The following is a 115343-nucleotide window of genomic DNA, read 5'->3' as shown; positions in this document are numbered from 1 at the left end:
ACATATTGAATCGCTTGCAGCACGCGCAAAGTCTCATCAACGTTGCGACCAAAGGCTAAGTTATTAATGGTGGCATGTTGAATCACACCTTCTTTGTCGATGATAAACAGACCCCTCAGAGCAATTCCAGCATCGGGATCGAGGACATTATAAGCAGCGCTGATTTCTTTTTTGATATCAGAGACCAGAGGATAGTTCAGATCGCCAACACCACCGGATTTTCGGTCGGTTTGAATCCAAGCTAAGTGAGAGAATTCACTATCTACAGAAACGCCTAGAACTTCAGTTCCTAGATTTTTGAATTCTTCATAGCGATCGCTAAACGCAGTAATCTCGGTCGGACAAACAAAGGTAAAGTCTAGGGGGTAGAAGAAGATCACCACATACTTACCCTTATAGTCCGATAGTTTAATGGTCTTAAACTCTTGATCGACTACTGCGGTTGCCGTAAAGTCAGGGGCAGCCTGGCCAACGCGGATACATCCTTCTGATTGAGTCATGTCTGCTTTCTCCGTTACATAGTGTTACGAATCATATCATACTCATAGTCGTTATGACTCCTTTTTTTGCCAATTTTCCCTAATCTTGAGGAATTCATCCCATAAAAATCGCCTATACCCAGAAGATACAGACGATTTTGAAGACTATTTAATATTTCCATGGCTCGGGGCAGATTTGAACTGCCGACCTTGGGCTTATGAGTCCCCTGCTCTAACCAACTGAGCTACCAAGCCAAAACTGGCAACTTTACGAGTATAACCTAATTGCTACCCAAAAAGCAAGGGAGATCGGGAAAATTTTCCCGATCTCGCGATCGCCCAGTTTAACGGTTGGGCAAATAGGCCATGGGGTTAACCGCACCCTGTCCAGAAGGATGGATTTCAAAGTGCAGGTGAGGGCCGGTACTGTAGCCGGTACTGCCCATTTCCGCAATTTGTTGTCCTTGCCGCACTTTTTGTCCCTCACGGACTAACAAGCGGTTATTGTGGGCATAGCGAGTTAAGCTGCCATCCGGATGGCGAATATCCACCAAATAGCCATAACCGCCAGCATTCCAATCGGCATAATCCACCACACCGGGAGCTGCCGCAAAAATCGGCGTACCAATGGGCCCAGCGATATCAATCCCTCGGTGCATTCTGCCCCAGCGCCAGCCATATCCAGAGGTTAAAACCCCTTTTGATGGCCAGATATAGCCATTCATACGATAGCTATCGGGAAGATAACGCTCGCCAGGAGCTAAGGGGGGAACTTCAGGAGAAACCATTTCCCCAATGGGCAACTGGCTGGGGTCATAGGCATCTGGCCCTAGAGGAGCCACCGCCAAATTTCGCGCCCCTCCAGAAGCTGGAGTTGTGGGAACCGAAGGACTAGAAGAGCGGTATCTTTCTTGTAAGCGCCGCAAGTCTGCTTCTAAGTTGCCACTAGAGCCAGAACCAGAGAACTCAGGATTAACCCGCTCTACTGGCGAAGCCACCTGAACTGGAGGCTGTTGTACTGGGGCTAGGGGTTGAGTCAGGGGTAAAGCCACACTTGCCGGTTGGTTTTGATAGTTTTGGCGAAGCTGATTAATTTCTGTGGTTAACCCTTCCACATAGGTACTATAGGTACTCTCTCCACTGTCAGGGTTGGTCGATTGCTTCTGGGATGACGAGTCATTATTGAAGCTAACCAAAGCCACCGGTTGATTGGGATCGATTACCGCAGAGCTAATTTGAGTGCTATTCATCCCTGGAATCAGGGCAGTTGCGGGGGTCGAGTCTAGGTTATGACTCTTAGGAATCTTGAGATTTTGATAGACTCGAATCAAATTGGGATTGCTAATGTGATTCACTCGGATTAACTCAGATCGCGTTACGCCATAGCGACGGGCGATCGCATCCAAGGTTTCCCCATTCTGCACTTGATGCAAGATCGGTTGGGGGAAATTCGAGTTAGCCGGGTTAAATGTAGAAGCAATCGGAGCAGAATTCAAGGAAGGGGCGATCGGCAGATCCGTTACGTCTTGCACAATCTGAGCTGAACCCAACTCCACTGGAGTCATATCCTTGAGTTGATCTTTCGTTTGGGCCAAAGAGTCCTGAACTTCCGTCCCCCCTGCTGCCGCTTCGGGCATCGGGTTAGAGTTCTCTAAGGTCGGAGCAGTTTGGATCTGAGGGATCGGGGACTGAGTAGATAACGTCTCAGTTGAAGCGATCTCTGAAGACTCCGTAAACCGTTTTGATTGGCTATCAAACTGCTCTAAGGTTTTTAGGTCTCCTGCTGTTTGCCAAGTCAGAGAGGGGGCTACTGCTGACGCAGTGGTTTGCAACCGAGGTACTGCCAAGGACTGATCGACTTCCAGCTTATCCGGATTACTGAGCTGATTAGCTTCAATCAGAGCTTTGGAGTCCACACCATGGGTGGCGGCAATTTTGTTGACCGTATCTCCCGATTGAACTTGGTAAACCTCTAGGGTAACTTTTTTCGGGTTCGCCTCCGATTGAGGCACAGTCATTGGCTGCACTCTCACCTGGGAGTCGATTTTTGCATCCCCTGCCCCTGGGATTTCTCTCTCCTGCCAAGAGGGTTTAACTGCCGTGGCTTCTTCTTGTTTGGCTTCCGTAGTTACCGGAATCACCGATTCGGATTTGACCGGAGATTCATCTACGGGCAGACTTTGGAATTTAGGGGCAGTTTTCCCAGAGGGGAGAACAGTTAACGTCCGCGAGGACTCTGGATTGGACGATTCTAGGAGCGTTAAGTAGCTGGCTGCCTCTTCTAAGGCGGCTTGCTCTTTTTCTTTCTGTTGTTCAGCCACCGGTTGATGGCTGGTTGATGCTGGAGTGAGCATCACCGGAGCAGCAACCTTCATTCCCGGTTCTGGGACTTGAGAGGCTGATTCGCTTTTGTCTGGCGAGGGAGTTTCGAGAGGCTGCGATCCGAAGATTCGGGATTCCTGGCTCAAGGTTTCCACTTGAGAAAATCCTTCATTTCCCAACATCACAGGCGCATTTCCCAGAGAGGCAGTTGCTGCTGTGAACCCTGGAGAAGCTACTGTTGTTGCTATTCCGCTACCGGTTAAACTGGGTTGGGAACTTTGAGCAGTAGTTAGGTTAGGGTCAAGCGCTGCTGGTTCTGCCGCTCTAGCCGCTTGCTGACCTTCTGGGAATAATAGGTTGGGGAAACCCATGGAAATCGCCGCCAAGCCAATCATGGCTGCCGATGTACACACCCTGCGGTTGCTATCTGGGGAAACCTGCTTCGAGTTACCTAATTCCGCTTGCAATACAGCGGTGGGAAGCAGAACCGATTGATTATCTTTCTGGGAATTTGCTCGTTTCAAAGAACGACCTCCTAATAGACGAGCGCTTAACAGTCTCTGAGCTATCTGAGTTAATATAACCTAACTTTCGTGATTTGAAACACTTGAGTTCGGAGATCAGAATCACAGACAGTTAATAGGCTTAGGCAAGACTACCTTGCTTTTTCAAATCTGACAAGCGTTAAATTTTGTTTCAATGATTCTAGCTCCGACTGGTTCAATTGTCATCCTTATCGATTATCTAGGTTTTTTAAGGGTTTCAGGATTTTTTGCGGCTATCAATCGGCTTCTGATATAAATTTCTTATTCAACTGACTCGATAGAGCTATAGATTGGAGTTTCAAAGTCGATCGAGTTTACCCAGTTGCCGACGGGCTTCAAATAGGCCTAAAGCTGTACTAACTGAGAGATTGAGGCTACGGACTCCGGGTTGATCCATGGGAATTTTGACCACAGTATCACAAGATTTAAGGACTTCTGGGGGCAACCCTTGAGTTTCACTGCCAAATAGGAGCCAGTCATTGCTTTGGAAGGCGAAATGGATATAGTTGGTTGTGCCAGAGGTACTAAAGCCAATACAGCGCCCTCCTTGGGCTTTTTGATGGGTGGTGAAGGTGTCCCAATCGAGATGATAGGTGAGATCGACAAAGGGCCAGTAGTCGAGTCCAGCCCGTTTCAGATAGCGATCGCTAATTTCAAAACCCAGGGGCCCCACCAAATGGAGAGGAGTACGGGTTGCCGCACAGGTTCGGGCAACATTTCCGGTATTGGGAGGAATTTGGGGATGAACCAGAACGACCCTAACCATAGTCTTTGATGCTATCAGAATTTCTAATCAGAGTAAGGATGATGTGGGTTTAAATGGGGGGATTACTTTTTGGCCAAAGATATTTCTTTAAGCCCCCAATGGATAACAGAGATGATCGGCCATGTCTTGTTCCTGTTGTGCTGTGGCGACAATCGCCTTTTGCATCACTTGTTCCAGATTACCATGGACTTGATAATCCTTTAGCCACTGTAAACTTTCATTGCCTTGGCGCAAAATCTTTTTCACGGGAGAGAGGAAACAACTAAATCCTTTTGGTTTGGCTACGGGCCAAACGAGATCGTAGAGTTCTTCTATCCATTCCCTAGCTAAAATAGAGCGTCCATCTTGCCAATGGACTAATTGGGCATCTAAACTCGATTGAGCTACGGCTTGTTCATTCTGAGTGGCTAAATGGACTAATTCTTGAGGATCGCCACCCAGGAGGAGGGGATCTAAACCGGGATCGGTAATGACTTGCCATAAGCGAGCTTCTAAGAGGGCGGTAATGGCTAAAATGGCGATCGGATCGGTGACCAGATCGCAGATTCTTAATTCTAGGCGATTGAGGGTATAGGGACGGCGATCGCCATTGGGACGGACAGAATTCCACAGATGGCGTACATTTTGCATGGTTCCTTTAGCCAACTGTTCCTGAGTCCAATCAATATAATGGCGATGGCTCTCAAATAAGGGTACAAATTCAGGGGTTTGGGGGAAGACTTGCCAGCGCGTCGAATGGGAGCCAGTCACCTGGCCATTAAAAAAGGGAGAAGAGGCACTTAAAGCCAGATAGAGGGGAGCTTCTAGGCGTACCAAACGACAGGCCCGCATTAACACTTCCGGGTCAGAAATCCCAATATTGATATGAATACTGGCGGTGACCACTTTAGTCCCATAAGTTTTTTCGATATACCCATGGTAAGGATTATCGGGGTCAGAGCGATAAAAGCGATCGCCCCCACCCAAGGATAAGGTGCTGCCCGGAATCAGGGTATAGTTCCCCAACCCCTTCAGATAGTGGCGCAGTCGTTGTCGAGGCTGAAGCAATTCACATAACAAACTCTCGTAACGACACAACGGAGCGGTGGTGTATTCCACATTACGGCTATCGGGTTCGCGGACAAAGCCATTGAGATCGGCCACAATGCGATCGGACAATCCCACAATTTCGCCCTGGGGAGTGCCGGTGTACATTTCAATTTCAAAACCTTTGGAGAGGAGCATATTGATTCCTCAATTATTCTTGTTCTAGCTTATAGCGATCGCCCTCCCTCCGGAAAGAATAGCCATTCCCCATATCCCCATCAGCCTGCCCTTGATTACCCCTAACTGCTGTAGAAGAGGGTTTAGCTCGCCATAACTGATCGAGCTGGGTAGCTGGCATCGTCAAATACAAGACATCTCCAGGAGTTAACATCGCCTCTAATAAATCCCAGCTATGCATCACCTGATGATAGTTTGTTTCCAAATACAGAGGCACAAAATCGGCTTGCATGGCTGCCTCTTTCACCCGTTGCCCGCAAAAGGGATGACTGGGTGTAATTAAAGCAGCCAGGGCTACCCATAAGCTTTCACCGGTCATGCCATTGCCCAAAATTCTTCCTCCTAGGGCAGCAGCAGCAAAGGAAGGAGCGGCTAAATCAATGGGACTGAGAACGGAGTCAAGATCGAAGACTTGTTGGAATAATTTGGCAAAATGGGGGTCTTGGTTGCGGACAATCACCGGTAATTTGGGCACTAATCCCTTACTGCTGAGGGCAATTTCCAGGTTAATTGTATCATCGCTGGTTACGGCAAATAGGCTCTCTGCCTTTTGAATATGGGCACTTTCTAAGGTGGTGGCTAAACAGGCATCACTAATAATAACAGGGACTTTTAGGGCATAGGCAGCACTGAGAAACCGACAGTTGGCATCGGGTTCAATCACTACCACTTCATAGCCTTTGGCATGAAGTTGACGCACGATTTCCATACCGATACCGCCTAAACCACAAACAATATAGTGGTTCTGTTGGGGAATGGGGGCGGTTTCTAGGAGTTTGCGGAAGCGAGTGCCCAAAACCCAGTCATTGAGGAGGGCGTAGCTAATACCGACTATGCCTGCCCCCATGAGCATCATAAAGGCTGTAAATAATTTAATGGCAGGAGGAGCTTGTTCGGCTACGTCTTCTTGTCCTCCTGCACCGGTAATCATGCCGACGGAAAAATAGAGGGCATCAACTAAGGGAATTTCCCAGTTGATGGTGGTATAGGTAAAGGTGGCAATGAGAATGGTTAGGCACAGGAGCAAGGTTACCAGAACCGAGGATTGGAAATGTTGTTGAAATTGGCGTAGATAGGTAATGAACTTGCGGATTTTAGCCAGGATGGAGGTTGAAGCAGTTTTGGGACTCGGTTCTGTGGCTAAAATGAGGCGATCGCCGATTTGTAATTCCCGCTCTTGCATGACCCCAGAGATTAAATCGGTTTTACCATGGTGGGGGAGATAGTAAATCAGCATTCGATGGGGATTTTCCCACAGAGCGGTTAGGCTCGTACCTCGCCAAGGATGATTGGCATCAATACATTCTTCATAGATGGGCCAAGTTTGATTGTAGAGTTTCAGTTGGCCAATGGCATGATTGCCAAATGCGGCAAACATGAATACTGGTGCAGCCAGGGAAGACACGCTCATAGTCGTGTGTTGGGGTAGAGTGCGATCGAGGCGATCGCCTAAATTGGTATTAAATAGGCGATTAATCACCCGAATATGGGGATTTAAGATCCTCGCTTGCACCAAAATTGCTAAATTCTCGGCATCATCATTACTGGCAATTACCAAGGTATGAGCTTCTATGATTCCCGCTTTTAGGAGGGTAGAAGCTGAACGCAAGTCACCCACCACGACATTGGTATTTTCACCAGGAAGCGGTTCGGTAGAGATGCCAATCACCACAGCTCCCTGTTGTCTGAGCAGGGAATAAATAGTATATCCAGTACGTCCAAGACCACAAACGATAATTCGAGGTTTCATATAGAGGTAGGGTATCACCGTCACAAGCTGAATTCATCGGTGTTATAAGATTGAATCTTCCATTGTTGATGAGTCTGGCCCCCTAGACTGTAACTGAAAACACCATCGGTGCTGTTCACGAACCCATTCCCCCACGAACTCATTCCCCCAGCCCTTCGCGCTGTATCCTACTGGGGAACATTTCCTGCCCGAAATTATCTCTATCAGGAGTGGACATCAGGTAAGGAGTTTGGCAAATTGAGGCCCATACCCCCCATTTTCACCAAAGCAAATCTCAAAAAATCTGTTAGTGTTGTCTTACTTTTATTGGGTGTTTATGTGACAGGATTAGGTGCTTGGATCAAAATTCAAACCACGTTAGCACTGCGAGAATCTCCCCAACCGGAAGCTATTTTAATGTTGGGGGGAAATCACGAGCGCGAACCGTTTACGGCTCAATTTGCTGCCCAGCAAGAGTATCCCCTAGAAATTTGGGTTTCTTCGGGTGTGGGGCGCAAACAAGCGAGCCAAGCTTTCCAAGAGGCTGGCATTCCTGAAGAACGGGTTCATTTGGATTATCAGGCAGTGGATACGGTGACTAATTTTTCAACTTTAGTTGATGATTTGAAGAAGGAAAATATTCACCATGTTTATCTGATTACTTCCGATTTTCATATGGCCAGATCGAAGGCGATCGCCAGGATTATTTTAGGCAGTCAAGGGATTGCTTTTACTCCGATAGAAGTGCCTTCTTCAGATGAGGCAGAATCCTTCCTGAGCATCGCCAGGGATGTGAGCCGATCGATTTTATGGACATTAACTGGGCGTACTGCGGCAACCCTGAATCCTCATTTTGATAAACTGCGTGCCCAGAATCTGAAAGAAGTTGAAGCGCTATAACAATTAACAATTAACAATTAACAATTAACAACTAACAACTATTGAAATAGTGCTTTGGCGCGATCGGAACGGCGTAAAACTTCAAAATCTTCTGCATCTAATTCTACAGGAGTGCCACTGCGAATCAGTTCGGCAAAATTTTCATTAGGAACCATAATACAGAGGGCGTACATGCGCCCTTTTCCTGTATTTTCAATGATATGGGTTCCGGTGGGCGGAACCATTAAACTATCGCCTGCTTGAATGCTAACCACTTTGCCATCACAATAGGCTAGTCCTTCTCCTTTTAAGATAAAAAACATTTCTACGGCTAATTGATGGCGGTTGGGGGGTGTTTTACCTCCTGGATCGAAAATTTCAATACAATAGGTTAAGGAAAAATCGGACATGGTGGGGTCAAAAACGATCGCCAGCCGATTGCTGTCTTGAGGACTGATGCGATAGGTTTGGTATTCGGTGGGGGATTTAACCACCGGAATCATGCAATGATATTTATTCATAATTTTTATGCGGTAAGAATAGGGTTTAAAACTAACGGTTTTTGATCCCATGGATTAGGGCTGTACTGTCACAGACAAAGCCAAAACATTGTTTCACATTATAAAGGGTAGCCTCCCAACAATAGGGGGGTGAGGTGGTGGCGGTGCAGTCTTGAACTAAAATACAGTCGTAGCCGAGAAAGTTGGCATCTTGTAAAGTACAGAGAACGCATTGATCGGCGTTGACTCCGGTAAAAAAGAGGGTGGTTTTGCCTAGGTTGCGGAGAATACTGTCGAGGGGAGTATCCCAAAAGCCACTCATACGGTATTTATCCACCTGAATATCTTCGGGTTGGGGTGCGAGTTCGTCTATAATGGCGGCAGCCCAACTGCCTGCGGTGAGTACAGGAGCGTCTTTTTCGGGGAGGCGATCGCCTAAGCCAATGCCTTCTCCGGTAGGATTATACACATGCCTTAAGCCAGCACTGATATTGAGTAAGTCGGGACGGTTGCCCCAGTTGAGCCAAATAATGGGGACTTTCTCGGCGCGTAAGCTGGGCAAAAGCTGGTTTAATGGATCGATAGGCGATCGCGCTGGTGAAATATCGACTCCAATATGAGCTAACCAACCTTGCGGGTGACAAAAGTCATTTTGCATATCAATCACCAATAGGGCAGATTTGGCCAAATCTAACCGCAAGGTTTTGGTTTCGGTGGTGAGGGTAATGGGTTGGGGGGGAACTGGAGGACGGGTAATATCAGCAGTATTGGCATTCACTTGCCAAGCATTGGGTGGAGTCCCTAGCGGGTTTAGAGAGGGGTTCATGGAATGTTCCTGAAGTAAGGTTGCTCTATTTAACCCTATGGAGTCAAGGGGAAGCTACCCAGAAAATCTAAAGAAAGGATAAAGGGGAATTAAATGATGACCAAAAAGCCAGAATTACCCATAACCTATAATGGGGGCTGTCACTGTGGAGCGGTGAAGTTTCAGGTAGTGGTAAGAAAATGGGAGGCGATCGCCTGTAATTGCTCCATTTGTGCTAAAAAGGGCTTTCTCCATCTCATTATCCCCCCAGAAGACTTTACCCTCCTGCAAGGTAAAGACGAGCTTTCAACCTATACCTTTAATACCGGTTTAGCCCAACATTGGTTTTGCCCTACTTGTGGCATTCATTCCTTTTACCGCCCTCGATCTCATCCCAATGATATTGATGTCAATCTACGCTGTTTAGAAGATGTAGATCTTGGGCATTTCCAGATTACTCCCTTTGATGGACGCAACTGGGAAAAAAATATAGATCGGATTCAATAGCGTTAGTCAGTTACCATAGGATCGCGCCAAAAAACGATCGCCTCATTCAAGGGTTGAATCCGGGTTCCGGGGAAATAAAATTGCACAATTTGCTCCCCATTCCAGCCTAACTCGGCCAAGCGATAGGCCCCCGTCTGACTCAAGCCTACCCCATGGCCGAAGCCTCCCCCGACAAAAGTATATCCTTTTAGCACTTGGTTCTCATCCATCATTGGGTCAAGATAAAATAGGGTACTAATGGGAGGATAAAAGGCGTTGCGAATTTGATCTTTACTAATTTCTAAGGGCCCCTTATCGGTTTGTACTTCCATGGTTAATACCCGACCCGATGGCGCTCGTTCTGTGACTTTTACGCTCTCAATGGTTTGAATTCCGGCCATGGGATGGTTTCGGTTGCTCAAATATTTATTCAAGAAAGCGGCCATTTCGGTTAAGGAGGTACTATAAGTCCACCGGAAACGATCCCACCCTGTTTCATTAAATCCCTGTTTGAGATTGAGAAATTGCCGTAAATTCGCTTCATTTCCTAAACTTTTTTGGGATAAATCCCAAATGGAGCCGGTAGAATCAACCACTGCTCGCAAATAGGGCCGCGATTGACCATCCCAGACATCTTCAAAGGGGGCAGTAACACCGCCAGTGGTGGAAGAATAGAGGGCATCGACTAATTCATTCTCGTAGGTAGCGACTAAAGAGCGCGTCACCGAAATCGCCTGGTCAGCTCTAGGGGAAGCATCCCCTAATCCCCAATAGACCTGACAATCTGTGGTGGCACAGAGTTCATAATTATCAATGGCAAACCGGCGTAGGTTTCTGAGGGTATAGGTTCGCGCTAGAATCGCTTGGGCTTCTACGGCTGCGGGGGGGGCTTCGGGGCCAATTTCATGGGGAACCACGCCCCGCAAATAGGTCTCTAAGGGGACAAAATTGACTAAGGTGTAATTGCCATAGGCGTTGGGTTGCATTCGTAAGGAACCGCCATAGAGTCGGGTGATTCCTTCGGGATGCACGACTTGAATCCGGTCATTACCACTGCGAACATCTACGGAACGCCGGTTATATCGATACCCATTCACCACCCAATAGGCTTGGGGATAGGTGCGTAATACTTGGGTCTCGATATGGGCGATGGTATTGCCTTCAGATTTTAAGCTATCGAGCAACAGGCGGCGCAGTAGGGGGGTATTGTAGACCTCGCGCTTGGCCCAAACTTGCCAGCGTTCGGGATTGGCAATTTCTACCTCTAACCCCCGTTCTTGCCATTGTTGGGCATCATGTTCGGCACTCTCAAAGCTGCGATGAGTGCTTAAGACGACCCGTTCCTCAACCATGGGTTGGGGTAGGGGTTTCATCTCGATCTGGAGTTTAACGCTATTGGTTTCTAGGGTGGCTTCTCCCTCTGTGGTAGTATAGCGCAGCGTCAGGCGATCGCCGGGCAATGCATTTAAAGTTAAGGTTTCCCCAGCTTGATCTCCAAATCGTTGCTCAATCCCAATTTTGAGCAGGCGTTCAGCCTGAGACCATCCCGGAAGGGCCGACAACCCCACCATCGTCAGCGACATCATCGCCGCGCTCACCCATTTTGCAGGTTGAATTTCCATTGTTTTAAACTGGATCATGATGTTCCCACTCTCCCATCAGGCTGACATCTTTATACTGTACATAGATTCTGAATACTGTCAGCAAGCATTGTTCCACCGGAAACTTATAAACAAAGCAAAATGGGTAAAACCCACCCCTACCCATTTTTAATTTTTTCGGCTGTCGCCGACATGAAAATTTTTAATTTTTAATTGATAGAACTTGCCCTTACCCCCAGACTATGGCAAAGTTTGAAACAGACTCTAACCCTATTCCCCACCATGGTCTTTCAACCCGAACCCGCAGAAAAACTTAAACAACGCTTCTTCTATCAAGGACGTAAATTCAGCTTCGAGGGGTCTACCCTGCGCCTTCCCAATGGAGTCGTTGGCGACTGGGAATGCATCCATCACCCCGGAGGCGCTCTCGCTGTCCCCGTCACCCCAGAAGGAAAATTAGTCCTTGTGCGTCAATACCGCTTTGCGGCACAGGGACGCTTACTGGAATTTCCTGCTGGAACCGTAGAAACCCATGAAGACCCTGCTGAAACCATTAAACGGGAAATTGAAGAAGAAACGGGATATCGGAGCCACAAATGGCGCAAACTGGGGCAATTTTTCCTCGCTCCTGGCTATTCCGATGAAATTATTTATGCTTTTTTAGCCGAAGATCTTGAACCCTTGCCCAATCCTCCTCAGCAAGATGAAGATGAGGACATGGAAACTGTATTAATGACTCCTGAAGAATTAGAACAAGCTATTGTAGAGGGGGAACAAGTGGATGCGAAATCCATTTCAGCTTTTGTTTTAGCCCGTCCCTTCCTCAGCTAATTTCTTGTCCTCTCTCTAAACCTCTCTCCCACGGGAGAGAGACTTCCTCCAGCGAAAACTGATAAGATGAAATGAAATTCATTATCCATTTTTAACCTTTAATTTTTAATTTTTAATTGAGATAACCGATGACTTCCTCCCCCTCCTCTGTCGAGAATCCTCGCGGTAAACAAAATGACTGGCAACTGTTAATGCGACTGGTTCCCTATGCCCGTCGCCATGGCAAGTTGTTGGCGGTATCTTTAACACTTTTATTGCCCCTATCCTTGGCTGGTGCAGTTCAACCTTTGATTATTGGGCAAGCCGTTTCTAAACTCAAAAGTGAACCGACTTGGGATATTTTAGATTCCTTATCGGTGTCGGCTAGTATTAATCTGTTAGGGGGGTTACTCCTCTTTACAATTGTCTTTCGCCTGCTGTTTGCTGGCGTGCAAGGCTTTATGATTCAAAAGGTGGGGCAACAGTTAACGGCAGATATTCGTAATGATTTATTTGACCATGTTACGGCTTTAGCCGTTAAATTTTTCGATCGCACCCCCGTAGGCAGCCTCATTACCCGGTTAACCAATGATGTGGAAGCCCTTGGAGAGGTCTTTTCCACGGGGGCGATCGGTATTATCAATGATATTGTCTCTATTGTGGTCATTGGTGTGGTGATGTTTCGCCAGCAATGGCAACTGGCACTCCTGTTGATTGCCCTCCTCATTCCTGTCACTTTACTGATTATTTACTTTCAACAGCAATATCGATCTGCCAACTATATCGCTAGGGAAGAATTATCTAAGCTTAATGCCCAATTTCAAGAAAATATTATCGGTATTGATGTTGTTCAACTCTTCCGGCGCGAGCGCTTTAATCAAGAACTGTTTCGCAAAAATAATCAACGGTTTATTGAAGCCATTGATAAAACGATCTTCTATGATTCTGGAGTTTCTGCGACTTTAGAATGGATTGCCCTCGTCGCCATTGCCGGAGTTCTTGGTTTAGGGGGAATGCTGATTTTACAAGATAAACTTACCTTTGGGACTCTTTCTGAATTTATTCTCTTTGCTCCCCGTTTTTTCGATCCTCTGCGCCGATTTGCGGAAAAGTTTACTATGTTTCAATCGGGATTTACGGCGATTGAACGGATTAATGAACTGATGAGTAAACCGATTGATATTCGAGATCCTGAAGCTGAAAAACGGCAAAATCTACATACAGAAATATCGGAAAACAAAATCGGTGAAATTCGGTTTGAGGAGGTTTGGTTTGCTTATAAAAATGATGAGTTTGTGATTAAAAATCTCGATTTTACGATTCACCCCGGTGAAAAAATTGCCCTCGTGGGGCCGACGGGAGCGGGTAAAAGTTCGGTGATTCGCCTATTGTGTCGCCTTTATGAACCTACCTATGGCCGAATTTTAGTAGATGGGGTTGATATTCGTTATTTACCTCAGCAAGAGTTGCGCCGTCATATTGGGGTGATTTTACAGGATGGTTTTTTGTTTTCTGGAGATGTGAAAAGTAATATTTCTTTGGGTGAATCTTATCCATTAGAGCAAATTGAGGAGGCGGCAAAACTGACGAATATTAACCGCTTTATTGAAGAGTTGCCCCAAGGGTATGATACTCAATTACGGGAGAGAGGAACGAATTTATCGAGCGGACAAAAACAGTTGTTGGCTTTTGCGCGAGTGGCGATTCGGAATCCCAATATTCTGGTTCTGGATGAGGCGACTTCTAGTTTGGATGTGGGGACGGAAGCGTTAGTGCAAGAAGCTCTCGATCAGCTTTTAATCGATCGGACTGCTATTATTATTGCTCACCGTCTATCGACGATTCGCAATGTAGACCGAATTTTTGTTTTAAAGCAGGGTGAATTGTTTGAAACGGGAACCCATGAATCTTTATTGGCTCAAAAGGGATTATATGCGAGTTTGTATCAGTTGCAGATGTTAGGGGCATAAGGGGCTTGGGGCCCCTTGTTGGTTCATGCTTGATTCGGGTTTAATTAGGATCGGACAACGATCGCCGAGTTGAGCGCTTCTACTAGAGAACGGACTACAGCTACCATGGCTACCTCGTTATCTAAGCGGTTAATGGCTGAACCTACGCCAATGCCTTGAGCGCCAGAGGCGATCGCCAGGGGTGCGGTAACATTGGATAAGCCAGAGGCACATAATACGGGAACTTCTACCCCACGGGAAATTTCGTAGGCAGCAGCTAAGGTGGGAGCGGCTTTTTCAATTAAGCCCAATGTGCCCGAATGGGTGGGTTGACTGCTGGTTCCCCCTTCGGTTTGAATGACATCTGCACCTTCGACAACTAGAGCCTGGGCTAAGTGGACTTGCTCATCTAAGGGTAAAATGTGGGGAACGGTTACCGAGAGCATGATATCCGGAAGCAGCGATCGCACCTGTTGCGTCAGCGCCAATACCTCATCCGCCTCAAATCGCCGTCCTTGGGCATAGAAGGCATCAAAATTCCCAATTTCAATCAAATCGGCTCCCGCAGCCACTGCTGCCACAAATTTCTGCGGCTCCACGGCAGAAACACATAGGGGTAGAGCCGTTAAACTGCGGCAAAGGCGAACTAAATCGGGATCGGCAGCAATATCGACGAAAGTTGCGCCCCCGCGATCGGCAGCTTTTACGACCATAGCAGTGCGATCGGCATCAAAATTCATTAACCCGCTAATTACTTTCAGGGCCCGTCCTTGGGCTAAAGCAGGTTGCAGTTGAGGAAGAATCGTCATAAGACCTCAGTTATAGACCACTGATTGTTTATCCTCATATTGTGCCATCATCGATGTCCTTGAGAAGTTAAAGATTAGAATAGAGGGTATGGCACACTCGCAGATCCTCAAGAGTAGTTATGGTTGCACAGTTAATTTCGGAAGCGCCCTTTTCCCTAGAGGACTTTACCCAGCATCCCCCAGACAGTATGGAGTGGGTTGATGGTGACTTAGTGGAGAAAGCAGGAATGACCTTAAGACATGGTGAATTACAGTTACGACTCGGCAGATATTGGGAACTTTATAAAGAGTCTACGGGCCAAGGGGGTAAAGTCTATACTGAAGTTCCTTGTCGTACCCATAAACAGGGGCGATCGCCAGATGTAGCCTATCTGACTCCCGAATTAGTCGCCCAATATGGCAATCTTCCCACTCTTCCCCAAAGTTTTCCCCTCTGTGCAGAAATCATCTCACCCACAGATACAGCAGATTTGATCCTCTTAAAAGCCACAGAATATTTAGAATCTGGTAGCGAAGAAGTCTGGTTAGTCTATCCTGAAAGCCACTGGATAATGGTCATCACCAGGGAAGGGGGATTAATGTTTGGTTCAGGACAAGAAGCCAAAACCCAGAAAATGCTCTCTGGGTTTAGCATAGCGGTTGATGAGCTATTCGCTTAAAACGGTTAGAATAGCGATCGCTCTTTTATCTACCTCTTCTTTAACGGTTCCTGCTGACTATGGCCACTAAGCAGGAGTGTACCCCACTCCAAGTTCTCACTAAGCATCTCCAAAAAAACCTCAATCGCAAACTTCCCCATGGGCCAGCTTTTCGGGTTCAGTGTTTGCTCCAAAAGGGCAGCTTAATGGTCTTAGCCCAACATCCTCCTAAAATTCAACCCGATACTCAACAGATCTTTGCCCAACTGCAACAGGATATCGCAGATTATCGCCCCTCGATCGGTCGTCAGGGGCGGATCTATGTACGGGTAGCGGGACAAAAACGCCCCTATTTCTCCCAGTCTTTTAAGATTCAGGAGCAACCCCAGTTAAAAGCGACTCCTTCCCCCTCCCCGTCCCTTCCCCCTGCTCAAAAACCCTCTCGTTTATTTACCTGGGGTTGGGGAATAGGGGGACTTTTGGGACTGGCGATCGCCGCAGGAGCTATGTATATGATGACCCGTCCCTGTGCGATCGCCAACTGTATTCCCCTAGAAACCGCCCAACGTCTGCGCCAAGTCGCCATCCAAACCTCAGAAACGACGGATAACCCCCAAAGACTCCTACAAGCGCAACAACAACTACAAGAAGCCCTGGCTAGAGCCAGAAGTATTCCCTTTTGGTCGCCCTATTTTCAAGCCTCCCAAGACTTTATCTTAGTTAATGAATTGCACGCCACTAACCTGAATCGGATCGTTACTGCATTTTCCCAAGCTACTGAAGCGGCCCAACTGAGTCTGAACCCGCCCCATCCTTTAACCACTTGGCAAGAAGTGGAGCGACTTTGGCAAGAAGCCGTACAAAACTTAGAACGAGTTTCTACCGCAGAAACCATTTATCCCTTAGTAGACATTAAACTTAAAGAGTATGAACAAAATTTAGAAAATATTCAAAATCGCATTCAAATTGAACAGCAAGCCCAGCAGAATTTAGGACAGGCAAAACAAGCTGCCGATCTAGCGAAAACTCGCCAAGGAATTGCCCAATCTTTGGAGAATTGGCAAGAGGCTTATGGCAGTTGGAATACAGCAATTAATGGCTTAAAAAATATTCCCCAAGGAACTCAAGCCAAGCTCGAAGCCGATCAACTTTTAGATGTCTATGAAACCCAGTTTCAAGCCAGCAGAGAACGACTTTTAAAAGAAGAAATTGCCAGTGAAACCTATAATCAAGCGTTAACCTTAGCGGATAAAGCTAAAGAATTTGAACAAAATGATGAGTTAGCCTTGGCTGTCGGCCATTGGAGCCAAGCTTTAAATTATTTACAGCAAGTTCCCACCGATAGTTTTTATTATAGTAAAGCTTCTCCCCTAGTCAGTGCCTATCAAGGCTCATTACAATCAGCCGAGGAAAAACTCCAGCAAGCCAATCGTTTAGAACAAGCCCGAAATGATCTCAATCAAACTTGTGCTGGTATGCCGAAAATCTGTGAATATACAGTCACTCAAAATTTATTGAAAGTTACTCTAACTTCTGATTATGTCAAAACCGTTCGCCAAACTCTGATGCAAGCTAGGGGACGTGGAGATTTAACGGCATTTAGTTCTGTGGATGAGCATGTGCAGAGCGTTCAAAATGCCCTGGAAGATATTAGTCAAACGGCGGGTATTGCGTTAGAGTTATACGATCCGGAAGGGAAAATTATGGGTACTCATGTGCCCAATTAGTTACAGTGCTTCGCGCTGTATTGGGGGAATGGGGGCTATAAAAATCTAGGGAGCGAGACGCTCCCACTCCAGTAACACCAAGAGATTCAAGGAGTGCGGGCATCTTGCCCGCTAGTCATACCCATTAACTAGATTTGATATTATCCTATTCTCCGGTGATGGATAAGCCTTCAATCCAGATGCGGGGACAAACGCCATCAGGGGTAATTTCCGCTTCGGGTTCCACATAGACGATAGATTTTAGCAAGTCTAAAATATCTCCGGCTACGGTAGCAGAATCGACGGAAATTTTCTCACCTTTGTTGACTAACCAACCATCAAAGGGTAGGGAAAATGACCCTTGTAAGGATTGAACTCCGGCATGGAGAGCGCTGAGATCGTCGATAAAAATGACGTTTTCGGCTGAGTCTAGGCTAAAGGAAGCATCGCTCTTTTGTCCGGGAAATACATGATAATAATGGGGACTCACCGTGACTTTTGCGCCAATATTAGCATGGCCTGTAGGTTGAGCATTGAGCCGTTTGGCGGTTCCTGCACTGTGCAAGAAGTGGGTTAATACGCCTTCGGTGATAATGGGTACTCGGCGCGTGGGGGTTCCTTCTCCATCAAAGGTGGTTTTGGAAATATTGTCGGGATGCAGGGCATCATCACAAACGGAGAGCAGGGGGGAGGCAATGAGTGTGCCTAAAGATTCGGGGGTGGATAAACTTTGATGATCCAAAATATTCTGGGCATTAAAGAGATTGGAGAAGGCATCAAATAAACTTAAAAATGCCACGGGTGAAAAGACAACCAAATATTTACCAGATTTGACTTTCTGATAATTCAGATGGCTGATGGTTTTTTCTGTGGCTTCTTTTAAGCAACCTTCGATATCCAATTTATCCAAACCTTGGCTAAATTTGATTGAACCGGCACTGCGCGGTTTTTTGCCTTCTTGCTCGGTTTTGGTGTACAGATAAATAGAGGCATAGGAACCGCCCTCATAACGAGCCGCTCCTTCACTGTTGAGATAAAAGCGGTCAATATCCCGTTGTGCTAATCCATTATAGGGAACTCCGGCGATCGCCTCATGGGAGTTGACTAAAGTTTTCTCGGCATCTACTAATTTCTCAATTAGGGTATCCACGGAAGCTTGAGGCACTTTATCGATGTAACTTTCCAGGGGTGCAGTTGCTTCCGGGCTAAAGTCAGGCACATGCTCTTTCATGCCGAAAAAACTGGCTTCATAGGCGGTTTTGAGCGCTAATTCCAGCCCCTCTGGATCGAGTTCTGTGGTGCTGGTAATGCCCATGCGATTTTCTTGATTCCATACCCTGACGGTAATACTGGAACGCTGGGAGGCTTTCACCTGATCGGGTTCGCCGCTATCAACTTTGACGCTGGTTTCTTCGACAGCAGAACCAAAGATATCAAATTTTTGAATGCCCAGTTTTTGGGCCCTTTCTTTGGCGGAGGCGGTTAATGAATCGATTGTTGTAACCATGGAGTAATGAGTTGATTAATGTTTGTTTTGAGGGTGAATTGTACAGAACTTTCTGTGCTGATGAGATGGGTTTAGATCCCCCTTTCTAAGAGGGGCTGGGGGGATCAAAAGCTCGTATAGTCAAGGGTTTTACTGCGATCGCCCGCCGACGGTGATAGAATCTACCTTAATATGGGGTTGCCCCACGGTAACATAAACGCTACCACTGACAGAACCACAGAAGCCCGCCGCTAATCCCAAATCTTGGGAACTCATGGAAATTTTATGCATAATTTCCTTGGCTTCTCCGATTAAGGTTGCTCCTTTTAAGGGTTTGGTGACTTTGCCGTTTTCAATTAAATAGGCTTCATCCACGGCAAAGTTAAATTCACCGGTTGCCCCGACGCTACCGCCGCCCATTTTCTTACAATAAATGCCTTTATCAATGGAGGAAAATAGGTCATCTAAAGAGTAAGGCCCCGGAGCAATATAGGTATTCCGCATCCGAGAAGCGGCCGCGTAGGTATATCCCTGGCGGCGACCGCTACCGGTTCTAGGATGTCCTGTCCGCATGGAACCAGCCCGATCTGAGATAAAGTTTTTCAGAATGCCATTTTCAATCAAGAGAGTCTTCTGGGTGGGCATTCCTTCATCATCCATATCAATGGTTCCAAACTCACCTTCTGACCGTCCTTCATCCCAAGCGGTGAGATTTTCATGGGCAATTTTTTCCCCTTTCTTGTCGATAAAGGGGGTGGTTTTGCGCTCGATTTGGGTGGTTTCTAGCAGGTGACCGCAGGCTTCATGGAAAATTACGCCGCCAAATTTATTAGCCATGACAATCGGATAGTTTCCCGATTCTACATAGTCGGCATAGAGCATTTTACCGGCAGCTTCGGCTAAGTCTACCACTGTATTTTCACTATCCCAGTTGCGTAAAAAATTAGGCTGGCTGGTGCTGCCGAGCCGTTGTCCGATGGAGGTGCGATGGCTGCCATCGGCGCACAGGAGACTGCAACCGACGGACTGAGTTAGGCGAATATCGCGGGCAAATGTGCCATCGCTGGCAGCGACGAGGACTTCTTGCCAGTCGCGGAAGTAGACAGCGCGACGAGATTGGATGTGGGAGGCTTTTTGCTTGAGGCGATCGCTCGCTTGTAATAGAATATCTCCCATCTCTTGCATGGAGCTACAGTTCTCTAACCATAGTTCTTTCCCCTTAGTTGTGGCATAGTCGCGCAGGGGTTCGAGATTTACTTCGGGAATATAGGAGTTAGCAGAAGGGAGGTTAAAGCCGAGAATCAGCAACCCTTTTTCTAGAGCGGCTTTGAGTCCCGTAAAGGATAAATCATTGGTACTCACATAACAGTCTGCTTTGCCGCGAAACACCCGCACTCCTGCACCGGTAGACAAGCGCGGGGAAATGCTGGTAATTGCATCTTCTTCGCCCATACAACTGATATAGTTGATCCGCTCTAGGAAGAATTCGATCAAGTCTGCGCCTGCTGCGCGTCCCCATCCCAGGAGACTTGAGAGCATCACTTCCCAGCTTTCATCAAACCGATGTTTGGTCGCATTATAGCTTCTAGCGGATAGGTCGTTGGCGATCGGCGCTTGAATTACAAGAGTCATAGAGTCGCTTGTGGTGATAGAGTTTTTGAAGAATAATATCCTCTAGTGTGTCACACTTACGCTCGTCTGGCTGGGATGATTACCGAACCTACCAAGAGAAGGAGAAGCAAGGACGCACAGAATCTCTTTCGGCGATCGTAGACATGAAACACCCTGGTAGGGTAAAACTGAGATATAGCTTTATTATTTTGATGAATGGTTATCCAAGCGTACCGAACGCAACCTTACACAACGACGCATGAGAACCGTATATTTGATGCGTTGTTAGGAAAGTTAGAAGAGGTGTGGGGTAGATCAGAAGAGATGATTCATCTTTTGGGTAATTTTCAATGCCAAGGATATGAAATTGATGCAGCCATTTTAAATAAACATAGTATCACTGTTATCGACTTCAAAGATTATGGAGGACTGATCAAGTTTTCAGAGAATGGTAGATGGCTTGCAGGTGAAACTGAAATCAAGGGAGGAAACAAGCCCAATCCATTTATTCAAGTTAAGGATAATAAATTTGCACTACTTAGATTCTTAGAAAAAATAAGTTTTACTTCGGGCAATAAACCTAATCTAGGGCACATATCTGGGTTGGTACTTTTTCATAAACCTATTAAATTTGATGAAAAACAACTACCTCCTAGTATTGAAAGGTGGTTTCACATTGTTGATTTTGATCGTGTAGTAGAGCGACTGTCACAAATCACGAGTCGAGAAATTAACCTTTCCCATCAGGATTTAGAACAAATTTTAGAGGAGCTGTCTATTCCCAAGTACCTTCCAGTACACTCAAGCAATAAGGCTGTAACGTCTTCTATGAAAGGATGCGATACAGAAATAATAGAATGGACTGATTCTTTGCACCATGCAATCTCTCAAGTTGAACAGTTTCTAGCATCACCAGAGAGAATCATGATTATCACGGGAAGAATTGGAACTGGTATAAAACAGGTGCTTATTGCTACTGCCTCTGTAGCACGGAAGAACGGGCGAAATTTTACTATTCTTGCTCCCAATCGTCGTATCGCATTGAATTATCAAGAAGCTGACAGTATTTATACACACATATACTCAGCAAATCCAAAGCTTGATAAAGAAAAATTTGTCTATCAATTGGTGGAGAATAAGGCAGCTATCAACCATCTTTATATTGTTGGTGATGCACATTTGATCTCAGATTCAATATTTGAAACGGATGATTTACGTTACGGTAGTGGTCAACTTCTTACAGATTTTCTAAATTTTTCTAATATTCCAGATTCAGAAAGACAAATCATATTTTTGGGCGATCCATTTCAATTAATACGTGGTAAGGCAGATGAGTCTGCACTGTGTAATGAGCGGCTGCAAGCCATCACTGGCTTTACAGTAAATGAACTTTATCTCGATGATATTCTTCCTGATCAGGAAAATAGTTTATTTGTTATTAACTCTCGAAGATTGGCACAGTGTATTAAAGAGGGGGTATTTAATCAGCTTCATATTGACACTAATATCTCTCAAGTTATTGAGGCTCCATCCGAGCAAACATCTAAACATAAAGTCATAGAAAAATTATTTATTGAAGATCCAAAATCCGTAAAATTCATTTCTTTTACTCATGAAAAAACCAATCAAATAAATAATTGGATAAGGCAAAAAATTTTTGGACGTGGAGATAAGATTTCTCCAGGTGATATCGTACATATTCACAATAGTTTTTCTGTGCGTAATAAAAATGACCTAGAATGTCCTATTTATGTCTCTAATAACTCATTTGCTGAAATTATTACAGTCAGAGAAGATATTAAGCCGATAGTGCAACCACTCAAAGGACGAGATAAACCTGTCGAAGTTGACTTCTTAAAAGTTAAAGCTCGATTACTTCATAACTTTAATGAGGTTGAATTTCTTTGTCTGAAAAACTATCTGTATGCAGATAAACCTGAAGTTGACAAAGATAGTTATGTAGCACTCTACGTTTTCACAAAGTCGAAATTTGATAGAACTTGGAAGAATAGTAATTCTAATAATGTAGAGGCATCTAATGCGCTTTACAGTTTTGAATTAGCTAGATTCCTCCGCAATGATCTTTACTTTAATGCAGCTAGATTAAGATTTGGGTACGCATTAACCCTTCATCGCGCTCAGGGACTGAAGTTTCAAACTATTGTTGGAGATATGGATACTAGACAAGGACAAACCAATGATACTTACTTCCGTTGGATTTATACTTTATTTTCAATACCTCAAGATAAAATAATTCTGTATAATATTCTTTCAATTACACCTTTTGACAAAGCAACTTGGAGTGATAGTCAAGGAAAAATTGACACTATACAACCCCGCAATCTAGTTGCCTTTGATCCTGATAGTGAAGCGGGAAATACAAGCGTTCAAAACTTCTCTATCCCTGATAAAGCTTTGAGGAATCTTTACTGGCATATAGTAAATGTCTTACAACCTAGAGGAGTTTCTATATGCTCTTATAAGCATCACAACTATCAGGAAGTTTATGGGTTTGAGAGCCAGAACAATAAATCATGTTCACTTCATTTTCATTATAACGGGAAATACAAAATTACTAAAATTGAAACCGTAAACTCTAATCCTAGTGAATTTGCTAATGAAGTTTATGACTTTCTTACATCAGAGATTCGGTTAGAAACGAATTTGCAGAAGAAAATATTCAATTTGATGAAAGAGAAGCTTGATCTACAGAAGATATCAATTCAAAGTGTTGAGCATCATAACTTTCAAGAGATTTATTATTTGAAGTGTGAAGCCAATGCTGCAAAACTCCAGGTTTATTACGATGGAGATGGATTTATCACGAGAATTATTCCTGCTGTATATACCAATTTAGAAATTACAGAGAAAATTCGTTTAGCATTAGGAGTATAATTATGAGACTGCATCAAGAAATTACAGATTTGCGAAAATCAGGTAGGCTAGATCAAGCTTATAGAAGAGGTAAAGAATTATTAAGTGAGTATCCCGAAGATATCTATATCAGAAATAATTTCGGATGGGTTCTATATGAAAAATTAAAGAAAATTGTAGAGGAAGCTGCTAAAAACAAATCAACACAAAAGAATATTTGGGCTGATCAACTAAAAGGAATATTAGGAGAATATTATAAACTAAAACTTGATCGACCTGATTTACTTTTTAGTCTTTTACTCTTGCAGACCTTAAGATTTCCAGGAGAGTTAAAGTTTCTACCTAAATTTATGATATGGGCTGGTATTGATTCTTTTAGACAAGAAGATTTGGAAATTTCAACTAATGCTGAGGGTAAAGTTTTTGAATCTTTACTTGAAAAGACGGCAAGAGAAGTTGGAAAAGTTTCAAGCGAATTAACTCGCGAAGACTACTCTGATATTCAGGAGATACAACGCTTTGCAGTTAAGTTGATAACTTATGCACTTGAAAGTAAGAGCGTCCAGAAACCTGAATGGTTAATTTATCGTAAGGCTTTATTACTTAAAAGTTTAGGGGATCTAGATAAAGCACGAAATCTTCTTATTTCTTTTGTCCAACAAAAGCGTAGTGATTTTTGGGCATGGCACGCGCTTGCGAAAGTTATAGAAACTTCTGATACTAATCTTGCATTAGCGCTTTGTGCAAAATCTTGCTTGACTTGTAAAGATCCAGAATTTGGCGTTAGCGTCTTTGAAGATCTCGGCCGATTGGCTGCTTCTCAGCATGAGAAAAAACTTGCTAAATGGTCTACTGAACAAGCTTTTGCTATTCGTAGTAACAAGGGATGGAAAATTCCTCAGTCACTTCAGGACGTTCTCAGGGCTTCTTGGTATTCTCAAACTGAGAGTTTACTTGATCCACAGCAAAAGTTATTAAGTATAGCTGCTAATGCTGAAAGAGTTATTTGGGCAAACTCTCCAAAATACAATGCGAATTATCTGGGCACATTTTTAACCAATAACCAGAAAAAAATGGTTAAATTTGGATTACTTTTTCATGGGGAACCTCAAGAGATTTCTAGTCCTGAAAGAGGGTTACTAAATAATTTAAGTCTTTCATTTGGAGATCCTGTGACAGTGATTATTGACGAGAGCCGAGATCGTCCAACTGTCGTTGTGGTTGAAAAACGGGAATCTGGAAATACTTTTGATAGTATGCCTTGTAGAACTGGTCAGTTCCAACTCAAAAAAGGCGGGTTTGGCTTTTTAGATGACATTTATGTTCCACATGATTTAGCAAATAAACTTGAGGATGGGCAGATGTTCAATCTTGTTTTTGTGAAGAAGTTGGACAAAAAGAAAAATCGATGGGGTTTTACTGCAATTGCTGCGATTGATGAGTTTAGTTGATTTCAGGATTTTCAACATCCAGCTTTTTCTATTTCAAATCATTATGGATAATCAATGAAACCGATTCTGTCGGATAGTCTTGCTCAAAATGAATCCTCTGAGCCGGAAAATAGATGTTTTGAAAATCTCTAATGGTTTCCTCTTCGCCTAAACCTTCTTGTCCTCTCGATAAAGCTCGGTTCAAGGCAGTGTCAAAACTACAATCCACCCAAATCTTCAGATCGTATTCATCAATCCAGGGTTTCTTGAAGATAAAAATCCCTTCAAATAGGATGATATCGATATCTTTGAAGTCATAAGTAGAGTCGTAAAATTGATCGGTTTTCAGATCTAGAGCTTTTGCTTGTAAGTAAATTAACTTGTTCTGCTTAAGAGGGAGAATCAATGAATCAAATAGCTCTTGCCAACGAAAGGCGCGATCATAAAAATGTTGGGCTGGATTGTCTGAACTAAACCGGATACTTTGGGGATGATGCCAAGCATCAAGTCCGATTAGGGCAACGTTGAAGTTCCGGGTTGTCAACACACTTAAGAGTTCGTTGCTGATTACACTTTTACCCGATCCGTCAATACCGCTAATGGCAACCAGTAAGCTGCGATCGCCAGAAGTTTCAGAACGAGCTTGTTCGATGCGATCGACTGCCTGGTGAATATCCTTGAGTAAAACTTCAGGTAATTTCATTGTTGGTTTCATTCCTAAACCTATTTCAATGCCCAGTAGGGGCGGGTTCACCAACCATTTAGAAATCCCATCGATCGTCTTTATGAACCCGCCCAACCCGATGTCTAGACATCATATCTGGTCGGTTTATTGGTGGGGTGGGGGCGGGTTTACATTATTGATTTGTTGGAGTCCTAGATTTGGGTAAAACCCGCCCTTACAAAGATTGACAGTTAATGATTTTTGGCCCATTGTACGATCGCCTCCGTTAAGCCGTCTAAAGTATATTCTTTGGCTTCAATATCCACGCGCCCTAGGAGTTCTTCGCAAGTTTTAGAGGTTTGGGGGCCAATGGAGGCGATACAAACGGAATTTAGGGAAATTTCCCCAGCTTGCCTGAGCATTTGAACCGTGTTTTTAACGGTTTTGGAACTAGCAAACGTGATGACAGTAACTTGTCCGTTTTGCAGAGCCTTTAAGGCTTCTGGAGGTAGGGTTTGGGGACATTGAGATTGATAGGCCGCAACTTCTGTGACCCTCGCCCCTTGAGTGGTGCATTGTTGTACAAGGACTTCTCGACCTCCGGTTTCGACACGGGGAAAGAGTAGGCTTTTTCCAGATAGGGGTTCCGGGAAATGCTCAACCAGAGCATCGGCGATAAAGTTGGGGGGAATATAATCGGGTTGGAGTCCCTGTTGGCGTAAACTGGCGGCAGTTTTTTTGCCGACTACGGCAATTTTAAGGACTGAGAGGGCGCGACTGTCGAGGTGATGGTGTTGGAGACGTTCAAAGAAGGAGTCAACGGCGTTACTGGAGGTGAGAATGAGCCAGTTAAAGGCGGATAAATTGGCGATCGCCCCATCCAACTCTTCCCAACTCGAAGGCGGTACAATTTCTAGGGCGGGCATTTCAATCACCCTGGCTCCCTGTTGTTGCAACAGTTGCGTAAATTCACTAGATTGACCGACAGAACGGGTAACTAAAATGCTGTGCTGAGATAAGGGCATAGGAGAGAGAAAATCAACAGTTTGGGGCCGCTCTTCAACGACTTTTCCTATAATAATCACGGCTGGGGACAGCTTTTGATCTGCGGTGAGTTCCATAATATTTTGTAATGTACCTTGCCAGAGCTGTTGTTCGGGAAATCCGGCCCAGCGAATAATGGCGATCGCCGTTTCCGGATCTTTGCCATAACTACAAAGTTGACGGATAATCTCCGCAAGTTCACGGGTTCCCATCAAGATCGCCAGGGTTTCCATCTGCGCCAAAACTGCCCAATTTAAGAGACTCGGATCGTGGCCCGTAACCACAGTAAACCCTGGACTCAAAACCGGATCGGTAAGCGCTATACCAGCTAAACTCGGCGCAGCAATGGCAGAAGAAAGTCCCGGAACAATTTCTACCGGGCAATTTTGACTCAGCAGTGCCTCAAGCTCCGAACCACTGCGACCAAAAATTAAGGGGTCACCGCTTTTGAGGCGTACCACTTGCTTCCCCTGTTGACAGTAGTAGATCAGCGCCTGATTAATGCTGCTTTGGGACGCGCTCGGTTGCCCCCCCCGTTTCCCCATGTCGAGTAACAAACAATCCGATCGCACTTGGGCAAATAAACGAGAATCAACCAGCGCATCATAGATGATGACATCGGCTTGTTTCAGGAGATGATAAGCGCGTAAAGTAAGGGTATCGAGACGGCCTAATCCTGCCCCAACTAAGTAAACTTTACCAACCATGGGTTAGGATTTAGATTCCGGATTCAATCGCCGGTTAATCCAACTGATGACACCACTGGCAATCGATCCAGCCATCAAAATGCCGATCGCCGGAGTAAAAACCGGCTCCCACAATCTATACCACAGATCGAAGCCCAGGGGAACATTCAGAGAACGACCCAAAAGGGCGATCGCAAACCACCCAAAGCTGAATAAAACGAAAAATAAGTTAATGGTTAAAACCGTATTGAGTCCGTTTAAGAGTTTGTCTTTCATACCCTTGTATTTCTTGATCTTTAAAGATTAAAAATTAAAACGTTAGAATTGTCTATAGCCGGAGGGTATATCGTGGTTTCCAATCTGATGGATTACACTAGCAGCGTTCAAAGGTTAAGATTATGACTTTAAGAGACCAGCTTCTTCAAGAGATCGATCAAATCCCAGAGCCTTTGTTATCTCAGGTGTTAGATTTTACTTTGTTTATTAAACATCGCCATAGTGGTGACTCTGTGAGCCTTGAGGTAGCACAGAGAGAGACTTCTAAAGCTAAAGTGCAAACCCAAAAAAGTCGGGTCAAGGCTTTTCAAGGCTTGTTTGAACAGACTGAACCTGTACTGGATGATTTTGATGAGGATACAGCGAAGTGGGAGGCGCTTAAGGAGAAATACCATCTATGAGAATTTTGCTGGATACAAATATTGTTATAGATGTTGCTCTGCAAAGGGAGCCTTATTTGGAGCAGAGCGATCGCATTTTGTCCGCCTGTGAAGAACGAGCGTTAAACGGTTATGTATCGGCATCAACGATTAGTGATATTTTTTATATTGTTCGTAAAGCTAGGGGCAAAGCTTGGACAATTGAGTTTCTCAGTAAATTACTGAATTTTTGTGCTGTTGCAGTTGTTGATAGTGAGATTATCCATCAGGCTCTAAAAAGTGATTTTCAAGATTTTGAGGATGCGATCCAGTATCAAGCGGCTTTGAGGGCTGGGGTAGATGGTATTGTTACCCGTAACCCCGATGATTTTAGAGGCGTGACTCTCTCTATTTTTACGCCGACTGCACTTTTAAGATTGCTGAATCTAGATTAATCTCGTAACAGCAGCAGCTTTGACAAACTTATGGAGTTTGAATTTGATCAGAACAAAAGTGAGAGGAATAAATCAAACAGAAGCAAAAAAAAATAGACTGCACCAACTCAGTACAGCCCTTCTGACTATTCAATACTCTAAAAACTGAGGATTGATTTACTCTAAGCCACCATTAGCTTCCATGAGGGCTTGTAAATCATCGGGATCAACATAATGGCAAACGGCATCATCCAGACAAATGAGCGCCCATCCAGAATCAGCAATCCCCATCAGCTTATATTCAGCTTCTTGGACAAAGAACCCTTTGTGGTTGCGGGTTTCGGGTTTAATGGCTACTTTATTATCAACTGACATAATATTCGGACTCCTTTCTTAATTGACTTCATGTTAAAAATTCTCTGCCCTCAGACCGGTTGATATATAAACCTTATGTCTGAGTTCATCAGATCTTATCATTAGAAATCGAGAAATTGGGTTAAATTCTGTATAGAATCATGAAGTTTTATACTATTTTTGAATCAGAATAATTACTTAGTCAACTCCGTAAGGAAAGCCTACAACCCCTGAATTAACTGGGAAACAACCAATCATATATTCTCTGGAGGCTTTGCCAATCAGGTTTTTTACTTAATCCTTCTTTACAATTCCCTTCGATTTCCTGGTGATATTCCGAGACGGCCATAATCAAACGCTGGACGATATCAATATGTTCGCGGACTCCACTTTTATTGGTTTCCAGCATGGCTGCGGCCAGATTCACTCTTGCTTGAGGGTCTTCTGGATTTAACTTCACCGCCTTTTGTGCCGCCTTATAAGCAGATTTCGGTTTATCTTCGAGTAAGTATAACCAAGCCAAACAAGTCCAAGCGGTACTTTGTTTAGGGGCGCGATCGCAAATCTCCTTAAACAAGGGAATTAGCGTGGCAGGACTTTCTCCCTTCTTGTAGCGTTCAATTCCTTCATTAAACAAGTCTTCTGCTGTCTGAGTCATAACCGGCTGAGTGCAAAACATTAGTTAGGTCAAATCCAGGCTAAACCGCGCCCGAATTTGACCAACTATTTAGTTTAACAGAAAATGACCACCCTCAAGTCTAGGCAGAGAAAGATTTACCACAACCACAGGATTGACTGGCATTGGGATTGGTAAACTGGAAGCCCCCACCAATGAGAGCATCACTGTAATCGAGTACCAATCCATAAAGATAGAGCATACTCTTGGGATCGCAAATGACTTTAAAGCCGTCATAATCAAAGACCTCATCATTATCTTTGATCTGATCCACGGTTTCAAAATCCATCACATAGGACAGACCGGAGCATCCACCTTGACGAACCCCCACACGCAAACACAGCTCGTTCCCTTGCTTTTCGCGTAAAAACTGCACCTGCTTGAGAGCAGTATCAGTCATCATGATTCCGCGTTTAGAACTCTCGATGGTTTGGGTCATAACTGTATACTTGAACTCCTGATGTCAACTTAATCTTTATTGTATCGAGTTCATCCCCTTTACAGGAAAGAAGCCTATTCCAGACTCAAGTTAATTGGGATTAGAAATGGGTAACACCTCTAAACCCGGTGCTGGAGCAACCGACTCTGGTACTGGAGGGGGCATTTCTGGGGTATAAACCGGAGGAGCAAGACGCGCTTCCCAAGCCCTAATCTGGGATTGGGCACTGGAATAGAGGGTGTGGCTAGGGGGAATTTTAGCGGCAATAGAGATCGCCCCTGGCAGATCGTAACTGGATCGCGCTTGGGCTAAATTGAGCAATTGTTGTCCCCAACGATTTATTTCTTGTTCAGCATTCTGACGCAAGGGGTGTTCCCAGGGCACTTGTTCCGCTCGGTTAATGGCGGATGCTAGGTCTTCGGGGGAACCCTTAGCCGCGATCTGTTGAGCCGTTTGTAGATTATCCTGGCCCCTCAGTTGCCAGCGCCAATCCTCAATTAAACCGTTGGCTTCACCGGAAAGGGCACGACCAGAAGAAATTTGGCCCGCAGTAGAGATAGCCAGGCTCAGGTCGCCCGAATTGGCATAATTACGGGCTTCGTCCAGATAGGGTCTATCTTCCAGACGCTCCAACTGATCCGTCCACTGGCTAATTTTCTCCTGAGCTTGGGGATAGAGGGCCCGTCCAGGAGCAATGCGTCGGGCCTCATTAATGGCAGATTGTAAGGAGAGGGCATCCCCAGCAAAGGCCAAACTTTGGGCATTATTCAAATAGGGCCGGTCTTCAATCCGTTCTACCTGATCTTGCCAGCGATCCACTTTCTCTTGAGCTTGACTATAGAGACTGCGACCCGGACTAATCATACTCGCTTCCCCAATAGCCGATCGCAAATCCTCCAGGGTTCCTCCCAGAGCTAAAGATTCGGCACGATTTAGGTAGGGCCGGTCTTCAATGGTTTGGATTTCACTATTCCAGGTATTGAGCAGGCTAGAGGCTTCCTGATAGCGGGGGTTATTGGCCGAAATGAGGGACGCTTCGGCCACGGCTTTAGCCAAATCATCCACACTCCCACCGCGTGCCAGATTACGGGCTTTTTCTAATCTGGCCACATCTTCAATTTCCCGTTGCCATCGAGAGATGAGAAGCTGGGCTTTACCATAGAGGGGCCGTTTAATGTCAATTTGCTTGGCTTGGGCGATTCCTTTTTCCAATCCCGCTACCGTATTACTCCAGGTGGATTGATGGGCCCGAGCCAATGTAGTAAAATCTTCTACCTCTTTACTCATTTGGGCAGAAGCAGGGATTTTTTGCACAATGGCGATGGCGCTTTGTGCATCTTGTCCCTCTAACTGCTCTTCAGCCAACTTCACGATCTGGCCCGCCACTTTACGGATCAGATTTTGAGCCTCTCCATATAAATAACTGGACTTTTGTACCTTCTCCATCAAAGCAATGGCTTTAAGGAAATCCTCCAGCGTGCCCAAGTCGGCCAAATCTTCCGCATCTGCCAAGGTTTCCCCATCTCGACGAGCGGTTTGAATCAATACTGTTAACTCCTGATAGCGATTTTCCGACCAATAGGGATTATCAATATCCAGTAATCGAGTCGCTTTCCGGAAGGCCTGTGTCCATTCCCGCTTGCGGATTAAGGCTTCCGTTTCTTTATAAATGCCTTCTGCCTTCTCCCAAACTGACCGCCAGTATTCCACCTTATTCTTCACCAAACCAGCTGCTGTGGTATTGCTGGGAATTTTTTGGGCTGTGGCAATCGCCTCTTGTAACTTCCCTTGTTCAAAGAGCATATCCCCCAAAACCAGCATATTTTCTGCCCAATCTTCAATCGATTGATTAATTCGAGAGCGCAAGGGATGATCCATGGGCAAAGCATTGACAATTTCAATCGCCTCTAAATATCCTTCTGCCGTCTGTTCTTGAGCCGCCAATTCTGCACAATGCAACCGCAGGGAAGCCGAAGCGGCTGCCCATTGAACCTTGTTACAGTTTGGTAACTTGGGCAGTTTCACCAACGTCAACATACTGAGAAACCCCAAACTCCCTGGCAAAAGAACGATCAGCGCCATCCAGAATAGCCAGGAGTTGGGGCTGATTTTTTGAGGATTGAGGGTGGGGGGAGTGGGATGGGATGGAGAATTCATAGAGTCAATTTTGAGGGATTGATATATTATCGAGCAATGAAGGCGATCGCCAACTGACCAAGGGGATAATTTTAGTTCTTATCCTACCGTTGCCATCCAGAAAGGCCAACCCTAACTCTGGATTCTGGTTTTGCCCTTAAGAACCCGTACTCGTCTGTAAATCTTCAATCAGTTCTGCCAATTGATCCGAGTTCACCTGATAGATTTCCTGACAAAACTCACAGGTGGCTTCTGCTCCCTCATCTTTTTCAATCATATCTTGCAGTTCTTTCTGACCCAGTAATTTCAAAGCACCTAACACCCGATGAACCGAACAAGGGCAAGAAAATTGCACCATCTGGGTTTCTGGGAAAAGATGCAGATCGAAATCTCCTAAAAGATCCTGGAAAATTTCTGGCAGACTTTTATGGGCCCGCAATAGGGGTGTAAACCCGGATAACTTGGAAACACGGGACTCTAGGGCACTCACCAGCGCTTCATCTTCAGCTGCTTTGGGCAAAACTTGAAGCAACAGACCCCCAGCCGCTTGTACCCCATCGGCATCTACAAATACCCCCAGCATTAGAGCAGAAGGGGTTTGTTCAGAAGTCACCAAATAATGGGTTAAATCCTCGCCAATTTCTCCAGAAACTAATTCTACCGTGGTGGAATAGGGATAACCATAGCCCACATCCCGCACCACATATAGATAGCCTTCCTTGCCTACTGCGCCACCGACATCCAGTTTGCCTTTATCATTGGGGGGCAGTTCGACATGGGGATGATGGACATAACCGCGCACTGTGCCATCTAAACCTGCATCTACTAAAATTGAACCTAAAGGCCCATTGCCATTGACTTTAATCGTTACCCGCGATCCCGGTCGTTTCATGCTCGAAGCGAGTAATAAGCCTCCGGCCATGGTTCGGCCTAGAGCTGCTGTAGCTACATAGGACATTTTGTGCCGTTTACGAGCTTCATCCGTGAGCCGGGTGGTAATTACGCCTACTGCTCGAATGCCGCCATCGGCTGCTGTTGCCCGGATTAATTGGTCTACCATAAATCCCCTTACATTTCTTTACACTTTTCTTATTGTAAACAGGGAAGTGGATATTAAAGAACTAGGAATTGCTCTGGCATACTGGAGAAGGGAACCCTTGCAATTGAGATAGATAGGATGTTTGGGACATTTCAATCGAGCCAGTTACGGATAGAAGTTGAGGCTTCAGAAATTAAGATTCGCCAGAGTCTGTTATACCCCGATCGCCTCCGTCAGTGGTTATGGCCGCAAACGTTATCGGAGGGGTTACCCGAACAGTTGACGGCTGGAGTGACGTTTACGAGTAAGATGGGGCCGGTGGCGATCGCCCATCAGGTTGAGTCTGCTGGCGATCGGCACTTACGCTTACTCCTGAGTCATGGGATCGATGGCTTCCATGAATGGATGTGGGGCGACGGATGGATACAGTCCCGACTTGAAGGCGTGACTTTACTGCCCCTCAATTTAGGCCAAACCGTCAGTTTACTGAGACTCAAACAATTTTTAACCCAACCCGATCGATAATATATCGTAACTTTTTCTGTGGAGAATTAGCACCATTGAGTATTTCTGAATACCCAGTCAAACCGATCGTCTTCGATATTACCGATTACCTAATTACCTAACCATGCTACCTGTTGCTGAAGCTGAACGCTTAATTCTCAATCAAATCCATCCCCTCAACCCTGAAACCGAGTCGCAAATGGTCACCCTTGATGAAGCTAGGGGTCGCGTCTTGTCTCGTCCCGTCACCAGCAACTTAGATTTTCCCCATTGGGATAATTCGGCTATGGATGGCTACGCTGTACGCTATCTGGATGTGCGGGACTGTTCCCCAGAAAAGCCGGTTCTTCTGAACCTAGTGGGGGAAGTCCCGGCTGGAAAAGTTCCAGATTTTACTCTACAGTGCGGGCAAGCCGCCCGCATTTTTACTGGGGCAATGATTCCTGCTGGAGCAGATACTATCGTCATGCAGGAAAATACTAAGCTAAATGGTAAAAAAGTTTCTATTTTGACTGCCCCTAAATCCGGGGAATTTATCCGTAAACAGGGTAGTTTTTATCAAGCGGGTAATATTTTACTCCAATCAGGGATAGCGGTCAATATGTCCGAAATTGCTATTTTAGCGGCAGCCCAATGTAACCAAGTATCCGTGTATCGCCGTCTTAGAGTAGCTGTTTTTGCTACTGGAAATGAATTAGTACCTTGCGATCGCCCCCTAGCACCAGGTCAAATTGTAGACTCTAATCAGTATGCGATCGCTGCCGGAATTGCCCAATTAGGCGGCATTCCCCATTGTTTTGGCATCATTCCCGACGATCCAGAAGCCACCCAAAAAGCGATTTCTGGAGCCTTATCCATGGTGGATATAATTATTTCTTCCGGGGGTGTTTCTGTCGGAGAATATGATTATATTGACCGCATTTTGCAAGATTTGGGAGCAACCCTGCACGTCACGAAAGTGAAAATTAAACCCGGTAAACCCCTAACCTTTGCCACCTTTCCCAAAAGCTCCATTCCCAGTTGTTCATATTATTTTGGCTTACCCGGAAATCCGGTTTCTGCCCTAGTTTGCTTTTGGAGATTTGTCCAACCCGCTCTCAAGAAGTTATCCGGTTATAGCAGTGGATGGCAACCCAAATTTATCTTAGCCCAAAATCGCTGTTTACTACGCGGCGGGCCCAGAGAAACCTATGTTTGGGGTAACTTAACCTATACTCCCCAAGGTAATGAATTTGATTTAGCCCCCGGTTTACAAATTTCTGCGAATTTAGTTAATTTAGCCGGAACCACTGGGTTGGCTGTCATTCCTGCTGGAAAAGAGCAAATTCATCCGGGGGAATGGGTGCAAGTGCTGGCTATTTAAGGCTGAAGATTGGGGGTTTCTTGGGCTTCATTTTTCAGCCAATAGTCTATATCTAGGGTTTCGATCGTGGAAAATGATCGATGGGATTGAGTTGGCGATCGCACTATGCTATCCCTAACTAGAAGATGACACAGGAGTATGAGGGTTACAACCGCTCAAATAGCACTCGATAAACAGGTTCACCTTTGGCATCAGTAGCCATTTCTCGCTCCGTTTGCACGGGTAAAGGATTCTCCTCTAACCAGTCACCAGAACGGGAAAAACTAGAGTGCATATCGAAAAAACTTCGCATCTGTAAAGCAACCTCCTCCACATCCGATTGTAGAAAAACCTGCCCTCCAGCTATGATAAACTGGGCTAAAACATCCACCAACTCATCCTGAACCACTCGCCGTTTTTGATGTCTGTGCTTAAACCAAGGATCGGGAAACTGAATGCTCACATACTTTAGCCTGTTTTCAGGAAAAGAACTGAGGATATCTTTCAGGCAAATATTGGCATTACAAAACAGATAATGGAGATTGCTTAAATTCTGGCGATCGCGCCATTCATTAGCCTCTATCACCAAAGGTTCCCGAATTTCTAAACCCAGGAAATTCCAGTCTAATCGCTGTTGGGCAATTTCCCATAAAAACCGGCCCCTTCCACAACCAATATCTAAATGCAGAGGTTGCTGTAAATGGGGATAAACTTCTGACCAATTGGGGATAGGAACCGGCTCTTGAAATTTCCGGCTTAATGGATTAACATGCTGACGCACACGCACTCGTCCCAAAGGATAACCTCCTTTTTTCTCTCCTATCTCCTATGCATAAGACCAAAATCTGGCCCACCCTAGGAACCTATATTATACTGCTTATCATAGCATTTATGATGCTCTTGCCGCTACTCTGGTTAGCCAGTACCTCGCTGAAATCAGCCGGTGAAAATATTTTTCAATTCCCACCCCAACTGATTCCAGAGCAACCAACCTTGAGTAACTTTATCGAAGTCTGGAAAACGAATCCCTTTGACCGCTATTTATTCAATAGTTTCTGGATTTCTGCTCTGACGGTGGCACTCAATTTACTCTTTTGTTCCCTGGCGGCTTATCCCTTAGCGCGGCTGAATTTCCAAGGACGGCAACTGATTTTCAATCTAATTGTAGCTACCATTTTAATCCCTTTCCAAATTGTAATGATTCCTCTCTATATTTTAATGGTACAATTGGGATTAAGAAATACTTATTTAGGGGTAATGTTACCCTCTCTAGCTTCTGCTTTTGGGATTTTCTTATTACGCCAAGCCTTTCAAGGTGTACCCAAAGAATTAGAAGAAGCAGCGCGGATGGATGGCTGTTCAGAATGGGAAATTTGGTGGTGTGTGATGCTGCCTGCTGTCCGTCCGGCATTAGTCACTTTGGCAATTTTTGTGTTTATTGGATCGTGGAGTGATTTTTTATGGCCGTTGATTATTTTAGATCAACCGGAAATGTTTACGCTGCCTCTGGGTGTGCAACGGTTAGCAGGCACATTTTCTTTAGATTGGCGTTTAATTGCGGCGGGATCGATGATTTCAATTTTGCCGATTTTACTGCTGTTTACGTTCGTGCAACGGTATATTATGTCTACAGATGCAGGCAGTGGTTTGAAAGGTTAGAATGATACCCCTACGCCCTCGTAAGGGGTGGTGGAAATGTGATAATTTCTAGTTTTTAGTTTTGCATTTTTGATGTTTAATGGTTAAACTATTCACATCTAGTGTGGTTCAAGCTCCATGAATCAGGTTTGATTATTGTCATTTTCTCAAAGAATCGTGATTGAACAGCAGTTATATCAAGACGGGATTCAAAAAGCAAGTCAAAAGGATTATGAGGGAGCGATCGCCCTTTTTACTGAAGCCATTACCCTAAACCCAGATTGGGCAGATCCTTACTATCAAAGGGGTTTAGCCCACTTTGACTCTGGGCAAATCTATCCCGCTATCTCCGATTATACCCAAGCCATAGAGCGCGATCGCTACCATAGTCAAGCCTACTACGCCCGCGCCCTTGCCCGCATCAGCCTTAAAAACCTCCCCGGAAGCCTCGAAGACATCAATTGGGTAATTCAGCGCCAACCTGACTTTGCGGCTGCCTATCAACTGCGGGGAACCGTCGAGCGGAAAATGGGTAATACTCAAAGTGCGATCGCCAATTTCAAACAAGCGGCCTATCTTTATTTAGACCAAAAAGATAAAGAAAACGCCAGTCGCTGTCTCGCTCTGATGCAGCAACTCAAACCCAAAGAACACCCCCCAAAATCTACCGTCCCATCCCTCCCTTTAATCACCGAATCTGACTTTTATCAAAACCTCATTGACAAAGCGCAACAAGGAAAACCTCAAGAAGCCCAAGAAGAATTAAATTGGATCTTAAAAACCGATCCAGATGATCCTCGTGCCTACGGTTGTCGAGGAATTATCTATTGTCAACTGGGCGAATATCAAAACGCCATCTCCGACTTTAACCGCGCCCTTTCCCTTAACTTCAAAGACCCTATTATTTATCGCAATCGAGGCAAAGCACGCGCCCAGATTGGCGATCATTTAGGAGCGATAGAAGACTTTAATCAAGCTTTAAATAATGAAAGTAACGATCCCCTCATTTACATTGCCAGAGGAGATGCTTATCGGTTAACCAGTCACTACGCCCAAGCGATCCAAGACTATACTACTGCTCTCAATCTCGATCCCAATAATGGCACAGCCTATTATAGTCGAGGACTCGCCCATGCTTGCTTAGAAGAAATGCAAGCAGCCATTGCCGACTATCAACGGGCAGCCAGTAAGTTTTGCGAACAAGAAAAATGGTCAGACTACAATCAAGCCATCTTCCAACTGAAGAAACTGCAAAAAGCGGTTCCCCAAACTAACACGATTCAACTCGAATCTCTCCTCCGTCAACGTTTATTACGCTTCGTTGGAGGTCATTGGGAAATTGCACAGAGACTCATCGATCAAGCCAAGCAAGATTATCCTGGAATGGCTCAAGAATGGTATCTGGAAAAAGTAATTACTGATTTAGAGCAGAAGTAAGATCCTAGTTCTTGAAACGCAAAAAAAAACGCTCCCCTTAAGGAGAGCGTTTTTTGATTAAATCAGTTGATTAAAACTGGAATTAACCGTTGATAGAAGGAGCAGTTAAAGCTACAGGAGCAGCTTCACCAGCAGCCAAGTCTAAGGGGAAGTTGTGAGCGTTGCGCTCGTGCATTACTTCCATACCCAGGTTAGCGCGGTTGATTACATCTGCCCAAGTGTTGATAACATGACCTTGGGAATCCATGATGGATTGGTTGAAGTTGAATCCATTCAGGTTGAACGCCATGGTGCTTACGCCCAGTGCAGTAAACCAGATTCCGACTACCGGCCAAGCTCCTAAGAAGAAGTGAAGGCTACGGCTGTTGTTGAAAGAAGCGTATTGGAAGATTAAACGTCCGAAGTATCCGTGAGCGGCTACGATGTTGTAGGTTTCTTCTTCTTGTCCGAATTTGTAACCGTAGTTTTGAGATTCAACTTCGGTGGTTTCACGAACTAAGGAAGAGGTTACCAAACTACCATGCATAGCGGAGAACAGAGAACCTCCGAATACACCAGCTACTCCCAGCATGTGGAAGGGGTGCATGAGGATGTTGTGTTCTGCTTGGAATACAATCATGAAGTTGAAGGTTCCGCTAATTCCTAAAGGCATTCCATCAGAGAAGCTTCCTTGTCCGATGGGGTAGATTAAGAATACAGCAGTTGCAGCAGCTACAGGGGCGCTGTAAGCTACGCAAATCCAAGGACGCATTCCTAAGCGGTAGCTCAGTTCCCACTCACGACCCATGTAAGCGAATACACCGATCAGGAAGTGGAAAATAACGAGCTGGTAGGGGCCTCCGTTGTACAACCACTCATCTAAGGAAGCAGCTTCCCAGATGGGGTAGAAGTGCAGACCGATCGCATTTGAAGAAGGAACAACTGCACCAGAGATGATGTTGTTTCCGTACAGCAAGGAACCGGCTACGGGTTCGCGGATGCCATCGATGTCTACGGGAGGAGCTGCTACGAAAGCGATGATGTAGCAGATGGTTGCGGTTAGGAGGGTGGGGATCATCAGTACGCCGAACCAGCCTACATAAAGGCGGTTTTCGGTTGAGGTTACCCACTGGCAGAACCGCTCCCAAGCGCTCGCGTTGGAGCTTTGTTGAAGAGTTGTGGTCATGTTTTTATGATTGCTATTTATTTTTCTAGGTTCTGTGGCGGTTTTTTTCCGTCCACATCTTTAAGTTAACCCATTCTTTGAGTTTTGTAAAGGGTTTTCAGAATTTTTTTTCGAGGTTCTCTGAATGACTCCCTAAGCTTGGACTACAGTCTCTCATCTGCCTAAACTAGAGTCAGACTTAGGAACCCAAGAAATGTTAAGAACTGTAACGTATAGCCCCGCCTATACCCTAGTGCCGACCTATGAGTGCTTTAATCGGTGTACTTACTGCAATTTCCGAGGGAGTCCTGGTGAGGAGAGCAGGCTAAGTCTGGCAGAAGCTCAACAAATCTTAGAGTCCTTATCTGAATTGGGGATTAGCGAGATATTAATCCTCAGTGGTGAAGTCCATCCGGATCATCCTAGCCGTGGATCTTGGTTAGAGCGAATCGCTGCATTGGGGGAGTTGGCACTCTCCTACGGGTTTTTGCCCCATACTAATGTGGGGCCGTTGAGCGTTAAGGAGATGGCTTGCTTAAAAGACGTTAATGTTTCCATGGGATTGATGGTAGAACAGGTCTCTGAGCGATTTTTGCAAACCGTCCATACTCATGCACCGAGTAAGGAGCCGAGATTAAGACTAGAGCAGTTAAGATGGGCTGGAGAACTGGGAATTCCGTTTACGACGGGGATTTTGGTAGGCATTGGGGAAACTCAAGCCGAGAGAGTGGAGAGTTTGGAGGCGATCGCCCAAATTCATCAGAGCTATCATCATATTCAGGAAGTCATCCTTCAACCCTATAGTCCTGGAAGCCAACAAACCAGCACCTTACCCGGATTTGACTTAACTCAACTGCCCTCTCTAGTTGCCCTCGCTCGTCGCATCCTTCCCCCAGAGATTGTCCTGCAAATTCCCCCCAACCTAGTCAATCATCCCGACATTCTCTTATCTTGTTTAGACGCAGGGGCAACTGATTTGGGTGGACTTAGCCCCAAAGATGAAGTTAATCCTGATTATCCCCATCCCTCTCTCCCCTATTTACAAACCCTTCTAGAGCCTTACGGATGGCATCTGCAACCGCGCTTACCCCTCTATCCCCAATTTGACTGCTGGTTATCGCCCAAGTTGAAACGAGCAGTTCAGAGCTGGCGAGAAAAAATTCCCGTTAGGGTCTAGTCAAAATTCACTTGATTCTGTTATTCTAGAAAGAGTGGGCTAAACAGGGCGACATAGCCAAGCGGTAAGGCCGAGGTCTGCAAAACCTCTATCCCCCGGTTCGAATCCGGGTGTCGCCTTTAAGTTGAGAGAAAAAGAGTAAGAATGAATGTCAACGATACTGTCTTAGATATTAAGGGCAGGCGATCGCATCACTGCGATTATAAGGTCTTTGAGATTTCAACCCAGTGAAAGCAAAAGCACAAAATTTCTCTCAAATCAAATGGTCATAGTACCATTTACCTCTCCCGCAACCAAAGTAGTTGTTCTGGCTAAATCACTAAAGTTGCCTGTTGCAGTCAAACTAGAGGCACTTAAGTTATTGATCGCAAAACTACTTGCTAATGAGTTTAGAGCATTATTAATCACTGTAACATTCGCCAAGTTACCTGTACCTGGGCGAATCGTCAAGCCATTAAAGGACTGACTGATATTATTATTCGAGAGTGTAATGGATGCACCAAAATTGCCATCCCGTAAACGAATACCACCATTCATCGAATTATTGCTCGTATTTGCAGAAGTAATAACATTATCAGAAATAGTGACATTTTGGGTCGTAAAGCCAGCAATATTATTCGCCAGTTGAATCCCATCTTCTGTCATATTGGTAATGGTGTTATTAGAAATATTTCCCCCCACTATTCCACTGATATTGATCCCCCGACTCGCCATTCCCGTAATATCTCGAATTTCATTTCCAGAGATCGTTAATCCCGTAACACCGAGCAAGAATATCCCATTTTTATCCGTATTTCCGCCACTGGTGGTTACATTGCGAATCAGATTATTAGAAATCGTCAAATTTTCGGTACTTAATCCATTGCCACCCATTTGAGCATTAAAGATCGCTTGCTCATTGGTTACATTTTCAATAATGTTATTCGTAATCACAGAGTTATTCCCCGATCCAGTGGTTTCAATTGCCATTGAACTATCGGGTGGATCGATCCGAAATCCATCTAGAGTTACTGTACCATCATTGGTTAATATTGTTCCGCTATCCCAAGTAATTCGTCCAGTAATATTCGATTCTGAATTGCGCGAACCTTTACCAGAAATTCCGGCATTAGCTCCCCTTAAGTTGACCGGTTTATTGATGCTAACGATTTCATTATAATTACCGGCTCTCACTTCTACAATACCGGGCGCTGTATTCGTTCCACCGGTATTCATAATGCCGCTATTAATAGCATCAAAGGCATTAATGCCAACAACGGCTTGTCCTCCTTCGACTGTCTCACTGGCAGTGGTGTAAGCATTGGATACATAAACGGTTTCATTATCATAGATGGTTGCTTCACCCGTATTAGGATTACCCACAGTATATGAACCACTAGATTCTAGATTTAGACTAATGGTTTTAGCGCCATCAAATAAGGTGTCATCTAGAGGATTTACCGTAATGGTTGTTTCGGTTTCTCCTGCGGCAATGGTTGCTGTACCATTGAGAGATTGATAATCTGTGCCATTAATAGCTGTGCCACCTATGGTATAGGTAACGGTTAGAGCTTCATTAAGACTTCCCCCGGTACGACTGAGGGTGAATGTGGCAGCATCTGGAGTTCCAGTGGAGGGATTTTTTTCTGCGGCAACGCCATCAGTAACTTGTAGGGTTACTGTGGATTGAGGAGTGGGAGTAGGGGTAGGAGATAAAGCTAAGATGGCTTCAGCTAAAGCAAACATATCTACCCGTTTATAGGTGGCATTAGTGTTGGTAACATTATCATCTTCATCGTCGCCATCAAACACAGAAACTCCCGTATCTTTGAGCAGGGTTTCAAACTCAGCAGGAGTCAATTTTCTGCTCAGAGTTTGCACGGCTAACTGTTGGGCTAAAACGGCCATTCCTGCCACATGGGGGGCTGCTTGGGAAGTGCCAGAATAACCGGCAAACTCTGGAGATGTTTCTTGGAGTTTCGGAAATGCGCCAAAAATAACTGAACCCGGTGCAAAAGCAGTAATTAAATCAGGGTGACGCTGAGAAAATGGTGTAATATGATCTGCGGCTGTAGTGTTGGAAGTAGCATCACCGAAGCTAGAAAATACTTGTGGGCCAACATTAGCATCATAAACGGCTCCGATCGCCAGGCTATTGATATCAGCAGCAGGATACTTGATCCCAGGCTGGCTATTATTTTTCTTAAAATTATTACCGGAAGATGAAACAACTATTACATTTTTTTCGGCGAGTTGTTGAAGTTCATCAGAAATGGGGCCATTAGAGAATAATTGATCGTAGTTGCCACCACCTAATGACATATTAACACTGGCAATATTGTAGTTCTCTACATTTTTCCAAACCCATTGTAACCCTTGCTGGATAGCACTCCATACATCGTTTTTTTCTGTATCACTAAAAACTTTGAAGTTAATGACATTTGCACCGGGTGCTACACCAGGATATTGGCTATCCGAAGAGGCAATAATACTGGCAACATTTGTGCCATGACCTTTATAATCTGAAGCGTCTGGATCGCTATCAGCGTAATTTTTTTCATAAACAACTCGACCTCCAAAGGCAGGATGATTTTTGTCAATACCAGTGTCTAGTACAACAGTGCTAAAGTTTGTACCATTAACACTGTTAAAACGTGGATTGGATTGGAGATTCTTTAAACCGATGAGTGACCCAGAAATATCCGTATCAAGCTCAACGGGTAAGTTAGAAATAGTTGTAGTGACTCCAGGAATTTGTGGAGTAATGCGGGTGTTGAGCAAGTAGTTAGTAGGAGCATTGCTGGTTATCCGGAGGCGATAGAGACCGTCGGGGAGTTCTCCAGAGATGACGGAGGTGTTGTTTGCTAGTTGTCCGTTGAGGACAACGTTACCTTCTTCGTCTAAGACATCGACAGTCGCCAAAGCAGTGAGTCCAGTTAGGGATAACTCGAAAGTGTTGGTTGCGCCGAGGCTGAACTTGTAGTAGTCGGCGGCATCGCTACCGCCGACGCTTTGGGAGAAGGTGCGGGTAGTAGAGGCAAAGGAGATGCTGCTGGCGGTTTCTAGGGTGTTTCCGGGATCGGTTTCTATGGGGGTGACTTCAGCCGCAGGTGCGAGGATTGAGAGGGTTGGTGCGGGAGCAGGAGAAGATGAGGGAATATTGGGTACAGAAGGTAGGGGTGATGGGGATGAGGTGCTGCTGGGTTGGGGAATGAGGGTGCTGGTGAATTGGGATGAGTCGAGGCTGGTTGCATTGATGCCTTGGAAAATGCCGATAATGGCTCCGGTGGTGCGATCGCTCACTACAGTATCCTCGCCCCGTTGACTCACCAGCAGCGTCTCAAAGGTGACTCCTGGGGCGAGACCTATTTTATCTTGTCCTGGAGTAAAGTCCAGGATGATATCTTGTCCACTGCCTAAAACAAAGAGATCTTCGCCAGAGCCGCCGACTAGGGTATCGTCGCCTAAGTCACCATAGAGGATATCGTTACCGCGATCGCCAGAAACCCAATCATTCCCCTGTCCGCCACGCACACAATCATCCCCTTGACCGCCATGTACGGTATCATTGCCCAAATTTCCATTCACATAGTCCCCATCTGGATTGCCGACGATCAAATCATCATCGAGTCCTCCCCAAATACTATCTGCACCTGTTCCGCCTAAAAGGACATCATTTCCTTGGTTACCATAGAGTTGATCGTTGCCTGCATTGCCAGCAATAATATCTGCGCCCTCCAATCCCCAAACGATATCATTTTGTTGAGTTTCTACAATTAAGTCATTCTCCGATGTTCCGAAGCGAATCATGGGTATTGCCTCCTGAATGGGTAGATGATAGACCTTGTGGGGTAAGGGTTGGAGGAGAAAAAGAGGAGAAATCAGAACGGTTCTGATTTCTGCACCTCTTGCGTTTATGTCTTCGTGTCTCCACATTAACTAATTTAGTTCATCTAACAGCAAAAGGCTTAAAAATTAAGATAAATTACTATTGTTTTGCGATCTTTTTTTGGTCAAATTAATAATAATATCAGATGGAGGCGCAAAAACTGACTCACTTTGACTCATTTTTGATAGACCCTGCCCCGATGGGTGAGGGGTAAATGTAAATTTATGTAACAATTTCGTCAAAAGCGCATAAAAACCGAGGCTAAAAACTGAGAACCCTATGGAGGGGTAATGCACTTCTCCAGTTGTTGCGATCGCAAGATAGGGTTATGGCAGATACACTTAAAGCCTCGAAAGCAGGTCTAGACCTCGTTTCTAAAGCCATTCGCCAAAAAGAATGGACAAAAACTCAAACCGCTCTCTGGTGGACGGATGCTCAAACCTCCCAAGCCACCCTACGCAGATTTTGGCGCAGAATTCCGATTAATCGACAGACCTTTCAAAGTATCTGTCAGGTAGCGGGAGTAGACTGGGAGAAAGTGGCAGAAATTGAAGATTTACCTGATGAAGATAATCCTCAAGGCTCCCTGATGGAATTAAGTCTGTTGCGCTATCTCTCCATTCTCCTGCTGCTGAAAACCTAACTCTGAAGATGGGGTAATACAATAGAATATCTGGATTGAGTTCCTCGGAGGTTTTCCCGTTTTGGCAGATGCTTGTTCTCAAGATTCCGGCTCTTGTTATCACGTTTCCCCTCCCGGACAACCCAAGAAATCGCCCAAATTGGGCGATCGCCTCAAAGCCATCTCCTCCAAAGTTTCCCAGGCAATAGGCTTTGAATGGATGTACTTTCATCTCAATTACTCGGACTGTGTAGAACTCTATGCACCCGAACCGGTGGTTGCTGCTTATATCAACGATCACCCCAGTTGGTTTACCCGATGTGCCCTCCCCATGAAAGCCATCCCCATTGGAGAGAGTGGCTATGATTTACTCATTGGTCGTTATGGAGCCTTTCAATTTGAAGTCGAAGTCAGAATCGGATTAGAACTCATCCCCCGCGATCAAGCCGGAGTTTATCGCATCTGTAGCATCGATCTCCCCGACTATACTCCCCCAGGCTATCAAGTCAACTTCCATGGGCAATTTTACCTGGCTGAAGTGGCCTGTTGTCCGACTCCCGAATATCTTCAGGAATTACAAACCTATCTGATCTTACCTTCTCCCTTACCGGAAGTGATGACGCGCTGGGAATGGAGTCTAGACTTAACCGTAGGCGTGAAATTTCCCCAGTTTATCCATTGCTTACCCCCGTCTCTGATTCAAACGACCAGCGATCGCCTCTTAGCACAAATTGTCCGCGAAGTTTCCCGTCGTTTGGGTAAAAAAGTACAACAAGACTTTCATCAAACTCTGTCAATGAGGGAATAGGGAACAGGGAACAGGCAAAAGGCAATTGCCGCATGTCTGGAGTGTCTCCCCATTCCCCCATTCCCCCACTCCCCCACTCCCCCACTCCCCCATTCCCCCATTCCCCCACTCCCCCACTCCCCCATTCCCCCACTCCCCCACTCCCCCATTCCCCCACTCCCCCATTCCCCCACTCCCCCACTCCCCCATTCCCTACCCCAACCCTGCCATCCTCTGTCAGAATAGAATAAACTGCGACTATTGTTTGCTCTTCCGGCCATGGCCTACTGCTTAAATCCCAATTGCACCCACCCCGAAAATCCACAGAATGCAGAGGTCTGTCAAACCTGTGGAAAACCCTTAACTGAACTACTTAGGGGTCGATATCGAGTCCTTAAACCCCTAGGACGGGGGGGTATGGGTCGTACTTACCTTGCTGTGGATGAAGATAAACTTCGTAGCTTCTGCGTGATTAAACAGTTTTCTCCCCAAATTCGAGCCACAGGGGAGCGACGAGAAAAATCAGTACAAAAATCCACGGATTTGTTTTACCAAGAAGCCATGCGCTTGCATGAGTTAGGGGAACATACCCAAATTCCTACCCTATTAGCCTATTTTGAACATCAGGAACAGTTATATTTAGTTCAACAACTGATTCGCGGCCCTACCCTATGGCAAGAACTCAAGCATCAAGGAGCCTTTAGCGAAAAACAAATTTGGGCGGTACTCGAACAATTATTGCCCGTTTTAGAGTATATCCATGGGTATAATGTTGTGCATCGAGATATTAAGCCGACCAATATTATTCGCCGTAAACAAGACCAAAAACTGGTGTTAATTGATTTTGGCATTGCTAAACAGTTAACCGCTACAGGAATGGCTAGGGTAGGGACAAAAATAGGGACAGAAGGTTATGCTCCCATGGAACAAATTCGGAGTGGTCGTGCTTATCCAGCCAGCGATTTGTATAGTTTAGGGGTGACTTGTATTCATTTGTTAACGGGGTTATCCCCTGATGAATTATTCGATCCCTTAACGGGGAATTGGTTATGGCGAGAAACTCTGAAAGAACAAGGAATAGTGATTAGCGATCGCCTGGGGCAAATTTTAGATAAACTGCTCAAAGATATTGTCAGCGATCGCTATCAGTCTGCCCAGTCCGTGATTGCGGATATGAATCCTGTACCCAGTCTTCCTCATGTGATTTTACCCGAAGGGTATGTCATGCCTCCTCTATCGGTTCAAGATTGGCATTGTGTCCATACCCTGCATCATCACAATGGCAAAATTCAGGATCTGGCTATCCATCCCCAAAGCAATCTGGTGGTTAGTTCCAGTGATGATAAAACGCTCTGTTTGTGGCGGTTGAGTGGATCGAAATTAGAAAAAGTTTCTCTCTTGTCTACCTTAACTGGCCATGAGGCTTCTGTAGGAGCTGTGGCTATTCATCCAGAAGGGGAATTATTGGTCAGTGGCAGTCATGATAAGCGTATTTTATTCTGGCATTTACCCCAGTCCCTCGATCGAGAAATGATTCATACAGAACCCATTTTGGTTTTAAACGATCATCGCGATTGGGTGAATACTCTGGCTTTTAGTCCCAGTGGGAGTTTATTAGCGAGTGGCTCAAATGATAAAACGGTACGAGTACGACAGTTGGCAGTTACTCCGGATGGTGAATGGGAACAGTTACCCCTGTTAACCTTAAGTGGGCATACGGATGGTATTAATGCTCTGGCTTTTAGCGCTGATGGTCGCTGGTTAGCTAGTGGGGGAGAAGATCGAGTGGTGAAGGTTTGGGATGTGGAAAATGGAACTCTCTATCTGAATTTACCCCGCCATGCTCAACGAATTAATGCTTTGGCCTTTAATCCCCAGAATCAGATTTTGGCTAGTGGGAGTGATGATGGTACGATTCGGATCTGGGATACTCTTAAAGGTCATCAAATCCGTACTTTAACGGAACATGGGGATTCTATTTTTGGCTTAGTCTTTAGTCCAGATGGTCAGGCATTGTTTAGTAGTAGCCGCGATCGAACCATCAAAATCTGGGACTTGGAGAAGTGGAAAGTCATTTCTACCTTAGACGATCATTCCTGGTGGGTCAAGGCGATCGCCCTCAGTCAAGAGGGTCAAACTTTAGTTACCGGTAGCGGGGATGCTACGATCAAGATTTGGCGCAAGGGGTAATGGGTTTTCTCCCCATCTTTCTATCTCCTAACCTAATCGCAGGATACTCGACGCAAGCCTAGCCATCCCCCTAACCCACCAACTAATGCACCAAACGCCAGCAGTAGGAAAAACAAGGTTTTGGTATCGGTATAGATATGCCAATGGGAGTCTTGAAGGGGGGAGAGCAGGGGAATTAGGGATAACTCTTGGGTGAACAACTTTAGGGATACTTGCTCAAACCCTTGAACGATGCTCCAGGCGATTGCCCCCCCAACACCCCCTAGAATTACCCCTTGAATCATAAAGGGTAAGCGAATCCACCAGCGCGAGGCTCCCACGAGGTGCATGATTTCGATTTCTCGGCGACGGGAGACTACAATTAACTCAATGGTAGTGGTCATGACGGCGATCGCACTCACCATTAACACCATCGTAATCCCCAAGCTCAACACTCGCAATCCTCGGTTAATCGTTGAGAGCATTTCTAACGCTGCTTCTCCGTAAATCACCTCATCCACTCCAGATAACTGCTCTAACTGGGGAACCAAACCCCTAAGCGCCTCTGGAGACTCAGCCTTTACCCTCAACTCATCCACCAAAGGATTCGTCGGTAAAATCTCTGTAGCCGTATCTGGAGAGTTTAAGCCCAACTCGGTCAACAACGCCATCCAAGCCTCTTCCTTAGCAATATCCTCCACCTGCACCACCCCTGGCAGCTCCGCCACCTTTGCCACCAAAGGCTTCGCCCGAAAATCTGCATCCAAATATACTGAGACCTCTAACTGACTGCCGAACTGATTGGCCAAACCCTCTAACTGCCAAGCCACTTGCCAGCTTAACCCGAACAAAAATAACAACACCGTCACTGTACTAATTGCCGCCCAATTCATCCATCCCCCACGGCGCAACCCCAACTGTACCTCACTCCACAGATAGCCCAACTTAACCACCATCAGAAAAATCCCCATTAAATCGCGATCGCTTTGAAAATTAGCATAAACCTGCTATCTTGTGACCCAGAAACATCAACCCCTGACCTAATAGCGATCGTCCCCCAACGACCCAAAATCAGCAGTTTTCCGGAAACCTCTAAAAAATTTGTGTTGATGGGGGAGAACCAAGCATACAATCAAGCATACAATTAGGAATCAGGCCAAAGCGCTCCCCTAGGTTTTCTGGGAGTTGTCATCTAAAATAAACAAGTCCTAACGGTGAGGTAGTGAACAAATGTCAACAATCTTTGGAACTCCTGGTAACGACCTTTTACGGGGAACCGCCGGTTCCGACAATCTTTTCGGCTTACAAGGCGATGATTTTCTCGAAGGCAGAGAATCAGGCGACTTCTTATCCGGTAATGAAGGTAACGATTTTCTTTCCGGTAACACCGGTAATGACAGTCTCCGAGGGGGGCAGAACAACGATACTCTCTTCGGCGGACAAGACGATGATACCCTTCTCGGAGACTTAGGGGATGACTTCGTTTCTGGAGATCTAGGTAATGACTCCCTACTGGGCAACCAAGGCAATGATATCCTCACAGGAGGTATGGGTAATGACATCCTCTACGGAGGACAAGACCAAGACACCCTCTATGGTGGACAAGGCGCAGACTTCCTTTCCGGAGACCTAGGAAACGATACCCTATTTGGCGACCTCGGGCCCGATACCCTAGTCGGTGGAGCCGGGAAAGATGTTTTTGTCCTATCGCGCAAGAACATTGCTGGCAGCCCCCCCACATCAGGCGGCCCTGCAATTACCGATGCAGACATCATTACAGACTTTCAAGACGGAGTAGACCTCATTGGTATTCAAGATGGTCTCCAATTTACCAACCTCTCCATTCAAGCCGGTACTGGTCAATTTGCTGGCAGTACCGTTATCCGAGACCTAGTAACCGGTAACTTCCTAGCCATTCTTCCAGGGATTAACCCAGCTCAGATTACCGCAGATGACTTTACCACAGATTTAGTCAATCCTATCACCGGGCCAACGCCAACTCCCACACCGACACCAACACCGACACCAACACCGACACCTACCCCTACCCCTGTTCCGCCTCCCGTCCCTTCCACGGTAACTTTAACCTTAAATGATGGCATAGCCTTTGAACCCGATGCAGCCAATACAGCTACATTCACTGTTACCCGTGCAGGAGGAAGCACAGAGGCTGCACTGACAGTGAATTATACGATTGGAGGTACAGCAGTTAATGGCACTGATTATCAAGCCCTGAGTGGTAGTGTCACCATTCCTGCTGGAGCAACAGAAGCAGTCCTGACTGTTAATCCCATTGATGATTTATTGTTTGATGGAGCCAAAACGGTTGATTTAGCTCTAGCCGCAAGTGGGTTTTATGTCGTCGGCACATCCAGTACAGGTCAAGCCACCATCTACGACAACGAAACAGTTTATGTTGATGATGCCTATACCACTGCTGGTGTCAAGGTTGAAGGAGGTCAAGCGGTTGTTGGTCTTAATGCTTTTAACAATATTAATTCTGGTATTGCAAATGCTGGCGGTGATATTGGTGGCCCAACTCCTGGCATTGTAGAAGTTCGTGCTGGAACTTATGATGAAATTGTTAACATCAGCAGAACTATTAATTTAAAAGGCCCGAATGCAGGGGTTGCTGGCAATGCAACAACTCGTAACCCAGAAGCAATTATTGGAACAACAACTGGTCGTATTCAGTGGGATGATGGATCGTTCAATCACAACCTAGGGCCAGTCACTATCAATGGTTTTCGGATTGATCCTCCTGATAACCTAATTGGAATCAACACCACAGGTGCAGGTAATAATAGTGTGATTACCAATAATATCATTGAGAATGTGACCAATGAACAAGCCATCTTTAATGCAATTGAGGGTCCTACTAACAAGCTCAGTACCTCTAATCTGACCATCTCTAATAACTTGATTCGCAATGTGACAGGAGGTAATCCTCTCGCCAATCCCAATGGAATTTTCTTGTTAGGAGTTACTGGATTAACCATTGAGAATAATGACATTCAGAATATTACTGGAACGGGTAGCCGAGGTATCAATGTCAGTGGTATTGTGGGTGGAACAATTTCTAAGAATATCATTAACAGTACGACGGAAGACGGGATTCAGCTTGCGAATAATATAGCAGGGTTTGTGACCGGAAATGTCACCATCTCTGATAACACGATTACTGCTGCTAATACTTCTGGTAATGCAGCTAATGGTGGTATTCGTTTGCGCGACGGTGGATTTGGTGCAGCTATCAATGTTACAGGTAATAAGGTTAGCACTAGCTTCAATGATTTAGCGATTCGATCGAGTACAGGTAGCTTGGCTAATGTTACGGTGACGAATAATGCTTTTGCTAGTGCATTAGGCTTTGCCATTACTAACTTGAGTGGTAGTGCGCTTACTGCAACTGGTAACTTTAGTGACTTAGCAAGAACTACTGCACTTGTTGCTGGTGACATCAATCAAAGTCCAGGGACTATAACCTTAATCTAGTAATAGGGTGGGCAGGATAAGTAACCCATAATGTAACTTCTACAACTCTGCCCACCTTACGAGGACGTGCTTTATCAACCTGCCCAACCCAATATCGACACCATCATATCTGGTGGGTTGATGGGTGGGGCGGGTTTCGGCTTCTTGGACATGAATAGAGGATTGATTTATGGGTCTTCTAGATTTGGGTGTATCCCGCCCTATGGGATAATTCCATGGATGAACCATGATGCGAACCTGCCTCACTGCCCCTGTTCTTTCTTTCCGTACAATACTTGAACGGCTTGTTGTAAATGCGATCGCCCCAAACGACTGGCGCGAATGGCCGTTTTTTTGAAGGCGGAATTCTTAACAAAAGCTAACTATGGCAGAATTTTGGGCAATTTTGAGCTAGACTTGACCGACGGTGAACTCCGATATAAGACGAGCATTGGCGATCGCGTCAGGAATGCGGATCATTGTCGCCAGGGTTGAATAGCAGGAATTGTTGACTTCAGATGGCAAAACGGCGCAATAATCGTCCCTTTGGACGACGAACTTTAGAGCAGGTTGAACAGAGGGGACGCGCTCAGGCTGAGAGTCGGGCGGCTTTCTTGCGGGGAGGCTTCATTTACCGGCTGTATCGTTTTTTTCCTTTTTGGATGATCCAATTGCTGCCGTTTATTCAGCAGGATGTGCTGGATCTGTTGCGTCGAGAGCGGGAGGAAGAGGAAGAAGCCGCCCCAGAGGTTGAAGCGGTAGAAACGGTTACGGCTCCAGTGGTGGGGTCGCGTAGAGACTGGGTTTATACGGAGTATCGATGTGTTTGGGGCGATCCCTTGGGGTGCGATCGTCCTCGTCAGAGTATTGAGGCGGATGGGGAGACGAAGGTTTGTCTTAGATGTGGGTTTCCGGCGATTTTGCGCCCGAAAGCGGAGATTATCGGCCATCGGGGCCGGTATCGGGTGACAGAGTTTCTGGGCAGTCGGGGCATGGGACGGCTGTATAAAGGGGTGCAGGTGGTGAATGGTGCGCCGGTAGTGATTAAGGAGTATTTGCTACCGAAGCGCTATTTTAATACTCAGGAAGCCCAGAATTATAAGGATAATTTTGAGAATGTGGCTGGGGCTGTTTTGGCTGATGGTCGGGCCCAGGATTTTCGGGTGTTGAGTTTTGGGGATGCCATTGGCGATCGCCATGAGGAACGCTGTTATGTGGTGACGGAGGGGTTGGCGAATTTATACCCGACGTTGAGGGTTTACTTGCAACAAAAGGGAGCTATGGATGGGTGGGAACTTTTGCATTTCTTGAATCAGGTTTTGCAAAGTTTAGAGTCGTTGCATGGACAAAAATATCGCCTGCCCTCAAGCCAAATTCAAGGGGGATTATCCCATGGTAATTTAAGTTTAGATAGTCTGCTGATTTTGCCCCAAGAACAACAGTTTTTTGAGTTTCCCCAATTCCTAATTTATTTGTCGGATTTGTGGTTGTGGGAATATCGTTTTTTTTCGCCAACGATGACGATAAAACGACCGACCTTAAGCCAAGATTTACGAGATTTGGGTCACATCAGTTTTGCTTTACTCACGGGTACTTGGTCAGAGGAAGAAAAAAGTTTAAATCCGAAGTTGCCCCAGAATTGGCCGGAGGTCGATCCGAAACTTCAACAGTTTATTTGGCGTTTATTGGAGGTTGATACGCCATTTCCTAGCGCAGAAGTGGCTCGCCAATCTTTGCCGCAGTTGTCTCGATCTTTAGAGTGGATGGAGTCGGCAGAAATTGAGGAGGAAGAGGAGGTTGTTAAACCTAAATATCGCTGGTGGTGGTTAATTTGGCTGCTGCTGGTTTTGGGTTTGGGGAGTGGTTTAGGCTGGTGGTTGCTGCGGCGCTCAAATGACAGAGCGACGGCGCAAAATCCGAGGGTTTGTTGTGTGGAGGATGTGGCAGCCGTTCCCCAGGGACGGTTTGAGTATACTGCGGTGGAGAATGGGATTTGGAATTATGTGTTGCAACAACAGAATTTGGTGGCGTTGGGACGGCGTTTGGATGGGGAGTTAGGGCGGCGCATTCCTAAGCTGGAGTTGGTGTATGAGCCGGTGGAGTCTTTGGAGGAGGCAGTTGCTGCTGTGCGGGGCGATCGGGCTGATTTTGCTATTGCTTCGGCGATCGAGGAACCGGATTTAGAAGCCCAACGCATTGCTTATGATGGCTTGGTTATTTTTGTCCCCTTTAGTTACGAGTTTCGCCGGGATTCCCTGCCGCGAACCTTGAAGGGGCAGTTGAGTTTGGATCAAGTGCGGCGCTTGTATACGGGGGAAGTGAGGAATTGGCAGGAGTTGGGCGGCCCGGATTTGCCGGTGAAGTTGTATGTGCCGGAAAATTCGGAATTAATCCGTATTTTTGAGGAGCAGGTGTTGCAAGATCCGGGGGCGATCGCCGCCTTTCGTCAGGGGTTACCGCAACCTAGAAACCCCGATGCTTTGGTGACGATACCCTCGGAGGAGGCGATCGCCGTGCTACCGATTTTTGAGCTATTGCGAACTATGTTAGCCGACTTTGAGGAGCGGGAAATTGGCGCGATCGGGTTTGGGGCGATCGCCCAAGTTTTTGGTCAATGTTCTGTTTATCCCCTAGCCATTTCTACTCAGAATAAAACGGCCGTTCAACCCCTGATTCAAAATAACAATCAACCCCTAAATCCCGGAACTGACCTCTGTAATGATAAAGGCAGTTATTTACCCCATGTAGAATTGTTTCAAACCGGTGAATATCCCTTGGCCTATCCCCTCACTGTCGTTTATGCTCGTGATAATAGCCGTCCTCCAGTGGGGCAAAAATTTGCTGAACTTCTACAAACGGAAGAACTGCAAAATCTATTAGCAAAAACTGGGCTGATTCCCCTAAATCTTAGACCATGATGAATGAATATAACTCCCATAGCTCCTGGGAACCGATCGGCAAGTCTAGCAAAGCGGCTGGTTTTAGTATTCCAGCCCCCTTCCAAACCGATCGCCGACCCACTGATGATATTAATTTTGAGTCTTTACAAAAAGCGGCTCAAAAGATTAAAGATGATCCCTTAAAAGTGCAACAATTAGCGGATCGAGTTTATGCCTTACTCCTGGAAGATTTACAGCAACAAAAAGAACGAAAAGGATCGTACAAAGGACGCTTATCATGAACCAACCCAATCCCTATACTCGACATCGAGCTAACTACATTCTCACCAATCGCTTTTATGTAGAAATTGGCAGCGAAATTAAAGCTTCCTTCAGCGAATGTTCTGGGTTTGGCGTGAATATGAAAAAAGAAACCTTACTCGAAGGAGGAGTCAATGATCGACAACATATTTTAGTCGGCCATGCAGAATTTGATGATGTCACTCTCAAGCGGGGAATGACTAATGATTTGAGCTTCTGGAAGTGGCTTTCCGAAACCCTCAGTAGCTTCCCCAAAACCCGCTATAACCTGAATATCCTTATGTTTAACCAAGCGGGTGAAACTCAGTTACAGTGGTCATTGCTGGAGGCGATACCGGTGAGTTGGAAAGCACCTGCACTACAAGCAGACAGCTCTTCTGTGGCGATCGAGGAACTCACCCTTGCTTATGAAGGCATTGAGCTAATTTTACCTAACCAGCCCCAGAGTCAGAGTATACAGCTTCAGAAAATTCAGAACAAAATGGGGCGATCGCTTCCATATTCTACAACCAACAATCCCCAAGGGCAAACCCGTCAAGAGATCCAACCTAACTTTAAAAAAATATCTCCACGGTTCAGACAGCCATTCTAACCCAATTCTGCACTTTAGCCCCTGCTTAACTGAACACCGACAGAGTTCATCATGACAGAAGACATCACCTCAGAAAGCTTACCCGACATACCATTAGGTGTAAAGCGCCCCTTAGCCACCCATCACCCCTTAGGCCAAACCTTTATCAGCCCCAAGTTTCTCCAGCCTTTGGGAGCCAAAACCATCAGTTTCTTCAATGGCTCAATGATTCAGGGACTACTTATAGATGACAGCTTTGGCAGTGGATTTACGGATAGATTTAGGGAGGGATTAGGCGATCGTCAATTACAAAAATCCCCCCTAACCTCCCAACCCATCCAAACTCTTCAGTCTACCTCCTCAACACCCCCAACAATTCAGCCCTCGCTCCTCCTTCAAGAATCCTCACCAAACCCGCTTCAAAACACATCTGAACTAAACACCCATACCTCATCTGAAAACCCCGACCTTCAACAACACTCATTCCCCAACTACGACACCTCCTCTCAACCCACTATCCAACCTAAACCAGTCCCTAAAAAAAACCTATTGAGTACCAATAAAATATCCCATTTAACATCACAAAAACCCCATAAAAAAACACAACTATTTCGTTCTATTATCACATCCTCTAACCCTCAAACCTCCCAACTCTCAGACCTAACAGACTCTCAATCCGATCTCAATCCCACTATTCACAATCAACTCCCATTAAACCAATCCACTATTCAACCTCAAACCCAATCCTCCAATTTTCCAAACAATCCCTCAACCATAATAAAACCTTTAAATCAGAATTTCACCCTATCTCGTAAAACACCGCCAAAAGCACCTAAAACTCCACAAACTCAAACCCATCAAAATTTCGACTCAAAAGTGCCCGAACAATGGTCTAGCATAGAAGAACTCATTGGAGAAACACCATACCCAACATCCCCATCCCCAGTAGACTCAGAAAACTTCACTTCTCCCTCCATACAAAAGACAGAATCACAAACAATTTCTGAACCCGTGCAAAGAGTAGTAGTAGAGAATTTATCTGGCGATATTACCAACACTGGGAATGTTGGTGAAGCAGGAAATGATTCTCCATCTCTTCAAAGAGTAGCAGAAGAAAGGGGTTCTGCTGATATTAGCAAAACTGAGAGCATGAGTGAAGCAGGAAATACTTCTCCATCTCTTCAAAGAGTAGCAGAAGAAAGGGGTTCTGTAGATATCCCAGTAACTGAGAGCATGAGTCAATTAGGAAATGCTTCTCTATCTCTTCAAAGAGTAGCAGAAGAAAGGGGTTCTGTAGATATCCCACCAACTGAGAACATGAGTGAATTAGGAAATGCTTCTCCATCCCTTCAAAGAGTAGCAGAAGAAATGGGTTCTGCTGATATTAGCAAAACCGAGAGCATGAGTGAATTAGAAACAACTTCTGAACCCGTGCAAAGAGTTGTGGTAGAGAATTTATCTGGCGATATCCCAGTAACCGAGAACATGAGTGAATTAGGAAATGCTTCTCCATCTCTTCAAAGAGTAGCAGAAGAAATGGGTTCTGCTGATATTTCAGCAACTGAGAAAATTAATGAAGCACAAACTACTTCTGAACCCGTGCAAAGAGTAGTAGAAGAAAGGGGTTTTACTGATATCCCACCAACTGAGAACATGAGTGAATTAGGAAATGCTTCTCCATCCCTTCAAAGAGTAGCAGAAGAAATGGGTTCTGCTGATATTAGCAAAACTGAGAACATGAGTCAATTAGAAACAACTTCTGAACCCTTGAAAAGAGCAGTAGTAGAGAATTTATCTAGCGATATCCCAGCAACCGAGAACATGAGTGAAACAGGAAATACTTCTCCATCCCTTCAAAGAGTAGCAGAAGAAAGAGTTTCTGCTGATATTCCAGCAACCGAGAACATTAATGAAGCACAAACAACTTCTGAACCCTTGCAAAGAGCAGTAGTAGAGAATTTCTCTGGCGATATCCCAGCAACCGAGAACATGAGTGAAACAGGAAATACTTCTCCATCTCTTCAAAGAGTAGCAGAAGAAAGTGTCTCTACTGATATCCCAGTAACCGAGAACATTAGTGAAGCAGGAAATACTTCTCCATCTCTTCAAAGAGTAGCAGAAGAAAGGAGTTCTGCTGATATTAGCAAAACTGAGAGCATGAGTCAATTAAAAACAACTTCTGAACCCGTGCAAAGAGTCGTGGTAGAGAATTTATCTGGCGATATCCCAGTAACTGAGAACATTAGTGAATTAGGAAATGCTTCTCTATCTCTTCAAGGAGTAGCAGAAGAAAGGAGTTCTGCTGATATTTCAGCAACTGAGAACATTAGTGAATCACAAACAACTTTTAAACCCGTGCAAAGAGCAGTAGTAGAGAATTTCTCTGGCGATATCCCAGCAACCGAGAACATGAGTGAAGCAGGAAATACTTCTCCATCTCTTCAAAGAGTAGCAGAAGAAATGGGTTCTGCTGATATCCCACCAACCGAGAAAATTAATGAAGCACAAACCACTTCTGAACCCGTGCAAAGAGTCGTGGTAGAGAATTTATCTGGCGATATCCCAACAACCGAGAACATGAGTGAATTAGGAAATGCTTCTCCATCTCTTCAAAGAGTAGCAGAAGAAAGGGGTTCTGCTGATATCCCAACAACCGAGAACATGAGTGAATTAGGAAATGCTTCTCCATCTCTTCAAAGAGTAGCAGAAGAAAGTGTCTCTACTGATATCCCAGTAACCGAGAACATGAGTGAATTAGGAAATGCTTCTCCATCTCTTCAAAGAGTAGCAGAAGAAAGGGGTTCTGCTGATATCCCAACAACCGAGAACATGAGTGAAGCAGGAAGTGATTCTCCATCTCTTCAAAGAGTAGCAGAAGAAAGTGTCTCTACTGATATCCCAGTAACCGAGAACATGAGTGAATTAGGAAATGCTTCTCCATCTCTTCAAAGAGTAGCAGAAGAAAGGGGTTCTGCTGATATTAGCAAAACTGAGAACATGAGTCAATTAGAAACAACTTCTGAACCCTTGAAAAGAGCAGTAGTAGAGAATTTATCTAGCGATATCCCAGCAACCGAGAACATGAGTGAAGCAGGAAATACTTCTCCATCTCTTCAAAGAGGAGCAGAAGAAAGGAGTTCTGCTGATATTTCAGCAACTGAGAAAATTAATGAAGCACAAACAACTTCTGAACCCTTGAAAAGAGCAGTAGTAGAGAATTTATCTAGCGATATCCCAGCAACCGAGAACATGAGTGAAGCAGGAAATACTTCTCCATCTCTTCAAAGAGGAGCAGAAGAAAGGAGTTCTGCTGATATTTCAGCAACTGAGAAAATTAATGAAGCACAAACAACTTCTGAACCATTGCAAAGAGCAGTAGTAGAGAATTTATCTGGCGATATCCCAGCAACCGAGAACATGAGTGAAGCAGGAAATGATTATCCATCTCTTCAAAGAGTAGCAGAAGAAAGGGGTTCTGCTGATATTTCAGCAACTGAGAAAATTAATGAAGCACAAACAACTTCTGAACCATTGCAAAGAGCAGTAGTAGAGAATTTCTCTGGCGATATCCCAGTAACCGAGAACATGAGTGAAACAGGAAATACTTCTCCATCCCTTCAAAGAGTAGCAGAAGAAAGAGTTTCTGCTGATATTCCAGCAACCGAGAACATTAATGAAGCACAAACAACTTCTGAACCCTTGCAAAGAGCAGTAGTAGAGAATTTCTCTGGCGATATCCCAGCAACCGAGAACATGAGTGAAACAGGAAATACTTCTCCATCTCTTCAAAGAGTAGCAGAAGAAAGTGTCTCTACTGATATCCCAGTAACCGAGAACATTAGTGAAGCAGGAAATACTTCTCCATCTCTTCAAAGAGTAGCAGAAGAAATGGGTTCTGCTGATATCCCACCAACCGAGAAAATTAATGAAGCACAAACAACTTCTGAACCCTTGCAAAGAGTAGCAGAAGAAAGTGTCTCTACTGATATCCCAGTAACCGAGAACATTAGTGAAGCAGGAAATACTTCTCCATCTCTTCAAAGAGTAGCAGAAGAAAGGAGTTCTGCTGATATTAGCAAAACTGAGAGCATGAGTCAATTAAAAACAACTTCTGAACCCTTGAAAAGAGCAGTAGTAGAGAATTTATCTAGCGATATCCCAGCAACCGAGAACATGAGTGAAGCAGGAAATACTTCTCCATCTCTTCAAAGAGGAGCAGAAGAAAGGAGTTCTGCTGATATTTCAGCAACTGAGAAAATTAATGAAGCACAAACAACTTCTGAACCCTTGAAAAGAGCAGTAGTAGAGAATTTATCTAGCGATATCCCAGCAACCGAGAACATGAGTGAAGCAGGAAATACTTCTCCATCTCTTCAAAGAGGAGCAGAAGAAAGGAGTTCTGCTGATATTTCAGCAACTGAGAAAATTAATGAAGCACAAACAACTTCTGAACCATTGCAAAGAGCAGTAGTAGAGAATTTATCTGGCGATATCCCAGCAACCGAGAACATGAGTGAAGCAGGAAATGATTATCCATCTCTTCAAAGAGTAGCAGAAGAAAGGGGTTCTGCTGATATTTCAGCAACTGAGAAAATTAATGAAGCACAAACAACTTCTGAACCATTGCAAAGAGCAGTAGTAGAGAATTTCTCTGGCGATATCCCAGTAACCGAGAACATGAGTGAAACAGGAAATACTTCTCCATCCCTTCAAAGAGTAGCAGAAGAAAGAGTTTCTGCTGATATTCCAGCAACCGAGAACATTAATGAAGCACAAACAACTTCTGAACCCTTGCAAAGAGCAGTAGTAGAGAATTTCTCTGGCGATATCCCAGCAACCGAGAACATGAGTGAAACAGGAAATACTTCTCCATCTCTTCAAAGAGTAGCAGAAGAAAGTGTCTCTACTGATATCCCAGTAACCGAGAACATTAGTGAAGCAGGAAATACTTCTCCATCTCTTCAAAGAGTAGCAGAAGAAATGGGTTCTGCTGATATCCCACCAACCGAGAAAATTAATGAAGCACAAACAACTTCTGAACCCTTGCAAAGAGTAGCAGAAGAAAGTGTCTCTACTGATATCCCAGTAACCGAGAACATTAGTGAAGCAGGAAATACTTCTCCATCTCTTCAAAGAGTAGCAGAAGAAAGGAGTTCTGCTGATATTAGCAAAACTGAGAGCATGAGTCAATTAAAAACAACTTCTGAACCCGTGCAAAGAGTCGTGGTAGAGAATTTATCTGGCGATATCCCAGTAACTGAGAACATTAGTGAATTAGGAAATGCTTCTCTATCTCTTCAAGGAGTAGCAGAAGAAAGGAGTTCTGCTGATATTTCAGCAACTGAGAACATTAGTGAATCACAAACAACTTTTAAACCCTTGAAAAGAGCAGTAGTAGAGAATTTCTCTGGCGATATTTCAGCAACCGAGAACATGAGTGAAACAGGAAATACTTCTCCATCCCTTCAAAGAGTAGCAGAAGAAAGAGTTTCTGCTGATATTCCAGCAACCGAGAACATTAATGAAGCACAAACAACTTCTGAACCCTTGCAAAGAGCAGTAGTAGAGAATTTCTCTGGCGATATCCCAGCAACCGAGAACATGAGTGAAACAGGAAATACTTCTCCATCTCTTCAAAGAGTAGCAGAAGAAAGTGTCTCTACTGATATCCCAGTAACCGAGAACATTAGTGAAGCAGGAAATACTTCTCCATCTCTTCAAAGAGTAGCAGAAGAAATGGGTTCTGCTGATATCCCACCAACCGAGAAAATTAATGAAGCACAAACAACTTCTGAACCCTTGCAAAGAGTAGCAGAAGAAAGTGTCTCTACTGATATCCCAGTAACCGAGAACATTAGTGAAGCAGGAAATACTTCTCCATCTCTTCAAAGAGTAGCAGAAGAAAGGAGTTCTGCTGATATTAGCAAAACTGAGAGCATGAGTCAATTAAAAACAACTTCTGAACCCGTGCAAAGAGTCGTGGTAGAGAATTTATCTGGCGATATCCCAGTAACTGAGAACATTAGTGAATTAGGAAATGCTTCTCTATCTCTTCAAGGAGTAGCAGAAGAAAGGAGTTCTGCTGATATTTCAGCAACTGAGAACATTAGTGAATCACAAACAACTTTTAAACCCGTGCAAAGAGCAGTAGTAGAGAATTTCTCTGGCGATATCCCAGTAACCGAGAACATAAGTGAAGCAGGAAATACTTCTCCATCTCTTCAAAGAGTAGCAGAAGAAATGGGTTCTGCTGATATCCCACCAACCGAGAAAATTAATGAAGCACAAACCACTTCTGAACCCGTGCAAAGAGTCGTGGTAGAGAATTTATCTGGCGATATCCCAGCAACCGAGAACATGAGTGAAGCAGGAAATACTTCTCCATCTCTTCAAAGAGTAGCAGAAGAAAGTGTCTCTACTGATATCCCAGTAACCGAGAACATGAGTGAATTAGGAAATGCTTCTCCATCTCTTCAAAGAGTAGCAGAAGAAAGGGGTTCTGCTGATATCCCAACAACCGAGAACATGAGTGAAGCAGGAAGTGATTCTCCATCTCTTCAAAGAGTAGCAGAAGAAAGTGTCTCTACTGATATCCCAGTAACCGAGAACATGAGTGAATTAGGAAATGCTTCTCCATCTCTTCAAAGAGTAGCAGAAGAAAGGGGTTCTGCTGATATCCCAACAACCGAGAACATGAGTGAAGCAGGAAGTGATTCTCCATCTCTTCAAAGAGTAGCAGAAGAAAGTGTCTCTACTGATATCCCAGTAACCGAGAACATGAGTGAATTAGGAAATGCTTCTCCATCTCTTCAAAGAGTAGCAGAAGAAAGGGGTTCTGCTGATATCCCAACAACCGAGAACATGAGTGAAGCAGGAAGTGATTCTCCATCTCTTCAAAGAGTAGCAGAAGAAAGTGTCTCTACTGATATCCCAGTAACCGAGAACATGAGTGAATTAGGAAATGCTTCTCCATCTCTTCAAAGAGTAGCAGAAGAAAGGGGTTCTGCTGATATCCCAACAACCGAGAACATGAGTGAAGCAGGAAGTGATTCTCCATCCCTTCAAAGAGTAGCAGAAGAAAGGGTTTCTGTAGATATCCCATCAACCGAGAACATGAGTGGATTAGGAAATGATTATCCATCCCTTCAAAGAGTAGCAGAAGAAAGGGTTTCTGTAGATATCCCATCAACCGAGAAAATTAATGAAGCACAAACAACTTCTGAACCCTTGCAAAGAGTAGCAGAAGAAAGTGTCTCTACTGATATCCCAGTAACCGAGAACATTAGTGAAGCAGGAAATACTTCTCCATCTCTTCAAAGAGTAGCAGAAGAAATGGGTTCTACTGATATTAGCAAAACTGAGAACATGAGTCAATTAGAAACAACTTCTGAACTCTTGAAAAGAGCAGTAGTAGAGAATTTATCTGGCGATATCCCAGCAACCGAGAACATGAGTGAATTAGGAAATGCTTCTCCATCCCTTCAAAGAGTAGCAGAAGAAATGGGTTCTGCTGATATCCCAGCAACCGAGAACATTAGTGAAGCACAAACAACTTCTGAACCATTGCAAAGAGCAGTAGTAGAGAATTTATCTGGCGATATCCCAGCAACCGAGAACATGAGTGAATTAGGAAATGATTATCCATCCCTTCAAAGAGTAGCAGAAGAAAGAGTTTCTGTAGATATCCCAGCAACCGAGAACATTAATGAAGCACAAACAACTTCTGAACCCTTGAAAAGAGCAGTAGTAGAGAATTTATCTAGCGATATCCCAGTAACCGAGAAGATTAGTGAAGTAGGAAATATTTCTCCATCTCTTCAAAGAGTAGCAGAAGAAAGGGGTTCTGCTGATATCCCACCAACCGAGAAAATTAATGAAGCACAAACCACTTCTGAACCCTTGAAAAGAGCAGTAGTAGAGAATTTATCTAGCGATATCCCAGTAACCGAGAACATGAGTGAAGTAGGAAATATTTCTCCATCCCTTCAAAGAGTAGCAGAAGAAAGAGTTTCTGTAGATATCCCAGCAACCGAGAACATTAGTGAATCACAAACAACTTCTGAACCATTGCAAAGAGCAGTAGTAGAGAATTTATCTGGCGATATCCCAGTAACCGAGAACATGAGTGAAGTAGGAAATATTTCTCCATCCCTTCAAAGAGTAGCAGAAGAAAGAGTTTCTGTAGATATCCCAGCAACCGAGAACATTAGTGAATCACAAACCACTTCTGAACCCTTGAAAAGAGCAGTAGTAGAGAATTTATCTAGCGATATCCCAGTAACCGAGAACATGAGTGAAGTAGGAAATATTTCTCCATCCCTTCAAAGAGTAGCAGAAGAAAGAGTTTCTGTAGATATCCCAGCAACCGAGAACATTAGTGAATCACAAACAACTTCTGAACCATTGCAAAGAGCAGTAGTAGAGAATTTATCTGGCGATATCCCAGTAACCGAGAACATGAGTGAAGTAGGAAATATTTCTCCATCCCTTCAAAGAGTAGCAGAAGAAAGAGTTTCTGTAGATATCCCAGCAACCGAGAACATTAGTGAATCACAAACAACTTCTGAACCATTGCAAAGAGCAGTAGTAGAGAATTTATCTGGCGATATCCCAGTAACCGAGAACATGAGTGAAGTAGGAAATATTTCTCCATCCCTTCAAAGAGTAGCAGAAGAAAGAGTTTCTGTAGATATCCCAGCAACCGAGAACATTAGTGAATCACAAACAACTTCTGAACCATTGCAAAGAGCAGTAGTAGAGAATTTATCTGGCGATATCCCATCAACCGAGAACATGAGTGAAGCAGGAAATGATTATCCATCTCTTCAAAGAGTAGCAGAAGAAAGGGGTTCTGCTGATATTTCAGCAACTGAGAAAATTAATGAAGCACAAACAACTTCTGAACCATTGCAAAGAGCAGTAGTAGAAAATTTATCTGGCGATATCCCAGCAACCGAGAACATGAGTGAATTAGGAAATGCTTCTCCATCTCTTCAAAGAGTAGCAGAAGAAAGGGGTTCTGCTGATATCCCAGCAACCGAGAACATTAGTGAATCACAAACAACTTCTGAACCATTGCAAAGAGCAGTAGTAGAGAATTTCTCTGGCGATATCCCATCAACCGAGAACATGAGTGAAGTAGGAAATATTTCTCCATCCCTTCAAAAAGTAGCAGAAGAAAGAGTTTCTGTAGATATCCCAGCAACCGAGAACATTAGTGAATCACAAACAACTTCTGAACCATTGCAAAGAGCAGTAGTAGAGAATTTCTCTGGCGATATCCCATCAACCGAGAACATGAGTGAAGTAGGAAATATTTCTCCATCCCTTCAAAAAGTAGCAGAAGAAAGAGTTTCTGTAGATATCCCAGCAACCGAGAACATTAGTGAATCACAAACAACTTCTGAACCATTGCAAAGAGCAGTAGTAGAGAATTTCTCTGGCGATATCCCAGCAACCGAGAACATGAGTGAAGCAGGAAATACTTCTCCATCCCTTCAAAGAGTAGCAGAAGAAAGAGTTTCTGTAGATATCCCAGCAACCGAGAACATTAGTGAATCACAAACAACTTCTGAACCATTGCAAAGAGCAGTAGTAGAGAATTTCTCTGGCGATATCCCATCAACCGAGAACATGAGTGAAGTAGGAAATATTTCTCCATCCCTTCAAAAAGTAGCAGAAGAAAGAGTTTCTGTAGATATCCCAGCAACCGAGAACATTAGTGAATCACAAACAACTTCTGAACCATTGCAAAGAGCAGTAGTAGAGAATTTCTCTGGCGATATCCCAGCAACCGAGAACATGAGTGAAGCAGGAAATACTTCTCCATCCCTTCAAAGAGTAGCAGAAGAAAGAGTTTCTGTAGATATCCCAGCAACCGAGAACATTAGTGAATCACAAACAACTTCTGAACCATTGCAAAGAGCAGTAGTAGAGAATTTATCTGGCGATATCCCATCAACCGAGAACATGAGTGAAGCAGGAAATGATTATCCATCTCTTCAAAGAGTAGCAGAAGAAAGGGGTTCTGCTGATATTTCAGCAACTGAGAAAATTAATGAAGCACAAACAACTTCTGAACCATTGCAAAGAGCAGTAGTAGAAAATTTATCTGGCGATATCCCAGCAACCGAGAACATGAGTGAATTAGGAAATGCTTCTCCATCCCTTCAAAAAGTAGCAGAAGAAAGAGTTTCTGTAGATATCCCAGCAACCGAGAACATTAGTGAATCACAAACAACTTCTGAACCCGTGCAAAGAGTAGTAGAAGAAAGGGGTTTTACTGATATTTTAGCAACCGAGAACATGAGTGAAGCAGGAAATATTTCTCTATCTCTTCAAAGAGTAGCAGAAGAAAGGAGTTCTGGCGATATCCCAGCAACTGAGAACATGAGTAAATTAGGAAATATTTATCCATCTCTTCAAAGAGTAGCAGAAGAAAGTGTCTCTACTGATATCCCACCAACTGAGAACATGAGTGAATTAGGAAATGCTTCTCCATCCCTTCAAAGAGTAGCAGAAGAAAGGAGTTCTGGCGATATCCCAACAACCGAGAACATGAGTAAATTAGGAAATATTTATCCATCTCTTCAAAGAGTAGCAGAAGAAAGTGTCTCTACTGATATCCCAGTAACCGAGAACATTAGTGAAGCAGGAAATACTTCTCCATCTCTTCAAAGAGTAGCAGAAGAAAGGGGTTTTGATCGTATGCTAAATTTTAAAAGTGGTGGGTTGAATCGCTTGTCTACATCTGAGGATATGCTACAAGGTCGTTGGGATGATGGTGGAAAGGGTTTGATGAGGGATGAAGGGCTTTTGGGTAGAAGGAAAAAAACGCTGAATGTTAAACAGGCTGGTTTTTTGCCTGCGGGAATTTCTATTGGTGCTAAAGGACAAGTTTCTAGTAGTGACTTGACTAATCAACCTCGAAATTTGGAGCGGTTGATTCAGGAGTCTTTGAAGAATCGAAGTGAGTTAAAGGAAAAAGTTTCTCGACGTAAGGCTAGTGAGGTGAAGCCTATTAGTAAGGATGAAACGGAAATTTATGAATATTCAAAAAAGGTTATAGAAAAGGAGGAGGAGGAAGAAAAAGAAGAGGATACAAAGGATGTGGTGGAATTTTTGGCTAGGGAGGTTTATGGGTTGATTCGGGAACGATTGGCGATTGAGCAGGAGCGATATGGGTCTTTTTACTCTGGTCGTTTGCCTTGGTGATTTGGTTAAATGAGAAGGATTAAGGATTAAGGAGGGGAAAAATGGGACTTTCGGATGCGTTAAAATCGGCGACTAAGGGAGCGGTACTGACGGGTGCAGATTTGCTGATGATGGAGCAAGCTATTGAGGTTGATGAAGAACGAGAGGATGTTTATGATATAGTCGAGGCCGAGAAGCAGAAGGCGGCACTTAGACTCTATCAGCAGCAGTTTCTACAAGGGGATATACGCTTAGTTAAGGCGGCGTTGATTCCGAGAGATGGGGAGGCAGCCGATATTATTCGCTTTATGTTTAATCCGGAGGAATTGCGGTTTAATCGCAGTGTGAAAATTGAGGATATGCAAGGGGCAAGAACGGAGCGGGGTTTGCCTAAAGTGAATTTTGGATTTGTGGAACCCTATAAGCTTACATTGTCAAATTTGATTTTTGATACTTATGAGTCGGGTACGAATGTTTTAAGGGAAATTCAACCGCTTTTAGATGCGGTGGATTTTAGTTCGTTTAAAGATCCGTTTGATGAACAAACGGTTAATGTAAATGGGAAAAACTATTCTTATCAAGAACGGACGTTGGCGGTTTCTCTGGGAGATTCTATGGTGTCTTCATTTACGAAGTCGATTAGTGGGGTTGATGTTTATGGTTTGGAGGAATATGGCTCGGAAAATCTTTCTAAACAGGCGATTGAGTTAAGAAGACCACCTGTGTTTTATTTTATCTGGGGAGATAAGATTTATATGCGTTGTATGGTGGAGTCTTTGGATTATAGTTTGAATATGTTTCGTCCTAATGGTGTGCCGGTTAGAGCGGTGGTAACTTTGAATTTGAAAGAGGTCGATCTTGGGGTGGCGAGTCGTAAGTTTAGCGAACGTCAAAGTTTTGTTCAAGGTGCTACTTGATAGGGATGCAGATTAGGTTGTTTTGAGGGATTGAGATTATGGGTGATGAGACGCTGTTTGTTTCGACTCCGATGGTTGAAATTGAGGGAGCTACTGAGGATGAGATGAGTAGCTTTATGCGGGATATTTTGCAAATTTCGGTGGAGGAAAGTTTGCATTTACCGGGGATGTTTACCCTGGTGATTAATAATCCCTATAGTCCGTTGGATGATGAGACGGAAACTTGGCAACATGACCGATTAATTCAAGTGGGAAAGAAGGTTAAGATTGGTTTTGTTGGCAGTACGTCGGCGGAAAATGAACAGGCAAATCAGGATTGGTTGATTGATGGAGAAATTACGGGGATGGAAACTCATTTTACGAGTTCGACTCAAGCACCGATTGTGATTCGGGGGTATGATTTGTCCCATCGTTTGCATCGGGGGCGTTTTAATCGTTCGTTTCAGGATTATACGGATAGTGATATTGTACGGAAAATTGCACGGGAGATGGGGATAGAGGGGGGGCATATTGATGATAGTGGGAAGACGCACGCTTATGTTTTCCAGGAAAATCAGACGAATATGGAGTTTTTGCGGGAGAGGGCGGCGCGAATTGGGTTTGAGTTGTTTGTACAGAATGGGAAGTTACATTTCCGTAAGCCGACGGAGAGTGAGGTATTGCAATTGACTTGGTTGAAGGAGGTGGAGAGTTTCCGGGTGCGGGTGACGAGTTCGGAAAAGGTGGATGCGGTTGAGGTGCGGAGTTGGGATTATCGGTATAAACGGCCGATTGTAGCTAAGGTCGATCGCCACAATTTAATCACTAACGTCGAAGGTAAGGGTGAAGGCATCATCGACACGAGTGATGATAATGACAGTAGTATCCGTTTTATTGAGGATAATTTCGGCTCTAATTTACCATCTCCCCGGTTGATTGTGGTGGATAAGCCGGTGTCGAGTCCGGAGGAGGCCGATCGCATGGCTCAAGCGATTTATGATGAGTTAGGAGGGGAGTTTATCTATGCGGATGCCCATGCAGACGGAAACCCTCTGATTCAGGTGGGTAAGGTGATTGAGCTAACGGGAATGGGGCGCTACAGTGGCCGATATTATGTGACGGAAACTCGCCATCTCTATTATCAAGGGGTTTATACGACCGAGTTTAGTGTGCGGGGATTGCGAGGGGGGTCTATTTTTGATATCTTATCGCCCCAAAGTCGCCTGCGGCCGGGACAGACGCTGATGGTGGGCATTGTAACCCATAATCGAGACCCGGAGGGATTGGGGCGAGTGCGAGTTAAATTTCCGACACTGAATCCGGAACCCGATGGCAGCTCCCATGCGAGTGAGTGGGCAAGGGTGGTGAGTGTGGGTGGAGGTAAACATCGCGGGTTTGATTGTTTACCGGAAATTAATGATGAGGTGTTGGTAGCGTTTGAACATGGGGATGTGCATCGGCCTTATATTCTGGGTGGGTTGTGGAATGGACAGGATAAGCCACCGGAACCGGTGAAGCGGACGATTTCCGATCGCGGAAAAGTGCGACTAAGAACGTTCAAAACTCCCAGCGGCCATACGTTACAGTTTGTGGAAGAAGACCAATATGCCAGTCGAGACGGCATTTATCTCCGCAGTAGTGCCGGTCATGAGATAGAACTTAATGATAGCGATCGCGCCCTAGAAATTACCACCAGCGGCCAAAACAAAATTCGCTTTGATGACCGCAACCAGCGCATCGAAATTCACACCAGAGGCGGCCATCGCTACATCCTCGATGATACACACCACAAGATGACCCTGCAATCCACCGGAACCCTGAACCTCAATAGCTCTAGAGGCGTGCAAATCAACCCAGGAATCGGTCAAGTCGCGGTATCTGGGCATCTGAGCAGTCACACCCTGACAACGGGACAACTAACGATCGGATTGGGCGCAAATCAGGTTAACGTAGGAGAGGCGATCGCCAACTTACAAAACCAAGTTAACCAACAGCAGCAAAGCTTCCAAAACTACATCCAACAGCAACAAACCCTCGACCAACGCCAAGATACAGCCAGAGCGCAACTCGCCCAACAACTGCAACAAGCCCAAAACCAAGCCACCCAACTCACCCAAACCCAACAAAAACTCCTCCAGCAACAACAAGCACTTCAGCAAGCCAGTCCAACCCCAACCCCAACTCCTCCAGCCCCATAGCTCCAGAGTTCCAAGCTATGAGACAATATAAAAAACTATCTTGAGCAAGTCTACTTCTTTATTTCAAAAATAATTTCAAAAATAAACTTTTAATCCGATGATTAAATCCCCCTATCCCCCCATCTCCCCATTCCCCCATCTCCCCATCCCTTGAGTGACCTATCTTGGCCCTTATGGCCCCTCCTACCCCTCTATCCCTACGGTCAACGACGCACCCTACGCCAAGAAGTCGTTAAAGACACCATTTGGACATTCGACCAACTTCAAGGCATCCTCTACGTGGTCGTTCCCATTCGCATGACCGTAATCAAACTCTCCTCTGGGGGACTACTCATCTATGCACCCGTTGCACCGACCCGCGAATGCGTGCGACTCGTCAATGAATTAGTCGCCCTCCATGGAGACGTTAAATATATTATCCTCCCCACCGTCTCCGGACTCGAACATAAAATCTTTGTCGGCCCCTTTGCCCGTAACTTCCCCCAAGCCCAAGTCTATATTGCTCCCCATCAATGGAGTTTTCCCCTTAACTTACCCGTGACCTGGCTAGGGTTGCCCGCAAACCGCACCCACATTCTCCCCCCCAACAGCAGTCAAACCCCCTTTAGTGCCGAATTTGACTATCGTATACTCGGCCCCATTAATCTCGGCACAGGACAATTTGAAGAAGTCGCCCTACTTCACCGGGCAACCGGTACAGTCTGCGTCACGGATACCATTATCTCTCTTTCTGACAATCCACCGGCGATCGCCCAATTTGACCCCTACCCCCTCCTCTTCCACGCCAGAGACACAGCCTCAGACCCTATTCAAGACACCCCAGAAAACCGCCGCAAAGGATGGCAACGCATTTGCCTATTTGCCCTCTACTTCCAACCCAGCGTCCTCGAAACCCCCCAATGGTCAACCGTCTTTAAACAAGCCATCAGCGCCTCAGACCGCTCCAAAAAAGCCTACTTCGGACTCTTCCCCTTCAACTGGAAACCCACTTGGAAACAAGCCTTTCAACCCCTACAAAACCGCCTCTGGGTCGCACCCGTCCTGCAAACCCTGATCCTCAACCGCGCCCCCCAAGCCGTCCTCCACTGGTCTGAACAAGTCGCCCGTTGGGACTTTCAGCGCCTGATTCCCTGCCACTTTAACGCCCCCATCCCTGCCACGGCCTGCGACTTCCGACAAGCCTTTTGCTTCCTCAAGCAACATCCCCTCACCCCCTATGCTCTACCCCCAGAAGATTTAAAATTGCTGCAAAATATCGATCGCAATTTATCAAAACGCCGCATTGTTCCCCCCCCGCAACCCAAGGTTTAAATCGGATAGAGTTATCAAAATTCTAATTGATATCAAACCTGGAAAAACAACCCTAATTCAGGAGCTAGGGAGCAAGACGCTCCCACTCCTCAATATTAAAATTTTTCGGCTATGGGGGCATCTTGCCCGCTTTTTAACCCCTTAACCCGACTATTTCCAACCCGCGCTATCCATAATTTTTAAGGCTTCGCCATTATTTTTACCAAACACATCCGGGTTAAGCGGATCGGCCTTAAAACTGCCAAACCCTTGCAGCACCGGATCGAGAGAGACTCCCGCAACCACAGGATATTCATTATTGCCTTCAGCAAAAAACTGTTGAGCTTGACCCTCAGCCAGATATTCTAAAAAGTCGATCGCCGCCGCTCTATTTTTGGCGTGCTTAACGACACCTCCCCCACTGATATTAACATGGGTTCCCCGACCATTGGGGCCGGTTTGGTTGGGGAAAAAGATCCCTACAGTATTAAATACCTGTTGATCTTCTCGTTGGCTAGACTTACCCAGACGAGCCAGATAGTAGCTATTGGCAATGGCAATATCACCCCTCCCCGCAGCACAGGCTTGAATTTGGGCAGTGTCATTGCCTTCTGGCGATCGAGCAAAATTAGAAACCATCCCTTTTGCCCAAGCCAAGGTTTTCTCCGCACCATTAGCCGCTAACAAGGAACCCACCAGGGATTGGTTATAAACATTGGTCGAACTTCTAATCAGGATTTTCCCTTTCCATTTGGGATTCGCTAAATCCTCATAGGTCGAAAGTTGGGATTTACTCACCTTATTCTTATTGTACATAATCGCCCTAGCCCGCTTGGAGAAAGCAAACCAATGACCTTGGGGATCTCGGAGGTTACCGGGAATTTTCTGATTCAGAGTCGAAGAGCTAACCGGTTGTAGGATGCCATCTTGTTTGGCTCGCCATAGGTTACCCCCATCAACGGTTAATAAAATATCGGCTCTGGTATTGGCTCCTTCGCTTTTGACTCGTTCGATCAGTTGTTCCGCTTCCCCTTCGATCAGGTTCACTTTGACTCCGGTGGCTCGCGAAAAGCTCTCGTAGAGTTCATCGTCGGTATCGTAGTGACGGGAAGAATAGAGGTTTACAGCCCTCCGTTGGGCGATCGCTGGCACTTTGCTGATTAGATCCTTACTCGCAACCGCTACGATCCCTGTTCCCGCAGCCAGAATAAAGTGTCGTCGATTGAATTTCATGGTTGTCCTGTCGTTTTCTTTGAGAAAATTACTCAATATTAATCCACTAGCCATTCTACTACTAATGAGAGTAATTCCTAATTAAATTTGAGTTTAAGTTTTGTAAATTTTCTCCTGTTGCCTATACGAAAAGCCATATACACGATTAAATTCCTTTTGTCAACCCACGTATTAATCAGAACTTCTATTAATTTCTGGGACTATGATGAACCCAACTAATCCAGAACTATTATCAATAAAGTAGGGGTGGGTTTGAAACCCGCCCCTACTGGCGATCGCACAACTCGATTAAATCCTCAATCCTCTTCAGATTCGGATCGCCCGCCAAATAGCCAATTCCGCGATGGATATGGCGGCGACATTGAAGCGCCAAAGTTTCCGGATCAGTACCCAGTCCATCATTGATACAGCGTTGTTTGAGGGCGATCGCCAAAACATCCGCCAACTCCCCCCCAAACACCCGCCAAGACAACTCCACATTACTATCACGGGGAATCGGAACCGGAGACGGGATCGACGGTTCCGCCAAAGAACGACAAAACGCCCAACGACACAAAATATTCCACTGTTCAATCTTCGTATACCGTTTCAACTTCGTCAGTTGATCCTTCGCCGTTTGCGACAATTGAATTCGTTCTAGAGGTGCATCCATGGAAGAGAAGTAATCAGTAACGCAATCTTCAGTTTAGGATACTTCAGCACCATTAGTAATGAATAACTCCTTGCCCTTTTCGGCTGAAGCTTGCCTATAATTATTCATCCCATATTGCAATTCCCACTCAACAATCTGAGCAAACTGGAAATTCTCCCTAATTTCCGGTGAATTATCATAGGTAATCAACCACCGATGAGAACAAATTTTTCGCATCTCTTCCGCAAAGCGTTGATGCTCAAAGCTGATATGAAGATGACCATCTTTGCCATATAACTTAGATTTTTTAGCCACAAAATAGGGCGGATCTAAGAAAATAAATACCCGCTCACCCTCCGGTTTCAGCACTTCGCCATAGTCCAAATTAGTAATTTTAACATCCTGCAAAATCGGGGCTAACTTCGCCAAACGATCGATCGAAGAATCGGTAAACCGTCGTAAAAATGCCTGCTGAGAAAATCCCCCCGATTCAACAGTTCCAGAAAAACTAATCCGGTTGAGGACAAAAAAGCGCACGGCTCGCTCTAAGTCCGATAAATGCTCTACATTAACTTTCAAATAGTCCCGAAATAGTTTTTTGCCATCAGTGCAACTGACTTTAACTTGACGCACTTCTGAGACTAATTTCTCTAAATCAGATTGGGCGACTTTCCAAAAGAAATATAATTCGGGATTTAAGTCATTAATCCAAATCTTCAATTTGGGATACGTTTGCTTGAGATAAATAAACAAAGAGCCACCACCAACAAAGGGTTCTCGGTATTCCCACTGTTCGTCAAATTCCTTGGGCAAATGTTGAATGATTTTTTTGATTGCTTTAGCTTTCCCACCAGGATAGCGTAGGGGACTTTTAATCATTATCTATACTATAGTATTTTCAATGCATTCGTGAAGTACAGCTCTTTTCGCTATGAGGTGAGGTACATCTCGATCCCCCCTTGCCCCCCTTAAAAAGGGGGGAAATAAGAAAGTCCCCCTTTTTAAGGGGGATTTAGGGGGATCTGGTTTACACATCATTTGCAAGTTCTGTATTAGAATAACTGTCTACTCAATTAAGCCTTCAGGGGGCGTGATTTCTATTCTACCCTTTTCTAAATCTACCACTGGTACAATCTCTTGGACAAAAGGAATTAAAATGGTTTTCGGGCGATTAGTTTGGCGGCGCGGCTTTTTAATTTTACTTTTGCGATTGGGAGTCGGTTTAAGGGAAGCTTCAGCCTCTTCTGGATTTTCTTCTTCGTTGTTCTGATGCCATAACTTGACTTCCAATAGGTCATTTCCGGCAGGAATGATATCAATCACTACGCCTAAATTTTCTCCGGTTTCCTGTATCCAAACCTCTAAACCGACCAAATCTTGAACATGATATTCATCATCCTCTAATTGGGGGCGATCGCTCACCGGAACCAAAAGTTTAGCTTTTTGCAAGGCTTCCGCTTGATCGCGAGTGTCTATTCCATCTAAGGTAAGCACATATAATCCTTTTCCCGGAATTAACCGCCCATCTAACAATTCTATGGGTTGGGGCGTTTTTTCCCCCAATCGTTGTATCCAGCGCATTCCGGGTTCTAAAAACCGCTCTGGAAAATCGGAATCCGGATAAACGCGCACTTCTCCATTTAATCCTTGAGCGGCAATAATATGACCGATTTCAATCCATTCATTTTGAGTCATAAGTCTTAGGGGATGGGGGGAGTGGGGGAATGGGGGAGATAGGGGGATAAGGGGATGGGGGGATCGCCCATTACCGATTACCGATTACCCATCACCCATTACCCATTAACGAGATACTGCACTTTGAAGATAGGTTTCTTCCACCACTTTGGCAAGTCTTGCCATGGCGGTTGAAATTTCTTCATCGGTGGCGGTTAAACTAATGCGAATGCATTGATGTTTATGGGCCCACTCTTCTTGCAATCCAGGGAAAAATGTGCTTCCGGGAACCACAATCACACCGACTTTTTTCAGATTTTGGTAGAGTTGCCAATCAGTAATCGGTAAATCGCGCAGCCATAACCAGGCAAAGATCGCCCCTTCCCCTTTATGCAAGAACCAGGGTAAAGAGTTGGGCATAGCCTCGGTTAAACTGGCTTCCAATTGGGCGAATTTGCCTTGATAATGGGGACGAATCACAGTTTCTGACAAATCTGCCAGTTGACCGGATTGAATGGCTCTAGCGGCGATCGCCTGACCATAGCGAGAAGAGTGGATACACAAATTGGTCTGAAAGGCTTCTAGAACGCTAATCAGACTCGGATCGCCAATGGCAACGCCAATCCGCTCACCAGGTAATCCAGCCTTCGATAAACTCATGCAGTGCAACAAATTACCGCCAAATTGGGGAGCCATTTCAGTGAAATTCAAAGCAGGGAACGGCGGCCCATAGGCAGAATCAATTAGCACCGGTACATTATATTCCGAGGCTAACCCACTTATTTTATGGACTTCCTCATCCGTGAGAACATTACCCGTAGGATTACAAGGACGGGAAAAAATTAGACATCCCGTGTCTTCTGTAATTCTCAATTGACTAAAATCGGGGCGATATTTAAACCGATGATTACCTTCTTCAATATCTAAGGTTGGTTTATAGGCTTTAAGTGCTTCTGGCGTTAAACAGACTCCACCATAACCGGTATATTCAGGACTTAAGGGTAACACCACCTGCTTAAGCGCTCCCTCAGTGGTGTATCCTCCAAAAGCATTGGCGGCATAAAAATAAACCGATTGAGAGCCTGGGGTAATGAGAATATGGCGATCGCTCAAATTCAATCCATACCGTTGATTAAAATCATTCACCACCGCATCAATCAACGGTTGATAGCCTTGGGAAGAGCCATATCGACAAACCACTTCCCCATATTCAGGACTAGCAAGTAAATCAGCCGTATACTCCCGCCACATCTGTTCCACGGGCGGTAAAATCACAGGATTGCCCGCACTCAAATTAATAAACTGCTGCCCTCCTCCAGCACGCAACGTTTCAATAATATCTTTCATAATGGCTCGCACTCCACTAAGACGAGACATCTGAGTACCAAATTGAGTCAGGGCAGGTTCCATAAGCATATTCTAGAAATTATTGGGTTAGCATAAGATCTAAGATGACATGATTTTTCCCAAACGGAATCTCCTGTAAAGAAAACATAACGATTGGATCGATTCCTATGCACGCTTGGCAAGTCGATTGTTATCGCCGATCTTCAGCAACTGACACCCAGGAGGAATTCTGGGAACTGTGGATTTGCGAACCGTCCCCTGGAACCTTTCGCCATCGGGTACTTTGTCCCCAGTCGGATTTGAGCGGGGATTGGTTACTGACTCAATTTAAGCAGTTTTCCCACCTACCCGATCGCCTCTACGTCTTCCGTCCCACCACCCTCCATTTACTCGAACCCGTCGCTAAAACCCTCGGTATTGAACTGATTCCCACCCGGCGCACCCCCACCCTCAAACAGTGGATTGTTGATGAATTAAAGCAACCCATCAGCTTAGATCGACCCCCTCCCCTGCCCTTACCAGAGGCATTATGGGGCGATCGCTGGCGGTTTGCCACCATTAGCGCTCAAGATCTGCTTCAAGGAATCGGCGATCGCCCCATTCCCATCAAATCCCTACCCGAAGAGCTTTGGCCCATTAATCTTGGTCTTCCGTCAACCCTATCGATTCCTGGAGTCGTTATTGATGGCGATCGCCAATCTCTACAGCTCGCCCAATGGTTCGCCAACGCTAACCCCATCAGCCTCAATTTTATCCCCGGTCAGCCCGACGGCCTCATTTTAGAATCCGGATTGAGCGATCGCTGGATTATCACTACCTTTGAAGATAGCGAAGTTCGCCAAGCCGGTCATCAATACGAACAAAAAAAACAACAGAGTAAAGGCCTTCATTTTCTACTCATTCAACCCGATGATTCTGGCATGACCTACACTGGATTATGGCTACTCCAACCTGAAAACGAATGCACCACTTAAATCTCTATGACTTCCCTAATTACTCCCCCAACTTCTTCAGATTCCTCCATCATTTACCCTAGTGCGGACGGTGAACCTGTGGCTGAAACTTACGACCATCTCTATGCACTTCTGACAACCCTAGAAGTGCTGAAAAATTATCTATCTGGTCAACGAGCTACAGTCCTCAGCGACCAATTTCTCTACTATTCCCAAGGATTTCCCAAACTGCGAACCGCACCCGATGTGATGGTTATCTTTGATGTAGAGCCAGGCGGTCGAGATAACTACAAAATCTGGGAAGAAGGACAAGTGCCCAAAGTAATTTTCGAGATGACCTCAGAAAGTACCAGAGATCGCGATCGCGTCTTCAAAAAAGACCTCTACGAACAACTAGAAGTAGAAGAATATTGGCTCTTTGACCCCAAAGGAGAATGGATTGAAGGGCAATTAGAAGGATATCGTTTAGTGGGTGGCACATATCAACCCATTACCGATCGCCTTAGCCAAGCCCTTAATTTGCGACTGGTTCCCGAAGGAAAGCTGATAGGATTTTATCGGCAAGATACAGGAGAAAAGCTATTAATTCCCGATGAATTAGTGGCAGCATTGAAAGCAGAAACTCAAGCTAAACAAGAAGCCATAGAGCGAGCCGAACAAGAGCGTCAGCGAGCCGAACAAGAGCGTCAGCGAGCCGAACAAGAGCATCAGCGAGCCGAACAAGAGCATCAGCGAGCCGAACAAGAGCGTCAACGGGCTGAAGAATTACAAGCCCTTTTAACTCGTTATCAAGAACAATTTGGCAATCTGGAATAAACAACGATGACTAACCTTTACTTAATCCGTCATGGTATAGCAGCAAACCGAGAAGACTATACCCAAGGCGATTGCCAACGTCCCCTAACCTCAGAGGGAATTAACAAAACCACCAAAATAGCCCAAAGGCTGCAAGAATTAGGCATAAGCTTTGATTTAATTCTCACCAGTCCCCTAATCAGGGCCCAGCAAACAGCAGAAATTTTGCAAACAGTGGGACTAGGGAAAGAAGTTAAAACTTCATCCGATTTAGCCCCTGAAGGTAACCTTCTATCCTGGTGGCAAGATGGAAAAAAATGGCGCAAGTATGAAAATTTAGCCTTAGTCGGCCATGAACCCAATCTTGGCCATTGGGCCGAGTTATTGGTATGGGGAGAAGTCAAATCGCGCTTGATTATAAAAAAAGCAGGTATTATCGGTATTGCTTTACCCGATATGGGTTCTCCCGTGGGGAATAGCGATCTATTTTGGCTCACCCCTCCTCGATTTTTGCTCAATGAAAAATTTAAGTAATAGGGAATCTCCCTGTCCCCGCGTCCCCTCATTCCCCCAAGCGGATCGGGATTACATTTGCAGCAAATTGATAAAAAGGACACTATCATAAAGAGAGGGTGTGAAGCTCTGAACAGAGCCTCGATCATTTCATCATCAGTCGGTGCATAGCTGCAAACACTAGGTTTTGTCAATAGCATGTTTTTTGAATTCAGATCGACACTCTCACTACCCATAAAATTGTACTTCCACATCAATTATTTCAATGAATAATGCTTTGTCTGATACTCAAGAAAAGATGATACTCACGTGGAATCAAGCGGGCCAAGATGTTCGCTATAACTTATCCTCCGATCGCCTCATCTATTATCGCTTACTGACAGAAACGATCGCCAAAATCCGCTCATCTCTCGATTTCGACACCATTTTGAGAACTACAGTTGTGCAACTGCGGGATGTTCTCAACACTGATCGAGTAGCCGTTTTTCAGTTTAACCCCAATTTAGTGTGGCATGGTGAGGTCATTTGTGAGGATGTTCGCGCTCCCTGGAAACCGGCAACTTCCATTCAGGTATACGATCATTGTTTTGGAGAGGAATTTGCCGATCAATACTTAAAAGGACGCATCAGCGCTATTCCAGATATCTATGCTCCCCAAATTAGTGATTGTCATCGGGATATCTTAGCCCAATTTCAAGTCAGGGCTAATCTAGTTGCTCCCTTAGTCAAAGGGGATGAACTGTGGGGACTGCTCTGTATTCATGAGTGTGGGCAATCTAGAGTTTGGAGTGCAATTGAAATAGAATTTGTGAGTCAAATTAGTCAACAACTTGGGGTAGCCATTCAACAGTCTGATTTACTCGAAAGAACGAAAAATCAAGCCCAAGAGCTGAGGGAAACCCTAGAGCAGTTACAACGCACCCAAGCCCAGATGATCCAAAATGAAAAAATGGTAAGTTTGGGGCATTTAGTAGCTGGAGTCGCCCATGAAATCAATAATCCTGTAACTTTTATTCATGGTAACTTAGATTATCTTCAAGAATATGCCCAAGATTTATTACAGCTTCTGAGAGATTATCAACGGGCTTATCCCAATCCAGTGCTGGAAATTCAAGAGTCTTTAGAAGAGAAGGATGTAGAATTTATTCAGGAAGATTTAGAGCATATCTTAGCTTCAATGAAATCAGGAACTGAAAGAATCAAGGGAATTGTCGCTTCCTTACGAAATTTTTCTCGCATGGATGAAGCAGAAATTAAGGCAGTAGATATTCATGAAGGAATTGATAATACTTTGGTCATGTTGAACCATCGTCTCAGAGCCAAGAATAATGGATGGGTTATCCAAATTTTAAAAGAGTATGGTGATTTACCTCTAATTAATTGTTATCCCGCCCAACTCAATCAGGTTTTCATGCATCTTTTGAATAATGCTATCGATGCCTTATATCAGAAAAATGGAGACGATCCCCAGATTAAGATTAAAACAGAACTAGAAGGAACGCAAGTAAAGATTTCCATCGCTGATAATGGCAGTGGAATTCCAGAGTCTATCCGCTCTCAAATCTTCGATCCTTTTTTCACCACTAAACCGCCAGGTAAAGGGACAGGCTTGGGATTATCGATCTGTTATACGATTATTGTGGAGAAACATTATGGCCAACTCTTGTGTGATTCATCTTCAGGGGAGGGAACCCAATTTACTATTGAGTTACAACCAGAGCTAATCTGCAAAAATACTCCAGATTAAGGGTTAATTTGACCTTGCAAATTCTTAATGGCTTTGAGGGCGTAAGAGTCTCCAGGACGATATTGTAGGGCAGCTTGAAAATGTTGGAGGGCGATCGCATAATTTTTACCCTCAACAGCTTGATATCCAGCCTTCATGAAATGGGTATAGCTGTGCTGTTTAATGCGTTGATGGGTGTTTTCAAACGCTTTTTGGGCATAAGTATTATCCGGCCGCTCTTTTAAGGCTTGTTCAAAGTTAATTAGGGCAGTGTGATAATCACCGATATCAAAGGCATGATAGCCCACTTCCATATAGCGCTTAAATTGAGAGCGAGAGGTATAAGATTTTAGGGAAATAGAGGGTTCATAGCTAGGGGGAGGTTCTGCGGATAGGGCAGGTTCAGTTGGGTAATTCAGAACCAGTTGAGTCATGGCTGTTTCTGTTTTTCTTTGAGGAGTCCAGCGAGCAATAATGTTTTGAAAACTCCAATTTTGGAGAACTACTAATAGAGCGCTAACAAGCATTAAAGCCATCCCTGTCAATTGAGTAAAAAAACTCAATTTTACTATTTTTTTATTCCATTTTAGGCTAACAAATAAAACAGCCCCAATCAACGGTAAAAATAGATAAGATATCCCCCAAAAAATACTTTCTCCAAAGGAGATGACCATAGTCCAGATTGTCCCAAACCCGGCTAAACCTAGACCAATGAGAAATAAACTAATGACCCAAATTTCCATGTCCTTTGTAACCTTGCTGGTAGATGTCGCCGTAGGGTGTTAAACCCTTGATGGCTTACACACCACAAGGGTTTAACACCTCATCCGTATTTGTTTTAGTTATAGCATGTTGTATTTAAGGTGTGAACCCTGCCCTAAATAAAAGGGCAACCCTGTAACTCTCTGATCTGGGTTAAATCTAAAAGCAAGGTTGTAGAAAAGTTAAACATATTCTAAGAATGAGTTCGAGTTTTGCCTTAGATAACTGGTGACTTTGAATCCGTGAAAACTCTGTTTATTTTACCATAACAGAAAAAAAAAAGACGTATGCTGTAATACACTTAGAAAAATATCGGGTTTTAAAGACAATCCCTAAGCCATACGGAGATGGGGAGGGGTTCATTCATTAGATGGGCTTCTCTCTTCAAACGGGCTGTAAGCCGATACAATGGGATTGGTCTGAGAGGGTAATGGTGGGTTATGGATAGAGTCTGGAAATGGATCGGTAGACTGATGGCGATGGTTCTGATCGGGCTGTTAGTGGCTTGTAGTGCTTCCGGAGGCAGTCCGAATCAAGCGTTAGTGAACAAGGCGATCGCCCTACAACTACATCTCACTCAAGCACAGCTCAAGTCTCCCCTGCATATTGAGCGATCGCCCCAAATTGAGGTTAAAGGGATTCAGATTACCAACAGCGATCGCCTCCCTGACCAAAAATTACCCACCTTCCATATCCAAGGAACCTATAACCTAGAGATCAAACTCTCAGAGCAAACCATTAAGCAGCGTCAAAATCCCTTTGAAATCTATCTACAACAGCAGATCGAGGGAGAAACCTGGCGACTCTTGCGCCCTCAAATCACGGCTGAGGGAACCGAGTGGTTGAGCTATCAAATTGATGGTGACATGGGGGGATAGGAGAATAGGAAATAGAGAATTACTCATTACTCATTAAAAACCGCTCTAGGGTCTGGCGATCTGGTAAAGAGGGCTGGGCCCCAATGACTGTACTGGCAATAGCCCCGGCTGCCGCTCCCCATGCGATCGCCTCTCCCAGAGATAAACCCCGATCTAGGGCAGTCGCCAAAGCACCATTAAACGCATCCCCAGCCGCCGTTGTATCAACCGATTTGACAGGAAAAGCGGGTAAAAACCCAGTTTCCTCATGATTAGCCCAAACCACACCGCGATCGCCCAATGTAATAATCGCCGTTTTTACCCCCCATTCTAAGAACCGGTAGGCAGCTTGAATGGCACTGTCTCGATCCTCAACCGCTATCCCCGTTAACTGAGTCGCTTCTACTGCATTGGGCGTAATGATGTCCACCAAACCATAAAGATCGCGGGGAAAATCTTCGGGTACGGGGGCCGGGTCTAAAATCACTGGAATTCCTGCCTCTTGGACTTTTTTCACCGCTTCTTGCACCGCAGAAAGGGGAATTTCCAACTGGGTTAAAAATATTGTCGCTTGAGGCAAAATAGAGGACAAATACTCCAACTCCCTGTTATCCAATCTGGCATTCGCACCAGGAATCACAATAATACTATTTTGTCCTTGGGCATCTACTGTAATCAGAGCCACTCCCGAAGGAGTATCCTCATCCATATAAATACCATCAGTATAGACCTGAGCTTCCTGTAGGGTGAGCAGCAACTGATGGCCAAAACCATCATGGCCCAAACGTCCCACCAAATGAGTTTTGACACCCAGACGGGCACAAGCTACGGCTTGGTTTGCGCCTTTGCCCCCTGGAATTTTTAAGAAACTGTCTCCTACCAGGGTTTCACCGGGATGGGGTGAACGAGAGACTGTCGCTACTAAATCTAGGTTAATACTCCCGAAAACAATCAAGCTCATGGGGATCAATGAAGGAATCAAGTGTGCCAGGATTTCTGATGCTCTCGGAACAGAGGGGTAGTTGTTATAGTGGCCCTAGTTTTAAACCCTCAAGGAGATACTTTATGGATAATCATTCTGATTTTTTGTATCCTCGTAGTCGATTTTATGGTCAGTTTAAGCCAGAATATCTAGTCTTTGATGCCAACTTGCAAGAATTTGCCCAACGAGTTACCTATATTTGCTCTTTGGAGACCAGTGGTAAAATTTCTCCCTTACAAGCCTACGAACGTATTCATGAGTTATGGCTAGAATTGGACAAAAGCAAGCAACAGTTGGGCTTAGACCACCCTCCTGAAGACCCTCCCCAAGCCTAAGAGTCCATCAGGCTTAAAATCATGCCTTCACGAGCTAAAACTGTGTTCGGCAATCGCTTTTGCACATCCTCTTGAATTTGGTCAAGGGTATCATCATCATGATTGGGTTCATGGTGAAAAACTACTAGCTTTTTCACCCCTGCGGCTTCGGCTACTTTGACTCCTTCTTCCCAGGTGGAATGACCCCAACCGACTTTAGAAGATTTGGGATTATGGTATTCATTGTCGGTGTACATGGCATCGTAGATCAAGATGTCAGCGTTACGAGCCAATTTGAGGACATCTGGATCGAGGCGATCGCTATAATGCTCCGTATCCGTACAATAAACCGCCGTGCGTCCCTGCCAAGTAATCCGATAACCCATCGCCCCATTGGGATGATTGAGATGACCGGTTTCAATCTCAATGCCATCTAGAGTCATTTGTTCTCCAGGAGACAACTTAGAAAACTTCAGATCCGCCTTGGGTATGGGTGAGGGAACAGGGGAATTAATATGGAGAATAGCATGATGAAAATGGTCTTCTAAAGACTCGCTGGAGTCGGGTACATCTCCCCAAACATGGATCTGATTCCCTGGGGTAAATAGGGGCATAAAAAAGGGCACGCCTTGGATATGATCCCAATGGTAATGGGTAAAAAAGAGGTTCACATCTAAGGGAAATTCCTGGGAGAGGCGATCGCCGAGAGCGCGTAAACCCGTTCCGCCATCGAAAATAAAATGTTTCTTCCCAATACGCATTTCGAGACAGGAGGTGTTGCCACCATAGCGAACGGTTTCCGGGCCGGGAGCGGGGATACTCCCCCGCACACCCCAAAATTGAACCTCAAAGAGTGAAGAAGAGTATGGACTAATCATGATTGAGTATTCCGCATTGACCTTGGTGACGTAGGAGGTGGTCGCATAAAACCAGGGCTACCATTGCTTCTACCATAGGCACGGCTCTAGGCAAAACGCAAGGATCATGACGACCTTTAGCCGCTAAAAGGGTTTCTTGACCGTCTCTAGTGACCGTTCGCTGTTCTTTGCGAATGGTAGCGGTAGGCTTAAATGCGACCCGGAGAATCATCGATTCGCCATTGGAGATTCCCCCTTGAATCCCACCAGAACGGTTAGTGGCGGTGCGGACTTGTCCGCGATCGCCTAGGATAAATTCATCATTGTGTTCGCTCCCGGTGAGCAGAGTTCCGGCAAACCCCGAACCGATCTCAAACCCTTTACTCGCGGGTAGAGACATCACCCCTTTAGCCAAATCTGCCTCTAGTTTATCAAACACGGGCATTCCTAGACCTTTGGGCACATGACGAGCCACACATTCAACCACTCCACCTAGGGAGTCTCCTTCCCGTTTAATGGCTTCAATGCGTTCAATCATCCGTTCGTAGGCTTCGGGATCGGGACAACGGACGATATTGCTTTCCACTTGTTCGAGAGTCACCGTTTCTGGATCGACGATCGCCTCTAGGTCTTGAATGCGCTTCACATAGCCGATAATTTCCACCCCAGCAGCCTGTTTGAGGATTTTTTTGGCGATCGCCCCCCCAGCCACTCTACCAATAGTTTCCCGTGCCGAAGAGCGCCCCCCACCCTGCCAATTGCGAATCCCATATTTAGCATCATAGGTCGCATCCGCATGGGATGGGCGGTATTTTTGCGCCATCTCATCATAATCTTGGGGCCGAGTATCCTGATTGGGAACCAAAATCATAATCGGAGTCCCCAGGGTTTTCCCTTCAAATACCCCAGAGAGAATCTCACAGGTATCTGTTTCCTTACGGGGAGTCGTAATTTTACTTTGTCCGGGGCGACGGCGATCTAACTCCACCTGGATCTCCTCCGCCGAAATCTCTAGACGGGGCGGACAACCATCAATAATTACACCCACCCCGCCCCCGTGGGATTCCCCAAAAGTTGTAATCCGAAATAAATGCCCGAAGGAATTACCCATAATAGTTAGTTAACCCAGCTTAGATCTATCCTATCCCAGATTTTCCTAGAAACTTGGTTGCTCTCAAAAGCTCTGAGAATTGGTATAATTAGGTTGGCTATATCCCAAATTTTCCTAGAAACCCAGTTTCTCCCCATCTCCCTCTTCTCGCAAAAACTGAGCATCCCATTCTGGCAAAGAGGGATTAATACTTACACTAGAGGCAATTTCAAATCCTGCTGGAGTCGTTAACCGAGGCCTAATTTGGCAATACCAGTGAACTTGGGGTTCTTCGGCCTTATAGCGAGCGGCCGTATTGATAATGTAGTTATAGTCGGGATCGTTCAGTTTATTGGATAACCGGGTGAGAACACTTTGGAGGATCACCGCAAAATCTGCCTTTTCCGTATCGGTCATACTGCCAAAATCGGCTTCATGATGTTTTGGGGCGATTGAAATCTCAAACGGCACTTCCGCCGCAAACGGTACAAATGCTAAAAAAGAATTATTCTCCTCCAGTATCCGTGTTTGTTCCTTGTACTCAAACTTGAGAATATCGCAGTACAAACACCTGCCCCAGTCATCATAGTATCGTTGCGCTTCCTCCTCTCGCCAGCGACGCTGTTGAGGCACAACACTCGTAATAATAATTTGGGAATGGGGATGGGATTGGGAAGCACCCGCCCGTTCTCCATGGTTGCGAAAGATAATCCCCATCATGCTTTCATGCTCCCGCATCAGATCGATGTAGCGATGGTGATAGGTTTCCACAATCAGCTCCACTTCCGAGAGATCCATCGTCGGAATATCCTTATCATGATCCGGACTTTCGATGATCACCTCATGGCGACCATAACCTGGCATGATGAGATATATACCATGGGAAGTACGCATGGTATTTCCTTGAGTCGAAAGGGCTGGATAGCGATTGGCAACGACACGGGTTTGCCACCCAGAACCGTTAACTTTAGGCAATTCTAGTAAAATCTCTTCCTCTTCATGATTGCCACCCGGACAAAAGGGACAAGGAAGGGCGATCGGATGCACAATAGTAGAGGATTGTCGCAAATCCTGGGGTCGGTGCTTTCTCTTGGGAGCATAAATCACCCATTCCCTAGTCACCTTATTTAGTCGGATGTGGTTACCTTCGATATCTTGCACTTCAATCCCACGTCAGATTTGTTAGATTTGCCTACCTTACTTTAACCTCTAATCCCGCTCTGAAACCGGCGATCGGGCCCATTTGAGTTCAGCCTACCGTGCTTTTACCACTTTAGAGGTTCTGTTTAGACCTTGCGCTACAATAGATTTCTAGTGGTGTTAAGCCTCATTTTAGCCAGATGCTAATGTTCAAAGATGGCGATCCTACCTGTTTTTCATTTCTACAGTCAAGGGTGTTGGGGTGTTACCCTGAACTTCACACCTCTTAATCTTTTTTTACACTCCGTACAAAATTCTCAATCTAATAGCCCCTTTTAACTATGAATACTCAATTCAATATTAGCTTGCGCCGCTCTCGCAACTGGACGATGATCCAACAAGAAGCCGTTTATTTCCCCACAGCTATTCAACCCCATGGCGCTTTATTAGTCTTAACCGAACCTGACTTAAACATTATCCAAGTCAGTGGAAATGTCCAATCCTTTTTAGGCTACGCTCCAGAGTCTCTCCTCAATCAAACTTTATCTGTCTTATTAGCCTCGTCAGAAGTGCAACGGGTTCAAAATTATTTGGCACATCTGAATTTTGAGAAAAATAATCCCCTGAAAATCAAACTTAAGAGTAGGGAGGAGATGGAGTTCAGTGTAACAATGCACCGGCAAGATAATGGTCTAATTCTAGAGTTAGAAAAAAATACAGATCAAGATTTGAATCAGTCACTCAGGTTTTACCATCTCACCCAAGAATGTGCTAGGCAACTGACGGCTGCTCAAACCCTGGAAGAAGTGTGTAAGATTGCAGTCAAAAAAATACGCAAAATTACTCGATTTGATCGAGTGATGCTTTATAAGTTTTATGAAGATAACCATGGCAGTGTGATCGCTGAATCTAAGCGAGAAGATTTAGAGTCCTATTTAGGCTTACATTATCCCGATATTGATATTCCTGAAGAAGCTAGAAATCTGTTTCTTAAACACTGGTTGAGGTCGATTTTTGATGTAAATGCAGATGGGATAGAGATAGTGCCTAGGATTAATCCCCTGACTCAGAAGCCCACAGATTTGAAAGAGTCATGGTTAAGGAGTGCCTCAAGCTGTCATCTGGAATATTTGAAAAATATGGGTGTCCAGGCTTCTATGACTCTTTCCTTGATTAAAAATCAACAACTTTGGGGATTAATTGCCTGCCATCATTACACTCCCATGTCTATTTCTTACGATCAACGATCTGCCTGTGAATTTTTAGCCCAGTCTTTATCTTTGGAGTTGGTTTATAAAGAACATAATGAAGACTATGAATACAAGTTGGAGCTGAAAGATATTCAGTCCCGGTTATTGGAATCGATGTCGAATGCCGAAAACTATGTTGATGGCTTGGTTCAAAATAAGAAGAATTTATTGGATTTGGTAGGAGCAACAGGGGCAGCCATTTGTTTCGGCGATCGTCTAACTTTAATGGGTAAAACTCCAGATAGTAAATATATAAAAGAATTTATAGAGAATCTCGATAACTATATGGGTGAATCTCGTTTTTTTTCGACAACTTGTTTGGCTGATATAGACCCAAAAGCCGCCGTTTATAAAAATGTAGCTAGTGGAATATTAGCTATAAAAATTGCAGCGACTCAAGATAAATATCTAATTTGGTTTCGCCCAGAAGTAGTGCAGACTGTTGATTGGGCAGGGAACCCAGAAGAGAGTTTAGAAAATACTAACAATTTTGCTGTACTTTGTCCTAGACAATCGTTTGAGTTATGGAAAGAAACGGTTATATTACAATCTACTGCCTGGAAAAAATGTGAAATTGATGCAGCATTAAGTCTACAAAAGTCCATTATTAAAATTGTCTTGAAAAAAGCAGATGAGTTGGCAAAAGTCAATGAAGCTTTAAAAATTTCAGAAGCGAAACAAAAAGAAAAAGCCCTGCAACTGGAGCAAACGCTTCAGAAACTTAAACAAACCCAAACTCACTTAATTCAAAGTGAAAAAATGTCTAGTTTAGGGCAATTGGTAGCCGGAATTGCCCATGAGATTAATAATCCAGTTAATTTCATTTATGGGAATCTATCCCATGCTGAAAATTATGCCCAGGATCTGCTTTCTATCCTTGAACTTTATCAAAAGTTTTATCCCGTGCCCCCTGAAGAGGTGCAGCAGGAATGTGAAGAGGTTGATTTGGATTTTTTAGTTGATGATTTACCTAAATTACTCAAATCGATGCAAATTGGAGCCGATCGCATTCGAGAAATTGTGCGTTCCTTACGCAATTTCTCCCGTCTAGATGAAAGTGAAATCAAAGCGGTTAATATTCATGAAGGCATTGAGAGTACATTGCTAATCTTAAATAATCGGCTTAAGTCGAAATCCCATCGTCCAGAAATTCAAGTGATCAAAAATTATAGCGATTTGCCTCTGGTTGAATGCTATCCCAGTCAGTTAAATCAGGTATTTATGAATTTGATCGCTAATGCTATTGATGCCTTAGAGGAAGGGAATATCAAACAGAATTTGAGTTACGAGATGTTGGAGACTCATCCCAACCAAATTAGGATTTCTACTTCTCTCTATTCTCCAGAGGATTTGGGCAAAGATTGGGTGGTGATTGAGATTGGGGATAATGCATTGGGGATTCCTGATTCATTACAGTCTCGACTCTTCGATCCGTTTTTTACCACTAAACCTATGGGTCAGGGCACAGGGATGGGATTAGCGATTAGTTATCAAATTATTGTGGAAAAGCATCAAGGAAAATTAACTTGTGCGTCTAAGCTAGGTGAGGGGACAACGTTCCGCATTGAAATTCCGGCCTAAATCGAATTTTTCCCATCCCGTAATCGAGAGTTGAGAGCGGCACGAATTTGGGCTTGTACCTGATTTGCTGGTAAATTGGCATCAATGGGGATAATTCGCTCTGGATAGGTTTTCGCTAGGGTTTTAAAGCCCTGTTGGACGCGATGATGAAAGGCAACATCGGCTTTTTCCATGCGATCGGCTGATGCCCTTTGGCGGATTCGCTCTAGTCCGGTTTCCACATCTACATCCAACCATAGGGTTAAATCGCTTTCGATGCCTTGAGTCGCAATTTGATTGAGTTGATCGATTAAATCTAGATTTAAACCGCGACCATAACCTTGATACGCTACGGTAGAATCTGTAAAGCGATCACATAAAATGATATTGCCTGCCTTGAGTGCGGGCTGGATGAACTCCTGAATATGTTGGGCGCGATCGGCTGCATAGAGCAATAACTCGGAGGTTTCATAGACTAATGCATCTGCCAATAAAACCTCCCGTAGGCGTTCCCCCAAAGGTGTGCCCCCTGGTTCTCTGGTAATGAGAACCGGTTGAGAGAGCCAAGATTTAAGCCAATCGGAGGTTTGCTGGATTTGGGTTGTCTTACCTGCGCCTTCAATTCCCTCAAATACGATGAGCTTGCCCAACTCAGGAGAAAAATGCTCTAATGCTTCCATAATCATAAGCTTATGCGATCCTATTCATCTCACTTATCCTCTCATATCAACAATAGAGGGTAATGACTGGTAAGATGAGTTTCGATAATATAGTAAAAATTATCCGTGTTTTACGTCCGGAGTGTTTTATGGCTCGGTACACTTGTTTATTCACAGTAGCGCTTCCCAACAACAATCTCCGGCAGTCGTTGATTGAGATTCTCAAATCTTTGAATATTGAGGTTCAATACGATACAGCCGAGTATCTCATGGGACGGGAAAAGCCAGGCAAAGTCCCTTTTGGCAAATTGGTAACGGTGGAAGTGTTAATTGATAACACAACCGCTACTGAAACTGAAATTAAAATGACCTTAGTGGCTAAAAACGAAGAACTGCCTTTACAACTCAACAATCACTGTCATCAACTGTTCCAACAGGTGAGCGAGGAAATTGAAGGGAGCGGTCAATTGAAGTTGATTAACACAGTTCCAGGATAAGTCGATGGAAAGGATTGAGGGATGAGCAAACTCTGGTTTGAGTTGCTCCCTTTCCTTGACAACTGGCTTATAGCTTTAATGGGTCAGCAATGTTTATTACCCATTACCAGTGCATAGCGCTATATTGCACTATATATCGTCTTCGCCCATCATACCGGGGCTAATGAGGGTAATATCAAATTCGTCTGAGGCTGGAGTGGTGACCACGTTTTCACGGACTAATAGATAATAGCTGGCTCGGACTTGGGGGCCAAAAACAATTTCATCTTCATTCTTGAGGTCATGGGTGGGGACTTTTTTGCCATTAACCATAATGCCGTTAGCACTTCCTTTGCCCTTAAGATTGCCATCAACAATGCGGTAATAGTAATTTCCGTCTTCCTTGGGTAACCGTACTAAGGTCGCATGGCGACGAGAGACAAATTGGGAGTAAAGACGAATATCACTCTGTTCATGACGACCGATGGAGTAGACGGGGGCTTCGAGAGTAAATTCTCGCCGTCCCTTATCGTCTTCAATAATGAGGAGATGGTTTTGGTTAGATTGGGCAGAAGTTTCGGTCATTATTTTAGCTTACACCTATTCAATAACATCAATACTTTATAGTCTAGTCCTCACTTAAGAGGATTTAGGGATGGGGTAAAGGACAAAAAGCCGATTTTACCGTGAATTTCGGGATGCTTTTTCTAGTTTAAACGCTCTGGATGGAGATTAGGGTTACTCATTTTGATTGGTTTTAGGCAAAACATCAGTGAAATAACTGGGGAGTTGAGGCCTCATTCTTGAATACAAAGTCATAATTTTAATGGATTGTCGCCAGATTGTGAAGTCGGGTAGCGTCGGCGCAAGAGCAGGGAGTTGGTGACAACACTAACGGAACTGAAGGCCATGAATGCAGCAGCAGTGGCTGGAGAGAGAAGGATGCCGAATTGGGGAAGAAGGACACCGGCAGCTAGGGGGATGGCGAGGATGTTGTAGGCAAAGGCCCAAAAGAGGTTTTGGCGAATTTTGGTGAAGGTATCTTGACCGAGGGTGATGGCTTGGGGAATGTCGGTGAGACGATCGCCGATCAGAACCAGTTGTGCTGTATCCATGGCTACTTCTGTAGCACTTTGGAGGGCAATACCAACATCGGCTTGAGCGAGGGCGGGGCCGTCGTTGATGCCGTCTCCCACCATGGCGACGCGGGCAGATTTTTGTAACTTAGCGATCGCCTCTGCTTTGGCTTGGGGTTTCACTTCTGCCTGTATTTCGTCGCTTTTAAACCCCAGTTTTTCGCCTACCGCTTGGGCGGTTGCTTGGCGATCGCCGGTTAACATCATCACTCTTAACCCCATCTGCCGCAGCTTGTCTAGGGTTTCTTTGGCTTGGGGACGTAGGGGGTCGATGATCGCTAACCATCCTGCCCATTGCCCATTGAGGGCGATCGCCACTACGGTTTTACCCTCTTGGGCAAGCCGATCGATCTCTTCCGTATTCGCCGGTAAAATAACGTTCTGTTGTGCTAACCATTCCGGCGTTCCCAACAGTACCGGCTTTTGCTCTACCCAGGCTTGAACGCCATAACCGGGAAAGGTTTGGAAGCTTTCGGCTGGGGGTAAAATCAGTTCTCGCTCTTGGGCTGCGTTGAGGATGGCACGGGCGAGGGGATGGTTGGTTCCCTGTTCGACGGCTGCGGCAATGCCCAGGAGGCGATTCCTTTGGAAAGCTCCGCTAACGCCCGTCAAACCGAGTTCCTGATTAGGGATGCAATCGGTTACTACCGGAGTGCCTTGGGTGAGGGTTCCTGTCTTGTCAAATACGATCGAGTCGATAGAATTGAGTTGTTGTAGAGCTTGGCCGCCTTTAATCAGAATGCCTTGTTTTGCCCCAATGCCCGTGCCGACTAAGATGGCAGTGGGAGTCGCTAACCCTAGGGCACAGGGACAAGCGATGACTAAAACGGCGATCGCCAATTTTAAACTCAGTAGCACCGGAGAATAAACGGTTTCAGCAGTAGTCAGTACCTGGGGCCAGAGTTGCACCCCCACCAGTTCCCAGAAGAGAAAAGTTAAAGTAGCCAGGGTCATGATCCCGTAAACAAAATAACCCGCTACCGTATCAGCCAGTTGTTGAATGGGCGCTTTACGGGTTTGGGCTGTTTCCACCCATTGAATAATTTGCCCTAGGGTGGTGTCTGAGCCAACGCGGGTAGTTTCCAGGGTTACCCGTCCCGACTCATTCACAGTTCCCGCACTCACGAGGTCTCCCAACTGCTTGGCTACGGGTATCGCTTCCCCAGTAATCATACTTTCATTGACCGTGGTTTCGCCACCCACGACGCGCCCATCCACAGGGAATTTTTCCCCCGGTAGTACCCGCAACCATTCCCCTACTTTCACCGTTTCGGCAGCAATATCGACGGGGGTTTCATCGGCAGTTGACCCCACGGGAATCAGGTGCGCTCGTTTGGGTTGGAGGGCTAAGAGGGCGCTGAGATCTGCTGCTGCTTGGCTTCTGGCTCTAGCTTCTAGGGTACGCCCCAGGAGAATAAAGCCAAGGAGCATCACCGGTTCATCAAAGAAGCATTCCCATCCAGTTTGGGGAAAGAGCAGGGCAATCATGCTGGTGGTGTAGGCGGCGATCGCCCCTAAGCCCACTAAACTATTCATATTGGGGCGATTGTGCCACAATCCCCGCGCCCCTTCCCGGATGATAGCTCGTCCGGGAAACAAGAGGGCGAGGGTCGCTAAACCCGCGTGAAACCCCATGGAACTGAGCAGGGGTAAATGGTGGAATCCATGACCCGTAAAGGAGAGGAGCAGCAAAGAGGCGGCGATCGCCAACGCTTTCTGATGCTCTTTGAGTTCCTCTTGATACCTTTGTTGCGGAGAAATTGAGGAACTCCTGGGATTTTCCGGCGATCGCAGTTGGCTCGGAAATCCCGATTCCGTCAGCTTCTCCGCCAATTGACTGCCATTGACCGCACCCCTCTCATACTCGACTGCCGCCACCGCCGTCACTAAATTAACACAAGCAGATCGAACCCCTGGCTGTTGCACCAGTTGTCGCTCCACAACTTGCACGCATCCGGCACATTTCATCCCCGTCACATCTAAGGTTAGGGTTTCCAGGGATACCGAGTCTTGGGGGACTGGTGTTTGGGGAACGACTTGCATAGGCTGCTCTAGAACTCTCCATGACTATCTCTGGTCTAGTTTAATTAAAAATTAAAAATTAAAAATTAAAAATGATAACGGGTTCTCTCTTCTGCTTTACCCTAGACAGTAGGATAGACGCTTTCTGGTAGGTTGGCAATTATGCAGTCTTCTAATTATGAATTTGATCATTCCCAAAATGTGCTGATTGGGCAATTAGCCAATCGCATGAAATTTGTTAGTATTTTTTTGATGATCGGTGGAGTGCTGACGGCAATCTTTGGCCTGTTTGGAGCCGTAGAAGGGATCGGAGAAATCATTTCCGGAGTAGCGGATCTTTTAATCGGCATTTGGACATATCAAGCCTCGACTGCCTTTAAGCGCATTGTGGATACCCAAGGCCAAGATATTGAAAACTTAATGGGAGCATTAGGGGAGTTGCGGAAGCTCTACACCCTCCAATATTGGGTTTTGATCTTTACCCTGGTGGCTCTAGTTATAGTCTTTGGCTTGAGCGTCGTTCTACGATTGTTTAGCGCTTTAGGCTAAGGGTTGAGAGCGATCGGAATAAGGATCTCAATTGCATAAAAATTACGTTAAACTCGGAAATTATCAAGGGATTCACCAGCCGTTGAATTGAGGAGTGCCAGTTATGAAGCATTATTTACAAAAAATTCTAAGTCTAGGGGCGATCGCCCTCGGAACTCTCAGCTTAAATCCCCAACCTGCCCAAGCACAAGCCGCCTATGGCAGCTATATCGGCGTTGGGCCAGCCTTTGGTTTAGTCGAAGGAGAAGGGGGGAGCCGACAAATTGCCGGAGTGATTGCCGTGCGCTACAAATTCCTAGAAGTCCCCCTCTCCATGCGCGTACAAGGCTTTATCTTAGGTGGCTCGGCAGCAGTGGTTCCGACCCTATCCTACGATTTTCCCCTCAACTGGCAAACCGATGCCTATATCGGTGCAGGCTATTCCTTCGCCAATGGAGATGAAGCTTCCCCTTTAGGGAATCAAAGCGGCTTTGCCCTACAACCGGGGATTGATTATATGATTCCGTCGAGTAATGCGGTGATTTTTGGCAATGCGGTGATCGCTTTTGATGCCTATCGCAACACCGGAGACAGAGAAACGGCGGTTTCCCTGCAAGGGGGAATTGGCTTAAGATTTTAGGAGCGGACTAAGTGTAGGGCTGTTTCAATCTTTGATTAAAACCCCCTATCCCCCCATCTCCCCATCTCCCCATCTCCCCATCCCCCCACTTTCCCCTTGATCTCCCTTGAGAATCAAACAGCCGCAGACCCAAATGGGGTGATACAATGCATTTGCATTAATGTTACTTAAGAACAGGGGCTGGACGTGGTTCAAGCACCATTATCCAATTCATCATCCAATTCATCTCAGGGGTTAGGGCGATCGCATAACCCCATTACTCTCCCTAATGAATCCTCATTAGCTGTACAACTCGATCGCCTCAGCGATCGCATTATTGCCGGAAAACGGCTCACGAGAGCAGAAGCTCTGGCACTCACCCAAATTGAAGGCCAGGATAACATCCTCTTACTCTGCGCCGCCGCCGATCGCGTGCGCCAAGAATGCTGTGGAAACGTCGTCGATCTCTGTAGTATCGGCAACGTTAAATCCGGCAGTTGTTCCGAAAACTGCGGCTTTTGTGCCCAGTCTGCCCACCATCCCGGCAAAGATTCCCCCATTTACGGACTCAAATCCACAGAAGAAATCTTAGCCCAAGCCAAAGCAGCCGCAGCCGCAGGCGCTAAACGGTTCTGTCTGGTGAGTCAGGGACGGGGGCCAAAATATAGCTCCCCCAAATCCCCAGAATTTGAACGAATTTTAGAAACCGTTCGTCAAATTATTGACCAAACCGACATTAAGCCCTGTTGCGCCCTCGGTGAAATCACCCCCGAACAAGCGCAAGCCCTTAAAGAAGCTGGAGTCACCCGCTATAACCATAACTTAGAAGCCTCTCAAGGGTTTTTCCCCTCCATTGTCAGCACCCACCAATGGGGCGATCGCGTAGAAACGATCAAAAACCTCAAATCTGTAGGCATTCAAGCCTGTGCAGGCGGCATTTTAGGCATGGGAGAAAGCTGGGAAGACCGGGTAGATTTAGCCCTCTCTCTTCGGGAATTAGAAGTAGAATCTGTACCCTTAAATCTACTCAATCCTAGGCAGGGAACGCCGTTAGGGGAGCGTCCCCGACTCGATCCCTACGAAGCGCTGAAGGCGATCGCCATTTTCCGCCTCATCCTACCCGAACAAATCATCCGCTATGCCGGTGGACGGGAAGAGGTTATGGGGGAACTCCAAGCTCTGGGACTGCAAGCTGGGATTAACGCCATGTTAATTGGTCACTATCTCACCACCCTAGGACAACCTCCAGAAGCCGACCATCAAATGCTGGCTTCTTTAGGACTCGAAGGGGGAGAAGCCCCCATTCCTGGACAACCTTGAAATCCAGCAGCGTGATTCGTTTAAATGAACTTTTGTGGGCCTTTATTGGCCTACTCCTTACCATTGGGGGAACCTTTTTAGAAGCCTTTATTGCTTCCCCCAAATTGTCTTTTCAAGACTATCTTTTATCCCTCCATTCCCTAGGCGTAAGCTATCAAATTGGAGCGGTTTTATTAGTCGGGTGCATGGGCGGAAAAAAAGCCGGAGTTTTATCCCAAATCGGCTATTTAATCATGGGATTAACCTGGTTTCCTGTCTTTTACCAAGGGGGAGGATTAGCCTATCTTCAAGAACCCTCTTTTGGCTATTTGCTCGGATTTATCCCAGGAGCCTGGATTTGTGGAGCCTTAGCCTTTCGCTTTCCCCCGCGCTTAGAATATTTAGGCCTCAGTTGTCTGGGGGGATTAGTAGGAATTCATCTCACCGGAATCTTATATGTAAGTTTGACTGAACTCTTGTCCTGGAGTTCAGAAAGCGGCCAAGAGCTTTTAAACACCATTACGCAATATTCCCTGTTACTCCTTCCCGGACAATTGGTTGTGGCTTGTGCCGCGACAGTCATTGCTTATTTATTGCGACATTTGATGTTTTATTAAATGAATAAGGGAAGAGTCCATAAGATGAAATTTAAGAAAAATTCCCTATTTTGGATACTGGCGTTAATCAGTTTAATATTAGATCACCTAGCAAAATTTTGGGTCATCCAAAACTTTGAATTACATGAAAGTTGGCCCCTCATATCCGGTGTTTTCCATTTTACCTATGTCCGCAATTATGGCGCAGCCTTTAGCCTATTTAGCGAAAATGGGGAATGGTTGCGTTGGCTATCTTTAGGGGTGAGTTTGGCCCTCATGGGTTTGTCCCTATACGGCCCCAAAATGACACGCTGGGAACAAGCCGGTTATGGCTTTATCTTAGGCGGTGCTTTGGGCAATGGAATAGACCGGTTTGTGGCGGGGTATGTGATCGATTTTCTCGATTTTCGCTTGATTAACTTTCCGGTTTTCAATTTAGCCGATGTGGCGATTAATATCGGTATTATTTGCTTGTTAATCGCTACCGTCGATCCAGAAATCAACAGAAAAAGGTAGAGTGAATACAGCACTTGGCACAGAAACCCGGCTTTTCAGGAAGTCAAACCGTAACAGCGGAAGAATGGAGGTTATGGGAAGATTGGGAATCTAAGCCATGCCAAGATTGACCCTCTAGGGCCATATGTTCAATGGAACTGGCTAACCGCAGCGCTCTCAGGGCCTGCTCACCCCCTACGGAGGGTTGGTCACCCCCCCGTACACAAGTTACAAAATGCTCTAATTCGGCATGAAGGGGTTCTATATTACTGGTATAGACTTTTTCAATTAATCCATCCTGACGATAGAGAACTTGACCGTATTCGGTGCGATAGTTGGCGGTGGTTTGGCGATGGATTAAAATTTCGTTGTTGAGAAAGTCGGCTTCGGTGAGGGAATTCTTGCAATGGGCAGCGATGCGGCGAATTTTGCAATGGGTGACTTTACTGGCAGTGAGGGTGGCGATGATGCCATTTTCAAAGCCTAGAGTGGCGGTGACATAATCTAAATATCCAGAATCTGAGGCCCGATTGCCACTGGCAGTGAGCTTTTTCACAGGAGCGGCGGCTAATTCTAGGAGTAAATCAATATCATGAATCATTAAGTCTAAAACCACGGAGACATCATTAGCGCGGTTAGAATAGGGACTCATGCGATGGGCTTCTAGGGCGAGGATTTCCTCTGTTTTCAGGACTTTACTCAGTTCTTGAAAGGCAGGGTTAAAGCGCTCGATATGGCCGACTTGGAGAATGCAGTTACATTCAGCCGCTAGGTTGACTAAATGTTCCGCTTCTTCGATACTAGCGGCGATGGGTTTTTCGATCAGGACATGGATTCCCGCTTGTAGACAGGCTCTTCCGACTTCATGGTGGAGACGGGTGGGAACGGCAATACAGACAGCATCGATGTGGGGGAGAAGGTCGTGATAGTTCTCGAAGAACCGGACTCGATATTTTCCGGCAGTGTCTAATCCTCGTTCGATGTCAACGTCAGAGATGCCGATTAGGTGTACGTCTTTGAGTAAACTTAAGACGCGGGTGTGATGTTGACCCATGTGGCCAACACCAATGACTCCGATGCGGATAGGTTTAAGGGGATTACGGGGTTGTCTGTCCTCTGTCCTCACATCCTCATTTCCCGATGACATGGTACTTTGCACTCCTATCTACTCCACCACTGACGGCGATCGCACTTTATCTTTAACTCGATCGAACCACCAAGATAGTAACATAGCTACTGAAATCTGAAGCGTATTTGCCCCAGGCGATCGCTTTGAACAGTAGGACTTTAATCGATGGAAGGGTTGGTTTTACCCATGAGTTCTTGACTGGCGCTCACCAACGCAAATAAGGGGCCGGTTTGTTCTGTACCATTGACGGCTAGATCGCTGTGGCACAGATAGAGGCGCTCTTCTACGCGACTGAGTAAGTCATGTAAGATGCGTCTGAGTCTCTCTTCATCGGCTTCTTGCATGTGTTCAACTGTCCAGGGTTTTCCTAAACGGTGTTGTAAAAATAGGGGAGCGGCCCAGAGGTTGGCGGCTCCTCCTTTGAGCCATAGGGGAGAGCTGGCATCGAGCCAAAAGTGCCATCGGTGGGAAAGGCGGCTGGAACGGTATTGGAAAATGGTGGCGAGGGTGACGGCGTTGGCTTTGGGGCCGGTGGGTCGGACGGGGTAAGGGTTGGCGGTGATTGTGCCTTGGCGTAGGAGTTGGATAAATTGGGGTAGGGGGGAGTGGTGGGGATGGAGGCGATGATGAGTTTGCCAATAGTGATGGGCGGTTTCCATGAGTTCGCGGATGGCGGCGAGTTGGTCGTAGGGGAGGGTATGGCAGAGGTAAAAGCGGGTAATGGCGCGGTCGAGGAAGATGAGGGGGGTGGTGAGTAGGCGTTCTGAGTGTTCTTTTTTTTGGCTTTCGATCCAGGTGTGGATTTGGTTGTAGGCGGTGCTGGGACGATAGCCTAGCCGATCCCAACGCTCGAAGACTTCTAGGGGGAGGAGGTGGGGATGGTGGGAATCGGGGACGTAGCAGTGAGCGGCGATGAGTCCAGCTCGCACGGGGTCGATCCAGTAGGGGGGGGGTTGGTTGGGTTGGGTGGCTCCGAGGAGGGGATGGCTGAGGATGATGAGCATTTCGGCGATCGCCTCTCGGTTAACCAGTCGCCCTAAACCGGGATACACCAGGGTGAGGAGGGTGAGGAGGGCGCGAATGAGGGAGGAGGCGATCAGGGGTCGCTGTTCGTTGAGGGGACGTAGGGGAATGTTGGCTCGATCGAGGAGATGGAGTAGGGTATAGCGGGCGATGTCGTCTAGTCCTGGGGCGATGATGGCGATGTCTTGGGGGGGGATGTGCTGGTGGTGAATAGCATCGATGAGGGTTTGGGCGGTTTCTCGTAAAAGTTGCGATCGCGAAATGGTTTGCAGCGATCGAATCTGTTCTGGAGGTAGGAGAATGGGTTGGGCGAAGAGGGGGTTAATGATTTGTTGGATTTGATCGAGGTCGAGACTTCTGGCTAGTCCTGAGTTGGGTTGATTTCCTAAATGTTCAATTTGGCAGCGTTGGGCAATTTGGGCCATGTATTGAGGGTCGGCATTGAGGCCGAGGCGAATACCGCCATCGGGGTTGTAGGTGAATAAACAGGGGTGCTGATGCTCTAGAAAGAGTTCAAATAGAGGCCGCATGAGGGGGGGATATTCGTCTACGTCATCGGCGCAGAGGCTCTGATAGCGGTGTAGGAGATAGGTTTGGTAGGGGCGATCGCCGATTAAATGCTGTCCATAGAGATCTAGGGCTAGTCCATAGGTGAGCCAGCCATGGGTTAAGCACCAACTGCGCCATTGCTTCAGAGCAGAGCCGATATTCTCCCAGAGATCGGGGGTTTTGCTTAGGCTTGCCAGTTGTCCGTCTTCGAGAATTGTGGGGATATCGGCGATCGCCACACCACTGGCGGCTGCTAGGGCCCAGATGTCTAAGAGTTGGCGCACCAAGCGCAGGGGGGACACTCCTTCTAAGCTTAAGGCTCCCCCGTCGAGATCCTCTTGCCATAAGGCTTGGGCTAATTCTTGCTCGGTTTCTGGCCGCAGATGCAGGGGAAACGGGGATTCTATCTCCAGTTGTTGCATGAGTTGGGGCCAAAATAAACTGACTTGATTGAGGCAGAAGCCTAGGGGGGTGGTCGTTTGGCTTAATAGGGCGGATCTAGGGGGGTCTAAGGTGGTGAGGCGATCGTCTAAATCTAGACGATTATCCCCTGTTGCGGCGAACAGGAGAATTCTCGGATGAGCGATTGAACCAGCATCGGATTCTAGCCAGACTTGCTCGCCGATATACTCCAGCAAACGGCGGGTTTTTCCACTGCGGGATGGCCCCACTATCCAAAGAGAATCTAATGACACGCTACACGAGTTAGAACACATTTGATAAGATACAGTCCATGGCGATCGAGCCTTAGAATTTACAATCTTCTCCCCGGCAAGATTTCATCCTGCTCTCTTTGTCTCTGAACTTCCTAAAATCCTATGGCTAAAGGCTCTCCTTGGCAAAAGCTTCAATCTTCTTTTGGTTTCCTCAACCGGTGGTTTTGGCAAACCCCGGATCGCGCCTTAGATGATGCCTATGAAGCTGTACTCAAAATTCAGGCGATCGAAGATGAATACTTTGGGGGAGAAAAGATCGTTCCTAGTTCTCCTCAATATAATACCACAGTTCAGTCCTATTTTAAGCGCGAATTAGCCAATAACTTAAACACCGCTCGCATTCGTTTATCCGAATTCAACACCAGCCGTTTATTTGTCAATTCTTCCTCTCGCAAATTAGCCAATAGTCTCTGGGAATCAACCAACATCAACCTAGACAAAAGTCCCATTGAAGACTCCCAAATTACTCTAGAAAAACTCACCACGATCGATCAAATACTCAGTCGCTACAACGCTCAATCCAACAACACCCCAAACCCCTCTAACTCTAAAGCCGTCATTCCCTTTGACCCATCCCAATCTCTAAGCATACCCAAATCCAAACCTCTACCCCCACCCACTGTCGAAGAAATCACCAATGCAGAAACCATTTCCGACCAATCCAGTTTTCTGCCCCGCACTATCTTAGGAACCTTCAAACGAGTCCAAAAAGAACTCGATCCTAAGACCGAAGAAGAATTAATGAATCGGTTTCGGATCTCTAAATTCAAAACCATTATTTCCTTGAGGTTCATCTTACTAGCTTTTCTGATTCCCCTATTAACCCAACAAATTGCCAACAATTTTATTGTCGGCCCCATTGTCGATAAATTTAAGGAACGGGATCAAATTTCTGTATTTCTGAATGAAGATATGGAAGCCGAAGCTTTCATGAAGTTAGAAAAATTTGAAAGCCAGCTTAAATTTGAAATGCTCATTGGCGATCTTCCCGAACTCAGCCCCAAGGAAATCCAAGAAGAGCTGCACCATAAAGCAGAAGAGATTAAAGAAGAGTTTAGAACTGAAAGTTCGGATGCAGTAAAAAATATCTTCTCTGATTTTTTTGCCTTTGTTGCATTTGGCTGGGTTGTCTATACCAGTAAGCGAGAAATTACGGTTCTTAAATCTTTCATGGATGACTTGGTTTATGGCTTGAGTGATAGTGCCAAAGCCTTTATTATTATCCTCTTTACTGATATGTTCGTCGGGTTCCACTCTCCCCACGGTTGGGAAGTGATTCTCGAAGGCTTATCTCGACATTTTGGACTCCCCGAAAGTCGAGAGTTTATCTTCCTCTTTATTGCTACTTTTCCCGTTATTCTAGATACGGTCTTTAAGTATTGGATTTTCCGCTACCTCAACCGTATTTCACCTTCTGCTGTTGCTACCTATAAGGAAATGAATGAGTAATGACTCATCTTCTTATTGCCCATCCTTCAAGGGTTGGACATCATGAAAATGGGTATAATCAATACAGCGCGTTCCTTTTGGGTTAGTTGAAACCACATTTCTAAAAAGTAAACACAAAACTTTTATGGACTTTCTTTGGCAAAAACAAACTGTTATCGATCAAACTCAATTAATTCTCAACAGTTATCAGCACTGGTTCGGTTCTCCCTTGTTGAATCCAGAACAAGGGCCAATAGAGCTGGCAGAACAGTTGTTTGAAGCTCCGTTTGTTGTCTTTTCCCATGGGACTCAATCTGATCCCATTTACAATTATGGCAATCGTCAAGGCTTAAGATTATGGGAATTAAGCTGGGATGATTTAATCCAAACTCCTTCCCGCACCACAACTGAACCTATGGGTCAGGAAGATCGAGATCAAATCCTTGCTGATACCTCGACAAAAGGCTATGCTAAAGGGTATTCTGGCGTGCGAATATCCAGTAGGGGTAAACGCATCTTGATTAAGGATGTTATTCTCTGGAATCTGATCGATCAACACCAGAACCATAAAGGGCAAGCGGCGATGTTTTCGGACTATCATTTTCTGTAGGAGAATAGATCGGAGGATGCCCAAACCCGCAGATACAGCGCGAAGCGCTGTAGTGGGGGAGTGGGGGAGTGGGGGAATGGGGGAACAAATAACAGATTGGGTAGCGCTTTGAGCCATTTTAGCTATCGTTAAAAACAGTCATTAATGTACCTCATAGCAGAGGAAACTGCTGTATTGATAGTAAAGGTTTAATCGGATGAAGATTCGAGTGGCTCAAGCATCTGATGTCCCCGAACTGGCAGCGCTGTATTCTCAAACGGTTCGGGTACATGGAGGAGAACATTATACCCTAGAGCAGACGGAAACTTGGGCTGCTTTTGCCTTGAATCAACCCCATTTCCGTCAATTTATCCTCAATGTTACCACATTTGTAGCGGTAGATGAAACGGGAATTTTAGGGTTTGCGGGTATGGGTGGAGATGGCCATATTGCCTCACTTTATGTGCGCCATGATGGTCTGCGTCAAGGCATTGGTACTGCTCTGATGAAGGTGGTTTTAGAGTATGGGAAAAGTCGGGAAATGAAACGGCTTTATGCTGAGGCGAGTTGCTTTAGTTTGGGTCTGTTTAAGAAGTTTGGTTTTCAGGTCTATGATACTGAGATTGTAGAGCGTCAAGGGGTAGAGTTTAAGCGTGATTTGGTTGAATTGAAGTTATAATAATTAACAATTACAGGATTTTTCTCGGCTAATCTCATTTCTCTATAGGGTGCGTTACGCTCTTGCTAACACACCCTACTTTTTTGTTTAATTAATGATGATGGTGATGATGATCGGAGTCATGATCGTGATGATGGTGGTGGTGATGATGATGCTCAACACCGAGTTGGGTATTCACGGCTAAGGCTTCTTCTGAGAGCAGATCTTCAATGTGGGAATCTGCCCAATGGGCTGCCATGTGCAGGAATTCGGGATGATCGTTGGCGCACTCCATTTGAATATAGTTGATGTCGGAGTATTGACGCTGCAAGGCTTCGATAATATGCTCGACATCGAGTAGGGTTTCGTGGTTTTCGGTGACGAAACCAATGGGCATGAAAACGATCGCCTTTGCTCCAAGCTGAATCAGGTTTTCGGCTGCTAGTTTAGCGTCGGGTTGTGTCCATTCAATCAGGGGGGTATCGTGGTTGAGCCAACCTACGGAAATTAGGGGATATTTGTAAATCAGTTTTTCCCGCACTAATTCATAGAGGGTTTGGCTTTCAGTAATACCGGAGGTGAAGCCTTTGGCTTTATGGGGACAGCCATGATTCATGAGGACGATGCCAATTTGGGAGGGTAAAATGCGATCGCGCAATTTCTGGGCGATTTTTTCCTCGACTAATTGCGCCATAAGGTTGATATAGTCGGGTTGGTTGTAGAAGGAGGGAATATAGCGCTCTCCGGTTACCCAATGTTGGCTCCCCTCTTCTTTTGCCAATGCTTGATTGACTTGTTCAACGGCAATACCACTGGTGAAAATGGAATCAACGACGAGCAGGGGATAGATGAGCAGTTTGTCAAAGCCTTCTGCTTTAATTTGCTCTAAGACTTGCTTAGGAAGAAAGGGAGCGCAAAAGTTAAAGGCTTTAAAGACTTTAATGCGATCGCCCCATCTTTGCTGTAAGTGTTGCTCAATTCCGGCTCGCTGACGCTCAAAAATAGCATTGTGGGGGGAGATGAAATTACCATGCTGATGACTCCATTCATGAAGATCGAACATCGCTAGGAGCTTGGCTAAGGGGGGGTAGATCCAGGTGGGAACCGGCGCAAACTTAGCGGTGAGAAGATTTAGGGCTTGTTCGTTATAATTGGCAAAGTCTTCATAACTTTCCACTTCACCATAACCCATTAGCAGAACGGCAACGCGAGACGACTGGCGATCGCCTATGGGGGTTTGTTCTGAGTATTTTTCTGGAGTTGCAACCACGGGTGTTTCCTCAGTGAGTTTACGATCGGTTTTTTCTAGGGTAGCATCCCCCTAGGGGGGATTGGGGGAGTGGTGCAGCAAACAACTATAGGAAGATCGAAAGCTAAAAATTTTATAAAGATTAGTGGCTTGTGGCAGAAATACGGACAATATCAGTGAAGTTCAATTAACTTGGGTCGTCAAATAATCGGGAAAACCAAATATGAAGTGTGAATAAATCTTAAAAATAGGGTGATTTCCTCGATGTACCTAGGAACGATCTTGGATACAGTAATAATGAGGGTAAACAATCCAGCTATTGATTGGGTGGTCTATACAGATGTAATTGGAAAAAGTGTGAGGTAAGGGCAATGAAATCTAAAACGATATCTATGGTAATTGAAGCAATCCTCGTTACGCTGGCGATCGCCATCTGTCAAAGCTCATTCTCAGAAGTTAACCGTGGGCAGTTATCCCTTGAGGGCGATCGAGTAGTTGTCAGTCAGATCTCCTAACCGGTTCCCCCCGCACCCCACAAGCCACAATGTTATAATCAAAATAATTTTTAATTTTTTCGGCTGTCGCCGAGATGAAAATTTTTAATTTTTAATTTTTAATTGTAATTGTGGCTTCAACTTCTTCTCGCCCTCTCCTACTGCTCATTGATGGACATTCCCTCGCCTTCCGTGCCTATTATGCCTTTGCTAAAGGGCGGGATGGAGGACTGAAAACCCGTGATGGCATTCCTACAAGCGTCTGCTTTGGCTTTCTGAAGTCCATGTTTGAAGTCCTGGAAAAAGAACATCCTCAAGCCTTAGCGGTAGCATTCGATCGCGCTGAAGCCACGTTTCGCCATGATGCAGATGTAAACTATAAAGCCAACCGTCAGGAAACGCCAGAGGACTTTATCCCGGATCTGCAAAACCTACAGGAGATTTTAGCCGCGCTCCAGGTATGCATTGCTACTTGTGCGGGGTATGAAGCGGATGATGTTCTGGCGATGTTAGCCGAGCGGGGAAGCGAAGCAGGATATCGTGTGAAGATCTTAACGGGCGATCGCGACTTATTCCAACTTGTAGATGCCCAAAAACAAATCAGCGTCCTGTATCTTGCTGGAGGAAGCCAAAAACGCGATAGTGCCGCCAATGAATTCGATCCAGCACAAGTCAAAGAAAAAATGGGCGTTTATCCTCACCAAATTGTAGACTATAAAGCCCTCTGTGGCGATCCCTCCGATAACATTCCTGGGGTTAAAGGCATTGGGGAAAAAAGCGCCGTTAAACTCCTGCAAGACTATGGCACATTAGATGGTATTTATGCATCCATAGATCGGATCAAAGGCGCAATGCAAAAAAAACTAATCGCCGGTAAAAAGGATGCCTACGATTCCCAATTTTTAGCCCAAATTACCGCTCAAGTTCCCCTCGATCTGAGCCTAGAGAATTGTCATCTGCAAGGCTTTGCACCCCAGCGATTATCAGAGTTATTCCAAGACTTAGAATTAAAGGAATTTGGCAAAAAAATCGATCATTTTCAAACTCTGTTAGGGGGAAAAGGGGCAGAAGTGCCACAATTTGAAGATGTTAGTACCGATCCAGAACTCGATTTTTGGACAGCCGCAGAAACGGAAGCCGCGCAAGCCGAAAAACAGTTACCCTTTACCCCCCTTATCATCGATACTGAGCAAAAATTAACCGATTTAATCAAAAAGCTCAAAACCTGCCAAGATCCGCAAAATCCCGTTGCTTGGGATACAGAAACCACTGCCTTAGAACCCAGGGATGCCGAATTAGTCGGTTTAGGCTGCTGTTTTCAGCAGCATAAAACCCCCACCGTTGCCTATATTCCCCTTAACCACAAACGGGGACAGAATTTAGATAAAAAAAACACCTTAGAACTGCTGCGCCCCTTGCTCGAAAATCCCGCCTATCCTAAAGTCTTGCAAAATGCAAAATTTGACCGCTTAATCCTCAAACATCAAGGGATTAATCTGCAAGGCGTTGTTCTGGATACTTTGCTTGCCAGCTATGTCTTAAATCCCGACAGTAATCATAGCCTTAGTGCTTTAGCGCAACAAGAATTAGGCATCATTCCCCAAAGTTACGAGCAACTGGTTCCCAAAGGACAAACCATTGCTGATATTGATATTTCTCTGGTTGCCGAATACTGTGGCATGGATGCCTATGTCACATTCCAGCTTGTCCCAATCTTTGCCGAAAAATTGAGCCAATTTCCCCAACTTCAGCAGCTTTTAAATGAGGTTGAACTTCCTCTAGAGCCGATTTTAGCCCAAATGGAATGGACAGGCATTTGCATCGATACCGATTATCTGGAAACCCTCTCCAAGGAATTAACGGATAAACTGAAAACCATTGAAAAAAAAGCCTATCAAGCTGCTGGTGAAGAATTTAATTTAGGTTCCCCCAAGCAAGTCAGTACCCTATTATTCGATAAACTGCAATTACCCACCCGCAAATCCCGCAAAATTAAAACCGGATATTCCACGGATGCTGCTACTTTAGAAAAACTGCAACCGGAGGATAAAACGGGAGTGGTTGAAGCAATTTTAGAATATCGCACCTTAGATAAATTAAAATCTACTTATGTGGACGCTCTGCCCCAGTTGGTACATCCCCAAACCCAGCGAGTGCATACGGATTTTAACCAAGCAGTTACCAGTACGGGGCGTTTATCTTCTTCTAACCCGAATTTACAAAATATTCCCATTCGGACTGAATTTTCCCGCCAAATTAGAAAAGCTTTTATTCCTCAGTCAGGATGGATATTAGTTTCGGCTGATTATTCGCAAATTGAGTTAAGAATTTTAGCCCATTTAAGTGACGATCCGACGCTGGTTGATGCCTATCAAAATCAGCGCGATGTGCATAAAGTGACGGCTCAATTACTGTTCGATCGCCAGGAAATTACCCCAGAAGAGCGCCGGTTAGGAAAAGTGATTAATTTTGGTGTAATTTATGGCATGGGGGCGCAACGGTTCGCTAGGGAAGCAGGGGTAAGTGTAGCGAAAGGAAGGGAGTTTATTGAGCGGTTTAATCGCCAATATCCGAAAGTGTTTGAGTATTTGGAAAAGACGAAAAAACGGGCAATGAAGCAAGGGTTTGTGGAAACGATTTTGGGCAGACGGCGCTATTTTGATTTTAAACAGAGTGCTAAAAGGGAGGATGAATTATTACGAGCAGCCGCTAATGCCCCCATTCAAGGTTCGAGTGCTGATTTGATTAAGATGGCGATGGTGAAATTGGATGAAGTTTTACATCCCTATCAAGGGCGGATGCTGCTACAAGTTCATGATGAGTTAGTGTTGGAAATGCCGCCAGAGGAGTGGGAGGAGTTGGGGAGGAAAATTAAAGAGACGATGGAAAATGTAGTTTCTTTAAAGATTCCTTTGGCGGTAGAAATTCATCGAGGGAAGAGTTGGATGGATGCGAAGTAATGAGTAAGGGAGCGGATCAAAGGTATTGCATTTTGGTAGAAAAGAGATTATCCTAACAATACGACTTAGTTAAGGTGCTGAACCCTGGAAGAATTTTAAAGGATCAACTATGAACCATCCAAAACTAACTGGGAGTTGATGATATTTTTCCTGAAGCCAAATGACTCAATATTAGAAATTAAAACGGAGATGGGACGATGGCAAGCATGATGCATTGGATGGAAGAAGGCAGAGAAAAGGGCAAGCATGAGCAGGCAGTCACGATGATTTTGCGGCAACTGCCTTGGAAAATTGGTGCGGTTAAGCCCTATTTACAAGAAGAAATTGAAGCTCTATCTCTGAGTACCCTAGAGGATCTATCCGTTGCTTTGCTGAAGTTTTCTGATTCTGAGGATCTGGAATTATGGTTAGAGCGAAGCGCGAGAAAAAGCCCCCTGATGATCTCTTAATTTCCTTTCCTGGTTTATTGAGTAGGGGCAAAACATTTTTTGCCCCGTTCCCAGTACGATCGCCGAAAGTGCAGTCAATTTAGGGATAGGTATTTTTAGCCGCGATCGCCACTTGCTCTACTGGATCTTCAGCCAGTCTTTTCAGAGCCGAATCCACCCCTTCCCCTTGTGCCCCCAAACGGTGCAGCGCTTGAGCGATGCGGTGGCGTACTTGCCAATCGGGATCGTCAATTAAGGGAAATAAATACTCCGCCGCTTCTACATTACCCAACTCTCCCAAAGCGCTGACGGCAGAGGCACGAACCAAATCTGTAGAGGAGTTGAGAGCTTGTTGGAGTAAGTTAAGGGCACGAAGATCGCCCAATTCTCCCAAAGTTGCCACAATACTCATCTGCAATAGCCATTCCTGAGTATTGTGATAAGCTTGTTCTAAATCAGGATAAGCTTCGGTTAAGTGCAACGCTCCAATGCCATCAGCCGCCGCCGCTTTGACATCAATTTCCGGATCGTTTTCCAGGCGATCGCGTAAAATCTTTAAACTTTCCTCTCGATTTGCCTCTCCCACCGTCGATAACTGACTCACTGCCGCATAGCGCACCCGCACATTACTATCGATAGCTAAGGCTTGAATTTTCGGAAATGCCACCACCGGATCGAGCAGACGCAGCATATTCACCCCTCGCAGGCGATCGCCATAATTTTCCGAATCCAATAATTGCTGAACTGATTCCGGGGTTACACTCATACTTTATAAAACACTCTTAATAAGGTTATCAAGGAAAAAGCCTAAGCCTGAGCATCGAGATCGCGCAAAATATCCCCTCTAGTGAGGATACCCACCAACTTCTGCGCCCCATCCAAAACCGGCAACCGGCGGATATTATGTTTTTGCATTAACTTCGCCGCATCTCGCAAAGAGCGATCGCCCGTCACCGAAATCGGATGATTGCTCATCACCTCACCCACCGTCAACCCCATCGCCTTCCGCAAATCCTTCTCATAGGTTGACGGATTTTCCAAATAAATCACACTATCCAACAGCATAATATAGGGTGGCGGCTCCACTCCCGTTTCTTGCCACATCAAATCCGCCTCTGAGATTACCCCAATCAGCGTACCCTCTGCATCGACAACGGGTAAACCACTAATACGGTGTTCCACCAACAAGTGAATCGCCTCCTTCAAGGATGTATCCGGGCGAACCACCAAAGGATCTTTCGTCATGACATCAGCAACGGTTTTCGGCATAGGGGCCTCTCCCAAAAATTTGGTATTGAGTGTAACTATTATAGGGGAAATAGGGGCAAGCAAATTTTCGCCCCTACTGGGATAGATTCACTGTTCATTAAGCTTGCAGCCATCGAGCCGCATCTTTAGCATGATAGGTGAGAATCAGATCTGCCCCTGCCCGCTTAAAGCTGGTTAAGGTTTCCATCACCACCCGGCGTTCATCAATCCAATCATTGAGAGCAGCCGCTTTAACCATAGAATATTCGCCGGAAACATTGTAAGCGGCAACGGGCAAATTAGAGGCTTGCTTCACTTGCCAAATCACATCCATATAGGCTAAAGCAGGTTTCACCATCAGCATATCTGCGCCTTCAGCCATATCTAAATCAATTTCCTTGAGGGCTTCCCGACTATTCGCGGGGTCCATTTGATAGGTGCGGCGATCGCCAAATTGGGGGGAAGACTCCGCCGCATCTCGGAAGGGGCCATAATAGGCGGAAGCATACTTAGCTGCATAGGACAAAATCGGGATATCTTCAAATCCCGCTTCATCTAACGCCCCGCGAATCGCTTGTACAAAGCCATCCATCATTCCCGATGGGGCAATAATATCAGCTCCCGCTTTCGCTTGGGAAACAGCCGTTTTCTTCAATAATTCCAGGGTGGGATCGTTCAATACCCGTCCCGTCAGATCTCCGACTTCCAAGTAACCACAATGGCCATGATTGGTATATTCGCACAGACAAGTATCGGCAATTACCACTAGATCCGGAACCGCTTCTTTAACTGCTGTAGCCGCTTTTTGGATCATGCCACAATCATGCCAAGCGCCCGTTGCTTCAATATCTTTGGTTTCCGGAATTCCAAAGAGGATAATCGCCGGAATGCCCAAATCATAGACTTCTTTGGCTTCGTCTACAATTTTATCCACCGAGAGCTGATACACACCCGGCATGGAGCGCACTTCTTTAGCTACGCTTTCACCGGGTACAGCAAACAAGGGATAAATTAAATCATTGGTGGTTAAAACATTCTCTTGCACCATCCGGCGCAAACTGGCAGAGCTACGGAGGCGGCGAGGGCGATGAATGGGAAACATAGTTAGGGATTTACAAACAGTAATCTAAATAAATGGAGTGTATTTGAGCATTGTATAGCGATCGCCGATCCCCCTCTACATCCGAGTCATTTTTCTCAATGTTTTGTAACGTTAGCCAGAGCCAACCTCAAGCAAAATATGACCCATTAGCCATTACCCTTCTCCTATGGAACCTTGGAATTTTACCCCACCTCTCCCCTCTGAATTAGGCGATCGCCAAGTCCCCCTACAGGGAACCCATCTACAAGGAAAACGCATTGCTCTACTCATTACCGGCAGTATTGCCGCCCTCAGAGCACCCTTACTTGCGCGGGAACTGCGACGGGAAGGAGCAGAAGTTATCGCCTTTACCTCCCCTGAATCCCTACGCTATACCACCCTGGACAGCTTAGAATGGAGTACCACCCATCCGGTTATTACCCAGCTAACGGCTGCTGCCGAACATCTCAGCGATGGAGCGCCTTTTGATGCCTATGTTGTCGCTCCTGCTACCTACAATACGATTAATAAAATGCGCTACGGTATCGCCGATGGTGTGATTACTTCTACCCTAGCTTCTGCACTCGGAAAACTCGAACAAGGACAAACGAAAATCTTGCTTGCGCCCACGATGCACGGCAGCTTACACAATCGAATTTTAACCGAATCCCTCCAGCAATTACACCAATGGGGCGTAGAAATCATGCCCCCGAAACAAGCTTACGGCAAAGATAATTTACCCGATTTACGCTCAATTGTGGTCAGGGTTTGTCGCTTAATCAGTTCTTCTGCTCTAAAAGGAATTCCTATTTTAGTTACCGGTGGCCCTACTCCCGTTCCTATTGATAATATTCGCCGAATCACCAATCGCTTTCGCGGGACTTTAAGCATCAAAATCACTGAAGAACTCTATTTACGGGGTGCAGAAGTGCAGTTAATTTTAGGAACCGGTGGCGATACTCCACCGCCCTATTTACCCTGTAAAATCGCTCAAACTTATGAAGATTATGCTCAATTGGTTTTAGGACAATTACAGGAAATGCCTTATGTTTTTGGTGTCTTTTCTGCTGCTGTTGCCGATTACCAACCGGAGCAAGTCTTACCGGGAAAAATTCCGAGTGGTAGTGCTTTACAGTTTCTAAAATTAGTCCCTACAGGTAAAGTGATTGAACGGGTAAGGGCAGGGTTTCCAGACCTATATATGGTGAGCTTTAAGTATCAGGAAAATGTCAGCCATGAAGAATTAATTGAAATTGCCCAAGGGCGACTCAAGCAAGGGTATAATGCGGTGGTCGCTAATCGTGGAGAAGAGACGGGAGCGCAAGGGGAGCAAGTTGCTTATTGGGTATCGGAGAATCAAGTCCCGGTGAAGATGATGGGTAAAGAGGGAATTGCTAGGGCGATCGCCGATCGCTTGGAAGAGGTATAGAGTTGATTTGAATAGCAATGAGACATTGTTGTAGGGGTGGGTTTCAAACCCACCCCTACAATTTTTAATTGATTCCAGAAGAGAGGGGGGCAATCGCACTCAATCTCAGATCCCTATGATCGCCCTGCACTTGTTGTAAATTCCACTCATTCTTAAACAGTAGCACCGGTCGATCCCAATTATCCTTAACGGTCATCGTATTAAACAAGCGGCCAATTTTGTCCAAAATTTCCCAGCCATTCAGCACCCATCGCGCCACTGAATAGGGTAACAGCTCCGTGCGAGTGTCTACCCCATATTCATTCAAGAGTCGGAATTGTACCACTTCAAATTGTAACTGGCCCACAGCAGCTAAAATAGGATCTCGCTTGGCTTCATCGCTCGAATACATAATTTGTACCGCTCCCTCTTCCCGCAATTGGGTTACCCCTTTGTGGAATTGCTTAAACTTGGAGGGATTGGGATTTCTCAAATAGGCGAATAATTCTGGCGAAAAACAGGGAATCCCTTCATATTCCAATTTTTTGCCCGTATAAATCGTATCGCCGATCGCGAACACGCCCGGATTATTCAAGCCAATGACATCGCCCGGATAAGCCACATCTACCGATTCCCGGTCTTGAGCAAACAGTTTTTGAGGACGTGATAGGCGCACCGTTTTACCCGTGCGGGCATGACTAACGGTCATATCTTTCTCAAATTTACCCGTACAAACCCGCACAAATGCCACGCGATCGCGGTGTTTCGGGTCCATATTCGCCTGCAACTTGAATACAAACCCCGTAAACTCCGGATACTCTGGGGACATCAACCCCTCAGAGCTTTTGCGCTCTCCCGGTTTCAGGGCATAGTCTAAAAAGGCATCCAAAAACAACTGCACGCCAAAATTGGTCATCGCGCTACCAAAAAACACCGGGGTTAGCTCTCCCGCGTGGATCTCTTCTAAGTCAAACTCTGACCCTAACCCCTCCAACAATTCCAAATCTTCCTTAAGCTGATCATACAAATCCTGGTCTAGTAACTCCTCAATGCGCGGATCGCCCAAGAGAATCATGGTATCTTTTGCCGTTCGCTTACCATGGGCGTTGCGTTCAAACAGATGGATTTCCTGAGTGCGGCGATCGTACACCCCTTGAAAGCGATCGCCCGTACCAATGGGCCAATTCACCGGATAGGTTTTCAAACCCAATTCCTTTTCAATTTCGTCCAATAACTCCAGAGGTTCGCGGGTGGGGCGATCCATCTTATTAAAGAACGTAAAAATCGGAATCTTCCGCATCCGACAGACTTCAAACAGCTTGCGGGTTTGCGGTTCCAACCCCTTGGCCGCATCCTCCAACATCACCGCATTATCCGCAGCCGCTAAAGTGCGATAAGTATCTTCACTAAAATCCTGGTGTCCCGGAGTATCCAACAAATTAATCTGACAGTCATGATACTGGAACTGTAACACCGTCGAAGTAATAGAAATTCCCCTCTGTTGTTCCATGGCCATCCAGTCGGATGTGGCTCGGCGCTGACTAGCCCTAGCTTTAACTGCCCCCGCTTCATGAATTGCTCCACCATAGAGCAGCAATTTTTCTGTTAGCGTGGTTTTCCCCGCATCGGGGTGAGAAATAATCGCAAAATTACGTCGGCTGTAAACCGCTTTTTGAATTTCCGTAGATAGATCGATAGACATTAGGAATAAGAATTAACCACAGAGTGAGAACAACAATTAGCTCTAGCACTAAAGATCTATGATAAGCCATGGGGCAAAGAATTGAACGTCAGTTTGGGTTCAGCTGACCCATTCAAACCAACGCCTTAAAATTTTGTAAGGCAATGTAGCTTAAACAAAACTTTTCTGCCATATCGATGACCTTTAACTATGATATGAAGACGGGCACAAACGATTGAAAAGTGGATAGACTGGATACCCCAACTTACATCTACTTAAAAGTCTATGATCAAAAAATATCTAGGATTAGTCTGTACTTTAATCATGACCGGATGCTGGTCGAGCGTGGCACTAGCGACTCCGGAACCGGATCGAACGGTCTCCTGCGATCTGCTGGTGGTGGGGGGTGGACTGGCGGGAACGGCAACCGCTTATGAGGCACTGCTGGGGGGTAAAACGGTTTGTCTGACGGAGTTGACGGACTGGGTGGGGGGTCAAATTTCTTCCCAGGGGACTTCGGCTTTGGATGAACGAACGACGCAAAGAGCGAAACTGTTTTATTCTCGTGGGTATTTGGAGTTGCGCGATCGCATCTTTCGTCGCTATGGCAAGCTCGATCCGGGTGACTGTTGGGTGAGTGTTTCCTGTTTTCTCCCCAAAGATGGTCATCTAATCTTAACGGAGATGCTGGAAGCGGCAGCAAAACGGGGGAAGGGGACGCTCCATTGGTATCCGCATACGGTGGTCAAAGACCTGGATTATAATGGCGATCGCACCCGGATTGAAGGGGCGATCGCCATTCAACACCAAGCTGCACTTTTCGCTCCTCCCCTGAATACGCGCTTCCTCTCCCAAACCCTGGAAGATGCTTACACCTACGACAATTCCAAGTACCTAACTAAAACCATTATCCGGTTTAGTCCGCCCCAAGGAAAACCCTGGTATGTCATCGATGCGACGGAAACCGGAGAATTAATTGGACTGACTAACGTTCCCCATCGTCTGGGGATCGATCGGCGATCGCCCCTAGAACCCTCTTCAGCCAGTGAAACCGGCGATCCTTACTGCACCCAAGGCTTTACCTACACCTTCGCCATGGAAGCCATGGACTCACCCCAACCCCAGTTGATGCCAGCGTTTTACCCCCAATATGCTCCTTACTACAGCTACGAATTAGAGCGTCTAGCCAGCTTTGATTTAGTCTTCACCTATCGGCGGATCTGGAGTCCAACCACGGGAGAAAGCACCAGATTTGGGGGCATTGGCTTTACTCAACCCACCCCTGGAGATATCGCCATGCAAAACTGGACTTGGGGTAATGATTACCGTCCGGGAACTTCAGTTGATAACTTTATTTACACCTCTAATCAACTGCAAGCTATGGGGCAATTGCAGCCTGGGGGATGGTTGGGAGGTTTACGGGTGGATGCCTTACGCAAAGCCGAAGAACATGCTTTAGGATTTTATTACTGGTTAGTTGCGGGTACTACGGATTCCCAATTGGGGGATGGAGTCAAAGACACTCATCCCAACTATCGCTTTTTATCTGGGTTAGACTCACCTATGGGAACGGCTCATGGACTCTCCAAATACCCCTATATGCGGGAAGGACGACGGATTATCGGCCGTCCCAGTTGGGGTCATGAGGATGGGTTTATGATCTGGGAAATCGATATTTCGCGCCAAGGATATACGGATGAGTATTATCGCCAAGCCTTACCTCCAGAGCAATACAGGACTTTTCGAGCGGCGATCGCCGGATTAGAGGCGATCGAGGTCTTGCAGTCTGATACTTTACCTAATCCTCCCCAACGGCGCACCCGTTCCACCATCTATCCTGATGCTGTTGGCATTGGTCATTATGCGATCGACTTTCACCCCTGCATGACGGAAACTCCCCCAGAAAAACCAGGAAACACGGAGCGCGAAGGAGAGCGTCGAGGCGCTGGTACGGCTTATCCCTTTCAAATTCCCCTACGAGCGATGATTCCTCAACAATTAAATAACCTTTTAATTGCGGGTAAAAGTATCGCTGCGAGTCATATTGCTGCTGCTGCCTATCGGGTACATTCCTTTGAATGGTCAGTGGGTGCAGCCGCCGGAAATACGGCAGTTTTTGCCCTGGAAAATAATATTATGCCCTATGAATTAGTGGATAATTTGCCTGCACCAGAACCGCAGTTAGAAGCCCTGCAAAAACGGTTAGTGCATCAGGGAAATCCGATCGCTTTTCCCAATACCTCGATTCTCAATGAGGATTGGGACAATTGGAGGTAATGGGGAGATGGGGGGATGGGGGGATAGGGAGATGGGGAGATGGGGGGATGGGGGCTATACTTCATGAAGAAGAGAAAAGCTCTATTTTTTTTCTTCTAATCTGTGCCCCAGGCAGTACAAAGCTTGAGTTTTAAATTTAAAGTGGATGCCTCATAAACGATCGCAATAACTGACCAGGACTTCTAAACAATTGGCGATCGCCCCTAAATGGGCAATTTCATAGCCGTGGGTATTCTGGGTGGGGAAGCCCAAACAGGCTCCACGAGCCACATGGCCGAGTTTCATGGCAATGGATGCATCACTGCCAAAGCCACTTAAAACCGCCCATTGAAGAGGGATATTCGCCTTATCGGCTGCCTGCTGTAACTCGCCATTTAAGCCCTCATCGTAGAGGCCATAACTATCTTGGGAGAGCAAAACCGGAGCGACTCCATCGGCGATGGGATATTCGGGAGCTAAGGGGCAAATCTCTAGGGCAATTAAGGCTTCTAACTGATGGCGCTGGCTAAAATATAAAGCTCCTATTGCCCCCACCTCTTCCTTAGCGGAAGCGACCAAATAGATATCAATGGCAGGTTCTTTGACTCCCTCGGCTAAGGCTAAAAG

At 45.5% G+C, this 115343-nt stretch carries 92 protein-coding genes and 2 tRNA genes (2 of these 94 only partly in view); 49 read left to right on the top strand and 45 right to left on the bottom strand.

Translation table 11 applies throughout. The annotated features are described in order from the left end of the window. The 6 genes from AC3FZD_RS21645 to AC3FZD_RS21620 all read right to left on the bottom strand — a co-directional run. A protein-coding gene (locus tag AC3FZD_RS21645) for a peroxiredoxin (RefSeq protein ID WP_488738012.1) crosses the window boundary here: on the bottom strand, nt 1-500 show its 5' portion. It extends 103 nt beyond the left edge of the window; the window shows 500 of its 603 coding nt (coding positions 1-500); the start codon lies at nt 498-500; its stop codon lies beyond the left edge, outside the window. A 160-nt stretch (nt 501-660) separates the two neighbouring features. Continuing rightward, nucleotides 661-734, bottom strand: a tRNA-Met gene (locus tag AC3FZD_RS21640). A gap of 89 nt (nt 735-823) precedes the next feature. Beyond that, nucleotides 824-3325 carry a peptidoglycan DD-metalloendopeptidase family protein gene (locus tag AC3FZD_RS21635; RefSeq protein WP_488738011.1) on the bottom strand — a complete coding sequence of 834 codons (2502 nt, stop codon included), beginning with the start codon at nt 3323-3325 and terminating at the stop codon, nt 824-826. Nucleotides 3326-3644: 319 nt separating this feature from the next. Continuing rightward, nucleotides 3645-4112: a tRNA (cytidine(34)-2'-O)-methyltransferase gene (locus AC3FZD_RS21630; protein ID WP_488738010.1), complete on the bottom strand. Its 468-nt coding sequence runs from the start codon at nt 4110-4112 to the stop codon at nt 3645-3647. A gap of 87 nt (nt 4113-4199) precedes the next feature. Next, nucleotides 4200-5336: a glutamate--cysteine ligase gene (gene gshA / locus AC3FZD_RS21625; RefSeq protein ID WP_488738009.1), complete on the bottom strand. Its 1137-nt coding sequence runs from the start codon at nt 5334-5336 to the stop codon at nt 4200-4202. Between the two features lie 13 nt (nt 5337-5349). Continuing rightward, nucleotides 5350-7125, bottom strand: a complete 1776-nt coding sequence (locus AC3FZD_RS21620; RefSeq protein WP_488738008.1) for a potassium channel family protein — start codon at nt 7123-7125, stop codon at nt 5350-5352. Between the two features lie 108 nt (nt 7126-7233). On the opposite strand from AC3FZD_RS21620, the gene AC3FZD_RS21615 reads away from it, so the two are divergent. Continuing rightward, a complete protein-coding gene (locus tag AC3FZD_RS21615; protein ID WP_488738007.1) occupies nt 7234-8004 on the top strand; it encodes a YdcF family protein in 771 nt (256 codons plus the stop codon). A 38-nt stretch (nt 8005-8042) separates the two neighbouring features. Here the strand turns inward: AC3FZD_RS21615 and AC3FZD_RS21610 are convergent, their stop codons facing one another. Beyond that, the gene (locus tag AC3FZD_RS21610; RefSeq protein WP_488738006.1) at nt 8043-8504 is read right to left on the bottom strand and encodes a cupin domain-containing protein; all 462 of its coding nucleotides are present in this window, start codon (nt 8502-8504) and stop codon (nt 8043-8045) included. A 31-nt stretch (nt 8505-8535) separates the two neighbouring features. Then, nucleotides 8536-9309 carry a cysteine hydrolase family protein gene (locus AC3FZD_RS21605; protein WP_488738005.1) on the bottom strand — a complete coding sequence of 258 codons (774 nt, stop codon included), beginning with the start codon at nt 9307-9309 and terminating at the stop codon, nt 8536-8538. Nucleotides 9310-9405: 96 nt separating this feature from the next. Here AC3FZD_RS21605 and AC3FZD_RS21600 point away from each other — a divergent pair, with 96 nt between their 5' ends. Continuing rightward, the gene (locus AC3FZD_RS21600) at nt 9406-9795 is read left to right on the top strand and encodes a GFA family protein (RefSeq protein WP_488740405.1); all 390 of its coding nucleotides are present in this window, start codon (nt 9406-9408) and stop codon (nt 9793-9795) included. Nucleotides 9796-9797: 2 nt separating this feature from the next. On the opposite strand, the gene AC3FZD_RS21595 is transcribed toward AC3FZD_RS21600, so the two are convergent. Continuing rightward, nucleotides 9798-11396 carry a SpoIID/LytB domain-containing protein gene (locus tag AC3FZD_RS21595; protein ID WP_488738004.1) on the bottom strand — a complete coding sequence of 533 codons (1599 nt, stop codon included), beginning with the start codon at nt 11394-11396 and terminating at the stop codon, nt 9798-9800. Between the two features lie 261 nt (nt 11397-11657). On the opposite strand from AC3FZD_RS21595, the gene AC3FZD_RS21590 reads away from it, so the two are divergent. After that, nucleotides 11658-12206 (top strand): NUDIX hydrolase, encoded by a 549-nt coding sequence (locus AC3FZD_RS21590; RefSeq protein WP_488738003.1) that lies wholly within the window; start codon nt 11658-11660, stop codon nt 12204-12206. Nucleotides 12207-12334: 128 nt separating this feature from the next. Continuing rightward, on the top strand, nt 12335-14155 hold the full coding sequence (locus tag AC3FZD_RS21585; RefSeq protein WP_488738002.1) for an ABC transporter ATP-binding protein: 1821 nt from the start codon (nt 12335-12337) through the stop codon (nt 14153-14155). A 44-nt stretch (nt 14156-14199) separates the two neighbouring features. Here AC3FZD_RS21585 and AC3FZD_RS21580 read toward each other — a convergent pair whose 3' ends face one another. Beyond that, complete coding sequence (locus AC3FZD_RS21580; RefSeq protein WP_488738001.1) at nt 14200-14943, bottom strand: DUF561 domain-containing protein; 744 nt, start codon at nt 14941-14943, stop codon at nt 14200-14202. Between the two features lie 119 nt (nt 14944-15062). On the opposite strand from AC3FZD_RS21580, the gene AC3FZD_RS21575 reads away from it, so the two are divergent. Continuing rightward, entirely contained in the window at nt 15063-15602 is a 540-nt protein-coding gene (locus AC3FZD_RS21575) for a Uma2 family endonuclease (RefSeq protein WP_488738000.1), read from the top strand. 59 nt (nt 15603-15661) lie between these two features. Beyond that, nucleotides 15662-17308 carry a hypothetical protein gene (locus AC3FZD_RS21570; RefSeq protein WP_488737999.1) on the top strand — a complete coding sequence of 549 codons (1647 nt, stop codon included), beginning with the start codon at nt 15662-15664 and terminating at the stop codon, nt 17306-17308. Nucleotides 17309-17453: 145 nt separating this feature from the next. On the opposite strand, the gene AC3FZD_RS21565 is transcribed toward AC3FZD_RS21570, so the two are convergent. Together AC3FZD_RS21565 and AC3FZD_RS21560 are read right to left on the bottom strand one after the other, a co-directional pair. After that, entirely contained in the window at nt 17454-18794 is a 1341-nt protein-coding gene (locus tag AC3FZD_RS21565) for a TldD/PmbA family protein (protein WP_488737998.1), read from the bottom strand. A gap of 129 nt (nt 18795-18923) precedes the next feature. Further along, a complete protein-coding gene (locus AC3FZD_RS21560; protein WP_488737997.1) occupies nt 18924-20405 on the bottom strand; it encodes a TldD/PmbA family protein in 1482 nt (493 codons plus the stop codon). 195 nt (nt 20406-20600) lie between these two features. Here AC3FZD_RS21560 and AC3FZD_RS21555 point away from each other — a divergent pair, with 195 nt between their 5' ends. Both AC3FZD_RS21555 and AC3FZD_RS21550 read left to right on the top strand, forming a co-directional pair. Then, a complete protein-coding gene (locus AC3FZD_RS21555; RefSeq protein ID WP_488737996.1) occupies nt 20601-23279 on the top strand; it encodes an NERD domain-containing protein in 2679 nt (892 codons plus the stop codon). A gap of 2 nt (nt 23280-23281) precedes the next feature. After that, on the top strand, nt 23282-24709 hold the full coding sequence (locus AC3FZD_RS21550) for a DUF7017 domain-containing protein (RefSeq protein WP_488737995.1): 1428 nt from the start codon (nt 23282-23284) through the stop codon (nt 24707-24709). Nucleotides 24710-24737: 28 nt separating this feature from the next. On the opposite strand, the gene AC3FZD_RS21545 is transcribed toward AC3FZD_RS21550, so the two are convergent. The 3 genes from AC3FZD_RS21545 to AC3FZD_RS21535 form a co-directional block, all read right to left on the bottom strand. After that, nucleotides 24738-25391, bottom strand: a complete 654-nt coding sequence (locus AC3FZD_RS21545; RefSeq protein WP_488737994.1) for a nucleoside/nucleotide kinase family protein — start codon at nt 25389-25391, stop codon at nt 24738-24740. A gap of 212 nt (nt 25392-25603) precedes the next feature. Continuing rightward, entirely contained in the window at nt 25604-27103 is a 1500-nt protein-coding gene (gene cobA, locus AC3FZD_RS21540; RefSeq protein ID WP_488737993.1) for a uroporphyrinogen-III C-methyltransferase, read from the bottom strand. Nucleotides 27104-27106: 3 nt separating this feature from the next. Further along, the gene (locus AC3FZD_RS21535) at nt 27107-27358 is read right to left on the bottom strand and encodes a DUF8620 family protein (protein WP_488737992.1); all 252 of its coding nucleotides are present in this window, start codon (nt 27356-27358) and stop codon (nt 27107-27109) included. 122 nt (nt 27359-27480) lie between these two features. On the opposite strand from AC3FZD_RS21535, the gene AC3FZD_RS21530 reads away from it, so the two are divergent. Then, nucleotides 27481-27759 (top strand): hypothetical protein, encoded by a 279-nt coding sequence (locus AC3FZD_RS21530; protein ID WP_488737991.1) that lies wholly within the window; start codon nt 27481-27483, stop codon nt 27757-27759. Next, nucleotides 27756-28172, top strand: coding sequence for a type II toxin-antitoxin system VapC family toxin (locus AC3FZD_RS21525; protein WP_488737990.1), 417 nt, complete (start codon nt 27756-27758; stop codon nt 28170-28172). The genes AC3FZD_RS21530 and AC3FZD_RS21525 overlap by 4 nt, the downstream gene beginning before the upstream one ends. Nucleotides 28173-28328: 156 nt before the next feature. On the opposite strand, the gene AC3FZD_RS21520 is transcribed toward AC3FZD_RS21525, so the two are convergent. From AC3FZD_RS21520 to hslO, 5 genes are all read right to left on the bottom strand, one after another. After that, complete coding sequence (locus tag AC3FZD_RS21520; protein ID WP_488737989.1) at nt 28329-28526, bottom strand: hypothetical protein; 198 nt, start codon at nt 28524-28526, stop codon at nt 28329-28331. A 214-nt stretch (nt 28527-28740) separates the two neighbouring features. Beyond that, the gene (locus AC3FZD_RS21515; RefSeq protein ID WP_488737988.1) at nt 28741-29163 is read right to left on the bottom strand and encodes a tetratricopeptide repeat protein; all 423 of its coding nucleotides are present in this window, start codon (nt 29161-29163) and stop codon (nt 28741-28743) included. 100 nt (nt 29164-29263) lie between these two features. Next, nucleotides 29264-29620, bottom strand: a complete 357-nt coding sequence (locus AC3FZD_RS21510; protein ID WP_488737987.1) for a HesB/IscA family protein — start codon at nt 29618-29620, stop codon at nt 29264-29266. Nucleotides 29621-29710: 90 nt separating this feature from the next. After that, entirely contained in the window at nt 29711-31777 is a 2067-nt protein-coding gene (locus AC3FZD_RS21505) for a chromosome segregation ATPase (protein WP_488737986.1), read from the bottom strand. A 136-nt stretch (nt 31778-31913) separates the two neighbouring features. Further along, nucleotides 31914-32816: an Hsp33 family molecular chaperone HslO gene (gene hslO / locus AC3FZD_RS21500; RefSeq protein ID WP_488737985.1), complete on the bottom strand. Its 903-nt coding sequence runs from the start codon at nt 32814-32816 to the stop codon at nt 31914-31916. 117 nt (nt 32817-32933) lie between these two features. Here hslO and AC3FZD_RS21495 point away from each other — a divergent pair, with 117 nt between their 5' ends. Beyond that, nucleotides 32934-33320, top strand: a complete 387-nt coding sequence (locus AC3FZD_RS21495; protein ID WP_488737984.1) for a hypothetical protein — start codon at nt 32934-32936, stop codon at nt 33318-33320. Nucleotides 33321-33423: 103 nt separating this feature from the next. Continuing rightward, nucleotides 33424-34662 (top strand): molybdopterin molybdotransferase MoeA, encoded by a 1239-nt coding sequence (locus AC3FZD_RS21490; protein WP_488737983.1) that lies wholly within the window; start codon nt 33424-33426, stop codon nt 34660-34662. 145 nt (nt 34663-34807) lie between these two features. Here AC3FZD_RS21490 and trmB read toward each other — a convergent pair whose 3' ends face one another. Then, nucleotides 34808-35437: a tRNA (guanosine(46)-N7)-methyltransferase TrmB gene (gene trmB / locus AC3FZD_RS21485; protein WP_488737982.1), complete on the bottom strand. Its 630-nt coding sequence runs from the start codon at nt 35435-35437 to the stop codon at nt 34808-34810. A gap of 32 nt (nt 35438-35469) precedes the next feature. On the opposite strand from trmB, the gene AC3FZD_RS21480 reads away from it, so the two are divergent. Beyond that, nucleotides 35470-36300, top strand: coding sequence for a carbohydrate ABC transporter permease (locus AC3FZD_RS21480; RefSeq protein WP_488737981.1), 831 nt, complete (start codon nt 35470-35472; stop codon nt 36298-36300). Between the two features lie 156 nt (nt 36301-36456). After that, entirely contained in the window at nt 36457-37716 is a 1260-nt protein-coding gene (locus AC3FZD_RS21475) for a tetratricopeptide repeat protein (RefSeq protein WP_488737980.1), read from the top strand. A gap of 82 nt (nt 37717-37798) precedes the next feature. On the opposite strand, the gene psbA is transcribed toward AC3FZD_RS21475, so the two are convergent. Further along, nucleotides 37799-38881, bottom strand: a complete 1083-nt coding sequence (gene psbA, locus AC3FZD_RS21470) for a photosystem II q(b) protein (RefSeq protein WP_488737031.1) — start codon at nt 38879-38881, stop codon at nt 37799-37801. A 193-nt stretch (nt 38882-39074) separates the two neighbouring features. Between psbA and cofG the strand changes: the two genes are divergently transcribed. Next, nucleotides 39075-40037 carry a 7,8-didemethyl-8-hydroxy-5-deazariboflavin synthase subunit CofG gene (gene cofG / locus AC3FZD_RS21465; RefSeq protein WP_488737979.1) on the top strand — a complete coding sequence of 321 codons (963 nt, stop codon included), beginning with the start codon at nt 39075-39077 and terminating at the stop codon, nt 40035-40037. A 47-nt stretch (nt 40038-40084) separates the two neighbouring features. Beyond that, a tRNA-Cys gene (locus tag AC3FZD_RS21460) sits at nt 40085-40156 on the top strand. 139 nt (nt 40157-40295) lie between these two features. Here the strand turns inward: AC3FZD_RS21460 and AC3FZD_RS21455 are convergent. Further along, a complete protein-coding gene (locus AC3FZD_RS21455; RefSeq protein WP_488737978.1) occupies nt 40296-43826 on the bottom strand; it encodes a S8 family serine peptidase in 3531 nt (1176 codons plus the stop codon). 407 nt (nt 43827-44233) lie between these two features. On the opposite strand from AC3FZD_RS21455, the gene AC3FZD_RS21450 reads away from it, so the two are divergent. The 3 genes from AC3FZD_RS21450 (at nt 44234) to AC3FZD_RS21440 (ending at nt 47504) form a co-directional block, all read left to right on the top strand. Next, on the top strand, nt 44234-44548 hold the full coding sequence (locus AC3FZD_RS21450) for a hypothetical protein (RefSeq protein ID WP_488737977.1): 315 nt from the start codon (nt 44234-44236) through the stop codon (nt 44546-44548). Between the two features lie 61 nt (nt 44549-44609). After that, nucleotides 44610-45335 carry a DUF1997 domain-containing protein gene (locus tag AC3FZD_RS21445; RefSeq protein ID WP_488737976.1) on the top strand — a complete coding sequence of 242 codons (726 nt, stop codon included), beginning with the start codon at nt 44610-44612 and terminating at the stop codon, nt 45333-45335. A gap of 258 nt (nt 45336-45593) precedes the next feature. Further along, a complete protein-coding gene (locus AC3FZD_RS21440; protein ID WP_488737975.1) occupies nt 45594-47504 on the top strand; it encodes a protein kinase domain-containing protein in 1911 nt (636 codons plus the stop codon). A 32-nt stretch (nt 47505-47536) separates the two neighbouring features. Here the strand turns inward: AC3FZD_RS21440 and AC3FZD_RS21435 are convergent, their stop codons facing one another. After that, complete coding sequence (locus AC3FZD_RS21435; protein WP_488740404.1) at nt 47537-48448, bottom strand: cell division protein FtsX; 912 nt, start codon at nt 48446-48448, stop codon at nt 47537-47539. A gap of 265 nt (nt 48449-48713) precedes the next feature. Here AC3FZD_RS21435 and AC3FZD_RS21430 point away from each other — a divergent pair, with 265 nt between their 5' ends. The 9 genes from AC3FZD_RS21430 to AC3FZD_RS21390 all read left to right on the top strand — a co-directional run bounded on the left by AC3FZD_RS21430 (nt 48714) and on the right by AC3FZD_RS21390 (nt 70326). Continuing rightward, nucleotides 48714-50978: a Calx-beta domain-containing protein gene (locus tag AC3FZD_RS21430; RefSeq protein ID WP_488737974.1), complete on the top strand. Its 2265-nt coding sequence runs from the start codon at nt 48714-48716 to the stop codon at nt 50976-50978. A gap of 321 nt (nt 50979-51299) precedes the next feature. After that, the gene (locus AC3FZD_RS21425) at nt 51300-51452 is read left to right on the top strand and encodes a hypothetical protein (RefSeq protein ID WP_488737973.1); all 153 of its coding nucleotides are present in this window, start codon (nt 51300-51302) and stop codon (nt 51450-51452) included. Nucleotides 51453-51475: 23 nt separating this feature from the next. After that, complete coding sequence (locus AC3FZD_RS21420; RefSeq protein ID WP_488737972.1) at nt 51476-53875, top strand: substrate-binding domain-containing protein; 2400 nt, start codon at nt 51476-51478, stop codon at nt 53873-53875. Further along, entirely contained in the window at nt 53872-54138 is a 267-nt protein-coding gene (locus AC3FZD_RS21415; protein ID WP_488737971.1) for a hypothetical protein, read from the top strand. Before AC3FZD_RS21420 ends, AC3FZD_RS21415 begins: the two co-directional genes overlap by 4 nt. Next, nucleotides 54135-54749: a phage tail protein gene (locus AC3FZD_RS21410; RefSeq protein ID WP_488737970.1), complete on the top strand. Its 615-nt coding sequence runs from the start codon at nt 54135-54137 to the stop codon at nt 54747-54749. Before AC3FZD_RS21415 ends, AC3FZD_RS21410 begins: the two co-directional genes overlap by 4 nt. A gap of 51 nt (nt 54750-54800) precedes the next feature. Further along, nucleotides 54801-65942, top strand: a complete 11142-nt coding sequence (locus tag AC3FZD_RS21405) for a hypothetical protein (protein WP_488737969.1) — start codon at nt 54801-54803, stop codon at nt 65940-65942. 41 nt (nt 65943-65983) lie between these two features. After that, complete coding sequence (locus AC3FZD_RS21400) at nt 65984-66838, top strand: CIS tube protein (RefSeq protein ID WP_488737968.1); 855 nt, start codon at nt 65984-65986, stop codon at nt 66836-66838. A 38-nt stretch (nt 66839-66876) separates the two neighbouring features. Continuing rightward, nucleotides 66877-69015 carry a VgrG-related protein gene (locus AC3FZD_RS21395; protein WP_488737967.1) on the top strand — a complete coding sequence of 713 codons (2139 nt, stop codon included), beginning with the start codon at nt 66877-66879 and terminating at the stop codon, nt 69013-69015. A 150-nt stretch (nt 69016-69165) separates the two neighbouring features. Continuing rightward, nucleotides 69166-70326 (top strand): DUF4336 domain-containing protein, encoded by a 1161-nt coding sequence (locus AC3FZD_RS21390; protein WP_488737966.1) that lies wholly within the window; start codon nt 69166-69168, stop codon nt 70324-70326. 150 nt (nt 70327-70476) lie between these two features. Here AC3FZD_RS21390 and AC3FZD_RS21385 read toward each other — a convergent pair whose 3' ends face one another. The 5 genes from AC3FZD_RS21385 to AC3FZD_RS21365 all read right to left on the bottom strand — a co-directional run bounded on the left by AC3FZD_RS21385 (nt 70477) and on the right by AC3FZD_RS21365 (nt 75253). After that, complete coding sequence (locus AC3FZD_RS21385) at nt 70477-71538, bottom strand: Fe(3+) ABC transporter substrate-binding protein (RefSeq protein ID WP_488737965.1); 1062 nt, start codon at nt 71536-71538, stop codon at nt 70477-70479. A gap of 265 nt (nt 71539-71803) precedes the next feature. Further along, nucleotides 71804-72190, bottom strand: a complete 387-nt coding sequence (gene dndE, locus AC3FZD_RS21380) for a DNA sulfur modification protein DndE (protein ID WP_488737964.1) — start codon at nt 72188-72190, stop codon at nt 71804-71806. Nucleotides 72191-72223: 33 nt separating this feature from the next. Continuing rightward, nucleotides 72224-73048 carry a DNA adenine methylase gene (locus AC3FZD_RS21375; protein WP_488737963.1) on the bottom strand — a complete coding sequence of 275 codons (825 nt, stop codon included), beginning with the start codon at nt 73046-73048 and terminating at the stop codon, nt 72224-72226. Between the two features lie 186 nt (nt 73049-73234). Continuing rightward, nucleotides 73235-73864 (bottom strand): ribosome maturation factor RimM, encoded by a 630-nt coding sequence (rimM, locus tag AC3FZD_RS21370; protein ID WP_488737962.1) that lies wholly within the window; start codon nt 73862-73864, stop codon nt 73235-73237. Nucleotides 73865-73969: 105 nt separating this feature from the next. Then, entirely contained in the window at nt 73970-75253 is a 1284-nt protein-coding gene (locus tag AC3FZD_RS21365; protein ID WP_488737961.1) for a valine--pyruvate transaminase, read from the bottom strand. Nucleotides 75254-75357: 104 nt separating this feature from the next. On the opposite strand from AC3FZD_RS21365, the gene AC3FZD_RS21360 reads away from it, so the two are divergent. The 4 genes from AC3FZD_RS21360 to AC3FZD_RS21345 all read left to right on the top strand — a co-directional run bounded on the left by AC3FZD_RS21360 (nt 75358) and on the right by AC3FZD_RS21345 (nt 79198). Then, nucleotides 75358-76164, top strand: a complete 807-nt coding sequence (locus AC3FZD_RS21360; protein WP_488737960.1) for a Tab2 family RNA-binding protein — start codon at nt 75358-75360, stop codon at nt 76162-76164. Nucleotides 76165-76170: 6 nt separating this feature from the next. Continuing rightward, entirely contained in the window at nt 76171-76959 is a 789-nt protein-coding gene (locus tag AC3FZD_RS21355; protein ID WP_488737959.1) for a Uma2 family endonuclease, read from the top strand. Between the two features lie 6 nt (nt 76960-76965). Next, the gene (gene sixA / locus AC3FZD_RS21350; protein ID WP_488737958.1) at nt 76966-77472 is read left to right on the top strand and encodes a phosphohistidine phosphatase SixA; all 507 of its coding nucleotides are present in this window, start codon (nt 76966-76968) and stop codon (nt 77470-77472) included. Nucleotides 77473-77749: 277 nt separating this feature from the next. After that, nucleotides 77750-79198, top strand: coding sequence for a sensor histidine kinase (locus tag AC3FZD_RS21345; RefSeq protein WP_488737957.1), 1449 nt, complete (start codon nt 77750-77752; stop codon nt 79196-79198). Here the strand turns inward: AC3FZD_RS21345 and AC3FZD_RS21340 are convergent. Then, nucleotides 79195-79920 (bottom strand): hypothetical protein, encoded by a 726-nt coding sequence (locus tag AC3FZD_RS21340; protein ID WP_488737956.1) that lies wholly within the window; start codon nt 79918-79920, stop codon nt 79195-79197. The two genes, AC3FZD_RS21345 and AC3FZD_RS21340, sit on opposite strands and share 4 nt — an antisense overlap. 459 nt (nt 79921-80379) lie before the next feature. Between AC3FZD_RS21340 and AC3FZD_RS21335 the strand changes: the two genes are divergently transcribed. Beyond that, entirely contained in the window at nt 80380-80817 is a 438-nt protein-coding gene (locus AC3FZD_RS21335; RefSeq protein WP_488737955.1) for a hypothetical protein, read from the top strand. Nucleotides 80818-80836: 19 nt separating this feature from the next. On the opposite strand, the gene rbsK is transcribed toward AC3FZD_RS21335, so the two are convergent. Further along, nucleotides 80837-81757: a ribokinase gene (rbsK, locus tag AC3FZD_RS21330; RefSeq protein ID WP_488737954.1), complete on the bottom strand. Its 921-nt coding sequence runs from the start codon at nt 81755-81757 to the stop codon at nt 80837-80839. 104 nt (nt 81758-81861) lie between these two features. Between rbsK and AC3FZD_RS21325 the strand changes: the two genes are divergently transcribed. Next, nucleotides 81862-82113: a DUF7219 family protein gene (locus AC3FZD_RS21325; RefSeq protein WP_488737953.1), complete on the top strand. Its 252-nt coding sequence runs from the start codon at nt 81862-81864 to the stop codon at nt 82111-82113. Here the strand turns inward: AC3FZD_RS21325 and AC3FZD_RS21320 are convergent. The 3 genes from AC3FZD_RS21320 to galT form a co-directional block, all read right to left on the bottom strand. Then, on the bottom strand, nt 82110-82970 hold the full coding sequence (locus tag AC3FZD_RS21320; RefSeq protein WP_488737952.1) for an MBL fold metallo-hydrolase: 861 nt from the start codon (nt 82968-82970) through the stop codon (nt 82110-82112). The two genes, AC3FZD_RS21325 and AC3FZD_RS21320, sit on opposite strands and share 4 nt — an antisense overlap. Then, complete coding sequence (gene aroC, locus AC3FZD_RS21315) at nt 82963-84060, bottom strand: chorismate synthase (RefSeq protein WP_488737951.1); 1098 nt, start codon at nt 84058-84060, stop codon at nt 82963-82965. Before aroC ends, AC3FZD_RS21320 begins: the two co-directional genes overlap by 8 nt. A 114-nt stretch (nt 84061-84174) precedes the next feature. Further along, nucleotides 84175-85191, bottom strand: a complete 1017-nt coding sequence (galT, locus tag AC3FZD_RS21310; protein WP_488740403.1) for a galactose-1-phosphate uridylyltransferase — start codon at nt 85189-85191, stop codon at nt 84175-84177. Nucleotides 85192-85520: 329 nt separating this feature from the next. On the opposite strand from galT, the gene AC3FZD_RS21305 reads away from it, so the two are divergent. Continuing rightward, the gene (locus tag AC3FZD_RS21305; RefSeq protein ID WP_488737950.1) at nt 85521-88010 is read left to right on the top strand and encodes an ATP-binding protein; all 2490 of its coding nucleotides are present in this window, start codon (nt 85521-85523) and stop codon (nt 88008-88010) included. On the opposite strand, the gene tmk is transcribed toward AC3FZD_RS21305, so the two are convergent. After that, entirely contained in the window at nt 88007-88675 is a 669-nt protein-coding gene (tmk, locus tag AC3FZD_RS21300) for a dTMP kinase (protein WP_488737949.1), read from the bottom strand. The genes AC3FZD_RS21305 and tmk overlap by 4 nt on opposite strands. Before the next feature lie 56 nt (nt 88676-88731). Between tmk and AC3FZD_RS21295 the strand changes: the two genes are divergently transcribed. Further along, complete coding sequence (locus AC3FZD_RS21295) at nt 88732-89145, top strand: hypothetical protein (RefSeq protein ID WP_488737948.1); 414 nt, start codon at nt 88732-88734, stop codon at nt 89143-89145. Nucleotides 89146-89274: 129 nt separating this feature from the next. Here AC3FZD_RS21295 and AC3FZD_RS21290 read toward each other — a convergent pair whose 3' ends face one another. Together AC3FZD_RS21290 and AC3FZD_RS21285 are read right to left on the bottom strand one after the other, a co-directional pair. Next, nucleotides 89275-89709: an FHA domain-containing protein gene (locus AC3FZD_RS21290; protein ID WP_283751933.1), complete on the bottom strand. Its 435-nt coding sequence runs from the start codon at nt 89707-89709 to the stop codon at nt 89275-89277. Between the two features lie 230 nt (nt 89710-89939). Then, nucleotides 89940-92303, bottom strand: coding sequence for a heavy metal translocating P-type ATPase (locus AC3FZD_RS21285; RefSeq protein WP_488737947.1), 2364 nt, complete (start codon nt 92301-92303; stop codon nt 89940-89942). Between the two features lie 141 nt (nt 92304-92444). Here AC3FZD_RS21285 and AC3FZD_RS21280 point away from each other — a divergent pair, with 141 nt between their 5' ends. The 5 genes from AC3FZD_RS21280 to lspA all read left to right on the top strand — a co-directional run bounded on the left by AC3FZD_RS21280 (nt 92445) and on the right by lspA (nt 95840). Beyond that, entirely contained in the window at nt 92445-92831 is a 387-nt protein-coding gene (locus AC3FZD_RS21280; protein ID WP_488737946.1) for a DUF5362 family protein, read from the top strand. Between the two features lie 103 nt (nt 92832-92934). Then, a complete protein-coding gene (locus tag AC3FZD_RS21275; protein WP_488737945.1) occupies nt 92935-93450 on the top strand; it encodes a hypothetical protein in 516 nt (171 codons plus the stop codon). Nucleotides 93451-93705: 255 nt separating this feature from the next. Further along, entirely contained in the window at nt 93706-94749 is a 1044-nt protein-coding gene (bioB, locus tag AC3FZD_RS21270; RefSeq protein WP_488740402.1) for a biotin synthase BioB, read from the top strand. Between the two features lie 11 nt (nt 94750-94760). Then, nucleotides 94761-95345, top strand: a complete 585-nt coding sequence (locus AC3FZD_RS21265; protein WP_488737944.1) for a biotin transporter BioY — start codon at nt 94761-94763, stop codon at nt 95343-95345. A gap of 24 nt (nt 95346-95369) precedes the next feature. Beyond that, complete coding sequence (gene lspA / locus AC3FZD_RS21260) at nt 95370-95840, top strand: signal peptidase II (protein ID WP_488737943.1); 471 nt, start codon at nt 95370-95372, stop codon at nt 95838-95840. Between the two features lie 43 nt (nt 95841-95883). On the opposite strand, the gene AC3FZD_RS21255 is transcribed toward lspA, so the two are convergent. Together AC3FZD_RS21255 and AC3FZD_RS21250 are read right to left on the bottom strand one after the other, a co-directional pair. Then, on the bottom strand, nt 95884-96966 hold the full coding sequence (locus tag AC3FZD_RS21255; protein ID WP_488737942.1) for a Gfo/Idh/MocA family oxidoreductase: 1083 nt from the start codon (nt 96964-96966) through the stop codon (nt 95884-95886). Nucleotides 96967-97106: 140 nt separating this feature from the next. After that, nucleotides 97107-99215, bottom strand: coding sequence for a recombinase family protein (locus tag AC3FZD_RS21250; protein ID WP_488737941.1), 2109 nt, complete (start codon nt 99213-99215; stop codon nt 97107-97109). A 123-nt stretch (nt 99216-99338) separates the two neighbouring features. Between AC3FZD_RS21250 and AC3FZD_RS21245 the strand changes: the two genes are divergently transcribed. The 3 genes from AC3FZD_RS21245 (at nt 99339) to AC3FZD_RS21235 (ending at nt 101932) form a co-directional block, all read left to right on the top strand. Further along, a complete protein-coding gene (locus tag AC3FZD_RS21245; protein WP_488737940.1) occupies nt 99339-100685 on the top strand; it encodes a proton extrusion protein PcxA in 1347 nt (448 codons plus the stop codon). Between the two features lie 124 nt (nt 100686-100809). Further along, entirely contained in the window at nt 100810-101274 is a 465-nt protein-coding gene (locus AC3FZD_RS21240) for an MEKHLA domain-containing protein (RefSeq protein WP_488737939.1), read from the top strand. A gap of 196 nt (nt 101275-101470) precedes the next feature. Further along, nucleotides 101471-101932, top strand: coding sequence for a GNAT family N-acetyltransferase (locus tag AC3FZD_RS21235; protein WP_488737938.1), 462 nt, complete (start codon nt 101471-101473; stop codon nt 101930-101932). A gap of 91 nt (nt 101933-102023) precedes the next feature. Here AC3FZD_RS21235 and AC3FZD_RS21230 read toward each other — a convergent pair whose 3' ends face one another. Then, nucleotides 102024-103181, bottom strand: coding sequence for a ferrochelatase (locus AC3FZD_RS21230; protein ID WP_488737937.1), 1158 nt, complete (start codon nt 103179-103181; stop codon nt 102024-102026). A gap of 350 nt (nt 103182-103531) precedes the next feature. Between AC3FZD_RS21230 and AC3FZD_RS21225 the strand changes: the two genes are divergently transcribed. The 3 genes from AC3FZD_RS21225 to AC3FZD_RS21215 all read left to right on the top strand — a co-directional run bounded on the left by AC3FZD_RS21225 (nt 103532) and on the right by AC3FZD_RS21215 (nt 107063). Beyond that, on the top strand, nt 103532-103675 hold the full coding sequence (locus AC3FZD_RS21225; RefSeq protein WP_488737936.1) for a hypothetical protein: 144 nt from the start codon (nt 103532-103534) through the stop codon (nt 103673-103675). A gap of 110 nt (nt 103676-103785) precedes the next feature. Further along, nucleotides 103786-106614 (top strand): DNA polymerase I, encoded by a 2829-nt coding sequence (gene polA, locus AC3FZD_RS21220; protein WP_488737935.1) that lies wholly within the window; start codon nt 103786-103788, stop codon nt 106612-106614. 197 nt (nt 106615-106811) lie between these two features. Further along, nucleotides 106812-107063, top strand: a complete 252-nt coding sequence (locus AC3FZD_RS21215) for a DUF4351 domain-containing protein (protein ID WP_488737934.1) — start codon at nt 106812-106814, stop codon at nt 107061-107063. Nucleotides 107064-107142: 79 nt separating this feature from the next. On the opposite strand, the gene nblB is transcribed toward AC3FZD_RS21215, so the two are convergent. From nblB to hemB, 3 genes are all read right to left on the bottom strand, one after another. Beyond that, entirely contained in the window at nt 107143-107808 is a 666-nt protein-coding gene (gene nblB / locus AC3FZD_RS21210; protein ID WP_488737933.1) for a phycobilisome degradation protein NblB, read from the bottom strand. Nucleotides 107809-107849: 41 nt separating this feature from the next. Then, complete coding sequence (locus tag AC3FZD_RS21205; RefSeq protein ID WP_488737932.1) at nt 107850-108311, bottom strand: CBS domain-containing protein; 462 nt, start codon at nt 108309-108311, stop codon at nt 107850-107852. Nucleotides 108312-108408: 97 nt separating this feature from the next. Continuing rightward, entirely contained in the window at nt 108409-109392 is a 984-nt protein-coding gene (gene hemB / locus AC3FZD_RS21200; RefSeq protein WP_488737931.1) for a porphobilinogen synthase, read from the bottom strand. 166 nt (nt 109393-109558) lie between these two features. Here hemB and AC3FZD_RS21195 point away from each other — a divergent pair, with 166 nt between their 5' ends. Then, a complete protein-coding gene (locus tag AC3FZD_RS21195) occupies nt 109559-110800 on the top strand; it encodes a flavoprotein (protein ID WP_488737930.1) in 1242 nt (413 codons plus the stop codon). 64 nt (nt 110801-110864) lie between these two features. On the opposite strand, the gene prfC is transcribed toward AC3FZD_RS21195, so the two are convergent. Then, the gene (gene prfC, locus AC3FZD_RS21190) at nt 110865-112481 is read right to left on the bottom strand and encodes a peptide chain release factor 3 (RefSeq protein WP_488737929.1); all 1617 of its coding nucleotides are present in this window, start codon (nt 112479-112481) and stop codon (nt 110865-110867) included. Between the two features lie 264 nt (nt 112482-112745). Here prfC and AC3FZD_RS21185 point away from each other — a divergent pair, with 264 nt between their 5' ends. Next, nucleotides 112746-114737: an FAD-dependent oxidoreductase gene (locus tag AC3FZD_RS21185; RefSeq protein WP_488737928.1), complete on the top strand. Its 1992-nt coding sequence runs from the start codon at nt 112746-112748 to the stop codon at nt 114735-114737. Nucleotides 114738-114887: 150 nt separating this feature from the next. Here the strand turns inward: AC3FZD_RS21185 and AC3FZD_RS21180 are convergent, their stop codons facing one another. Next, a protein-coding gene (locus AC3FZD_RS21180) for a M42 family metallopeptidase (protein ID WP_488737927.1) crosses the window boundary here: on the bottom strand, nt 114888-115343 show its final stretch. The gene runs 579 nt beyond the window's last position; only the last 456 of its 1035 coding nucleotides appear in the window; the start codon falls outside the window, past its right edge; its stop codon occupies nt 114888-114890.

The organism is Roseofilum sp. KMC-1, from assembly GCF_057802075.1.
This window is presented reverse-complemented; position numbering and strand designations above follow the sequence as displayed.

What these genes read in the sequence shown, in the direction of transcription:
- AC3FZD_RS21325 (WP_488737953.1), top strand. Translation starts at nt 81,862, where the DNA reads ATGGATAATCATTCTGATTTTTTGTATCCTCGTAGTCGATTTTATGGT.
- cofG (WP_488737979.1), top strand. Translation starts at nt 39,075, where the DNA reads ATGTTAAGAACTGTAACGTATAGCCCCGCCTATACCCTAGTGCCGACC.
- AC3FZD_RS21410 (WP_488737970.1), top strand. Translation starts at nt 54,135, where the DNA reads ATGAACCAACCCAATCCCTATACTCGACATCGAGCTAACTACATTCTC.
- AC3FZD_RS21395 (WP_488737967.1), top strand. Translation starts at nt 66,877, where the DNA reads ATGGGTGATGAGACGCTGTTTGTTTCGACTCCGATGGTTGAAATTGAG.
- AC3FZD_RS21255 (WP_488737942.1), bottom strand. Translation starts at nt 96,966, where the DNA reads ATGTCATCGGGAAATGAGGATGTGAGGACAGAGGACAGACAACCCCGT.
- AC3FZD_RS21525 (WP_488737990.1), top strand. Translation starts at nt 27,756, where the DNA reads ATGAGAATTTTGCTGGATACAAATATTGTTATAGATGTTGCTCTGCAA.
- AC3FZD_RS21620 (WP_488738008.1), bottom strand. Translation starts at nt 7,125, where the DNA reads ATGAAACCTCGAATTATCGTTTGTGGTCTTGGACGTACTGGATATACT.
- AC3FZD_RS21335 (WP_488737955.1), top strand. Translation starts at nt 80,380, where the DNA reads ATGGATAGAGTCTGGAAATGGATCGGTAGACTGATGGCGATGGTTCTG.
- AC3FZD_RS21275 (WP_488737945.1), top strand. Translation starts at nt 92,935, where the DNA reads ATGAAGCATTATTTACAAAAAATTCTAAGTCTAGGGGCGATCGCCCTC.
- AC3FZD_RS21305 (WP_488737950.1), top strand. Translation starts at nt 85,521, where the DNA reads ATGAATACTCAATTCAATATTAGCTTGCGCCGCTCTCGCAACTGGACG.
- tmk (WP_488737949.1), bottom strand. Translation starts at nt 88,675, where the DNA reads ATGATTATGGAAGCATTAGAGCATTTTTCTCCTGAGTTGGGCAAGCTC.
- rbsK (WP_488737954.1), bottom strand. Translation starts at nt 81,757, where the DNA reads ATGAGCTTGATTGTTTTCGGGAGTATTAACCTAGATTTAGTAGCGACA.
- AC3FZD_RS21565 (WP_488737998.1), bottom strand. Translation starts at nt 18,794, where the DNA reads ATGGTTACAACAATCGATTCATTAACCGCCTCCGCCAAAGAAAGGGCC.
- prfC (WP_488737929.1), bottom strand. Translation starts at nt 112,481, where the DNA reads ATGTCTATCGATCTATCTACGGAAATTCAAAAAGCGGTTTACAGCCGA.
- AC3FZD_RS21235 (WP_488737938.1), top strand. Translation starts at nt 101,471, where the DNA reads ATGAAGATTCGAGTGGCTCAAGCATCTGATGTCCCCGAACTGGCAGCG.
- AC3FZD_RS21345 (WP_488737957.1), top strand. Translation starts at nt 77,750, where the DNA reads ATGATACTCACGTGGAATCAAGCGGGCCAAGATGTTCGCTATAACTTA.
- AC3FZD_RS21225 (WP_488737936.1), top strand. Translation starts at nt 103,532, where the DNA reads ATGAAATCTAAAACGATATCTATGGTAATTGAAGCAATCCTCGTTACG.
- AC3FZD_RS21385 (WP_488737965.1), bottom strand. Translation starts at nt 71,538, where the DNA reads ATGAAATTCAATCGACGACACTTTATTCTGGCTGCGGGAACAGGGATC.
- AC3FZD_RS21595 (WP_488738004.1), bottom strand. Translation starts at nt 11,396, where the DNA reads ATGGAAATTCAACCTGCAAAATGGGTGAGCGCGGCGATGATGTCGCTG.
- sixA (WP_488737958.1), top strand. Translation starts at nt 76,966, where the DNA reads ATGACTAACCTTTACTTAATCCGTCATGGTATAGCAGCAAACCGAGAA.
- nblB (WP_488737933.1), bottom strand. Translation starts at nt 107,808, where the DNA reads ATGAGTGTAACCCCGGAATCAGTTCAGCAATTATTGGATTCGGAAAAT.
- AC3FZD_RS21535 (WP_488737992.1), bottom strand. Translation starts at nt 27,358, where the DNA reads ATGAAAGACAAACTCTTAAACGGACTCAATACGGTTTTAACCATTAAC.
- AC3FZD_RS21240 (WP_488737939.1), top strand. Translation starts at nt 100,810, where the DNA reads ATGGACTTTCTTTGGCAAAAACAAACTGTTATCGATCAAACTCAATTA.
- rimM (WP_488737962.1), bottom strand. Translation starts at nt 73,864, where the DNA reads ATGACTCAAAATGAATGGATTGAAATCGGTCATATTATTGCCGCTCAA.
- hemB (WP_488737931.1), bottom strand. Translation starts at nt 109,392, where the DNA reads ATGTTTCCCATTCATCGCCCTCGCCGCCTCCGTAGCTCTGCCAGTTTG.
- AC3FZD_RS21480 (WP_488737981.1), top strand. Translation starts at nt 35,470, where the DNA reads ATGCATAAGACCAAAATCTGGCCCACCCTAGGAACCTATATTATACTG.
- AC3FZD_RS21195 (WP_488737930.1), top strand. Translation starts at nt 109,559, where the DNA reads ATGGAACCTTGGAATTTTACCCCACCTCTCCCCTCTGAATTAGGCGAT.
- AC3FZD_RS21530 (WP_488737991.1), top strand. Translation starts at nt 27,481, where the DNA reads ATGACTTTAAGAGACCAGCTTCTTCAAGAGATCGATCAAATCCCAGAG.
- lspA (WP_488737943.1), top strand. Translation starts at nt 95,370, where the DNA reads ATGAAATTTAAGAAAAATTCCCTATTTTGGATACTGGCGTTAATCAGT.
- AC3FZD_RS21580 (WP_488738001.1), bottom strand. Translation starts at nt 14,943, where the DNA reads ATGACGATTCTTCCTCAACTGCAACCTGCTTTAGCCCAAGGACGGGCC.
- AC3FZD_RS21405 (WP_488737969.1), top strand. Translation starts at nt 54,801, where the DNA reads ATGACAGAAGACATCACCTCAGAAAGCTTACCCGACATACCATTAGGT.
- AC3FZD_RS21400 (WP_488737968.1), top strand. Translation starts at nt 65,984, where the DNA reads ATGGGACTTTCGGATGCGTTAAAATCGGCGACTAAGGGAGCGGTACTG.
- AC3FZD_RS21605 (WP_488738005.1), bottom strand. Translation starts at nt 9,309, where the DNA reads ATGAACCCCTCTCTAAACCCGCTAGGGACTCCACCCAATGCTTGGCAA.
- AC3FZD_RS21205 (WP_488737932.1), bottom strand. Translation starts at nt 108,311, where the DNA reads ATGCCGAAAACCGTTGCTGATGTCATGACGAAAGATCCTTTGGTGGTT.
- AC3FZD_RS21375 (WP_488737963.1), bottom strand. Translation starts at nt 73,048, where the DNA reads ATGATTAAAAGTCCCCTACGCTATCCTGGTGGGAAAGCTAAAGCAATC.
- AC3FZD_RS21285 (WP_488737947.1), bottom strand. Translation starts at nt 92,303, where the DNA reads ATGCAAGTCGTTCCCCAAACACCAGTCCCCCAAGACTCGGTATCCCTG.
- AC3FZD_RS21450 (WP_488737977.1), top strand. Translation starts at nt 44,234, where the DNA reads ATGGCAGATACACTTAAAGCCTCGAAAGCAGGTCTAGACCTCGTTTCT.
- gshA (WP_488738009.1), bottom strand. Translation starts at nt 5,336, where the DNA reads ATGCTCCTCTCCAAAGGTTTTGAAATTGAAATGTACACCGGCACTCCC.
- AC3FZD_RS21555 (WP_488737996.1), top strand. Translation starts at nt 20,601, where the DNA reads ATGGTTATCCAAGCGTACCGAACGCAACCTTACACAACGACGCATGAG.
- AC3FZD_RS21590 (WP_488738003.1), top strand. Translation starts at nt 11,658, where the DNA reads ATGGTCTTTCAACCCGAACCCGCAGAAAAACTTAAACAACGCTTCTTC.
- AC3FZD_RS21365 (WP_488737961.1), bottom strand. Translation starts at nt 75,253, where the DNA reads ATGGAACCTGCCCTGACTCAATTTGGTACTCAGATGTCTCGTCTTAGT.
- AC3FZD_RS21360 (WP_488737960.1), top strand. Translation starts at nt 75,358, where the DNA reads ATGCACGCTTGGCAAGTCGATTGTTATCGCCGATCTTCAGCAACTGAC.
- AC3FZD_RS21425 (WP_488737973.1), top strand. Translation starts at nt 51,300, where the DNA reads ATGGCCGTTTTTTTGAAGGCGGAATTCTTAACAAAAGCTAACTATGGC.
- AC3FZD_RS21520 (WP_488737989.1), bottom strand. Translation starts at nt 28,526, where the DNA reads ATGTCAGTTGATAATAAAGTAGCCATTAAACCCGAAACCCGCAACCAC.
- AC3FZD_RS21570 (WP_488737999.1), top strand. Translation starts at nt 15,662, where the DNA reads ATGGCCACTAAGCAGGAGTGTACCCCACTCCAAGTTCTCACTAAGCAT.
- AC3FZD_RS21545 (WP_488737994.1), bottom strand. Translation starts at nt 25,391, where the DNA reads ATGAAATTACCTGAAGTTTTACTCAAGGATATTCACCAGGCAGTCGAT.
- dndE (WP_488737964.1), bottom strand. Translation starts at nt 72,190, where the DNA reads ATGGATGCACCTCTAGAACGAATTCAATTGTCGCAAACGGCGAAGGAT.
- AC3FZD_RS21295 (WP_488737948.1), top strand. Translation starts at nt 88,732, where the DNA reads ATGACTGGTAAGATGAGTTTCGATAATATAGTAAAAATTATCCGTGTT.
- AC3FZD_RS21600 (WP_488740405.1), top strand. Translation starts at nt 9,406, where the DNA reads ATGACCAAAAAGCCAGAATTACCCATAACCTATAATGGGGGCTGTCAC.
- psbA (WP_488737031.1), bottom strand. Translation starts at nt 38,881, where the DNA reads ATGACCACAACTCTTCAACAAAGCTCCAACGCGAGCGCTTGGGAGCGG.
- AC3FZD_RS21185 (WP_488737928.1), top strand. Translation starts at nt 112,746, where the DNA reads ATGATCAAAAAATATCTAGGATTAGTCTGTACTTTAATCATGACCGGA.
- AC3FZD_RS21630 (WP_488738010.1), bottom strand. Translation starts at nt 4,112, where the DNA reads ATGGTTAGGGTCGTTCTGGTTCATCCCCAAATTCCTCCCAATACCGGA.
- AC3FZD_RS21495 (WP_488737984.1), top strand. Translation starts at nt 32,934, where the DNA reads ATGTTTGGGACATTTCAATCGAGCCAGTTACGGATAGAAGTTGAGGCT.
- AC3FZD_RS21585 (WP_488738002.1), top strand. Translation starts at nt 12,335, where the DNA reads ATGACTTCCTCCCCCTCCTCTGTCGAGAATCCTCGCGGTAAACAAAAT.
- aroC (WP_488737951.1), bottom strand. Translation starts at nt 84,060, where the DNA reads ATGGGTAATTCCTTCGGGCATTTATTTCGGATTACAACTTTTGGGGAA.
- AC3FZD_RS21560 (WP_488737997.1), bottom strand. Translation starts at nt 20,405, where the DNA reads ATGACTCTTGTAATTCAAGCGCCGATCGCCAACGACCTATCCGCTAGA.
- AC3FZD_RS21505 (WP_488737986.1), bottom strand. Translation starts at nt 31,777, where the DNA reads ATGAATTCTCCATCCCATCCCACTCCCCCCACCCTCAATCCTCAAAAA.
- AC3FZD_RS21340 (WP_488737956.1), bottom strand. Translation starts at nt 79,920, where the DNA reads ATGGAAATTTGGGTCATTAGTTTATTTCTCATTGGTCTAGGTTTAGCC.
- AC3FZD_RS21515 (WP_488737988.1), bottom strand. Translation starts at nt 29,163, where the DNA reads ATGACTCAGACAGCAGAAGACTTGTTTAATGAAGGAATTGAACGCTAC.
- cobA (WP_488737993.1), bottom strand. Translation starts at nt 27,103, where the DNA reads ATGGTTGGTAAAGTTTACTTAGTTGGGGCAGGATTAGGCCGTCTCGAT.
- hslO (WP_488737985.1), bottom strand. Translation starts at nt 32,816, where the DNA reads ATGGTAGACCAATTAATCCGGGCAACAGCAGCCGATGGCGGCATTCGA.
- AC3FZD_RS21550 (WP_488737995.1), top strand. Translation starts at nt 23,282, where the DNA reads ATGAGACTGCATCAAGAAATTACAGATTTGCGAAAATCAGGTAGGCTA.
- AC3FZD_RS21320 (WP_488737952.1), bottom strand. Translation starts at nt 82,970, where the DNA reads ATGATTAGTCCATACTCTTCTTCACTCTTTGAGGTTCAATTTTGGGGT.
- AC3FZD_RS21490 (WP_488737983.1), top strand. Translation starts at nt 33,424, where the DNA reads ATGCTACCTGTTGCTGAAGCTGAACGCTTAATTCTCAATCAAATCCAT.
- AC3FZD_RS21415 (WP_488737971.1), top strand. Translation starts at nt 53,872, where the DNA reads ATGATGAATGAATATAACTCCCATAGCTCCTGGGAACCGATCGGCAAG.
- AC3FZD_RS21215 (WP_488737934.1), top strand. Translation starts at nt 106,812, where the DNA reads ATGGCAAGCATGATGCATTGGATGGAAGAAGGCAGAGAAAAGGGCAAG.
- AC3FZD_RS21440 (WP_488737975.1), top strand. Translation starts at nt 45,594, where the DNA reads ATGGCCTACTGCTTAAATCCCAATTGCACCCACCCCGAAAATCCACAG.
- AC3FZD_RS21455 (WP_488737978.1), bottom strand. Translation starts at nt 43,826, where the DNA reads ATGATTCGCTTCGGAACATCGGAGAATGACTTAATTGTAGAAACTCAA.
- AC3FZD_RS21575 (WP_488738000.1), top strand. Translation starts at nt 15,063, where the DNA reads ATGGTTGCACAGTTAATTTCGGAAGCGCCCTTTTCCCTAGAGGACTTT.
- AC3FZD_RS21510 (WP_488737987.1), bottom strand. Translation starts at nt 29,620, where the DNA reads ATGACCCAAACCATCGAGAGTTCTAAACGCGGAATCATGATGACTGAT.
- AC3FZD_RS21355 (WP_488737959.1), top strand. Translation starts at nt 76,171, where the DNA reads ATGACTTCCCTAATTACTCCCCCAACTTCTTCAGATTCCTCCATCATT.
- AC3FZD_RS21430 (WP_488737974.1), top strand. Translation starts at nt 48,714, where the DNA reads ATGTCAACAATCTTTGGAACTCCTGGTAACGACCTTTTACGGGGAACC.
- AC3FZD_RS21280 (WP_488737946.1), top strand. Translation starts at nt 92,445, where the DNA reads ATGCAGTCTTCTAATTATGAATTTGATCATTCCCAAAATGTGCTGATT.
- AC3FZD_RS21420 (WP_488737972.1), top strand. Translation starts at nt 51,476, where the DNA reads ATGGCAAAACGGCGCAATAATCGTCCCTTTGGACGACGAACTTTAGAG.
- AC3FZD_RS21290 (WP_283751933.1), bottom strand. Translation starts at nt 89,709, where the DNA reads ATGACCGAAACTTCTGCCCAATCTAACCAAAACCATCTCCTCATTATT.
- AC3FZD_RS21610 (WP_488738006.1), bottom strand. Translation starts at nt 8,504, where the DNA reads ATGAATAAATATCATTGCATGATTCCGGTGGTTAAATCCCCCACCGAA.
- AC3FZD_RS21245 (WP_488737940.1), top strand. Translation starts at nt 99,339, where the DNA reads ATGGCTAAAGGCTCTCCTTGGCAAAAGCTTCAATCTTCTTTTGGTTTC.